This window comes from Amphiplicatus metriothermophilus (assembly GCF_900199215.1).
Taxonomy (GTDB): domain Bacteria; phylum Pseudomonadota; class Alphaproteobacteria; order Caulobacterales; family Parvularculaceae; genus Amphiplicatus; species Amphiplicatus metriothermophilus.
The window spans coordinates 1-113,413 of record NZ_FZQA01000006.1 but is presented as its reverse complement, the minus strand read 5'-3'; the positions used below and the strand labels follow the sequence as shown (position 1 = coordinate 113,413).

Below are 113,413 nucleotides of genomic sequence, written 5' to 3'. Positions count from 1 at the left end.
CGAGAAGAAGTGAATCCCAATGAATTGGCCGGGCCGTTCGGAATTCTTCGCCAGCCCCGTGATCGGCAGGGTCGAGGTGTTCGATGCGAAGATCGCGTCCTTCGGGATCGCCGCTTCGGTCCGCTTGATGACGTCGGCCTTGACGTCCGGGTCCTCGAAGACCGCTTCGATGATGAGATCGACGTCCTTGAGCGCGTCATAATCCGTCGTCGGCTTGATGCGCGCGAGCAGCGCGTCGCCCTGCTCCTTCGTCGCCTTGCCGCGCGAGACGGCCTTCTCCACGAGGCCGACCGAGTAGCCCTTGCCTTTCTCGGCGTACTCCTGCTCGCGGTCGATGAGGACGACCTCGACGCCCGCCTTCGCCGTCACATAGGCGATGCCGGCGCCCATCATGCCGGCGCCGAGCACGCCGACCTTTTCGATTTTCTGCTTCTCAATGTTCTTCGGCCGCTGCTCGCCCTTCTCCGCCGCCTGCTTGTTTATGAACAGGGTGCGAATCATGTTGCGCGTCTGCGGGCTCGTCAGCAGCTTGAAGAAATATTTCGACTCGATGCGGATCGCGACGTCGAACGGGACGATCGAGCCCTCATAAAGGCAGGACAGGATGTACTGCACCGCCGGATAGTTGTGATTGGTCTCGCGCTGGGCCATGGCGTTGGCGGCCATGAAGAACTGCGCCGCGCGCGGGTCCATCGCGCCGCCGCCGCCCGGAAATTTGAAGCCCTTCTTGTCCCAGGGCTGGACGACCTTCGGGTTCGCCTTCACCCAGGCTTTCGCCTTGTCGACGATCTCCTCGCGCGGGGCGAGCTCCTGAACGAGGCCGTAGCCATGCGCGGTCTTCGGATCGATCGGCTTGCCCTGGGTCGCCATCATGGCGGCGTTCTGCAGGCCTGCGAGCCGGGGCAGACGCTGGGTGCCGCCGCCGCCGGGCAGAAGCCCCACCTGCACTTCCGGCACGCCGAGCTGGATCTTCGGGTCGTCCGCGACGACGCGATAATGGCAGGCGAGCACGAGCTCGAGCCCGCCGCCGAGCGCGAGGCCGCCCACCGCCGCCGCCACGGGCTTGGCGAACGCTTCGCCGTTCTGAAGCTTCTTGGCCGGATGGCCGCCGGTCTCCAGCTTCCTCAGCATGCGGTTCAGGGCGAACACCGCCTCGAACTGCTCCTGCTTCGAGGCTTTCTGCGCGCCGCCCGGCCCGCCGCGGCCGAGCATGTTGAGGTCGGCGCCGGCGAGAAAGCCTGACGGCTTGCCCGAAGCGATCACCGCTCCCTTGATGTCGTCGTTCGCGCAGAAATCGTCGACGAAGGCGGCGAAGTCGCGCATCAGCGTCTCGTTCCATACGTTCATCGAACGGTCGGGCAGGTCGATCGTGACGAGCGCGATCCCGTCGCCGTCGATCTCAACTTTCATCGCTTCGTAGGTCATGACGGTCTCCCGCATCCTCAAAATGCTGTTTCGCTTAAACCCGCTCGATGATCGTGGCCGTGCCCATGCCGGCGCCGATGCAGAGCGTGACGAGCGCGGTCGACTTGCCCGACCTTTCGAGCTCGTCGAGCGCCACGCCGAGGATCATCGCTCCCGTGGCGCCGAGCGGATGGCCCATGGCGATGGCGCCGCCGTTCACGTTGATGTCGCCATGGTCGATGTCGAGCGCCTGCATGAAGCGCAGCACGACCGAGGCGAACGCTTCGTTCAGCTCCCACAGATCGATGTCTTTCTTCGTCATGCCGGCGCGCCTCAACGCCTTCTGGGCGGCGTATTCCGGCCCGGTGAGCATGATCGTCGGCTCCGAGCCGACGGAGGCGAAGGCGCGGATGCGCGCCCGCGGCTTCAGTCCGAGCTTCTTGCCGATCTCTTCGTTGCCGATGAGGACCGCCGCCGCGCCGTCGACGATGCCCGACGAGTTGCCGGCGTGATGGACGTGATTGATCTTCTCGAACTCGGGATATTTTTGCAGCGCCACGGCGTCGAAGCCGAAATTCTCCCCCAGCATGGCGAAGGAGGGAGGCAACGCGCCCAGGGCCTGCATGTCCGTGTTCGGACGAACCGTCTCGTCGCGATCGAGGACGGTCTCGCCGATCACGTCCTTCACGGCGACCACCGATTTCTCGAAGCGGCCTTCCTCCCACGCCTTGGCGGCGCGCTTGTGGCTCTCGACCGCATAGGCGTCGACGTCGTCGCGCGAGAAGCCGTATTTGGTCGCGATGAGGTCGGCGGAAATCCCCTGCGGCACGAAATAGGTCTTGAAAGCGACCGCCGGATCGGTAGCCCACGCGCCGCCGTCCGAGCCCATGGGCACGCGGCTCATGGATTCGACGCCGCCGCCGATGGTCAGGTCCGCCTCGCCGGACTTCACCTTCGCCGCGGCGATGTTCACCGCCTCGAGGCCCGAGGCGCAGAAGCGGTTGACCTGAATGCCCGCCGTCGTCTCGGAAAAACCGGCGTTCATCACCGCCGTGCGCGCGATCACCGCGCCCTGCTCGCCCACCGGCGACACGCAGCCCAGGACCACGTCGTCCACATGGGCGGTGTCGAGGCCGTTGCGATCGCGCGCGGCCTGCAGCGCCTGCGTGGCCAGCTCGACCGGCGTGATCTCATGCAGGGAGCCGTCCGGCTTGCCTTTGCCGCGCGGGGTCCGGACCGCGTCGTAAATGAATGCGTCGGTCATAAAGACGTCCTTTCGAATGAAGGCCAGTCGTCCGTCGCGGCGCGCCGCCGCGTCGCCTTCTACCTAGGCCCCGGCCGGAGCGGGCGCAACGACGCGCTGCAGCAGGGGCTGCGCTCTCGCGCGCGCATGACAGGGCGCCCCCTTTCGCGCTAAGGCGAGGCGCGCGTGTCGCCGTTGAAAGGAACCTCGCCCCCTATGCCCCAGGCCGCCTCCCTCGCCGCGCTCCGTCACGATATCCGCGCCCATTATCTCGCTGACGAGACCGCGCGCGCGAAGGCGTTGATCGAGGAAGCCGACATCGGCGCGCCGGCGCGCAGGCGCGCTCAGGCCGAAGCGGCGGATTTCGTGCGCACCGCGCGCGCGGCGGCCGAACGCTCCAGCCTCGTCGACAAGTTCCTTCAGGAGTACGGGCTGTCCACGGCCGAGGGCGTCACGCTGATGCGTCTCGCCGAGGCGCTGCTGCGCACCCCCGACGCGGCCACCGCCGACGCCCTCATCAAGGACAAGGTCGAAGCCGGCGACTGGGCCGCCCACAAGGGCAAGAGCCCCTTCCCCCTCGTCAATTTCTCGACGCGGGCGCTGATGCTCGCCGCCGCCTGGCTCGACGACGTCGAGGCGAAGGACCCGGCGCGCCGAATCGTCAAGGCGACGAAGGACCTGCTCGACCGCGTGGGCGAGCCGGCGATCCGAACGGCCGTCGCCCAGGCCATGAAGATCATGGGCGAGCATTTCGTGCTGGGCGAGACCATCGACGCGGCGCTGCGGCGGGCGCGCCGCTATCAGGCCAAGGGCTATGCTTTCTCTTACGACATGCTCGGCGAGGCGGCGCTGACGGCGGCCGACGCGGAGAAATATTTCGAGGATTACGCCGCCGCTATCGACGCGATCGCGGCGGAAGCGACGGCCGACCGGGCCGCCGACAATCCCGGCATATCGGTCAAGCTGTCGGCGCTGCATCCGCGCTATGAATATCCCAAGCGCGCGCGGGTGCTGAAAGAGCTCGGCGCGCGCGCGCGCGCCCTCGCCGTCAAAGCCAGACAGGCCAATCTCGGCTTCAACATCGACGCGGAGGAGGCCGCGCGGCTCGACCTTTCGCTCGACCTGATCGAGACGATGATGCGCGATCCCGCGCTCGCCGGCTGGGACGGCTTCGGGGTCGTGGTGCAGGCCTATCAGCGCCGCGCCCCCTTCGTGCTCGACTGGCTGGCCGCGCTCGCGCGCGAAACCGGCCGGCGGATCATGGTGCGTCTCGTCAAGGGCGCCTATTGGGACGCCGAGATCAAACGCGCCCAGACGCTCGGGCTCGACAGCTATCCGGTATTTACGCGCAAGGCGCTGACTGACGTGAGCTTCGCCGCCTGCGCCCGTCGGCTGCTGGCCGACACGGACGTCTTCTATCCGCAGTTCGCGACCCATAACGCGCTCACCGCCGCGATGGTGCGCGAAATGGCGGGCGATTATCGCGACTATGAGTTCCAGCGACTGCACGGCATGGGCGAGGCGCTGCACGACCAGCTTCTGGAGGCGGGCGCGCGCTCGCGCATCTACGCGCCGGTGGGCGGGCATCGCGAGCTTCTGCCCTATCTGGTGCGGCGATTGCTGGAGAACGGCGCCAACTCCTCCTTCGTGAACCAGCTCATCGACCCGGATCTGTCCGTGGACGAAGTCGTGGCCGATCCGGTGGAGGAAGCCAAGGCGCTCGCGGTCTTTCCCAATCCGGCGATCCCGGCGCCGCGCGACCTCTTCGACGGCGCAAGGCTGCTCGCCAAAGGCCGGGACCACAACGATCCGCTCACGGCCGAGGCCCTCGGCGCGGCGATCGCCGCGCGTCCGTCCGAACCGCCGCGCGCGGCCCCGATCGTCAATGGCGAGATGCTCGGCGGACAGGCGGCGCCGGTGCGCAATCCGGCGCGGCTCGACGACATCGTCGGAGAGGTCGTCTCGGCCGACGGCGAAGCGGTCGCGCGCGCCTGCGAGGCGGCCGCCGCGGCCTGGCCGCAATGGGCCGCCCGGCCGGCGGGCGAACGCGCCGCCATTCTGCGCAAGGCCGCCGATCTCCTCGAAGCGCGCGACGGGGATTTCATCCGCCTTGCGGTTCTCGAGGCGGGCAAGACCATCCCAGACGCCGTCGCGGAAGTGCGCGAGGCGGTCGATTTCCTGCGCTATTATCCTCAGTACACGGATAGGCTTCCCGGCGAGCCGTTGGGCGTCGTCGCCTGCATCTCTCCCTGGAATTTCCCGCTGGCGATCTTTCTCGGCCAGATCACGGGCGCGCTCGCGGCCGGAAACGCGGTCGTCGCCAAGCCGGCCGAGCAGACGCCGCTCATCGCCTTCGAAGGCGTGAGAATTCTGCATGAAGCCGGCGTTCCCGCCGAAGTCCTGCATTTCCTGCCGGGCGACGGCCCGGACGTAGGCGGCCCCCTCGTCGCGCATCCGGCCGTCGGCGGCGTCGTTTTCACCGGCTCCACCGAGGTCGCCCAGCTCATCAACCGCGCGCTCGCCGAGCAGGGCAAGACAGACGCCGCGCTGATCGCCGAGACCGGCGGGATAAACGCCATGATCGTGGACTCGACGGCGCTTCTGGAGCAGGCGGTCGCCGACGTCATCGCCTCGGCCTTCCAGAGCGCCGGCCAGCGCTGCTCGGCCTGCCGCGTCGTATGCGTGCAGGAAGACGTCGCCGGGCGTTTCATCGAAATGCTGGCAGGCGCGATGGCCGAGCTTTCCGTCGGCGATCCCGCCGCGCTCTCGACCGACGTAGGCCCCGTGATCGACCGCGAGGCGCTCGCGCGGATCGAGGCGCATTGCGCCAAGATGGAGCGGACCGCGCGCCTTATCGCCCGCGCGCCGAAAGAAGACGCCGGCGTCGACGGAACCTTCGTACGCCCTGTCGCCTATGAGATCGCCGGGCTTGAAGACGTAAAGCGCGAGGTGTTCGGTCCCGTGCTGCATCTGATGCGCTACGGCGCCGAGGAACTCGATTCCCTCGTCGATCGCATCAACGCCCTCGGCTACGGCCTCACCCTCGGCTTGCACACGCGCATCGACGAGACCATGCACGCCATCGCCGCGCGCGCGCGCATCGGCAACATCTATGTGAATCGCAACCAGATCGGCGCGGTGGTGGGCGTGCAGCCCTTCGGCGGCGAAGGGCTGTCCGGGACCGGCCCCAAGGCGGGCGGGCCGCATTACGTGAAGGCGCTGCGCCGGCGCGCGGCGGGCGCGGCGCAGGGCGGCGTCGATATTCTCGAAGGCGCGTCGAAGGGCGATGCTGAAGCGCTTCTTCAGGCTGCGGAGGACGCTTTTCTGCAATTTCATACCGCCGCCGACCGCGCCGGCGCGCTCGCCCGCGCCGCCGAGCGGGCCGAGGGAGCCGCGCGCGACATCCTCGCGCAGGCGGCGCGGCTTCACCACGAGCATTTCGCCGAACCGGCGAGCCTGCCGGGACCGACGGGCGAGTCAAACACGCTGCGCCTCAAGGGTCGCGGCGTCGTCCTCTGCCTCGGCGGCGAGGCCGCGCTCCTCGGCCAGCTCGCCAAGGCGCTCGCCGCCGGAAACGCCGTGATCGCGCCGGCGGGGATCGTTCGTTCGCTCGCCGCCGCGCTGAAAGGGGCCGGCGGGCCGGCGCTCGTTCACGCCGGCGTCGAGGAAGGCGCGGTCTCGGCTCGCCTTCTCGCCGACGGCCGGGTTCGGGCCGTCGTTTTCGACGGCGCGGCGGCGGCGCGCCTGACGCTGCGGCGCGCGCTGGCCGGCCGTGCCGGTCCGATCTGCCCTTTGCTGTCAGCCGCAGACGAGTTCTGGCGCTTCGCCAGCGAGAAGACGCTGACCATCAACACCACGGCCGCCGGCGGCGACGTGCGGCTTTTGTCCATGGCCGATTAACCATCGGCGGCGACGGATCGTCTAACCTGCTGAAACGCAATATATTCGTCGCATAAAGGGGGCTGTCCGCCGCACAAGGCTTGCCCCGCCAGATCGAAAGGGACGATGGTGATGCGGCGTTCCGGCGCGCGCCTTCGACATTTGCGCGCCGCATCCGGGAAGGACATGACGGCGATCGGTTTCCAGGCGAAAGCAGCTTCTCCCGCCGCCGGGCGGCGCGTCGCGGCTGCGAGCCCGTTCGTCGCGGGCGGCAAGACCGCGCGCGCGATGAACTGGCTGTTCGCCGACAAGGAGCGGCTGTTCTGGGTCCTGCAGGTCGCCGGCTGGTCAAGCTTCTTTTTCCTGCACGTCTTCACCGTCTCCACGCTGATCGGCGGCCGCTCGGCGCAGTCCATCGGCTTTTCGCTGGCCTCTTCCCTCATCGGCTTTCTGACGACCAGCATTCTTCTTCGTCCGATTTTCCGTTTCGCGCGCCGGCAGAGTCCCGCCGTTCTGCTCTTCATCGCCATTCTCGCCACGGTCGTGATGGCCTTCGCCATGTCGGTGGTCAAGGCGCACGCCTTCGGACTCTTTTTCGGAACCGAATGGATGCGCAGCAGGATGGATCTTCTTGGTACGGAGAACTTCTTTCTTATTCTCATCCCCGACCTGCCGGTCAATCTGTTCCTGCTGATGTCCTGGGCGGGGTTCTATTTCGGCATCAACTATTATCTGACCTTGCGCGACGAGACGGCGCGCGCGCTGCTTTCGGCCCGGCTCGCCGACCAGGCGCAGCTGAAAATGCTGCGCTATCAGCTCAACCCCCATTTCCTGTTCAACACGCTGAACGCGATCTCGACGCTCGTCCTCGAAAAGGACGACAGGAACGCCAATCGCATGCTCACAAAGCTCTCGGCCTTTCTGCGCTATTCGCTCGACAGCGACCCCCTGCAGAAGACGACGCTCGCCGAGGAGCTGCGCGCGCTGCAATTGTATCTCGACATCGAGAAGACCCGCTTCGGCGATAGGCTCGAGGTGGAGTTCGATATCGACGAGGATGCGAAGGAGGCGCTCGTCCCGTCGCTGATTCTCCAGCCCGCCATCGAAAATGCCATCAAATACGCCATCGCCCAGATGGAGGAGGACGGACTAATCCGGATCGTCGCCAAGCGTGAAGGGGGCGTGCTGCGGCTCGAGGTCTGCGACAACGGGCCGAACGCGCCGGCCGCGCCGGAAACGTTGCTCGCCGACGCCAGATCCGGCGTCGGGCTCGTCAACATGCGCGATCGGCTCGCGCATCTTTACGGCGAGCGGCAGGCGTTCCTGCTCTCGCGCCTCGAGCCGACCGGGCTGTGCGTCACCCTCAAGATGCCATTCGAAACACGGAGCGAGTGAAGTGGACGGGGAGAAGATCAGGGTCGTCATCGTCGACGACGAACCGCTGGCGTTGCGGGGTCTCAAGCTGCGGCTGGCCGAGTTTCCGGAAATCGAAATCGTCGCCGAGGCGACGAACGGGCGCGAGGCGGTCAGGCTTGTCAAACAGCTCGCGCCGGATGTCGTTTTTCTCGACATCCAAATGCCTGGCCTCGACGGTTTCGGCGTCGTGCGCGCGCTCATCGGCGCGCCCGCCCCGCTGTTCATTTTCGTGACGGCCTACGACAAATATGCCATCGACGCCTTCGAGGCGAACGCGCTCGACTATCTCGTCAAGCCTGTCGAGGACGAAAGGCTGAAAGACGCGATCCATCGCGCACGCGAAGCGCTGAAGACCCGCGCCGCGGCGAGCCGCGAATCCCGCCTCGTCGAGCTGCTCGCCTCGCTCAGCAGCGACGAACGCGACCGCATCAAGGAGCTCATCAACGATCCGACCTGGACGGCGAAGGAGCGCTATCCGGAGCGGCTAAGCTTCAAGGACGGTTCGAAGGTGGTCGTTCTCAACGCCGACGAGGTCGAATGGATCGACGCGGCCGGCGACTACATGTGCATTCACGCCGGCGGCAAGACGCACATCATCCGTGAGACAATGAAGACGCTGGAAGCCCGGCTCGACCCGGCGCGCTTCCAGCGGATTCACCGCTCGGCCATCGTCAATGTCAACAAGGTCAAGGAGCTGCACCCGCACTCGAACGGGGAGTACTTTCTCATTCTCGAAAACGGCGTGGAGCTCAAGCTGTCGCGATCCTACAAGGACGTCGTGGCGCGTTTCCTTTGATCCGCGCTCAGAACGACCATGCCGCGCGCAGCAGGCCCGCCCAGGCGTCGCCGCCGGCCGCATCGACGTTGAACTGGCGCAGGACGTTCGCTTCCATATAGCCCCCGAAAAGACCGCCGACGGCGTAACGCGCCTCGAGGTCGAATGGCCGCGGCCCTTCGCCAAGCGCGATCCGGCGCTCGGCGAAGGAAAAGGCGTCGGCGCGATAATCGTACCGCTCCGGCGCGAGCAGCAGCAGCGCGCCGCTTTCCACGCGCAGGGGCTGCAAGGCGGAAACGGAAAAAAGGTCCCCTTTTCTGAGCAGGCCCGAACGATAAAGCCCGAAGGCGAATTGGGTTGACGTCAGATCGTCTGCGTCCGCCAGAAAGCCGGCGCCGTCCGTAATCGCTTCCGTGACGCCGGCGGCGTAGCGCCCTTGCGCGCGCCAGCCGTCAGCCAGCGCAAGATCGAAGGCGAAGGCGCGATGCCAGGTGACGGCCTCCACGCCTTCGCCGAACGGTCCGCCGATGCGCGCGCCGAGGATCCCGCCCGCCTCGCGAAGCAATCCGGCCTCGATGCGCGCTTCGCCGAAGGGCAAGCGACGCGTCGCGGCGATCCGGAGAGTCGAGCGCGCGATTCCGTCGAGCCCGACGACAGGGGCGAAGACTACATGGTTCGAAACCGCATCGCGCCCATCGGCGTTCGCCGCCAGGATGTCGAGTTTCCAGTTTCGTCCCGGCGACCAGCGCAGCGCCGCCGTCACCCCCCCTTCTTCTGCGGGAAGATAGGCGTCGGCGAAACCGTCCCGGCTTGCGGTCGGCGCCAGGGCGCGCGCGACGAGGAATCTGTCCGCCTCGCGCGGCGAAAAACCGTGCGAGGCGACGACGCTCAGATCCTGCGCGAGCGGCATGGCGAAGGCGGCGTGAAGCCGGTGTTCGATCTCTTCGTCCGCCGGCGAGAATGCGCGAGCGCGCAGCCCCGCCGACGCGTCGAGACCGGCGCGATCCTCGCGCAGGAGGCGGAACTGCACGGTCCCCCGCCCAAGGACCATCGCCTGCACCTTATAATGCACGAAAGGCTGAATGCGATCAGCCGGATCGAACGCGAGCGAGCGCGGGGCGCCGACGAGCGCACGCAAAGGCGCGCGGAAATCGCGGCCGTAGCCGTCGAGAAAGACGAAGTCTCCAGAGACGTCGAGCGCCGAGCCGAACGCCGGTCCGAAGGAAAGCCCGGCCGAGCCGAGATCGACCGGCATGGCCGCGCCGCTTGCGCTTGCTGTGGCGGTCGCGCCGGAGGGTTGAACCGCGGCCCCGACATTGAGCAGCCCGCGCCCGTAAATAGGGTCGGTTCCCGGAGCGCCGAGATCGGTCGCAGAATCAAGCAGTATGCTGACGACTTCCCGCGCGCTAAGCTGCGGCCAGAGCTCGCGCAGGAGCGCCGCCGCCGCCGTCACGAAGGGCGTGGCCGCGCTCGTGCCGCTGAAGCTGCGCAGATCGGACGCCGATCCGCCTATGACCGGCGTCGGTATGTTCACTCCCGGGGCGACCAGATAGACGTCCGCCGCCGCGCCCGCGCGATTGGAGAAGGACGCGATAACGCCATTGAAATCGACGGCGCCGACGACGATGACGGTTCCGCGCGCTTCCGGATCGGTCGCCGCCAGGGCCGACTCTTCCGGATTGCTGAGCCCCTCATTGCCGGCCGCAATCGCGACGGCCATGTCGTTGAGCGAAGTGAAATTGAATATGCTGCGAAAACCGTCGCGCGCGCCAGGCTCGTTCGATCCCAGCGACAGGTTGATCGCGACTGCGCCGAAATCCGCTGACCGCTGCGCCCCTTCGGCGATGGCCTCGCCGAGAATGACGTCGGAATCGTCGGTTTTGTCGCCGCGAAAGACGAGCAGCGTGGCTTCCGGCGCGACCCCATGCGTTCCGAGATCGTTTTTCGCCGCGCCGATGATGCCGGCGACGGATGTTCCGTGCCCGTCGACGTCTTGCAGGCTTGGGCTGCGCTGTTCTTCCGGCGGAACGACGCCCGCCACCACGAGATCGGCGCTGCGCGGATCGATGCGGCCGGCGAACTCCGGATGGTTCACGTCGATGCCGGTGTCGATGACGCTCACGATCACGCCCGCGCCGAGCGCCCCCGCCTCGTAAGCAGGAACCACGTTGATCTGCTCGAGCCCCTGATTGCGCTCGAACTCTGCGGTGCGGAAATTAGATGTCGGCGGCGGGCTCATCGCCGTCGGCGCAGAGCCGCCGTTGGAGCTGCAGCCCGCAAGCCCGGCCAGGGTCAGAGCGGCGACCGCCGCCCGCCAGAGGCCCCTTCGCGCTTTCATCCCGTCCTCGCCTTCGCCCCGCCCGCTTTCCTTCCCGCTCTAACGGCGAGAAGTATCCGCAGCGTTAAACATTAACGGGCGAAATGCGGCCGGCATAGGAGACCCGGTCCTCGCGGCCCTCCCCCCTCGACCAGTTACGCTCGCCCGCCTCGCGGGGATGCGAGGGCGCGATTGACCGCTCATGGCGGGGCTGGCACACCCGACCCGATGGAAGGAGGAATCGCCCAATGACCGCACGCGACGCTTTTTACGATCGGGTCCGCGACACCCTCGACGACATCCGCGAGCAGGGACTTGAAAAGGTCGAACGCGAGATCGCTTCGCCGCAGGGGCCGGTTATCGAAGTGATTCACAAGGGCGAAAAGCGGCGCGTTCTCAATTTCTGCGCGAACAACTATCTTGGTCTCGCCGACCACCCCGAAATCGTCGAAGCGGCCAAGCGAACAATGGACGCGTACGGCTTCGGCATGGCCTCGGTGCGCTTCATTTGCGGCACGCTCGATCTCCATCGCCGGCTGGAGAAGGCCATCGCCGATTTTCTCGGCTATGAGGACGCCATCCTTTTCGCCGCGTGCTTCGACGCGAACGGCGGCGTTTTCGAGCCGCTTCTCGGCGCCGAGGACGCGATCATCTCCGACGCGCTCAATCACGCCTCGATCATCGACGGCGTGCGCCTGTGCAAGGCGAAGCGCTATCGTTTCGCCAATTCCGACATGGAGGACCTCGAGCGTCAACTCAGACAGGCCGACGCCGACGGGGCGCGCGCGAAGCTCGTCGTCACGGACGGCGTGTTCTCGATGGACGGCTATATCGCCCGACTCGAAGACATCTGTCAGCTTGCGGACAAGTACGAGGCCCTGGTGATGGTGGACGACTGCCACGCGACCGGCTTCATGGGGCCTGAAGGGCGCGGCTCGCCCGCCCATTGCGGGGTCGAAGGGCGCGTGGACATCCTCACCGGCACGCTGGGCAAGGCGCTCGGCGGCGGCATGGGCGGGTATGTCTGCGCCTCGGCCGACGTCATCCGCCTTTTGCGCAACCGCGCGCGGCCTTATCTCTTCTCCAACGCGCTGACCCCGGCTCTGCTCGGCGCATCGATCAGGGCGATCGAGATCGTGCGCAAGGGCGACGATCTGCGCGCGCGGCTGTTCCGCAACGCCGAGCGCTTTCGCGCAGGAATGGCCGGGGCCGGCTTCGAGCTCTTGCCGGGCGAACATCCCATCATTCCGGTCATGCTTGGCGACGCGCGGCTCGCCCAGGCGATGGCCGCGGACCTGATGGACGAAGGCGTCTATGTGACGGGCTTTTCCTATCCCGTCGTGCCGAAGGGACAGGCGCGCATCCGCACCCAAATGTGCGCGGGGCACACGGACGAGCAGGTCGACCAGGCGGTCGAGGCCTTCCGGCGGGTCGGAAAAAAGCACGGCGTGATCTGACGGGCCGATGCGGCGCGCTCAGTCCAGCACGTCGCCGCCGCGCCGACGGATGATGTTCATATAGGTCTTCGGGAAAAGCCGCTGGATGAGCATGACCCGTTTCGCGTCGCGCCCGACCGGCACGAAGCGGGCGCCTTTCGATACGCCTTTGAGAATTTGCTCGGCGGCTTCCGCCGGGCTGGTGATCGCCATTTTCTTGAAAGATTGGACCACGTCTTCATGAGAGCGCGCGTCCGGCGGCAGCGAGTCGACCGCCGCCGCGCGCGCGATATTCGTGTCGACTCCGCCCGGCATGACGCAGGTCACGCGCACGCCGTCCTCTTCGAGCTCGGACATGAGCGCTTCGCTGAAGCCGCGCACGGCGAATTTCGACGCGCAATAGTGCGCCTGTCCCGGCACGGCGATGACGCCGAATATGCTGGCGATGTTCACGAGCCCGCCGCGCGTTTTCGAGAAGCTGCGGCAGGAACGCTTTCGACATGCGCACGACGCCCCAGAAATTCACTTCGATAACCTTCTCGAAGGAGGCAAGCGGCGTATGTCGGAAGCGGCCGATGCGCGACAGCCCCGCCACGTTGAACACGTAGTCGGCCGGGCCGAGACGCGCGCGCAGCCCCGCGGCGTAGGCCTCCACCGCCGCGGCGTCCGCCACATCGAGCTTTTCGGAAAACGCCTTTTGCGACGGTCCGCCGACCATGGCGACGGTTTCCGCCAAGGTTTCGGGGTTGACGTCCGACAGCGCGAGCACAGCCCCGCGGCGAGCGAGCGCCAGCGCCAGCGCCCGCCCGATGCCCGAGCCGGCGCCCGTCACCACGCATGTCCTGCCGGAAAATTCGTAGGCCATCCTTGCCCCTTCCGCGCGTTTTCCTCTGGTTGCGACGACCACGCGGCGTGAGCAAGCGTCTTTGTCAGTCGAGAATGAGCCGTGCGATCTCCGCCCAGTCCCGGCCGGGCGCGACGGCGAGAAACGGCCGGTCGACGCCCGCCATCGGGGACAGGCGTTTCCCGTCGTCGAGAAACGACGCCCGTCCGCCCGCCTCCTCCAGAAGCAGCGCGCCAGCGAGATGATCCCACGGATGGATTCGGCTTGAAATCTTGAAGTCCGCCTCGCCTCTGGCGAGCTTCAGATAGGCGTATGCGGAGCAGTGCGCGGGTCGCGATTCGAAATGGCGGGCGAGATTGGCCCGGATGCGCTCGCGCCGCGCCTCGTCGAGCCAACCCAGCGAGCGGAACCCCGCGTAAGGCCGGCGCAGCTTCACATCCGGACGGAGCCGCTCGCCGTCCAACACGGCGCCCTCGCCGCGCACGGCGAAGGCGCAAACCCGATCGGGGATCGCATGGATCCAGCCCATGCGGGTCTCGCCCCCTTCGACAAAGGCGACGATCGAGCCGAACTCGCGCACGCCCTGGACGAAATTGCGCGTGCCGTCGAGCGGGTCGACCACCCAGACCGCGTCCTCGCCCGAAAGCGCCTTCAGGCAATCGGGCGCGCGCGCGGCCTTTTCCTCGCCCACGAACGCCGCATCCGGACGGATCGCGTGCAAACCCTTCTCCAGCGCGCGTTCGGCGGCCTCGTCGACCTCGGTCACGAGATCGACCGCGCTCGATTTCCGCCGGACTTCGCTGCGCGCGAGCCGGCCGAATTTCGGCTCGATCACGTCCGCGGCGATCTCGGCTATCAGCGCGGCGACTTTCTGGGGATCCACTTTCATGCGCGATAACGTTGCTCGACCGCCGATGCGACGAGGCGGGCGTGCGGGAACGATTTCAGGAACTGCCCGCGCGGCTTTTCCGCGATTCGCACGGTGATGAGCGCAGTTTCGTCCGTACGCTCCTCCGACAGGACCGTGCTTATTTCATAAAGCCGCGCGCGCGCCGCGCCGTCCGTCGCCGGCACGGCGACCGTCACAGTCTCCCGGTGTTCCGTAGCAAGATCGTCGATGAGAGAAAGAAGCTCGTCCACGCCCTCGCCGGTCACGGCCGATATGGCGACGCGCACCGGTTCGTCGATCGCAAAAATCGCCCGCTCGCGCGAGAGGCGGCAGGCTGCGCGCAGCGTCTGCTTTTCCTCCGCATCAAGAAGGTCTATCTTATTCAGCGCTTCGATCACGGGCGGGCCGCCCTCATCTCTCACCCCAAGCTCGCGCAGAACGGCGAGCACGTCCTGGCGCTGCGCTTCGGCGTCGATGTGGGAGGCGTCTCGCACATGCACGATCACGTCGGCCTCGAGCACCTCTTCGAGGGTCGCGCGGAACGCCGCGACGAGCTGGGTCGGCAGGTCGGAGATGAATCCCACCGTGTCGGACAACACGACCCGCTCGCCGGAGACGAGCGTGATCGCGCGCATGGTCGGATCGAGCGTGGCGAAAAGCAGGTCCTTCGCCAGCACCTGCGCGCGCGTCAGGCGATTGAACAGGGTCGATTTGCCGGCGTTGGTGTAGCCGACGAGCGCGACGACCGGATGCGGCGCTTTCTTGCGCTTGGCGCGCTGCAGGCTGCGCGTGCGGCGGACCTGGTCGAGCTTTTCCTTGATCCGGTCGATCCGGTCCGCAAGCGCGCGCCGGTCAGCCTCGATCTGACGCTCGCCCGGCCCGCCGAGAAAGCCGCGCCCGCCGCGCTGACGTTCGAGGTGCGTCCAGGAGCGCACCAGCCGCGAGCGCTGATAGGTGAGATGGGCGAGTTCGACCTGCAGCCGGCCTTCCGCCGTCTGGGCGCGCGCCCCGAAGATTTCGAGAATCAGCGCCGTGCGATCGAGAACCTTGGCGTTCCAGGCCCGCTCGAGATTGCGGTGCTGAACCGGGCTTAGCGCGCAATCGACGACCACGAGCCCCGGCCGCGGATCGCGCGCGTTGAGAATGGCGGCGATTTCGGCGACCTTGCCCTCTCCGAGATAGGTCGCCGGACGGGGACGGTGTAACGGCGCGACGGCGGCGTGGGCGACTTCGAGGTCGATCGCGCCCGCCAGCCCCACGGCTTCCTCCAGCCTCGCCTGCTCGCTGCGCAAATCCGCGGCGCCGGCAAGGGCGGGATGGATGACAAGCGCCTTGGTGAGGTCAGACTGAACCGTAGACAACGCCTCGCTACTCGGATTCTTCGCCTTCCCACAATGTCACGGGGCTCGCCGGCATGACAGTGGAAATCGCGTGCTTGTAGACGAGCTGGGATTGGCCGTCCCGCTTCAGCAGAACGCAGAAATTATCGAACCAGGTCACCACGCCCTGGAGCTTCACGCCGTTCACCAGAAAAATCGTGACGGGCACTCTTCCCTTCCGGACATGGTTTAGGAATGTGTCTTGAAGGTTTTGTTTTTTCTCGGTCATTTTTGACTCGCCTAATTCGTCATCCATCGCAGTTTTGCACCGCACAATCATAGTGGCGCGCCTTCCCGGCGAAGGCAACCCGCTTCTCGGCGCGGACCGTCAACGCCCGGCGCAATGGCGGATATAGGCCTCGCGCAGCCGCCTCGCCATCGGTCCGGGCCGCCCGCCGCCGATTTTCCGCCCGTCGATGGCGACCACCGGCATGACGAGATTGGTGGCGGAGGTGAGAAACGCCTCCTGCGCCCGGAGCGCCTCGGCGGCGGAGAACGGCCTTTCCACGACCTTGAGCTGGAGCGCCTCAGCGCAATCAATCACCGTGCGCCGGGTGATGCCGCTGAGGATCTCATGAGTCGCCGGGTGGGTGACGATCTCGCCCGCCTCGGTGACGATCCAGGCGTTGGAGGAAGCCCCCTCCGTCACCTTGCCGTCGCGCACGAGCCAGGCCTCCGTCGCGCCGGCCTTCGCCGCAGCCTGCTTGGCGAGCACGTTCGGCAGCAGCGAGACCGATTTGATGTCCGCCCGCCCCCATCGGATGTCGGGCGCCGTGACGACGGACACGCCGATGGCGGCCAGGCGTTCGCTCTTTTCAAGATCGAACCGTTTCGCCGTGACTACGAGCGAGGGCGGCACCGGGCGCATCGGGAAGGCGTGATTGCGCGCGGCGACGCCGCGGGTGATCTGAATATAGACAAGCGCGTCGCGCAGCCGGTTGCGGCGCAGGACTTCGCTTGCAATCAGCCGCAGCGCGCGCCGGCCGACAGGCGGGGCGATCTCCAGCGCAGCGAGGGATCGGTCGAGCCGGTCGAGATGGCCCTCTTCGTCCCAGAAGCGCCCGCCGACCACGAGACAGACCTCATAGACGCCGTCCGCGAACTGATAGCCGCGATCCTCGACATTGACCGCCGCCTCGGCCAGCGGAACATAAGCGCCGTTCACATAAGCGATGCGCGGCATGCGCGTTCAACTCCTCCAGAAGGCGCGGTTGACGAGCGCCAGGGCCACGACCGCCTCGAGACGGCCGAGGATCATGCCGATAATGAAAAGCGCGCGCAGGGGGCCGTCGAAGATCGCGTAATCCTCCGCGCCGCCTTCGGCAAGAGCGAGCAAGGGACCGGTATTGCTCAGGACCGCCGTGGCCGCCGTCGCGGCGGTCTCAAAAGCGTGTCCCGCCGCTGTCGCGGCGAGCAGCAGGGCGGCCAGGGTCATCGTGAACATCAGAAAGTGCATCCATACGCCGAGCTCGTCGGCCACGCGCGAGACGCCGAAAACGGCGCTGGGCGAGATCAGCCGCCGCAGCTCCTCCCGCCCGCGACGCATGATGACCAGCCAGCGCAACACCTTGAACCCGCCGGCGGTGGACACCGCCGCTCCGCCGATGATCGCCGTGATGAGCGCGACCGTCAGCGCCGGTTCGCGTCCGATCAGCACGCCGCTGGTCGAAAGCAGGCTCGCCGCGTTGAAAATCTGCGCCGGCGCGAGATCCACGTCCCCGGCCCCCGACGTCAGCCACAGCAGGACGCCTACGATCAGCACCATCAATACGTAGACGCCGGTCTCGACGTCCCGCATCTGGCGGCGCGCGCCCCGAAACAGGCGGGCCACAAGAATGAAGTTCGCCCCGCTCAGGAGAATGAAGGCGAACAGAACGCCCGAGACGGCGGAGACGTAACCGGAAAGCCCGTCCGCATGCGGAATCATGCCGCCGGAGGCCACGGCCGACATCGCCATGACAGCCGCGTCGAAGACCTCGGCGCCGGCCGCCAGCAGAAGAAGAAAGCACACGAACGTTATGAGCGCGTAAGCGCGGTAAAAGGCGGCGACGGCGCTTCGCAGCGCGCGCAGGTCGGAATCGCGATCCCCCCGCGAGAAGGGCGGCAGCAGCGTGTCGACGCCGATGAAGGCCGGCCGGATGAAAATGGCCGCCGCGATCGACATCGAGGCGAGGCCGCCCAGCCATTGCAGCTCGGCCCGCCAGATCGCGCCGGCTGCGTCGGCGTAGACAGCCTCCCGCGACAGCCACGCGCCGGTCGTCGTCAGCGCCGAGACCGCTTCGAAATAGGCGTCGAAATAATCAAGCCCGCCCAGCCACAGCGGCAAGGCGGCGAAAACCGGCGCGCCCGCCCACCAGAGCAGAACGACCAGCAAGGCCGAACGCAAATCCGTCCGCCGCCGCCAGCCGGCGCTCAGCATATAGGCGCCCGCCCCGGCGAGCACGGTCAGGCAGGCGGAGAATCCGTATGCGCCCGCTGCGCGCCCGTTCTCGGCCAGCGCGATGAGAAACGGCGCGAGCATGGCGGCCCCAAGGACGATCAGGGCGGCGCCGAAAGCGCGGGTGACGGCGACGAGTCCTATGAGCGGCCCCCTTCGGCGATCGTTGAAGCGAAACCTAAAGGCTCACGCCCGGATGTTGCTGGAGCGGGGATCAGAAATACTCAAGGCTCACCCGGAACATCTGCTCGACGTCCTTCACATGCTCGCGCAGCGCCATCAGCACGACCCTGTCGCCCGGGTTGATGACCGTATCGCCGGCGGGCATAACGACCTTGTCGTCGCGACAGACGGCGCCGATCATCACGCCTTCGGGCAGATGCGCCTCGCGCAGGGGCTTGTTCACGAGCGGCGATGTTTCGAGCGCCACGGCGTCGATCAGCTCCGCCTGGCCGTCCGATAGGGAGTAAACCCCTTTGATCCGCCCGCGTCGTATGTGTTGAAGAATGGTCGAGATCGTGGTCGCCCGCGGGTCGATATGTCGGTCGACGCCGACCGCTTCCGCTACGGGACCGTAGTCCTGATCGTTGATAAGCGCCATGGCGCGCCGCGCCCCTTCCCGCTTGGCCACGACCGAGGCGAGAATGTTGACCTGATCATTGTCAGTGACGGCGACCACGGTTTCGGCGTCCGCCACGCCCGCCTCGCGTAACAGGGCGCGGTCGAGCCCGTCGCCCTGGAGGACCACCGCCCGTTCGAGCTCTTCGGCGATCTGTTCGGCGCGCTTCCGGTCGCGCTCGATCAAGCGGATCTTCATGGCCCCCATCTTTTCGAGACCGCGCGCCACGTAAAGACCGATATTGCCTCCGCCGACGAGGATCACGCGGCGGGCCTGGCGTTCGGCTTCGCCCATGATTTCGAGCGCGCGGCCGACATCGTCGCGATCAGCGACGAAATAGATTTCATCCCCGCCGGCGAGCTGATCTTCGGCGTGGGCGCGCCACATGTGATCGTCGCGTTTGATCGCCACGATGGTGATTTTGAGGTCCGGAAAAAGCTCGGCGACCTGCCGCAAGGGCGTATTCACGATGGGACAGTCGTCGCGCAGCTTCACGCCCACGGCCCAGACCTTGCCGTCCACGAATGATTTCGTCTCGAAGGCGCCCGGCGTCGACATGCGCTGCATGATCGCTTCCGAAACTTCGCGCTCGGGCGAAATGATGACGTCGATCGGTATCTGGTTGCGGCTGAAAAGGTCGGAGTAGCGCGGATCGAGATAGCCGCCAGCGCGGATTCGCGCGATCTTCGTCGGCACATTGAATAGCGCGTGGGCGATCTGGCAGGCGATCATGTTCACCTCGTCGGAATAGGTGACGGCGATGAGCATGTCCGCCTCGCGGGCGCCGGCTTCGGACAGCACGTCCGGATACGAACCGTTTCCGACCACGCCCCTGACGTCGAGTCGTTCGACGACTGTCCTGACCAGCTCCTTCGACTGGTCGATGACCGTGACGCTGTTGTTCTCACGCGCCAGCCGCCGCGCGATGCCATAGCCGACGCGACCGGCGCCGCAAACGATTACGCGCATGATTCTCCAAGCTCCGGATGGGGCCGGCTAAACGCTTTCCACCCGCGCCTGCCCGTTGACGCCCAGGGCCTTCAGCTTGCGGTGAAGCGCAGAGCGCTCCATGCCGATGAAGGCCGCCGTGCGCGAGATATTGCCGCCGAATCGGTTGATCTGCGCAATAAGATATTCGCGCTCGAAGCGCTCGCGCGCCTCCCTGAGCGGGAGCGCGATGATCTGTTCGAGCCCTTCGCCCGCCGGGATCGAGAGGCCCGCGTCGATGATCTCCGGCGGCAGATGCTCGCATGTGATGTCGCCGCAGTCTTCGCGCCCCATCAGAATGAGGGTGCGTTCGATGACGTTGCGAAGCTGGCGCACGTTGCCCGGCCAGTGATAGGCCTGCAACGCCGCGAGCGCCTCCGGCGTCAAGGTCCGCTTCGGAAGGGTCATGGCGCGGGCGATGCGATTGATGAAATAGGCGACGAGCGCCGGAATGTCCTCGCGCCGCTCGGCGAGCGACGGCGCGGCGATCGGCACCACGTTGAGCCGATGGTAAAGGTCTTCGCGGAACCGCCCCTCCGCCGCCTCGGCCAGAAGGTCGCGCGAGGTCGTGGAGATGATGCGCACGTCGACGGAGACCGGCGTGTCGCCGCCGACGCGCTTGAAACGCTGATCGACGAGCACGCGCAGGATCTTGCCTTGTGTCTCAAGCGGCATGTCGCCGACTTCGTCGAACATGAGCGTACCGCCATGGGCGCGCTCCAGAAGTCCGACGGCGCCGGGTCTGCCGTCGCGCGCCTCGAAGCCGAAGAGTTCTTCTTCCATGCGTTCCGGCGCGATCATGGCGGCGCTCGCGACGATGAAGGGCTGCGCGGCGCGGCTCGAATTGGCGTGGAGGAGGCGGGCGATCATCTCCTTGCCCGAGCCGGGCGGGCCGGAAATGAGCACGCGCGAGCGCGTGTCGGCGACGCGCTCGATGACGTTGCGCAAAGCGTTGACGCTCGACGAGCTTCCGATCAGGCCCCAGTCCGGCGCTCGCTCGCGCAGCTCCGAGACCTCGCGCCTGAGACGGGCGGCCTCCAGAGCCCGGTTCACGGCGAGAATGAGCCTGTCCGCGTTGAACGGCTTCTCGACGAAATCATAAGCGCCTTTCTTGATGGCGGCGACCGCGGTTTCGATCGTTCCGTGTCCGGATATGATGATGACGGGAAGCTCAGGATGAATCCGCTTGAGCTCTTCGAGGATTTCGATGCCGTCGAGCTGCGAGCCCTGAAGCCATACGTCGAGAATGACGAGCGCCGGCACGCGCTCGCGCACCGCCGCGAATGTTTCAGCGGAGTTGGCCGCAGATCGGGGGCTGAACCCTTCGTCTTCGAGAAGCCCCGTCACGAGCTCGCGGATATCGGCTTCGTCGTCAACGATAAGAATGTCTACGCTCATACGCTTCCCAGTCCTTCCCCGCTCTTCCCCATACGCCCTTATTCTGCGGCCGCCTTGACCGGCTCCTCGCCGACGCTTCGCGCCTCCGTCGGCAGCAGGAGCGATACGCGGGCGCCGGTCGAACCTAGCGAATCGTCGTCGTCAAAGGCGAGCCTGCCGCCATGTTCCTCCGCGACCTTGCGGACGATGGCGAGGCCGAGCCCCGTGCCCTTCGCCCGCGTAGTCATGTAGGGTTCGGTGAGGCGGTGACGCTCCGCCTTCGGAAGACCGACGCCGTTGTCGATCACGTCGACGACGATCCCGTCGCGAGCCGGGGCGACGACGACCTTTATCTTGCCGGGCGCGCCGTCCGGTTCCGCGCTCGCGCGCGCGGCGATCGATTCGGCGGCGTTTTTCAGAAGATTCGACAACGCCTGTACGATCAGGCGGCCGTCGCAGCGCGCCCACGCCGGATCGTCCGGGGTCTCGAGCGCGAAATCGATATCCGGAAAGGCGACGCGCTGCGGGAAGATAGCCGACCGCGCCAGCTCCCGCACGTCCTCGCGCGCCATCACCGGCTTGGGCATCCGCGCGAAGGAGGTGAACTCGTCCACCATGCGGCCGATGTCGCCGACATGCCGGATGATGGTGTCGGTGCAGCGGTCGAAAACTTCCGGGTTATCCTTGATTTCTTTGAGATACTTGCGACGCAGCCGCTCGGCGGACAACTGAATGGGCGTCAGCGGATTCTTGATCTCATGGGCGATGCGTCTGGCCACGTCGCCCCAGGCGGCGTTGCGCTGGGCGGCGATGAGCTGCGTGATGTCGTCGAACGTGACGACGAGATTGCGCTCGCCTTCGACCTCGTCGCCGACGATCCGCACGTTGAACGTGCGCCGCCTGTCGTTGCGGACGAGCTCGATCTGCTCGGCCGCTTCCACATTGCACACGCCCGACAGGCTGTTGAGCATGGAGTCGAGCTCAGGCAGCACCTCGCTGATCCGCGCGCCGACGAGCCGGTCGCCGTCGACGCCGAGGAGATCCGCCGCCGACCGGTTGGCGATGGTGATTCGGCCCTCGGCGGACACGCCGAGCACGCCGGCCGACACGCCCGACAGCACGGCTTCGGTAAACCGGCGGCGGCGGTCGAACTGGCGGTTCGTTTCGATCAGATCGTCGCGCTGCGTCTGGAGCTGCGCGGTCATGTGGTTCATGGAGCGCGCCAGCGCGCCGAGCTCGCCGTCCGACTTGTAGACCTCGACCCGCGCGCCGAGGTCGCCGGAGGAGACCCTGTCCGCCATGGCGACGAGCCGCCCGATCGGGCGCACGATTCGCGTGGCCGCCCACAGGCCGAGCCAGATCGCGCCGGACAGGATGATGATCGCCAGAATGACATAGCCCGCCAGAAACACGTTCTCGGCGCGCGCCCGGCCGAGTTCGGCCTCGCGCCAGTCCGAACGCAGGGCCGTCACGGCGTAAAGTCGCCGCGAAATCTCCGGATCGGCGTGCTGATAGCCGATGAGATAGCCGCCGCCATAGTGAGCGAGACTGAGCCCGCCGCGAAAGATGTCGAACTGCGATTCCGTGTTCGCTCCGAACAGGAACAGCTCGCCTGGCGCTGCGCCGCCGACGTTCAGATTCTTGAGCGCGGCGGCCGAAGGAAGATTGTAGACGCCCTCCTCCACTTCCGCGCGCACCAGCAGCCGCCCCTCGCCGTCGAGCAGATAGAGCGCGGAAAGCCCGCGAAACTGGGCCTGCTGATAAAGATACTGCCGGAAGCTGATCGGCGTCGCTTCGAGGCCGAGGCCGGCTTCCTCATTGCGCCGGATGTCGAGAGCGATGAGTCGCATCGCCGTTTCAAGATCGCCCGCCTTCTCCTCGACGAGGGCGTTGGCGAGGTCGCGCGCGGTGTCGTGGTACCGCTCGATCCGGTCGCTGAAAACGTCGTTGAGGCTCGTGCGCAGGATGGTGAAGGCGAAGAGGAAAGCGATGATCGACGGCAGGACCGCGACGATGGAGAACATCGTCGCGAGCTGCATGTGCGTGCGAGATCCGGCGAGCTGATGGCGCCGGTCGGACCAGACATGCCAGAGCCGCAGGCCGATCAGAATGGCGAAGGCCGCCGCGATCACCACATTGGCGACGATCATGCCCGTCAGGAGGCCAGGATCGACCTCCTCGACGAACGGCGACAGCAGCACCCACGTCGTCACGAACGCGACGCCGACGGCCCCGGCCAAAGCCGCCGCCGCCATGGCGTTCGACATCATCCATCGCGGTAGAAAACGCTGGGCCGCAGGCGCGCGCGCCGGCCGCTCATCGACGTTTCTGTTCTCGTCGCCCGTAGCCAAGCCGCCTCGCCCGCCGGTACGCCTGTACTTCGCCGCCCTTTCGGGCGCGCGACATCCGGTTCGCGCCGGCTCCCCCTTATGCAACGACCGAACCAGCGGGGATGCTGATATGCTTGTTGCTAAAAATCAACACAAATGTTGCGAAAAAGCCGCAGGCGACGTCAGGCTGCGCGGCTGACGACGTCTTCCGCTTCGCCGGCGAAGAACATCTGCAGCGCCTCTCTCACGCGCGTCGGGCTGTTCAGCGTGCAGATGGCGGCCCGCGCCGCGCGGCGGCAGGCGGGATCGACCGCGACCGGCGCATGGTCCACATAAGCCGCGAGATGCTTTCGAGCCATGCGCGCGCCCAACGGCTCGCCATAGAGGGCGAGCGTGTCGTCGTAATGGGCGAGCGCGATGGCGAGCTGCTCGTCGGGCGCGGGCGCGTCGAGCCGGTCCGCCCCGGCGGCGAGCGCGCGGGCGATCGCGCCAGGCAGCCAGGGCCGGCCGACGGCGGCGCGGCCGATCATCACGCCGTCGGCGCCGGACTCTTGAAGCGCGCGGCGGGCCGAGGCGAGATCGACGATGTCGCCGTTCGCCAGGACCGGAATGGACACGGCTTCCTTGACCATCCGGATCGCCGCCCAGTTCGCCGCGCCTTTGTAGAACTGGTTGCGGGTGCGCCCATGCACCGTAAGCATCCGCACGCCCGCGGCTTCGGCCCGGCGGGCGATCTCCGGCGCATTCAGACAGTCCCAGTCCCAACCGAGACGCATCTTGAGCGTCACCGGGCGCGACGTCGCCTCGACCATCGCCTCGATGAGCCGCAACGCAAGGTTCGGCTCGCGCATCAGCGCCGAGCCGCAAAGCTGGCCCGTCACCTGGCGCGAAGGACAGCCCATATTGATGTCGACAATATCGGCGCCGGCCGCTTCGGCGAGCCGCGCGCCTTCGGCCATCCAATGGGGGTCGCGGCCGGCGAGCTGGATCACAAAAGGCCGAACGGCCGGATCGCCCTCGGCCCGGCGCACGACGTCGGGCCGGGCGCGGGCGAGCTCGCGGCTCGCGACCATTTCCGAGACCGCAAGGCCGGCGCCGGCGCGCGCCGCTGCGCGCCGGAAGGCGCGGTCGCTCACCCCTGACATGGGAGCGGCCGCGACATTGTTGACGAGCGGAACGGAACCGACGCGCATGGTTTGACTCGGACTCGCTTTCAGGGCTTGTCGATAGAAGCTAAAGCGCTGAAAGAAAAGGCCGCCAGCCGCGAAAGGACGCCCCTTGCCCGTCAAGCCTCGCCACGCCGTCGCCCTCATCGTCGCCGCCGGACGGGGAACCCGCGCCGGCGAAGGCGGGCCGAAGCAGTATCGCCTGCTCGCCGGCAAGCCGGTCCTGGCGCATGCGGCGGCGGCCTTTCTGGATCACCCGCAGATCGACGCCGTGCGCGTCATCATCCACAGCGACGATGGGGACGCTTACGCGGAGGCGATGGCGGAGTTTCGCGGGCATCCCAAGCTGCTCGCTCCCGTTCACGGCGGCGCCGAGCGGCAGGATTCGGTCCGGCTCGGGCTCGAAAGCCTTGAAAGCGATCCGCCGACGCTCGCGCTCATCCATGACGCGGCGCGGCCCTTCGTGAGCGGCGCGGTTATCTCCAACGTGATCGAAGCGCTCGGCGCGGCGGACGGCGCGATCGCCGCCCTGCCCGTTTTCGACACCATCAAGCGCGCCGAGGGCGGCCATATCGCCGAGACCGTGCCGCGCGAGCGGCTGTGGCGCGCGCAGACGCCGCAGGGTTTCCGATATCGCGCGATTCTCGACGCCCACAGGAAGGCGGCGGGGAAGGCGTATACGGATGACGCCGCCGTCGCCGAAGCCGCGGGCCTCAAGGTCGCTCTTGCGCTCGGTTCGCCGGACAATATGAAGATCACGCAGGCTGAGGATTTCGGCATGGCCGAGACCCTGCTGCGACGGAAGGCGCCCATGCACGAATACCGCACCGGACACGGCTATGACGTTCACGCTTTCGAGCCGGGCGAGGCCGTCATCCTGTGCGGCGTGTCGATCCCGCATGAGGCGAAGCTGAAAGGCCACTCCGACGCCGACGCCGGCATGCACGCCTTGACCGACGCCATCTTCGGCGCGCTCGGCGCGGGCGACATCGGCGACCACTTTTCGCCTTCCGACCCGCAATGGAAGGGCGCGGCGTCCAGCATCTTCCTGCGCAAGGCCTGCGAGCTCGTGCGCGAGGCCGGCGGCGCAGTGACTCATTGCGACGTGACGCTCGTCTGCGAGGCTCCCAAGATTGGTCCGCATCGCGACGCCATGCGCGCAGCCTTGGGCGAGATCATGGAGCTCGACGCCTCACGCATCTCCGTGAAAGCGACGACGACGGAGAAACTGGGCTTCACGGGACGACGGGAAGGAATCGCCGCCTTCGCCACCGCGACCATCCGGCTGCCGGCGCGATAGATGGCGGAGAGCGCGCGCATAGCCGTCCTCGCCCGCACGGTCATTCAAAAAGCGGCCGCGAAGGGCCTCATGATCGCCACGGCTGAGTCCTGCACCGGCGGCATGATCGCCGCCGCGCTTACGGACATTCCCGGCTCCTCGGCGGCGTTCGAGCGCGGCTTCGTGACCTACTCCAACCAAGCCAAGACAGAATTGCTGGGCGTCGCCTCGTCGCTCATCGCGGCGCATGGCGCGGTCAGCGCCGCGGTCGCGCGCGCCATGGCCGAGGGCGCGCGCGCCCGCTCGCATGCCGACATCGCGGTCTCCGTCACCGGCGTCGCCGGTCCCGACGGCGGAACCCCGGAAAAACCCGTCGGCCTCGTCTGGTTCGGACTCGCCGCGCGCGGCGGCGGAGCGCGCGTCGAGCGGCGGCTGTTCGCACGGGCTTCGCGCGCTTTCGTGCGGGCGAAATCCGTCGAAACGGCGCTCTTTCTGCTCGCCGCGGCGGCGCAAGCTTGACGGCGCCGCCTGTCAGCTTTCGATTCCCACTGAACCGTACAGGTCATGCGCGCGGCGGATGAAGGCGTCGGTCATCCGCATGAAGACCTTCTCGAACACGGGGGCGGCGGCGGCCTGTAGGATGAAATTGCTGAACGCGAAGGAGATCGTGAAGTCGATTTCAGTTCCGTCCGGCGCCTGCTCGAAGCGCCAGACCGTGCGCAGATGGCGGAAAGGCCCCTCCAGATACTCCGCCTCGATCCGCAAGGCGGGCCGGTCGAGCGTCACGCGGCTGCGGAACGTCTCGCGAAAGGCGCGGTAGGCGACGACCATGTCCGCTACGAGCGTCTCGCGCCCCTGCGGGTCCGCCCCGCCGCGCTCGACGACGCGCAACGCCGCGCAATGCGGGAGAAATTCGGGATAGCGCTCCACATCCGCGACGAGATCGAACATCGCCTCGGGCGGAAACGGAGCGAATGTTTTGGTGCGTTTCTCCGTCGCCATCGTTTCATTCCGCGAGCCGCGCCGACATAGACGTCCCGGAATGAGTCGAAAAGCCGGGCGGGACCGAATGCCGCCCCTACGGCGACGCGGCGCTCGCGCGCGCCTCTTTCAGCCGGGCGAAGTCTTCGCCTGCATGATGCGACGAGCGCGTGAGCGGCGAAGCTGAGACCATCAAAAAGCCCTTGGCGCGCGCGATCGCCTCGTAGGATTTGAACTCCTCAGGCGTGACGAACCGCTCGACTGGCGCATGCTTGCGCGTCGGCTGCAGATACTGGCCGATGGTGATGAAATCGACGCCGGCCGCGCGCATGTCGTCCATAACCTGCATTACTTCCTCGCGGGTCTCGCCCAGCCCGACCATGATCCCTGACTTGGTGAAGATTTCGGGGTCGCGCTCCTTGACTTTTTCGAGCAGCCGCAGCGAGGCGTAATAGCGCGCGCCGGGACGGATCGGCAGATAAAGCCGCGGCACGGTTTCGAGATTGTGGTTGAAAACGTCCGGCTTCGAGTCGATGACGACTTCCGCCGCGCCGCGCTTGCGCAAAAAGTCCGGAGTCAGAATTTCAACGGTCGTCGCCGGCGCCTTTTCCCGGATCGCGCGCACCACGGCGGCGAAATGCGCCGCCCCGCCGTCTTCCAGATCGTCCCGGTCGACGGACGTGACGACGACGTGCGACAGCCCCATCTGCGCGACCGCTTCGGCGACATGGGCGGGCTCGTCAGGGTCGAGCGGGCCCGGCAGGCCGGTCTTTACGTTGCAGAAGGCGCAGGCCCGCGTGCAGGTGTCGCCCATGATCATCATGGTGGCGTGCTTCTTCGCCCAGCACTCGCCGATATTCGGGCAGGCCGCCTCCTCGCAGACGGTGTGGAGCTTCTTGGCGCGCACGATGGCGCGGGTCTCGGCGTAGCCGGCCGAGGTCGGCGCCTTGACGCGAATCCACGCGGGCTTGCGCAGGAGCGGGCTGTCCGGCCGGTTGCGCTTTTCAGGATGCCGCGGGGCGGTCCCGGCGAGGGTGTCGATCAGGGTGGCCATGGCCCGCCATGTAGCAGTCCGGTCGCCGGTTTGTAAGGCCCGTCGTAACAGGCCAGCCCGCCTAGCCCCGCTTAGAACCGCGCCATGCGGTCGATCATGTCGACGATTTCGTCGAACGGCCGATGAATGACCGCCCCGTCGAGCGGCTCGCCCAGCGCCACGTTCACGGTCTCCCACACGTCGATGGAGTCGATCGTCGGCGGCGCGCCCAGCCCGGCGAGCTTCGAGCCCTCGGTGGAGAACTTCACGATCTCGCGGGATACCGGCAGGCGCAGCCAGCGCCACACCCGGCGCTGAAGCTCGCCGTTCACGTAAAGCGGCCAGCGCGGATCGTCTTCGTCCTTGTCGATGGAGAAGAACAGCGTGCGAAAGTCCCCAGCGTCGGCCAGGACCAGCACGCCATGAGGATGTTCGATGAAAAACGGCGCGCGCGCGAGGCTGACGAAAGACGCCTCGCCGAACCCACAGCGCAGATCTGCGATCGCCTTGCGCTTTTCCTCGGTCCGCCGCTCGAACTCGTCGACCAGAGAAGGCCATAGCTGTCTTCCCACGAGGAACAGGCCGACCCCGGCGACGAACGCGTAAAGCGCGCCCCATTTCGCCAGCGCCTCGACGCCGCCGACATAGAACATGAACGCCAGAAATATCGGCGCCGTGAACGCGAACGTCGCCGCCAGCGGGCGCCGGAATCCGATCAGGTCGTCGCGCACGAAATCGGAAATATTGTCGACGAATTCGGACGCGCGCTTCAGACGCCCCTCTACCGGCGCAGGCAACGCCACCCGCGCAGTGTTCAGCATGACGCAATCTCCTTCGCGAACGTTACGGCCAGAAAGCGAGGGAGATTCCGCCATGAAAAAATTCGCGGCCGGTTAAGCCGGATCCTCGGCTTTTCACGATCCCGACAACGCCTCGCGCAAGCCAATGCCGGCTTTCGAAATAAATTTTACTGCGCGCAACAATCTGCTAATCACGCGACGACATTTCAGGAGGCGCATCATGCGGGTCGGGGTTCCCAAGGAGATCAAGAATTCGGAGTTTCGGGTCGGACTGACCCCCGGCAGCGTCCGGGAGTATGTCGCCCACGGCCACGAAGTGATCGTCGAAACCGGCGCGGGCGCCGGGATTCGCGCCGGCGACCAGGACTATGAAGCGGCCGGGGCGCGCATCGCGCCCGACGCCGCAAGCGTCTTCGCCGAAGCCGAGATGATCGTGAAAGTGAAGGAGCCCCAGCCGGTCGAGATCGAGCGGCTGCGCGAAGGCCAGATCCTTTACGCCTATCTGCATCTCGCTCCGGACGAGCCCCAGACGAAAGGCCTTCTGAAGTCCGGCGTGACGGGCGTGGCTTACGAAACCGTAACGGACGATCGCGGCGGCCTTCCCCTGCTCGCGCCGATGAGCGAGGTCGCCGGCCGGCTCGCCATCCAGGCCGCCGCCTATGCGCTGACGGCGCCGCAGGGCGGGCGCGGTCTTCTCATGGGCGGCGTGCCGGGCGTGCTGCCCGCGAAAGTGCTCGTCATCGGCGGAGGCGTCGTCGGCGCCCACGCCGCCAAGATGGCCGCCGGCCTCGGCGCGGACGTCACGGTGCTCGACCGCAATCTGCGCCGTCTCGCCGAACTCGACGATCTCTTCGCCGGGCGGGTCAAGACGCGCTACTCCACCTATGAGGCCCTCGACGAAGAGACCGACGAGGCCGATGTGGTGATCGGCGCGGTGCTGATCCCCGGCGCGAGCGCCCCCAAGCTGGTCACCCGCGAGATGCTGAAAGGCATGAAGGACGGCGCCGTGCTGGTCGACGTCTCGATCGACCAGGGCGGCTGTTTCGAAACCTCGAAGCCGACGACCCACGCCGAGCCGACTTATATCGTCGAAGGGGTCGTTCACTATTGCGTGGCCAACATGCCGGGCGCGGTGCCGCTCACCGCCTCGCACGCGCTCAACAACGCGACCCTCGCCTACGGGCTGATGCTCGCCGACAAGGGGCTCGACGCGCTGAAGGAAAACAGGCATCTGCGCAACGGGCTCAACGTTCACCGCGGAAAAGTCACGCATGAAGCCGTCGCGGCCGCGCACGGCCTGCCCTACACGCCCGCCGAGGAAGCGCTGGCTCTGCATTGACCGCGAATCGGCCGGCGGGAGGCGCCGTCCGTCGCGGAAAACGCCCGGTCTGCCGACGAGAGGGCTCGGTTCGTCGCAGAAAGTCTTGCCCCGGCTTGCCGCGCATGCGCATAGTCGGTCTTCAGGGAGGGTAATATGCCCAGAATTCTGATTCCCGTCGCGGCGCTGATGCTGATGACCGGCCCGGCGCTAGCCGCGCCGGGACTCGGCGCTTCTTCCTGGAGCGTGAACAGCGAAACGTCGTCCGCGGCCTCGGAGAACGATAAGCTCAGCCTGTTCGAGAAGCTTGCCCGTGTCATCGGTTTGAAAGCCGTCTCCTCGGAGCTTGCCGGCGGCGCCGACGCGACCGTCCGCCCCTCCGCGGCTCCGAACGATCAGGAGTGCAAGGAGCAGCGGCAAGGCAAGACCCCTGCGAAAGAACCCGAGAAGAAGACCGCCGCCAAGCAGACCGGCCCCGAGCCGGTTTATCTGGCCTTCTGAAAGACCGCCGGGCGGACTTTTCCCCGCGAACCTCGTCGGGAACAGCAAAGCGCGCAAGAACCCTCTTGCGCGTTTTATTTTTTCGCCGGCTTCGCGCGCCGCCGAGCGCCCATCCAGGCGCTGACGCCGAGCGCGACCGCCCCGCTCAACGCGAGCGACAACACGCCGATCGCCGCCAGCGAAAGCGCGAATGCGCCGCGTCCGTTCGCGCCCAAAAGATGCCAGGCGCGCAGGGTTTCATGGAGTCGGGTCAGGCGATTGCGCCGCGCCACGACCTCGCCGGTGAAGGGCGAGATGAAGAGCTGCGTGTCGAGACCGTCGTCGAACCGCGCGCGCCACAAGGGCGCGGGCAGCCCCGGAAGCGCGGCGGCGGCGTCGATCCGCTCAAGCGTTTCGAGGGCTCCCGGGCCGACATAGTCGCGCGTCGCGACCTGGCGGACCAGATCCTCGGAAAGCGGAGACAACCGCTCGCCGGTGACGGCGTCGAACAGCGCGTCCGCCCCGCTGCCGCGCGCCTGATAGACGACGCGGTCGAGAAAACGCTTGAGGCGCAGTTCTGTCGCGCCGGGCGCCTGGGCGACGATCCCGCCGGGATTGGCGTAGCTGCGGGTTTCAAGTTCCGCCGGAAAACTCGCCTGCGCCCGCGCGAGCCCGCTCACGGAGTCCGCGGGCAGCAGACTCAGCGCCGCGCCGCTTGCAAGCCATATGATCGTCAGCGCGCCGGCCAGAGCGCCGAGTCCCAGCCCGACAGCCTTCAGCGCGGCGGCCCGCTTCATTGCGTCTCTTGCGCAAGATCGGAGGCCGAGAGGGGCGTCGTCAGCAGATGACCGAACGTATCCCACCTGTCGCGGCCTTGCGCGGCGGCGCGCTCAACATAGGCTTCGACAAGATCGCGGCCGAGATTGTAGTTGACGACATAGCCGCGATAGGTCTCGATGAACCGCACGCGCTGTTCGGCCCGCTCGCGACTCGAAAGCTTGTACTTCATCAGCAACGCGACGGCTTCCTCCTTGTCGATGCGCCCGTCGAGATATTCGCGCGCGACGTAATTGTCCGCATGCGATAGTTTACGCCGCAGATTATTGAGTCTGTCGAAAGTCTCGGCTTTCGCGGGATCGAGCCCGGCGAGCGGAAACAGCACGTCCCTTTCGAAGGCGATCTTTTCCTCGCCCGGAAAGGCGAGCTCGATTCCGTAATTCGCCGATCCTTCCGCAATCACGGATTTCGGGCTGAACAGCGGGTAGACGGAATATTCGATCCACCCTTCCCCCTTGAGCAGCTCGCGCTCCATCAACGAACTCCAGGTATGGTGGCCTGGATATCCTTCATGGCAGCCGAGATCGACGGCGCGGTCGATGACGATCGGCAGATCGGTGTTGATCTGGATAAGGCTCTCGTAATCGCCCTGATACCAGTTGTAGCCGCTCCACGGCTTGTCGTTGACGAATTCCAGTCGAAACCGCTCGTTCTCCGGCAGGTCGAAATGCGCGAGCGTGCGCCGCCGGCATTCGGCGATGGCCGCGTCGAACACGGCCTGCATCCGCTCCGGAGGAACGGCGAGCGAATTGCGGAACGCCTCGACCCGCTCATGCAGCGGCGCCTCGCCCGGCAGCAGCGCGTCGATCTCGGCGAGGACGGCGTCAAACGCAGCGAGGTCGTATTGCGGCGCGACGGCGTCGTAAATGAGCCGGGTCTCTTCGTCGAAGGACAACCGCTCCCCTTGCGTCATGCGGATGCGCGCGAGCGCGGCCGTCAGCTGTCGGTCCAGTATGCGAAGACGCGCACTGTCGCCTTCATTGGACGCGAGCGTCTCGAGCCGCGTTTGCAGCCGGCGCGCCTCGGCGGCGAGCTCCTCCAGGGAGCGCTGTTCGGCCGCAGCCGCCTCAGCCCATTCAGGCGGACCGTGATAGGCGTCCACGTAATCCTTGTCGTGCCGGCCAAGGCTGAGCGCCAGCCTGACGAAGCCTTCCGCAACCTCGTCGACCGGGTCGGCCGCCGCCGCAGACGGCGCCTTTTCGCCGCGCTCGCCGTCGCACGCGGCGACCGCGCACGCCGCGACGGCCGCAAAGGCGACGCGCCGTAGATTCATGGGACCTCGCTTGCGCCCGTCAGGCGGGCGTCCCGCTGAAGGTGGAGGAGCCGAACGCGCCCAGCTTCACATTCCCCGCAATATTCCCGCCGTCGAGCTTGCCGTCAAATTCGAGCGTGATCGGCATGGGAGAGGTCACCGCAGCGCTCCACTTGAGGGACTCGCCCTCCACCCGGCCGTTCTGGATCGGGACCGAGCCCATCGCCCCGGACATTTCGCCGTTGAGCGCGTCCCCTTCCTGGCTGAGAGAAAGCACGGCCTGCTGATCGCCCATGGGCGTCTTGATGACGAGATTCCATTTGCCGTTAACGGCCATCCCACTTCTCCCTTTCGATGCGCCTCGCGCGCGTTAAAACCCGCGCCGACCTTAGCGATTGCGCCTGCGCTTGCAAGCGCAGGCGGCAGATGCGCGCCCCTTGCGCCGAGCCCCCGTCTTCCGCAATGCAGCATTCGGGGCCGATTGCGCGGCGCGCGCCGTTCTGAGACCATGCGCGGAGCGGATCGCGGGCCGTTCAATGCGGACAATCATCTGGATCGTCGTCGCGGCGGGCGTCGCGTTGCTCGCCTATTTCATCTCGAACCTCGTCTCGGCATCGGGACTGCTGCTCAACCTCGAGCCCCGGCTGGCGGACCGTTGCACGCGCGTCGACGTTTCTCCGGGCACGGAGGACGTGACCATCGACCCGGAGGCGCAGCTCGCTTACATATCGGCGACCGACAGACGCGCGGCGCGCGCCGGCCGGCCGAAGCGGGGGGCGATTTTCGCGCTCGATCTCGCCGCCGACTACGCCGTCCGCGAGGTCTCGCCGGACTGGCCGGCGGATTTTCAGCCGCACGGAATCAGCCTGTGGCGGGGCGCGGACGGCCGAAAGCGGCTGTTCGTCGTCAATCACCCGGCGTCGGGCGGACATTCCGTTGAGATTTTCAGCGTCGAGCAGGACGGCTCGCTTACGCATCTTGAAACCGTAGCCTTCGAAGCGATGCGTTCGCCCAACGACGTCGCCGCCGTCGGGCCGCGCCAGTTTTACGCCACCAACGACCGCGGCTTCGAAGGCGGACTCATGGGAACGCTCGAAGCCTGGCTCGCGCTTCCGTTTTCCAGCGTCGTTTATTTCGACGGCGAGAACGACGGGATCGTTCGCAAGGGGCTGGCCTACGCCAACGGGATCAACGTCTCCCATGACGGCGATACGGTCTACGTCGCGGAATTTCTCAGGCGCCGCATCAGCGTCTATGACCGCGACCGGAATACGGGCGCGCTATCCCGGCGCGCCGTCGTTCGCCTCGACGCGGGGCCGGATAACATCGAGGTGGCGCGCGACGGGGCGCTGTGGGTCGCCGGCCATCCGAAGGTCTTCGATTTCCTTAAGCACGCGGAAGACCCGAGCGCGATCTCGCCGTCCCATGTCGCGCGGGTCAATCCCGAGACCGGCGACGTCGGCGAGGTTTTCGTCGATCCAAGCGGCGCCATAAACGCATCGAGCGTCGGCGCGGTCTGGGACGACACGCTGATCGTCGGCGCCGTCTTCGACGGGCATGTCATGGTCTGTCCGATGATGGAGATATTCCTTCAGATCTCCCGCGCCGACCGCTGACGTCGCGCGGCGCGCGCGAAAGCTTTCCGCGTCATTCGCAAGAGCGCGGGCCTTGCGATCCATCATCAGACCGCCGTGAAACGGCCCCGGGACTATTACTGCGAAAGATAGCGCGGCAGCTCGCGTTCGAATTCAGGAAAGTATCGCGAGATCACCGTGACGTCGAACCTCCCGAGAATCGATTCCTTGGGCTCGCGATCGAGCAGAAAGCGGAAGGCCGCCTCGATGCAGCGTTCAGGCGTATGGCGCTCGCCAGTCAGCTTTTTCCATGTCTTTTGACCCATCGTCACATGATGGCGGCTCTCGCCGCCTGCTTCGCGGATCGTCGCCTCGAACTCGAACGGGTCGCCGTCGCTGGTTTGCTTGACCTCGATCACGCCAGCCTCCGCTTTTTCAGGCAGTCATTCGCGCCGGTCGTTATAAAGCGCGGCAAGCATGGCGCATTAAGCCGGAGGGGCGACAAGCCGTCAACGCTCGCCGACTGAACGCAGTTTGGCGCCGCCGAGCGAATTCTCGCGCCGCGCAAGAATCTTCCAGCGATACGCGCTTGCCTTCCCCGCCGCCCGCCGGCTTTACATCGCCGCAATCGCCCGCTTATTGACGCGCCGGGGCGGATCGCTTTCATCTGCCAGAAAAAGCCGCTACGGCGGCGATTGGGTCCAGGGGATGGAAACAGTGCCGGCGCAAACCAATCGGGGGCGGGCGCGCCCATGACGAAAGATCAGATGACCGATAAAGACGGCGTTCCGAGCGCGGAGAACCCGCCCGGAACGGCGCCGGCCGGCGCAGTCGGCGCCGAGACGCGACGGATCTATTGGCGCGAGAACATCCGCCTTCTCGGAATGCTTCTGGCGATCTGGTTCGCGGTCTCGTTCGGGGCGGGCATATTATTCGTGGACGTTCTGAACAAGGTCGCGCTCGGCGGCTTTCCGCTCGGCTTCTGGTTCGCGCAACAGGGATCGATCTATGTCTTCGTGGCGTTGATCTTCATCTATTCCGCCCGAATGCGCGCCATCGAACGCCGGCTCGGCCTCGAGCCCCAGAAGGGGGCGAAGCGATGAGCACGACGGCTCTCACCTATCTGTTCGTCGGCCTTTCCTTCGCGCTTTATGTCGGGCTCGCCATCTGGTCGCGCGCCGGCACCACGAAGGAATTCTATGTCGCCGGAGCGGGCGTGCATCCCATAGCGAACGGCATGGCCACCGCCGCGGACTGGATGAGCGCGGCCTCATTCATTTCGATGGCCGGCATCATCGCCTTCGCCGGCTATGACGGATCGGTCTATCTGATGGGCTGGACCGGCGGCTATGTGCTGCTCGCGCTGCTGCTCGCGCCTTACTTGCGCAAGTTCGGGCAGTTCACTGTGCCGGACTTCATCGGCGAGCGGTATTACTCGAAGGCGGCGCGGGTCGTGGCCGTCGTCTGCCTCATTGCAATCTCGTTCACCTATATCGCCGGCCAGATGCGCGGCGTCGGCGTCGTCTTCTCGCACTTCCTCGACATTCCCATCGCTTGGGGCGTCGTCGTCGGCATGGGGATCGTTTTCGTCTATGCGACCCTGGGCGGCATGAAAGGGATCACCTACACCCAGGTCGCGCAGTATTGCGTCTTGATCTTCGCCTATCTGACGCCGGCCGTCTTCATTTCCATGCTGATGACTGGCAATCCCATTCCTCAGCTCGGACTCGGCGCGCCCCTTTCCGACGGATCCGGATTGACGGTGCTCGAAAAGCTCGACGCGACCCTGGTCGATCTCGGTTTCGACGAATATACGACAGGAGCGAAGTCGAGGATCGACGTTTTCGCCATCACGCTCGCGCTGATGGTCGGCACCGCCGGCCTTCCCCACGTCATCGTTCGCTTCTTCACCGTGCCGAAAGTCTCGGACGCGCGCAAATCGGCCGGCTACGCCCTTGTGTTCATCGCCTTGCTTTACACCACCGCGCCGGCGGTCGGGGCCTTCGCGCGCCTCAACTTCATCGAGACGGTCCATGGAGCCGAATACGCCGCGCCGCCCAAGACGGGCGGCGTTCCGTCCTTCTTCAGGACTTTCGAACGGATCGGCCTCATCGCCTGGGTAGACAAGAACGAAGACGGAAAAATTCAGTATGCGGCCGGCCCCGCCATCGAAGGCAGGCCCGTCTTCACCGGCGAGGCCGGCCCCCGCGGGGAGCGTCTGGTCGCCAACCCGCCGACGGCGACGGCGAACGAGGTCGAGGTCGACAGGGACATCATGGTGCTCGCCAATCCGGAGATCGCCGGCCTGCCCGGATGGGTCGTCGCGCTTGTCGCCGCCGGCGGCGTCGCGGCGGCGCTTTCCACGGCGGCGGGCCTTCTGCTCGTCATCTCGTCGTCGATCAGCCACGACCTGTTGAAGAAGACGTTCCTGCCGTCCGTGTCCGAACGGGGCGAACTCGTCGCGGCGCGCGGCGCGGCGATTTTCGCGATCCTCGTCGCCGGCTATCTCGGCGTCAATCCGCCCGGCTTCGTGGCGCAGGTCGTGGCGCTCGCCTTCGGCTTGGCGGCCGCGTCGCTCTTTCCGGCGATCCTGATGGGAATCTTTTTCAAGGACGTGAACCGGGAGGGCGCGATCGCCGGCATGATCGTCGGTCTCGTCTTCACCATCGGCTATATCGCCTATTTCAAGTCGCCCTGGTTCGGCGCGACGAACAGTCCGGAATACTGGCTGTTCGGCATCTCGCCGGAGGGGATCGGCGTCGTCGGAACGGCGCTCAATTTTATCGTCGCGTTCGCCGTGTCGCGCTTCACGACGCCGACGCCCGCGCGCATACGCGCGCTTGTCGACGGCATCAGATCGCCCTGAGGGGCGCGCGGCGGCGAAAGGGGCGCCCGCTACGCGCCGAAGAATTTGCGGACCTCGCCGATGAGCGCGGCCTTTGCGGCGGCGACGATCCTGGCGCCCTTCTCCGGGCTCGCCTGCGCGGGATCGGAGCCGATGCGCCCGTCGGGAAAGCGCGCGCGATAGTCCGCCGCGTCGGCGAAGGAGCCGGTCGGCGCGATCTTCGGGCTCATGTCCGCTGTTTTGACCGCCTGCGGATAGCCGTAATAGGTGACGGACACTTCCGAGGCCGTCGCATGCGCGCCGTCGCCGACCGGAAACAGTTCGCGGCAGACGGCCTGAACGCCCGGCAGATCCCACCAGTTGACGGCCTTGAGGCGATAGGGGCACGCCTCGCCCCGGAGCGACCACGCCGCATAGCTTTCGGAAAACCCTGCCTGAAGGGTCGCGACGTTCCCGCCATGCCCGTTGAGAAAGTAAATGCGCGTGAAGCCGGCGCGGGCGAGCGAGGCGATCCAGTCCTGAAGCGCGGCGATCATGGTCGAGGGGCGCAGGGTGATCGAACCCGGAAAGGCCATGTGATGCTGCGCCATGCCGACATTGAAGGTCGGCGCGACGAGAAAGTCCGCCTCCTCGCCCGCCTCGCGCGCGATGATCTCCGGACACAGAGCGTCCGTTCCCAGAAGACCGTTCGGCCCGTGCTGCTCGGTCGAACCGATGGGCACGACGACGCCCGTCGAACGTTCAAGGTATGCTTCGACTTCGGGCCAGGAAGCGAGATGGAGAAGCACTACTCCGCCGCCTCCGTCTCCAGCGCCAGGGCGTGAAGCTCGCCGCCCATCCTGCCCTTGAGGGCGCGATAGACCAGTTGATGTTGCTGAACGCGATTCTTGCCCCTGAAGGCGGCGGAGACGACGCGCGCGCGGTAATGATCGCCGTCGCCGGCGAGATCCTCGATCTCGACAGTGGCGTCGGGCAAGGCTTCGAGGATCAGCTCCCTGATTTTCTCCGCAGGCATCGGCATGGGTTCATTCTCCTTCGCGGTCTCGCTCCGCATGTAGGCCGGAAGCGGCTTTTCGTGAAGGTCGGCGAGGTCGAAAAGACCGATGGCGTCGTCCTCGTCGAGGCGGATGAACGCGCCGCCGAAGCGCCCGATACGCGACGCCTGCACGCCCGCCATGGCGAGCTTCAGAAGCGCCGTGTCAGTCGCGCCGGGCGCGCAGGCGAGAAGATAACGCCCCTGATCCTCGCCGAACCAGAAGGCGGCGCGGCGCGCCTTGACCGGCGTCTTCAGTTCGAGCCCTTCGCCGGAAGCAAGCGCCATTTCCGCCGCCGCGACGAGAAGCCCGCCGTCGGAAACGTCATGGCAGGCGGTCGCGAGCCCTTCGGCGATCAGCTTGCGCACCGCCTCGCCGTTGCGGCGTTCGGCGGCGAGATCGACCGGCGGCGGGGCGCCGTCCTCGCGCCCGAACAGCTCGCGCATATAGAGCGACTGGCCGAGCCAGCCGCGCGTGACGCCCACCGCGACGAGCTCGTCGCCGGCCTCCGCCCCGCCGACGCGCGCGGCCTTCGTCGCATCTTCGAGGACGCCCACGCCGCCGATCGCCGGCGTCGGCGCAATGGCGACGCCGTTCGTCTCGTTGTAGAGCGAGACGTTGCCCGACACGACCGGATAGCCCAGCGCCTCGCAGGCCTCGGCCATGCCTTCGACGGCGCCGACGAACTGCGCCATGATCTCCGGCCGCTCGGGATTGCCGAAATTGAGGCAGTTGGTGATCGCGAGGGGCGCCGCGCCGGTCGCGCAGATGTTGCGCCAGGTCTCGGCCACGGCCTGTTTTCCGCCCTCGAACGGATCAGCCTTCACATAGCGCGGCGTCACGTCGGTCGTGATCGCAAGCGCCCGGTTCGTTCCATGCACGCGCACCAGCGCCGCGTCGCCGCCCGGCCCGATCACCGTGTCGGCCATGACGGTGTGGTCGTACTGCTCCCATATCCAGCGGCGCGAGCACAGATCGGGCGAGCTCATCAACAGGCCGAGCGCCGTCAGCAGCGAATGCGCGCCAGCCCGGTCCGCGAGATCGACGCTTTCCTCATGGGTTTCGATCTCGGCCGCGGCGATTACGCCGGTCTCGCGCAGGTTTTCCGCCGCATCCTTCAGCGGCGCGAAATCCCCTGCGACGCCGGGCGCGAGCCGGGCGTAAATCTTCGCTTCGCCGCGCGCGAGGGAATAGCCGGCCGCCTCGACGCCGGCGAGGGACGCGACGCGGTCGTCCACTAAGGCCTCGGCGAGCGCGCGCATCTCATCCTCGCTCTTGCCGGGCGCGGACAGGATCGCCAGCGCCTCGCGCACCGTGACCGTCGGGTCCTCGAGAGGCGCAGGCTTTTCGAGCGGCGCGACCGGCCGGTCGTAATTCGGCGCCTCGTCGGCGAGCGGACCGAGCGGAATATCCGCCTCGACGACGCCCTTGTGTTTGACGACCAAGCGCCCTGAATCCGTGGTCACGCCGATGACGGCGAAGGCGAGGCCCCATTTCTCGAAGATCGCGCGGGCTTCCTCCTCCTTGCCGGGCTTGAGGACCATGAGCATGCGCTCCTGGCTTTCGGAGAGCATCATCTCATAGGCGTTCATGCCTTCTTCGCGCTGCGGGACCTTGTCGAGATCGAGCTCGACGCCGCCGCCGCCCTTCGCGGCCATCTCCACCGAGGACGAGGTGAGGCCCGCCGCGCCCATGTCCTGAATGGCGATGATGGCGTCGGAAGCCATGAGCTCGAGACACGCTTCGAGGAGGAGTTTTTCCGTGAACGGATCGCCGACCTGAACGGTGGGGCGGCGTTCTTCGGAGCCCTCGCCGAACTCCGCCGAGGCCATGGTCGCGCCGTGGATGCCGTCGCGCCCCGTTTTCGAGCCGACATAGACGACCGGATTGCCGGCGCCGCGCGCGGCCGAATAAAAGATGCGGTGCTTCTCGGCAATCCCCACCGTCATGGCGTTGACGAGAATGTTGTTGTCATAGCCGGAATGGAAATTCGTCTCGCCGCCGACCGTCGGCACGCCCATGCAGTTGCCGTAGCCGCCGATGCCGGCGACCACGCCGGCGACGAGATGGCGCGTCTTCGGGTGATCCCATGAACCGAAACGCAGCGCGTTCATGTTGGCCACGGGCCGCGCGCCCATGGTGAAGACGTCGCGCATGATGCCGCCCACGCCGGTGGCCGCGCCCTGATAGGGCTCGATATAGGAGGGGTGGTTGTGGCTCTCCATCTTGAAGACGGCCGCCAGCCCCTCGCCGATATCGATGACGCCGGCGTTTTCGCCCGGCCCCTGGATCACCCAGGGGGCCGCCGTCGGCAGCTTTTTCAGATGCCGGCGCGAGGATTTGTAGGAGCAGTGCTCCGACCACATGACGGAGAAGACGCCGAGCTCCAGAAGGTTCGGCTCGCGCCCGAGCGCGGCCCGGATGCGGTCGTATTCTTCCTGGCTGAGGCCGTGCTCGGCGACGATTTCCGGCGTGATGGCGGTCATGGGGAAAGCCCGTTGAGATGCGGCAGGCGCCTCCATAAGGCCGTTGCGGCGCGCGCGCAAATCCTGCGCTAACAGGGTCGATAGAGATAATCCTCGGGCAGGCCGAGCCGGCGGCAGGCCTGCGCCGCCGGCGCCGATCTGAGGACGATGCGGTCGGCGCGCCGTCCCATCCGGCGCACGACGCGGGCCTCGAACGGGCGCAGGCCGTAACGCCGGCCCAGGCCGAGGATCGCCCGCACCTCCGGCGGCGTGATGTCCACAGCCGCGCGTACGAAGGAATGCTGCGACAATTGCAGCGGCTGCGGCAGCGCCGGCGCTTTCTTCATGATCTGCAAAAATTCGAACACGATGCCGGACGGCTCGAGGCGCGGCAGCATTCGGGCGAACAGCGCCTTCTGCTCGTCGAGACTGGCGGGCGCGCCGGCCGCCCCGTAGAGCGCCGCCGACGCCTGGCTTTCGGCGTAATAACGGTTGCGATCCGCATCCGTGAGGGGACTCACATAGGCCGAATAGGCTTCGAGAAAGCCGTAGCTCGCGGTCGCCTGCACCCAGCGCAAAAGCTCGGGATCGGTCGCCGAATAGGGCTCGCCCGAGGGCGTCGCCCCGGCGACGCGCGCATGGCGGCGGTTGACGCCCTCGATCATCTGTTCGGCGACGCTGCGCGCGCCATAGACGGTGACCATCGCCGCGAGCCCCGTGCGCTTGAGCCGCGTCACCGGATCCTGCCGGAAGGTCGAATGATCCCACACGCCCGAGCGCACGCGCGGCTCGGCGAATTCGAGAAGGACCGCCGCGACCCCGCCGATGAACAGCGACACGGGATTCTTGAACACGCGCCAGGAGACGGAGTCGGGACCGACCAGCGCCGGCTCGCCTTTGGGCTCGGAAAAATCCACCCTGAGCCCGCCCCCGTCGAGAAAGGCTTTCGCCGCGCTGTCGAGACGCGCCTCGATCGGTCCTGCCAGCGGAGTGTCAAACACGGAAAACCGCATCGCCACGCCCCACGTCCCGCGCCCCCTTTCGCCCATCCTAGCCCGGATTGAAGCGAAAGTCGGGCCGCGCGGCCGTCTCACGCCGGATCACATTGGCGATAAGGCGCCGGCAAGCCCGTTGCGCCGGGGCTAGCGATTGCGACAGAAGAAGCGTGGAGAGTTCGGAGTGGAAGGGCGCGGCATGAACATCCGGCAGAACGTCCAGGAATATTACGGCGAAAGATTGCAGACCTCCGCCGATCTGCGTACCGACGCCTGCTGCACGCTCGAGGCCGCGCCGGCCTGGCTGCGCGAGGCGCTGCGCGACGTCCATCCGGAGGTGAAGGCGCGCTATTACGGCTGCGGGCTGATCGCGCCGCTCGCGCTGGAGGGCCGCCGCGTGCTCGACCTCGGCTGCGGCGCCGGGCAGGACGTCTATGTGCTCTCGCGCCTCGTCGGCGGGAACGGATCGGTCGTCGGCGTCGACATGACCCCGGCGCAACTCGCCGTCGCGCGCGCGCATGAGGACTGGCACGCCGAGCGATACGGCTATGCCAAGCCGAATGTGACGTTCCTGGAGGGAGACATCGAACGGCTCAGCGAACTTGGTCTTGAAGAGGCGAGTTTCGACGTCATCGTCTCCAATTGCGTCGTCAATCTCTGCACGGACAAACGCGCGGTTTTCGCCGCCGCGCACGCGCTGCTGAAGCCGGGCGGAGAATTCTATTTCTCCGACGTCTACGCCGACCGCCGCCTGCCGGCGAGCCTGCGCGAGGACCCGATCGCCCACGGGGAATGCCTCGCCGGCGCGCTTTACTGGAACGATTTTCTCCAGATGGCGAAAGCGGCGGGGTTCCCCGATCCGCGGCTGGTTTCAGACCGTCCGCTCGCCATCGGCGACGCGGCGCTCGCCGAAAGGGTCGCGCCCGCGCGATTTTATTCGGCGACCTATCGCCTGTTCCGCATCGAGGAGCTTGAGCCGGCCTGCGAGGATTACGGCCAGGCGGTCGTCTACAAGGGCGGCCTGCCGCACGCCGAGCAGGTCTTCGCCCTTGACAGCCATCACGTCATCGAGAAGGGCCGCATCTTTCCGGTCTGCGGCAACACGTTCCGGATGCTGCGCGAGTCCCGCTTCGCCCCCTGGTTCGACTTCATCGGCGACTGGTCGACCCATTATGGGATCTTTCCGGGGTGCGGCGCGTCCCTGCCCTTCGGCCGGACCGATGCGGAAGCTGCGACCAGCGGGGCGTGCTGTTAAGTCTTGCGCCCTTCGCGCTTGCCGATCAAAGCATAGTATTCTTCACGAGCATCTTCGTCGATAGCAACCGGACCACTGCCGGCCCAATGCCTGTCCGACTGATCTTTCTTGGGCCCGGACACCCAGTAATACTCGCCAGTGTCGATATCATAGTAATTTCCGCCGTATAGGCCGCCTCCCTTCACGGCTTGAAGCTGCTTGTCGTGAAAATATATTCGCCGCCCTGACTTGGAGAATCTAACGCGCGCGATCCACGCGGGACCGTTATCGGCGTATCCCGATTTAAGCTCGACATACATTATGCGCCGCTTGGACATCAAGCGGCGCTTCCTTTTTCCGGATGCGGCTTGATTCCCTCGCCGATTCGGTTCACGCGAAGTCGTAGTTTTTCTGACGATTCAGCCAGAACTGCGACGTCGTTATGAAATAGGTGGTAAACTGCAGCGCCGTGTCGATCGATGCTGCGGTCTCTTCTTTCTGTGTGCGCTCGACGTATGCGCGTGCGTCGCTTAGGGGACCGGCGTTCCATCTCGTTTGTATACGACGCCCTCTTTCATCACGAAATCGACGTTCTCAAGAACCGAGATGTCCGCCAGCGGATCGCCTTCGACGGCGACGATGTCGGCGGCGTAGCCCGGCGCGATGCGCCCGAGCTTGTCGCCCTGCCCGAGCGCCTCGGCCGCAAGCGTCGTCGCCGCTTCTATCGCCTGATCGGCGTCATGCCGAAGCGGACCATGCGCGAGAACTGCTTCGCGTTGTCGCCATGCGGATAGACCCCGCTGTCGGAGCCGAAGACGACTTTGGCGCCGGCCCTCACCGCCTTCGTGAAGCTTTCGCGCTGGATCGTTCCGACCTCGCGCTCCTTGTCGAGCGATTCCTGGAGCACGCCCTTCTTTTCGCCTTCGGCGAGGGTGTATTCGGTGTTGTAGATGTCCATCGACAGATAGACGCCCTGACGCCTGGCCATGCGGATCGCCTCGTCGTCGAGGAAGCTCGCATGTTCGATGGTGTCGACGCCGGCGCGCAGCGCGTTCTTGATTCCCTCATTGCCGTGAGCGTGGGCGGCGACCTTGAGGCCGCGGGCGTGGGCCTCTTCGACGATCGCGGTCAGCTCCTCGACGGTCCCCTGCGCGGCGCCCAGGCTCGTGCCCTTGGAGAAGACCCCGCCGGTCGAGCAGGTCTTGATGAGATCGACGCCGTATTTGATGTTGGCGCGGACTTTCGCGCGCATCTCCCACGGGCCTGTGGCGACGTTCGCGCCGTAATCCTCATATTCCGGCGGCAGAAGGTTGTTGTCCGAGCAGTGCCCGCCGATGATGCCGACAGGCGGGCCGGAAACGAACATGCGCGGACCGGGCACGGTTCCCGCCGCTATGGCGTCGCGCAGGGCTACGTCCGCATAGTCGTCCGCCCCCACATTGCGCACGGTCGTGAAGCCCGCCAGCAGCGTCGCGCGCGCATTGGCGACGCCGTGAATGGTGTGGTGATGCTTCGAGAAGGCGAGCGCGTTATAGCCCCCGACGGAGGCGTCGCCGACGAGATGCGCGTGCATGTCGATGAAGCCCGGCAGGATGGTCTTGCCGGAAAGATCGATGAGTTCGGCGCCTTCCGGGCGGGCTAAGCTCGCCTGCTCGCCCACGGCGACGATCGCGCCGTCCTCGATGATGACGGCGGGCGCGGCGACGACGCGCCCCGAAGCCGGGTCGATCATGGAGTCGGCGACGAGATAGGCAGGCGCGGCGAATGCCGGCGCGGCGCAGGCGGCGGCGAAAAACAAAGCGGCTGCGAGCGGTTCTCTCACGGATGGGCCCTTTCCGATGCGGTTCTGCTGATCTCCCGCGATACGCGGCGCGCGTCAATCGCGGCGGCTTGACCGGCGACAGGCCCGCACATACTGTGCGATCATGCGCAACATCACAGTAACTGTGGATGATGAGACCTACAAGCTGGCGCGGCTGAAAGCAGCCGAACGCGACACTTCCGTCTCGGCCCTGGTGCGCGAATTTCTGAAGTCCCTCGCCTTTGAAGAAAGCGAGTTCGAGCGCCTCGAACGACTGGAGCAAGAGATACGCAAGCGAATCCGCGGGATCAGCACCGACGACCTCTCGTCTCGCGAGGAGCTCTACGATCGCGCCGGAGATCGCTGACGGGTGCCCGTCTTCCTGGACACTAACGTCCTTGTCTACTCGATCAGCCTGACGCCCGGCGACAGGAAAAAGCGCGCGCGAGCCGAAACGCTCCTTCGCCGCGCTGATTGTGTCCTCTCCGTCCAGGTCCTTCAGGAATTCTATGTTCAGGCGACCCGTGCGACGAAGGCCAGCCGCCTAACCCATGATGAAGCCTGCGCCTTGATTGCAGTCTGGCGCAGATTTCAGGTCGTCGAGAACTCGCTCGCGCTTCTTGAGGCCGCGCTCGCGATCAAGAGCGCGCGCGGCTTTTCCCTATGGGACTGCCTGGTTCTCGCTGCGGCGCGGCATGCGAAATGCAAAACGCTCTACACGGAAGACCTGTCGCATGGTCAGGTCGTGGACGGCGTAGAGATCGTCAATCCGTTCCGCGAGCCTTAGGGTCAAAACACCATTATCGCGCTGGTCGCGGGATAATCGAGTTTTTACCCTGGCCCTTCAGCGCGTCAGCGGCTTGTACTTGATCCGGTGCGGAATGTCGGCGTCGGGGCCAAGCCGGCGCTTCTTGTCCTCCATATAGTCGGCGAAATTGCCCTCGAACCACTCGACATGGCTGTCGCCTTCGAAGGCGAGGATGTGCGTGGCGATGCGGTCGAGGAACCAGCGGTCGTGGCTGATGATGACCGCGCAGCCGGGAAAATCCTCCAGCGCGCCTTCGAGCTCGCGCAGGGTGTCGACGTCGAGGTCGTTGGTCGGCTCGTCGAGAAGGAGAAGATTGGCGCCCTCCTTGAGCATCTTGGCCAGATGCACGCGGTTGCGCTCCCCGCCCGAGAGATTCCCGACCTTTTTCTGCTGGTCGCCGCCCTTGAAGTTGAACCAGCCGACATAGGCGCGGCTCGGGACCTCGCGCTTGCCGAGCTGGACGACGTCGAGTCCGCCGGAGATTTCCTCCCAGACGGTCTTGTCGGGATCGAGGCTGTCGCGGCTCTGGTCGACATAGCCCATTTTGACGGTCTCGCCGATGCGCAGCGCGCCGGCGTCCGGCTTCTCCTGGCCGGTCAGCATGCGGAACAGCGTCGTCTTGCCGGCGCCGTTCGGGCCGATCACGCCGACGATGCCGCCCGGCGGCAGCTTGAAGCTGAGCCCGTCGATCAGCAGCTTGTCGCCGTACCCCTTTCTGAGGTTCTCCGCCTCGATCACCACGCCGCCCAGGCGCGGACCCGCCGGGATCTGGATCTGCGCCTGGCCGACTTCTTCGCGGCCGGCGCGGGCGAGCAGCTCCTCATAGGCGTTGATGCGCGCCTTCGACTTGGCCTGACGCGCCCGCGGGCTTGCGCGAATCCATTCGACCTCGCGATCGAGGGTCTTCTTACGGTTGGCTTCCTCGCGCTCTTCCTGTTCGAGGCGCTTCCTCTTCTGTTCGAGCCAGGAGGAATAGTTGCCCTGATACGGAATGCCCCGGCCGCGATCGAGCTCGAGAATCCAGCCCGTCACATTGTCGAGGAAATAGCGGTCGTGGGTGACCAGCACGACCGCGCCGGGATAATCGCGCAAATGATGCTCCAGCCAGGCGACCGATTCCGCGTCGAGATGGTTGGTCGGCTCGTCGAGCAGCAGAAGGTCCGGCTTCGACAGCAGCAAACGGGCGAGCGCGACGCGTCGCTTCTCGCCGCCGGAGAGATTGTCAACCGGCCAGTCGCCCGGCGGGCAGCGCAGCGCGTCCATCGCCATCTCGACTTTGGAGTCGAGGTCCCAGGCGTCAAGAGCGTCGATCTCCTCCTGCAGCTTCGACATCTTCTCCATCAGCGCGTCGGAATAGTCCTCCCCGAGCTTCATGGAGACGTCGTTGAACGCGTCGAGCTTGGCCTTGATGTCGCCGACCCCTTCCATGACGTTCTCGAAAACGGTCTTGGAATCGTTGAGCTGCGGCTCCTGGGGCAGATAGCCGACTTTCGCGCCGTCGGCGGCGTAGGCCTCGCCCGAGAACTCCTTGTCCACGCCGGCCATGATGCGCAGCAGCGTCGACTTGCCCGCTCCGTTCACGCCGACGACGCCGATCTTGGCGTCTGGAAAGAACTGCAAGTTAATGTTTTCCAAGACCTTTTTCCCGCCTGCATAGGACTTGGTCAGGTCGTGCATGAAGTAGATGTACTGGTATTTCGCCATGGCGGGTGCGCGGGCTCCTCAAGCGGGCTATGGTTCGAACGGGAGAAAACAGCCGCGCGTCTTATCGCGACGCGGGCGTCGTTTCAACGCGGCGGGGCTTCGCCGCGGCGGCGCCTGCCGGTATATAGGGCTGTCGCGGGGCGAAACGAGCAGCGGGCGGGGTGTCGATGGCGGGGTATGTCGAAAGCACGCTGGCGGGGGGCGAGGAGATCGTCTACCGGGCGCATTTCAACTGGACTTACAGCTTCTTTCCCATTCTGTGGTTCGCGATCGGCTCGGCCCCGCTGGCGATGTACGTCTATCTGCAGTATTTCGCCGAAATACCGGCGACGAGGTTGACTTTCGGCTGGTGGGCCGCCTGGATCGGCTTCGCCTGCGGCGCGCTGATCCTGCTCAGCCATCTCATCATGCTGTGGACGACGGAGTTCGTGGTGACGAGCTATCGCTTCGTCTACAAGCGCGGCTGGATCAAGCGCGACACGCAGGAGGTGAGCCTCAACAAGATCGAGGAAATCACCCTGCACCAGTCGATCCTGGGACGGATTTTCGGCTACGGCAAGCTTGTCCTGCGCGGCACCGGCGTCGGCGTGATCGAGCTTCCCGACCTCGACAACCCGGTCACCGTGCGTCGCCATATCGAAAACGCCAAGACGGCTCTGCGCCGGAGCAACAGCGGCGACCGCGACGACGATTGATCGCCGGTTTCGCTCCGTTCGCCGCATGGTCGTTGAACGCCCCGCCCCTGGCGGGAATCAGGTCCGTCCGGAATGCTCATGTTCACAAGCGGGAGGATCGAACATGCGAATGCTGGCGGCCCTTGTTTTCGCGGCGGGCGTCGCGCTCGCGCCGTCAGACGGCGCCGCCGGCGATGACGCCTCTGCGCCGCGCATTCGGCTGGCGCCCGGCGAAGGCGGATTCTGGCGGGTCGAATATGAATTGGCGAGCCCGGCGACGCGAATGGGCTTCGTGCGGATTCCGAACGACTGGCGCGCGCGCCATTGGAAGCCTGCCGACGAGGCATTGGAGATCGCGCACGTCGACGGGGAGAGCTTCGTGCGGCGCAAGGACGGCGCCGCGTTCCGGCGCGCCGCCTTCGACGTTCCGGCCCGCTATCGTCATTTGCCGAAAGATTACGCGCCGTTCTCGCCGTTCAGCGACGGCGGACTGCTCATTCACACGGGACAGTTCCACGCCTGCCCCGGCGCCGCGCCGTGCCCTGAAATCGATTCCTAGCCGATCGCGCTCGTCCCGCCCGCGGGCGAACGGGCGATCGTCTCGGGGCGGATTCATGAGGGCGAAACCACGTTCGCAAGCAGGGGCGACGGCCGGAACGTCTATGTCGGCGACGCCGATCCGATGGAGACGGACCATTTCATCGCCGTCGTCGACTCCGGCTTTCCCGCAGAAGCCCGCGAGGCCCTCGACGCCCTGCTGCCGCTCCTGACGGACCTGTTCGCCGAACGCCTCGGCGCGCTGGCGCGAAAGCCGATGCTGTTCGCCTCGCTCGACCCCGATCCGCCGCCCGGCAGCGGGTTCAGCCATCAGGGCGGAACGCTGCCGGATCAGATCTTCATTCATCTCTACGGGGAGAAATGGGCGGAAAGCGCGGCCGAAGCCCTCAACGACCTGCTTCCGTGGTTTTTCGCCCACGAAGCCGCGCACCTGTTCCAGCAGGAGGGATTGGCCGGCGTCTTCAACACCGATCAGGCGTGGATCCATGAAGGCGGCGCCGAAGCGCTCGCTGCCCTCGCGCTCGTCGAGCTCGGCGCGGTCGAGCCAGGATATGTCAAGGATCGAATCCGGTCTGCATTCGACGCCTGCGCGGCGGGCCTGACGGCCCTTGAAGGCGAGCCGCTCAATGCTTCGGCGCGAGCAGGAGCGTTCGGAAATTACTACGCCTGCGGTCTTTTGATTCACCTCGCCATCGACGCGGAAACCAGGCGCGCCGGCGACGGCGCGAGCGATCTTTTCGATGTCTGGACCGCTTATCGCGAGCGGCTGAAAAGCGGCGCGCCGGCGAACCAGGAGACTTTTCTCTCCGTAGCCCGAGAAACGGGCGCGCCGTTCGCGGCGGCGTTCGCCGAGTCGCTGGCGACGACGCCGCAGCCCGACCCCGCCGCCTTCCTTCGCGCCGGTCTCGGCGGCGCAGGATACGTCCTCGACCGGCGCGAGAAGCTCAGGCCCCCAACGCCCTGACGGCGAGCGCGATCCAGAACGCGATCAGGAGGAGGAACCCGGCCAGGAATATGAAAAAGCGGGGCATGATGACGTTCTTGCCCGTGTGAATGACGGCGTGAACGACGCGGGTCGCCACGAAGGCCCAGGCGAGCGCGACGAGCGTCCAGCTCGCCGCGCCGAGGACGAAGGCGAAGAGCGCCCCGGCGTAGAACAGAACCGGCAGTTCGAACTGGCTGATGACCGCGTTCGAGACCTGCCGGGCCTTCGTCGGCCAGGCGGCCTGATCGTAGGCCATCTCCGGGCGCAGCTCCGCCTTGGGAACCGAAAACCGCGCACGAACCAACGCAAGATACAGAACCGCGGTCAGCGCGATCTGCGCCAGAACCGCGCTGAAGAGCCAAAGCTCCGCATTCGTCATGACGCCGCTCCTTTCAGTATGCGTTCGAGGCCGGTCTTGTCCGCCTCATCAAACATCGCTTTGCGGTCGCTGTCGACGTCGAAAACGGCGATGAGGCGGCCCTGCCGGTCGAACGTCGGAACAACGATCTCGGATTGCGAGCGCGCGTCGCAGGCGATATGGCCGGGAAATTCGTGCACGTCCCCGACGATCACCGTCTCGCGCCGGGCGGCCGCCGTTCCGCACACGCCCTTGCCGAACGGAATGCGCAGGCAGCCCAGCGCGCCCTGATAGGGACCGATGACGAGATCGTCAGGCTTTTCCGGGTCGACCAGATAAAAGCCGGTCCACAAGTAATGGTCGAACGCGTGATGAAGGATGGTCGCGATCGTCGCCATGCGCGCGACGAGATTGGTCTCGCCTTCCAGAACGGCGGCGATTTCTTTTTCGGCCTCGGCGTAGCGGGCGGTTTTTTCAGGCTGGTTCATCATATGAAGATCATGCAGGGTCACACAGCGCCGGAGTTCAATCGCCCCCGGCAATGGAAAAGCCGAGGGCCGGCAGCGCGCCGACGCGGACCTCGACCTCATCGGCGGGATAGAGCGGGCCGACGCCCGCGGGCGTGCCGGTGAAGACGAGATCGCCGGGCTTAAGCTCGAACAGGCGCGACAGCGCCATGAGGATCTCGGCGGGCGACCAGATCATCTCGCTCAGGGCGGCGGCCTGACGAACCTCTCCGTTAACGGAAAGAACGAGACGCGCGTCCTCGCCAAGCGGTCGATCTTCCTTGCGGGCGACGGCGCCGACGGGCGCCGAACGGTCGAACGCCTTGGCCGCGTCCCACGGCGCGCCGGCGTGCTTGGCCGCCGCCTGAAGATCGCGCCGGGTCAGGTCGCAGCCGGCCGCGAAACCGAAGACGAGCTTATCCGCCTCTTCGACGGAAGCGATGTCGCGCCCGCCCGCCCGCAACGCCAGCACGAGCTCTCCTTCATAATGCAGATTATCCGTACCAGGCGGATATGGGATCGTCGCGCCGGATTCGACTACGGCGTCGGCCGGCTTGGCGAAAAACACCGGCGGCGACTCGCGCGGGTCGGCGCCCATCTCGCGCACATGCTCGGCGTAATTCTTCCCCACGCAAAAGATGCGCCGCACGGGAAACCGGCCCCCGCCCTCGACCGGAACCGACGGAACCGCCGGCGGGTCGATGACGAAGCCTTGCACGCCTTCGCGCCCGCCCGTCATCAGTCGTCCTCCGCAAGATCGGGTTCGCCTTTCGGCGCCGGCGGACCCGCCCCCGGGCTGTCGGGCTTTGCCGCGGCCGGCTGCCCCTGGGCGCCGAGCGGCGCCGTTCCCGGCATGGTCTTGATATGAAGATCGCGCTGCGGGAAGGGAATTTCAACGCCGGCTTCCTTGAGCGCCCTGAAAATCGCGAAGCGCAGATCGGTGCGGACCGACAGCCCCATGCCGATGTCGCGAATATAGGCCCGGATTTCGAAGTCGAGCGAGGAGGCTCCGAAATCCTTCCACACCACGAAAGGCTCAGGATAACGCAGCACGTTCGGATGCTCCCGCGCGCATTTGAGAAGGATGTCGCGCACGAGCTCCGGGTCCGAACTGTAGGAGACCCCCACCGGCACGGTGACGCGCCCGATCTTGTTCTTGTGGGTCCAGTTGGTGACGGACTGGCTGATGAGCTCCGAGTTCGGAATGATGATGGAAGAACGGTCGAAGGTCTCGATCTCGGTGGAGCGCACGCTGATCTTCTTGACGGTACCCTCGCCCGAGGAGGTGATGATCCAGTCGCCCGCCTTGATCGGCCGTTCGAACAACAGGATAAGGCCCGAGACAAAATTGTTGACGACCGACTGCAGGCCGAAGCCGATGCCCACCGACAGCGCGCCGGCGATGATGGCGAGGTTCGCCAGATTGAAACCGAGCGCGGTGACGCCGATAAGCAGCGCGGCGATGAATCCCGCATAGCCCAGAAGCGTCGTCAGGGACTCCTGCACGCCGACGTCGAGGCCGGAATGCCTGAACGGGCCGCGCGCAAGGCCGCGCTGCAAAAGGCGCGTGAGCCCCAGCACCGCCAGAAAAAGCGCGACGGCGAAAAGAATTTTCGCCACCGAAGGAATCCGCACGCCGCCGATCTGAAACCCGAAAAACGCCTGCCAGACGATGTCCCGCACCGACGACCAGGGCAGGCCCGCCAGCACCAGCACGAACGGGACGAGCGCCAGGAGAAAAACGATGTCGATCGCGGCCCGGGCCCAGAAGACGTCGAAGGCGCTTCTGTCCTTTTCGGCCGGCCGCACGCGGGCGCCTCTCGTCTGCATGCGGCCGAACGCCCAGACCGCCGTCTCGCGCAGCAGCGCGCGGGCGAACCACGCCACGGCGAGCATGAGCGCCAGATAATAAAAGCGCGAGGTGACGAAATCGGCGAAGGCGATATAGCCGAAGAACGGCGCGGCCGCCGCGACGACCGCGACGAGCCGCGCCGCGCGGCGTACGGGCAGCCAGCCGTCGCGCGCGCCGGCGTCTTCTTCGGCGACGTCGCCCGCCGGCGGCGCCTCGGTTGCATCAGACTCGGAGTCGGGCCCCGCCGCGCCGGCGCGCCACAGCGAACCGCGGCTCAGGAGAAAAAGCAGCGCACCGATCGCCGCGGCGCTCGTCCCGTCCAGGACCCGCTCGATCGCGCCGCCCGCGCCTGTCGCGAAGGCGATCTCTTCGAGCACGGACTTGACCCCGAAGACCGCCACGATGGCGACCACGTAGGACGCCGCCTTGCGGCCCCTGTCCTCAAGAGCCGGCGCGATGCGCCATTCGGGCCGGCGCGCCCGCAACAGACCCGAAACGAATCCGTTGACCAGCAGCAGCGCGACCAGCGCGAACCAGGTCTCGCGGGCGATGTCGGCGCCTGCCGCCGCGATGAGCCCCTGCGCGCGCAGAGCCTCCAGCACGATCAGCCCCCCGACGATGCCCGGCCCGGCCGTGGCGAGCATGTTGAGGCCCGCGACGATGACCCGGCGCGCGGGCGTCGGCTCGAACCGTTCGATGCGGCTGGAGAAGCTGTCGGACACCCAGCGCTTGACCGGGCCGAACATCAGCACCGAAACCAGCAGCGCGGCGAAGATGATAAGCAGCGCCGGCGCCAGCTTCTCGCCCTCGGCCTTGCGAGCGCTCCAGTCGGCGATATAGGCGCCGATCCTGCCGGCGCTCGCGCGCGCGCCGGCGAACGCTTCGGCCCACAGCGCGGGAGAGACGAGCGAACGCTCGCGCTCCAGCACGCGGCCGTACAGCGCCCCGATGCGCCGGGCCGATATCTCGCCCAACAGCTCCGTCGCCTGAACGATATTGGCGTTGATGCGCACCTCCTGCGCGCGCAGGGCCGCCAGCTCGCGATTGAGCGCTTCGCGCTGCTCGCTCAGCGCCGGCGCTTCGGCCGGCTCGCCTTCCCCCGGCGCCGGACCTAGGGCGTTCAGGTCCGACTCGACCCTGGCGATCTCGCGCTGCACCGGCTCAAGCCGCGCGCGCGAGGCGTCGCGCAGCGCGCGCAGCCGCTCTTCCAGCGCGGCGGCGTCCTCCGTCGCGTCGCGCGCGACGTCTTCGCGAATGGCCGCGAGCTCGGCGGCGGCCTGCTCGATGGCGCGGGCGCGATCGTCGTCCTGCGCGCCCGCAGCGGCGAGCATGGCGGCGAGACAGGCGAGAATGACCAGAAGAAGTCTCAACGATCGGCCTCTTTCGCGTACCGCGCCGGCGCGCGCCGCCTTACACGATCTTCTGCCCGGTCTTCTCCCAGTCGGCGAGGAAGGCGGCGAGCCCCTTGTCGGTCAGCGGGTGGGACGCGAGCGCCTTGAGCACCGCAGGCGGAACCGTCGCCACGTCCGCGCCGGCGAGCGCGCAGTCCTTCACATGCTGGGGCGAGCGGATCGAGGCGGCCAGCACCTCCGTACGGAAATCGTAATTGTCGTAGATGACGCGGATCTCGCGGATGAGCTCCATGCCGTCCGCGCCGATGTCGTCGAGCCGGCCGATGAAGGGCGATATGAAGGTCGCGCCCGCCTTGGCCGCGAGCAGCGCCTGATTGGCCGAAAAGCACAAGGTGACGTTGACGCCGATCCCATCGCCCGACAGCGCCCGGCAGGCCTTGAGCCCGTCGATGGTCAGGGGAACCTTGACCACGACGTTCTTGGCGATCGCGGCGAGGGATTTTCCCTCCGCGATCATCCTGTCGGCCTCGACGGCGGTCACTTCGGCGCTCACAGGACCGTCGACCAGGGCGCAGATCTCCTCGACCACCTCGCGGAAGTCGCGGCCCGACTTCATGACGAGGCTGGGATTGGTGGTCACGCCGTCCACGAGCCCGGTCGCGGCGAGCTCCCTGATGGCGGCGACGTCGGCGGTGTCGATGAAGAATTTCATGGCTGTCCTCTTGACGTTGGGGCGGAGGCGCGCCGGGCGGCCGTCCGAGGAACGAAAGACGCCCGCGCGCCGGAAATGCTCCTTTCACGCCTAGCAGCCGTCGCGCGCCGGCCGCAAGCGGACTCGCGCGCGTCCCGGCGGTTCCGCGCGAGCCTATCGGCCCTTTTAGAAAAACTGCCTTTTCCCGGGCGCCGGTCCGGCCTATGCAGCCCCGGTTCACCTTGCCGCGATGCGGCATGGCGGAGCCTTGCGCCCCGCCGGCAAGATTGAGATATGATCACAGAAACAGCGCGGACAGGGCCCGGCTCTTCCGCGTTTGGGTTAGTTGCTGCTGACGGTCTCGCCAATCGCCAGCAATCCGCCCGCGCGCCGGCGAGCTTCCTGCATGGAGCGACAGCCAGGGAGCGCGAGCCGCGGGGGCGAAAGACAAGGCGCGCGACGGGCGGGAGCCTATGACCAAGATCAGGCCTGAGCATCAATCCATCGTCGTCCGCTTCGCGGGCGATTCCGGGGACGGCGTGCAGCTGCTGGGCGCGCAGTTCGCCGAGTCGACCGCGCTCGCGGGCGCCGACTTCGCCACCTTCCCCGACTTCCCCGCCGAGATCAGGGCGCCGGTCGGCACGACCTTCGGCGTGTCGGCGTTCCAGATCAATCTCGGCGCGCGGCGCATCGCCACCGCCGGCGACGCGCCCGACGTGCTGGTCGCCTTCAACCCGGCCGCGCTGAAAGTGAACCTGCCGCTGCTGCCGAAAGGCGCGCTCGTCATTCTCAACACGGACGAGTTCAACGAGCGCAATTTCGCCAAGGCGAACATCAGGGCCGACCCGCGCGAGACCGGCGCGCTCGCCGACTATCAGGTGATCGAAATCCCGATCAAGGCGCTCACCCTCGAAGCGGTGAAGGACTCCGGCCTCAGCCGGCGCGACGCCGAGCGCTGCAAGAACTTCTGGGCCCTCGGCGCGATCCTGTGGATGTTCGGCCGCGACCGCGCGCCGATGGAAGCCTGGATCAACCGCAAGTTCGCCAAGGCGCCCGACGTGCTCGCCGGCAACCTCGCCGCGCTTCACGCCGGCCACGCCTACGCCGAGACCGCCGAGCTGTCCGCCGAGATCCCGCAGTTCGAGATCGGCGCCGCGCCGATGTCGCCGGGCGACTACCGCTCCATCACCGGGGCCGAGGCGCTCGCGCTCGGCCTCGCTGCGGCGGGCGAGCTCGCCGACAAGCCGGTGCTGTTCTGCTCCTATCCGATCACCCCTGCCTCGCCGCTGCTGCATCACCTCTCGCGCATGGGCGATCTCGGCGTCGCCACCTTCCAGGCCGAGGACGAGATCGCCGCGGCCTGCGCCGCGATCGGCGCCTCTTACGGCGGGGCGATCGGCGTGACCTCCTCCTCGGGGCCGGGGATCGCGCTCAAAACCGAAGCGATCGGCCTCGCCATCGCCGCCGAGCTGCCGCTCGTCGTCGTCAACTCCCAGCGCGGCGGGCCGTCCACGGGCCTGCCGACCAAGACCGAGCAGTCCGACCTCTATCAGGCGGTCTACGGGCGCAACGCCGACGCGCCGGTTCCGGTGATCGCCGCGGCCGGCCCCGGCGACTGCTTCGACGCGGCGATCGAGGCGACGCGCGTCGCGCTGCGGCACATGACGCCGGTCTTTCTGCTCACGGACGGCTATATCGCCAACGCGGCCGGCCCGTGGGCCATCCCCGACATGGCCGACTACGAGCCGATCCTTCACAACGCGCCGCCGCAGGCGCCGGACTCGGACGACCCGGCGGACCTCAAGCGCGCGATCTGGGCGCGCGATCCGGAAAGCCTCGGCCGGCCCTGGGTCGCGCCGGGCATGAAGGGCCTCGCCCACCGCATCGGCGGCCTTGAGAAGGACATCGAGACCGGCGACATCTCCTACGAGGCGGCCAACCATCAGGCCATGACCGAGCTGCGCGCGCGGAAAGTCGCCAGCGTGGCGAAATTCATCCGCCCCCAGGAGGTCGAGCAGGGCCCCGAGCGCGGGCCGCTCGCCGTCGTCGGCTGGGGCTCGACCCACGGCGTCATCTGGCGGGCCGTCGAGGCGGCCCGCAAGGAAGGCCTCGACGCAGCGCAGATTCACCTGCGCTGGCTCAATCCGTTGCCAGACAATCTCGGCGCGCTCCTGCGCGGCTACGAGCGCGTCCTGCTGCCCGAGATGAACATGGGCCAGTGCGCCACGCTTCTGCGCGACAGGCTGGAGATCGGCGTCATCCCGCTCAACAAGGTCTCCGGCCAGCCTTTCAAGATCGCCGAGATTCTCGACGCGATCCGCGCGCATTATCCGGCCGCGGCGCGAACCCCGAAACCGGCCGCTGTGGGAGCCGCGCAGTAAAGGTTGCCATGTTTTCTCTTTCACCAGTCTCCTTCTCCGCTCATCCGGGCGAAAGCCGGGACCCAGCGCTCACTCCATTCTGGATCCCGGCTTTCGCCGGGATGAGCGGAATGAAAGATTCGTGCACTGTCGAAGGCGACGCCCGATGACCGCTCCCCTCACCGCCAAAGACTTCGCCACCGACCAGGAAGTGCGCTGGTGCCCCGGCTGCGGCGACTACGCCATCCTGAAGGCCGTGCAGAAGACGCTCGCCGACATCGGCGCGAACCCGGACGAAACCGTGTTCGTCTCCGGCATCGGCTGCTCGTCGCGCTTTCCCTATTACGTGAAGTCCTACGGCTTCCATACGATACACGGCCGCGCGCCGGCCTTCGCCACGGGCCTCAAGCTCGCCAATCCCGACCTCGACGTGTGGGTCGTCACCGGCGACGGCGACGGGCTGTCCATCGGCGGCAATCACCTGCTGCACGCGCTGCGCCGGAACGTGAACGTGCAGGTGCTGCTCTTCAACAACGAGATCTACGGCCTGACCAAGGGCCAGTACTCGCCGACTTCGCGCATCGGCACGCGCTCGCCGTCGAGCCCGAAAGGCTCGATCGACGCGCCGGTGAGCCCGTGCCTGTTCGCGCTCGGCGCCGGCGCGAAGTTCATCGCCCGCGGCATCGACACCGACGCGAAGCATCTCGGCGAGACGCTGAAAGCGGCGCACGCTTTCGAGGGCGCGGCCTTCGTCGAGATCTTCCAGAACTGCATCGTCTACAACGCCGACGTCTTTTCCTCCTTCACCGAGAAAAAGGTCGCCGACGACGCCCAGATTCACGTCGAGCACGGCAAGCCGCTCTTGTTCGCGAAGGGAGCGAAGGGCCTGCGCTTCAACCCGCAGACTTTCCGCCTCGAGGTCGCGGCGGTCGGCGAAGGGGGCGTTCCGCAGACGGACATTCTCGTCCACGACGAGACGAATCCCGCCCTCGCCCAGCTTCTGCTGTCCATGCCGCAGCCGGACTTTCCCGTCGCGCTCGGCGTGATCTACCGCGCGCCCGCCGCCGCGGCCTTCGAGAAGGGCTTCTGGGCCGGCCGCGCGAGGCCGGGCGAGCGCGCGGGCCGCGTCGCCGACGCCCTGCGTCGCGGCTCGGTGTGGACCAAGAAGGCGGGTTAGCGCGCGCCCTTCGCCCGCTCGATCGCCTCGACGATCAGGCGCTGCGCGACCGCGCGATCCTGCCAGCCGCCGATCTTCGCCCATTTGCCGGGCTCGAGATCCTTGTAGTGCTCGAAGAAATGGCCGATCTGCTGCAGCGTGATCTCCGGCAGGTCGGAATAGTTGCGCACGTTCTCGTAGCGGCGCGTCAGATGCGGACTCGGCACGGCGAGGATCTTCTCGTCGACGCCGGCGTTGTCCTCCATCAGCATCACGCCGATGGGCCGCACATTGATGACGCAGCCGGGAACCAGCGGGCGCGTGTTGCAGATCAGCACGTCGATAGGGTCCCCGTCGTCGGACAGCGTGTGCGGCACGAAGCCGTAATTGCCCGGATAGGCCATCGCCGTATAGAGGAAGCGGTCGACGACGAGCGCGCCGGCCTCCTTGTCCAGCTCGTATTTGATCGGCTGGCCGCCGACCGGAATCTCGATGACGACGTTCACGTCCTCGGGCGGGTTCTTGCCGACGGCGACGGCGTCGAGACGCATGGGAAGGCCCTCCTTGCTCGCGTCCGCCTGTTAACGGAGCGCGCGAAGCGGCGCAACGCCGGCGGCGGCGAGAGCGCGCCGATTGGCGGGCGCGAAAGGCGAATGATAGGCTCGCGCCATGGCTGACCGCCCCGATCTGGCCGACCTCCGCCGCCGCGCCGAAGCCGGCGAAGCGCGCGCGCAATACGCCCTCGCCGCCGCGCTGAGCGGCGCCGGCGCGCGCGAGGAAGCCGAACGCTGGCTGCGCGCCGCCGCCGACGGGGGCGAGCCGGACGCGCTTTACACCCTCGCGACGCGCCGGTGCGGAACGCGCGCGTCGCTGCCCGACGCCGTCTCCCTGCTCGAACGCGCCGCCGCCGGCGGCTCGCCCGCCGCCGAGCGCCTGCTCGCCGTTCTTTACGCGGACGGACTGGGCGTCGCGGCGGATTGGGCTGCGGCGACGCGCTTCGCGCTCTCGGCGGCGCGGCGCGGCCATGCCGGCGCGCAGCGCGAGATCGCCATGCTGCTCTTCGCCGCCGACGGGGAAGACGCCGACGCCGCGGACCTGATCGAGGCCGCCGCCCGGCGCGACGCGGTCGCCGCCGCCGTCTGCGCGCGCCGCGCCGCCCAGGGCCGCGCCGGCGCCGACCGCGCGCTCGCGCGCGACTGCGTGAAGAAGCTCGCCGCCGCGCGCTATCCGAACGCGGGCGCGCTCGCCGCCGCCCTGTCCGCCGGCGAGGAGGCGCGCGCCCCGTACGTCGTTCCGTCTACGGAAAGTCTTGATTGGGATCGCATCGCCGAAAAGCTCGCCGCGCCGCCGCCCGCGCCCGTCGCGTCCGCCGAACGGCTCTGCGAGGCGCCTGCCGCGCGCGTCTTCCGCGACGCCTTCGCCGCCGAGGAGTGCGAATATGTCATCGCCGCCGGCGCGCCTTTCCTGCGCCCGTCCCAGATCGCCGATCCGCGCACCGGCGAGTCGCGCGCCGATCCCTATCGCAATTCCCTGGCGGCCGTGCTCGGCCCCGTCGATCTCGACCTTGCGCTCGTCGCGTTCAACCGCCGGCTCGCCGCGCTGGCGGGAAGGCCCGCCGAAAACGGCGAGTTCCTCGCCCTTCTCTGTTACGCTCCGGGTCAGGAATATCGACCGCACGGCGACTGGCTGCCGCCCGGTCCGGACCGAGAGCGCGGCGGCCAGCGGGCGGCCACGGCGCTCCTTTACCTCAATGACGACTATGAAGGCGGCGAGACCCATTTCCTCGCGCCGGACATCCGCTTCAGGGGCGCGACGGGCGACGTTCTCGTTTTCGAGAACGCCGGCCCGGACGGCGCGCCCGACCCCGCCTCGCGCCACGCCGGCCTGCCCGTCGCGCGGGGCGTGAAATGGCTCGCCTCGAAATGGTTCCGCGAGAGGCGCTACGCATTCTGAGCGCGCGCGGCGCCTTCTTGCGCGACCGGCGCGAACCGGGCGATGGAGGGCGGGCGAAGGAGACCGCTCTTGCCCCGATCGTCCGACAGCTACGTCTGCCAGTCCTGCGGCGCCGTTTACGGCAAATGGGCCGGGCGCTGCGACGCCTGCGGGGAATGGAACACGATCGTTCTCGAACCGGTCGAGGCCGGCCCGCCGGGCTCGCTCGGAGCGAAGGGCGCGGCCGGCAAGGGCAAGCCGGTCCCCCTCGCCTCCCTGAAGGGCGGCAGCGCGTTCGAGCCGCGGCTGACGACCGGAAACGCCGAGTTCGACCGGGCCTGCGGCGGCGGCCTGGCCCAGGCCTCCGCGCTGCTGATCGGGGGCGATCCCGGCGTCGGCAAATCGACCCTGCTGCTGCAGATCGCCGCGGGGCTCGCGCGCGCCGGCCATTCGGTCGCCTATATCTCCGGCGAGGAGGCCGCCCAGCAGATCCGCCTGCGCGCGCGCCGGCTCGGCCTCGCCGACGCGCCGGTCGGCCTCGCCGCGGCGACCGCGCTGCGCGACATCCTCGCCACGCTGAAGGCCGAGCGGCCCGAGGTCGTCATCATCGATTCGATTCAGACCCTGTGGTCGGACGCGCTGCCCGCCGCGCCGGGCACGGTCACGCAGGTGCGCGCCTGCGCCCAGGAGCTCGTCCGCTTCGCCAAGACCTCCGGCGCGGTGATGCTGCTCGTCGGCCATGTCACCAAGGACGGCCAGATCGCCGGCCCGCGCGTCGTCGAGCACATGGTCGACGCGGTGCTCTATTTCGAAAGCGAGCCGGGGCGCGATTTCCGCATCCTGCGCGCGGTGAAGAACCGCTTCGGCGCGGCCCATGAGATCGGCGTCTTCGAGATGACCGGGGCCGGCCTGCGCCCGGTGCCGAACCCGTCGGAGCTTTTCCTCTCGCGCGGGGGCGAGCCGGTCTCCGGCGCGGCGGTCTTCGCCGGCATCGAAGGAACGCGGCCTGTTCTCGTGGAATTTCAGGCGCTTGTATCGCCTTCTTCGCTCGCCGCCCCGCGCCGGGCCGTGGTCGGCTGGGACTCCGCGCGCCTGTCGATGCTGCTCGCCGTGCTCGACGCGCGCTGCGGGCTCGACTTCGGGCGGCACGACGTTTTCCTCAACGTGGCGGGGGGCCTGCGCATCGCCGAGCCGGCGGCGGACCTCGCCGCCGCGGCGGCGCTGTGCTCCTCGCTGTTCGACCGGCCGCTGCCGGCGGACCGGGTCGCCTTCGGCGAAGTCGCCCTTTCCGGCGCGGTCCGGCCCGTGACCCAGGCCGAGGCGCGGCTCGGCGAGGCGCGCAAGCTCGGCTTCTCCGGCGCCCTCGCCCCGGCGGCCGTCGCGGCGAAATCGACCGAAATCGCCGTCGCGCCCGTCGAGACCCTCGCCGACCTCGTCGCCTGGATCCGCAGCGCCGAGGCGGGCGCGGCGCGGCCCGCGGCCCGGGCGCGCTGACGCCTCCGCCCTGCGCGAAGCGTTGAACCGGCCCGCATTCGAGGCTATGCAGGCGTCGGGGGAGGCCGACTCGGCGCATTCTTGCGAAGATCGCTTCGCAGGCCGCCGCAAAAGGTCCGACGTGATGACCGTATTCGACCTGATCGTCATCGCCGTCCTTCTTTTCTCCATCGGTTTCGCCATCATTCGCGGCGCGGTCAGGGAGATCGGCACCCTGGCCGTTCTGGGGCTCGCCATCGGCGGGGCGGCGCTGCTCACGGGACCGATCCAGGGGCTGGTCGGCGCCAAGGGCTCCTTCATCGCCGCCGTGGTCATCGGCGCGGCGCTCGTCGCGCTTCTTTTTTGCGGGCTGTATGTCGGCATGCATGTCGGCCTCGCCCGGCTGCGCCTGACCGGCCAGGCCGCGCAGGCCGACCGCATCGGCGGCGGCGTCTTCGGTCTCCTGCGGGGGCTGGTTCTCATCGGTCTTGGATTCCTCGCCTACAGCTACTACCTCGACGAGCAGCGCTGGCCGGACGCCGTGCGCAAGGCGTGGACCCTGCCCATGGCCAAGGGCATGGCCGGCTTTTTCGAGAGCCTCGCTCCGGAATCGACCCGGCTCGACGGCGCGCCCTCGGGCCGGAGCGCGCCGCAGAAGACGCCGGACGGCGCGCCGGAAAGCGACATCGAACCGCAGGCGGATGCGGCCGCGCGCGGGTATGACCGCGGCGAGCGCTCGGCCCTGTCGGAGATCGTCGCCACGGTGACGACGTCCGACCGGACCGGCGAGCCGGCGCGAGGCGCCCGCGAGCCGGCCCGGCGCGCCGATTCCGCAGGCGACGCAGGCGATCCGATCGCCGCGATCCTCAAGGAGAGCGACCCCGAGTGACAGACGCCGGCACTTTCGCCCGCCTCGCGGCGCGCTATCTCGACGCGGCGGGTCCGGCCTGGCGGCGCCGTCAGGCGGCGCGCGAGGCGCTGAGCTTCGAGCCGCGCCTCAAAGAGGAATGCGGCGTCTTCGGCGTCATCGGCACGCCCGACGCCGCGGCGCTCACCGCGCTCGGCCTGCACGCCCTCCAGCATCGCGGCCAGGAAGGCGCCGGCATCGCGAGCTACGACGCCGAGACCGGCGTGTTCCATACCGAGCGCCGGCTCGGCCTCGTCGCCGACGACTTCTCCGACGCCGACACCCTCGCCGCGCTCAAGGGCGCGGCCGCGATCGGCCACACCCGCTATTCGACGCAGGGCGACACCGTTCTGCGCAACGTCCAGCCGCTTTACGCCGATCTCGACAAGTTCGGCATCGCCGTCGCCCATAACGGCAATCTGACGAACGCGCTGAAGCTCAGGGGCGAGCTCGTCCAGCGCGGCTGCATCTTTCAGTCCACCTCCGATTCGGAAATCTTCCTGCAGCTCACGGCGCGCTCGTCCCAGATCGCCATCGTCGACCGGCTGATCGACGCGCTCAAGCAGGTCGAAGGCGCCTACGCGCTTCTGGCGCTGACGCCGTTCGGCCTGATCGGCGCGCGCGACCCCGTCGGCATCCGCCCGCTCATCCTCGGCGAGCTCAACGGCGCGCCCATTCTGGCGTCGGAGACCTGCGCGCTCGACCTCATCGGCGCGAAGTTCGTGCGCGACGTGCGCCCCGGCGAGGTCGTGGCGTGCAAGCCGAACGGGGAGGTCGAAAGCCGGCAGGTGTTCCCGCTCCCGCCGCGGCCCCGGCCCTGCATCTTCGAGCTCATCTATTTCGCGCGGCCCAACTCCGTCGTCGACGGCAAGAGCGTCTACGAGATCCGCAAGAGCCTCGGCCGCCAGCTCGCGCGCGAGGCGCCGTGCGCGGCCGACCTCGTCTCGCCGATCCCTGATTCGGGCGTGCCGGCGGCGATCGGCTATGCGCAGGAGTCCGGCCTTCCCTACGAGATGGCGCTCATCCGCAGCCATTTCGTCGGGCGCACCTTCATCGAGCCGCAGCAGCGCATTCGCGAGGCGGGCGTGGCGCGCAAGCATTCGCCGAACCGCGGCGCCATCGACGGCAAGCGCGTGGTGCTGATCGACGACTCCATCGTGCGCGGCACCACCTCGCGCAAGATCACCCAGATGCTGCGCCGGGCGGGCGCGAAGGAGGTGCACATGCGCGTGGCCTGCCCGCCGATCAAGCACCCCGACTTCTACGGCATCAACACGCCGTCCCATGAAGAGCTGCTCGCCCACGACCGCACCATCGAGGAGATGCGCGCCGAGATCGGCGTGGACAGTCTCGCCTTTCTCTCCCTCGACGGCCTTTACGAGGCGATCGAAGGGCGCCGCCGCGACGAGCGGGCGCCCTCCTTCACTGATCATTGTTTCACCGGCGATTATCCCACGCGCCTCGTCGACCGGGACGAAGCCCGGCGCAGCGCGATGATCACCCAGCTTTCCTTTCTCGCCGAGACGAGCTGAGCGGCGGGACTTCAGAAAAGCCCGTAGCGCTTCACCCGCGCGCAGTACGCGCGATAGGGTTCGCCGAATTTCGCCTCGAGAAACCGCTCCTCGCGCCTGATGACGAAATAGTGCATGACGACGGCGAGAACCGCCGTCGCGACGATCACCCAGTCGGCGGCGAAGACGATCGCAAGCCCCAGCGAGAATCCGTAGAAATCCACATACATCGGATTGCGCACAAGCCCGTAGACCCCGTCGGCGACGAGCGCCTGCGGCGGCAGAAAGGGATTTACGGGCGTGCCCTTCCTGGCGAAGCGCATCACGGCCAGCGCGGAAAAGACGAGACAGAAAAGACAGATCAGCCCGCCGACGATCAGCCGCGGCCTTTCGGGAATCTGCGCCAGAACGCCGAGCGGCGCGGCGTTGCTGAGCATGAAGCCGGCGATCAGCGCGCCGAGCAGCATCAGCGGCGGCGACGCGATCACGCCGGCGGTCTGCGGCGTTTCCGACATCGGGCTTCCTCTTCTCGCAGGTCGCATTGGATGCAAGACCTAGGTCGCGCCGGCGAGTCTGTCCATGCGCCCGGCCGGAGCTTCCGATTTCGCGTCGCCTGCGGATGATCCGTCTCCCTTGCTGCGCCCGCCCCGCCGGCAGGGCCGGGACCGGGCTTTCGCGCGTAGTATGCAGGCGCGCCGAGAGGCGGGGATAAGTTGTGAATAGTTATCCACGTTTGAGGAAATTTCTCAGGAAAAACAAAGGCCGCACGATTCGCCGAAAAGGCGAATCGGCGCGTTTTCCGACCCGCGCGGGAAATTTTTTCGGCTGCGGCCAGCGTCATCCCTGGCGCGGCGCGGCATGGAATGACGCGCCGCAGACCCGGGACCGCTCCCGACCCGCTCCATCGTCGTCCCGGGCGCATTGCAGCGCGCAGCGATGCGATGCAGACCCGGGACCGCTCTCCGCAAGCGCCGGCGCCTGCCGCACGCGGTCCCGGATGCAGCGCAGCATTTCATGCTGCGCTGCTGATCCGGGATGACGGAGAAAGGCGGACCCGGGACGACGGAGAAGGCCGCCCATGCGGATTGAATTGAATTCAATTCAGTCCTCTGTTATGTTGCGCGCGCGGGGGAGCCGGGCAGGGCCCGCGAGGGCGTCGCGCCGGGCGTCTGCGCGCCCGCAATGCGGCGAGCGTCGCCCAGACGATCGCGCCCGCCCCCCCGCACGGCGGCCGGCGCCGGAAAGGCGAACGGCGCGGGGCCTGACGGGCCGGACAAGCGCAAGGAACACGCATGAGCCCTGCGACCGCCTTATCGAAGACCCGCCGGGGGGCGCCGCCGGAGGCGCGCGCGCGCCTGATCGAGGCGGCGGCCGAGGCGCTCGTCGCCAATGACGGGGCGCTGGAGATGGCCGACGTCGCCCGCCGCGCCGGCGCGGCCGCCGGCCTCGCCTATCACTATTTCGGCTCGAAGGCGGGGCTCGTTTCCGCCGTGGTCGAACTTTTCTACGACCGCTACGACGCGGTCATCAACGCGCCGATGGACCCGCGCGAGCGCTGGTCGACGCGCGAGCGCCGCCGGCTCGAGCGCGTCGTCGATTTCCTGTTCGCCGAGCCGCTCGCCGCGGTCGTGCTCGGCAGGCTCGCCCGCACGCCCGAGGTCGCCGCCGTCGAGGCCGCGCGCCGCCGGCGCATGATCGAGCTCGCCGCGCGCAACATCCGCAACGGCCAGCGCTCGGGCGAGATCGCCGCCGGCATCGACCCGATGATCGCCGGCGCGGCGATCATCGGCGGCGTCGACGAAGCCGCGGCCTATGCGTTCGAAAATCCCCGCCGCGCATCGCGCAAGGCGCTCACGGAAAATCTGTGGACGTTCATTTCCGGCGCCGTGCGGCTGAAGGAGGCCCTCCCATGACCAAACGCGCCCCGCCCCGCATTACGGACCCGGACGATCTCTATCAGGATCTCGCCGGAACCTACGGCCTCGACGATCCCGCGCTCCGCGGGCGGGTCGATCCGGCCCTCGTCGAGGCCGATCTCGCCGCCATCGGTCGCGACGGCTATGTCGTCATCGAGCGGCTCGTCGGCGAGGAGGAGAACGCCGCGGCCAGGGCCGCGCTCGAAGCGCTGGTCGGCCCGATGGGCCGCAACGATTTCGAAGGCTTCAGGACCCAGCGCGCCTATGCGCTCCTGCGCAAGACGCGCGCGCTCGACGGCCTCGTCGCCCATCCGCGGATTCTCGCGATCCTCGAAGCGATGACGGGCCCGGGCCCGCTGCTGTCGGCCTGCCTCGCGGTGCGCATCCATCCGGGCGAGAAGCGGCAGGTTCCGCATTTCGACGCCGGGTTTTACCCTGCGCCGCGCCCGCGCCAGTGCCATGCGGTCTCGGCGATCTGGGCGATCGATCCTTTTACGGAGGAAAACGGCGGCACCGTCGTGTGGCCCGGCAGCCATCTGTGGGCGGAGGGGCGCAAGCCGACCGGGCTTGACGCGCATTTCGCCGTGGAGATGCCTGCGGGCTCGGTCGTCGTCTTTCACGGCGATCTGTGGCACGCCGGCGGCGCGAACGCGTCGCGCGCGCCGCGCCTCGCCTTCACGCCGCAATATTGCGCGCAATGGCTGCGCACGATGGAGAACATGTCGCTCGCCGTGCCGCCATCGGTGGTGAAAGATCTGAGCCCGGACCTTCAAAGCCTGCTCGGCTATCAGATCCGCCCGCCCTTCATGGGCTATGTGGACGGCATGCACCCGAAGCGGCTTCTCGAGGGAGCCTGACGCCGCTCATGCGGGAATGCTGCGCCGCGCCGCGTCGCATTCCCCGCAGCCTGCCGCGGGCGGGCGCAGGAAGATCAGCGGATCGCGCCGCAATTTCTCGACGGCGACCTCGACGACGTCGCGCGCGCGGAATAGCCGCACATGGGCGCGCCCGACGCGCCCTTCCGCCTGCCGGCCGCGCGCGCAGCCACGCGTCGGCCTTCGCGAAGAGCCGGCAGCAATGATCGTTTTCTCCGTATTCCACGCGAATCGGCCGGCCGTTCTGCAGGACCGTCACATGCTTCGGCGTGCGGTACGGAACCGCCGCCAGCAGCTCGGCCAGATGCAGGGTCGTGTTCGCGTCATGGCCGCAGCCGAGAAGCAGAACCTGCCCGTCGCGCTCCCGCACGCGTCCGACGGGGGCTCTCGCGCCGATGCGGCGGCAGGGGCAGCCGGTCGCGCAGGATCGCTTCGGCCTGCGAGCCCGCGGCGGCGAAGGCGAAGGCGTGCGCGGCGACCATGACCCCCGGCTGCCGCCAGAAGATATCGGCCGTCGCGCCGAGATCGGGATCGGCCGGCGTGCGCGCAGGATCGAACGGCTCGGCGCCGTCGCCCCATGAAGGCATGACCAGCGTCCCCTCGGGCCCGAGCGCGGCGCGCAGCGCCTCGATCAGCCCGACAGGTCCGCCCTCGACCGGCCTCGCGGCGCGATAGGAGATATGGGCGAGGAGAACGCCGCCCCGCTTCGCCCCGAGCGCGCGAAGTTGCGCGACGATTTCGCTTCGGCCGGTCTGCATCCGCGCCTTCTAGCGGCGCCGGCGCCCCTTGGCAAAGCGCCTGCGATACGCGACATCAGGGCCATGAACGCCGCCATGACTCCGCCGATCACGCCGCGGGAAGGCCCCCTACGCGAGAAGAGTCGCGAGGACTTCAAACGCGCGCTCCTGCAGACGACGCGGGCGCTGTCCTCGCAGAACGAGGTCGAAGTGGCCTTCGGCGGCGAGCGGGCGCAGGTGCAGGGCAAGCGTGCGCGCATCCCCCTGCCTGCGCGGGTGCTGAGCCCGGCCGCGGCGGCGATCGCCCGCGGCGAAGCGGACGCGGCCGCGCTCAAGCTCGCCCATCACGACGAGAGCGAGCACGCGCGCCTCGCGCCCAAAAGCCCGCAGGGCTTCGCCGTCTTCACCGCGCTGGAGAACGTGCGCTGCGAAGCCTTCGGCGCGCGGGGCATGAAGGGCGTGGGCGACAATCTCGCCGCGGCCCTCGACAAGGCGATCGCGGAGAAAGGCTATGACAGCCTCGATCCGTCGGACCCGGCGCCCGTCGCCGACGTCGCTGCGCTCTTGCTGCGCGAGCGTCTGACGGGCCGGGCGCCGCCGCCGTCCGCCGCGGGCGTCATGGCGCGCTGGCGCGCGGAGGTGGAGCGGCGCGCCGGCGCCTCGCTCGACGCCCTCGCGCGGACGCAAGACCTCGAAGATCAGGCCGCTTTCGCCGCGCTCGCCCGCGCCGTGCTGCGCGATCTCGACATCGACGACGAGGACGGCGCGCAGGAAGGCGACGAGACCGCCGAAGGCCAGGACGACGCAGACCAGAGCCGAAAGGAGGTCGAGGACGACGACGAAGGCGTCGCCGACTCCCCGGAAGATCAGTCTGCGGACGGCGAGAGCGAATCCGAAGGCGAGGCCGAGTTCAGCGAGCAGGACGTCGAGCAGGCCGAGGAAGACTCCGACGGCGCGGCCGAGAACGCCAAGATCTCCTCGATCCGCGCGCGCTTCGAAGGCGACAGCGGCCAGGCCTACAAGGCGTACACGAAAGAGTTCGACGAGATCGCCCAGGCCGGCGATCTGTGCGATCCGGAAGAGCTCGCGCGCCTGCGCCGCACGCTCGACCGCCAGCTCGAAAACCTGCACAACATCGTCGCGCGCCTCGCCAACAAGCTGCAGCGTCGGCTCCTCGCCAAGCAGAACCGGAGCTGGGACTTCGATCTCGACGAAGGCGTGCTCGACGCGGCGCGCCTGGCGCGCGTGGTGGTCGATCCGATGCAGCCTCTCTCCTTCAAGCAGGAGCGCGATCAGGAGTTCCGCGACACGGTCGTCACGCTCCTCATCGACAATTCCGGCTCGATGCGCGGCCGGCCGATCACCATCGCGGCGATCTGCGCCGACATTCTCGCGCGCACGCTCGAACGCTGCGGGGTCAAGGTCGAGATCCTCGGCTTTACGACGCGCGCGTGGAAGGGCGGCGAGTCGCGCGAGAAATGGGTCGCTGACGGACGCCCGCCCCATCCGGGCCGGCTCAACGACCTGCGCCACATCATCTACAAGGCCGCCGACCAGCCCTGGCGGCGCGCGCGCGTCTCGCTCGGGCTGATGATGAAGGAAGGCCTCCTGAAGGAGAACATCGACGGCGAGGCGCTCCTGTGGGCGCATGAGCGCCTGCTCGGCCGGCCGGAGGCGCGGCGCATCCTGATGGTCATCTCCGACGGCGCCCCGGTCGACGACACCACCTCGTCCGTCAATGGCGGCGCCTATCTCGAACGGCATCTGCGCGAGACGATCGCGGCGATCGAGAACCGTTCGCCGGTGGAGCTTCTCGCCATCGGCATCGGTCATGACGTGACGCGCTATTATCGGCGCGCGGTGACCATCGTCGACGTCGAGCAGCTCGGCGGCGCGATGGTCGACAAGCTCGCCGAGCTGTTCGAGGAGGACGCCGCGCCCCGGGAGAGCCGGGCCGCGCCCCGCCCCCGCCGGCGCCCGCGCCCGGCAGCGGCCTGAACGCGCCGCGTTCAGCCGCCGGCGCGGGTCGCCTCGACGACGAAAGACACGTCCACGTCGAGTCCGACCCACTGGCCGGTCGCGAACTCGCCCTGACCGACCCCGAAATCCGTGCGGTCGATGACGAGCGATCCCTCCGCATGCGCCCTGTCCCCGTCGATCGTCAGCGTAAAGGGCAGCGCGACCTCCTTCGAAACGCCGCGGATCGTCAGCGTCCCGCGCGCTTCATAGGCGTTCTCGCCTGTCTTCGCGACCGCATCGGAAACGAAGCGCGCGGTCGGATGCTCGCGGACATGGAACCAGTCGCGCCCCGGCAGGGCCGCATCCCGCTGGCGGTCGCCGGTGCGGGCCGAGGCGAGGTCCACCGTTACGGCGATGGACGCGGACTCGGGATCGTCCGGATCGAACGCGATGTCGGCGGAGAAATCCTCGAACCGGCCTTCGAAACGCTCGCCGGTCTGGGTCGCGGCGAAGACGAGGCGGCTCGCCGCCGGATCGAGCGTCCAGACATGCGCGCCTGCGGCGGGGGCCTCGGCCGCGCTTTCGGCGACGGCGGCGGACTCGTCCGCGCACGCGGCGGCGAACAGCGCAAGGCTCGCGGCCAGCGCCCGCCGGGCGGGGACTGCGCGCGCGTCGCGCCATCCTCTCCCGCCCCCCTTTTTCAAGGAGGGGCAAAGACGCTCTGCGCGGGCGGCGATCATAAACGGCATATGCTTCCTATACGGATGTTTTGCGGCGAACGAAGGGCGCCATGCGCGCGAGCACGTCGTCCCGGTCGACGAAATGATGCTTCAGCGCCGCGCCCGCATGAAGGACGAGCAGCCCGATAAAGGCGTAGGCGGCGTATTCGTGCATCTCCTCGAACAGATGCGCGACGGCCTCGCGGTCCGAAACGCCCTCGAAGAAGGGCATGTGCGGCCAGGGAACGACGCCGAACAGGAATGTCGGCACGCCGAGCGGCGCGACCGACACATAGGCCCAGCCGAGAAGCGGGGTCGCGATCATCAGGACGTAAAAGCCCCAATGCGCCGCGCGCGCCGCGGCGCGCTCCCAGGCCGGCATCGCTTCGGGCAGGGGCGGGACCTTGTGCGTGAACCGCCAGACCAGGCGCGCCAGCGACAACAGAAGGATCGTCACGCCGAAGGACTTGTGAAGCTGGAAGATCTGGAACTTGAACGCGGCCTCGCTGTCGGGAATGCGCACCATGTACAGGCCGCCGGCGAGCTGGCCGACGATGAGAAGGGCGATCGTCCAGTGCAGGACGATCGCAACGTCTGTATAGCGGCTCGCAGGCATCGCATTTCTCCCTTATGCGGAAACGGCGTTACCGGGAGGCCAGCTCCGCTTCGATGAGGACCTCGACCTCGTCGCCGACGAAAGGAACGTAGCGGTCGACGCCGAAGTCGGAGCGCTTCACCGTCGTCTTCGCGGAAAAGCCGAGCTTGTGGCCGCCGTCCTGGAGCGCGTCGGCCTTGTTGAACGTCACGTCGAGCGCGACGGGCTTCGTGACGCCCTTGATCGTCAGCTCGCCGGTCACCTTGCCCTTGTTCGGGCCGACGCGTTCGACCGACGTGCTTTCGAACGCGATCTCGGGATGGTTGGCGACGTCGAAAAAGTCGGCGCTTCTGAGATGGTCGTCGAACTCATCGACGCCGGAATCGATCGACGCCGCGTCGATCGTGACGCTGATCGAAGACTGCTCCGGGTTCTCCGGATTCCATTCGAGCACCCCTTCCCAGTCGCGCCAGCGCAGATAGGGCCGCGAATAGCCCTGATGCCAGTATGTGAAGGTGATGTAGCGGTGCTTCGGGTCGGTGACGTAGGTTCCGGCGGGGGCGGCCGCGAGATCGACCGACTCGGCGGCGGTCTGGGCGGGCGCGGTTTCGCCGGAGGCGTCCGCGGGCGCCTGCTGGCCGCAGGCGGCCAGGGCGAAGGCGGCGACGGCGTAAAGGGCGTGTGTTCTCATGCGCTCTCTCCTTATCCGATTGCATTGCGCGCGATCATATAGGACGCGGTCAAGACCTTTCCATGAACCGGCGGAGGCGCCGGCCGCCGCCTGTTCACAATCCTGTCAGCGGCCGAACCGGCTCGTCAGCGCCGCCGCGTCGGGACGCTGCCGCTCGCGCGGATCCTCCTTCGCGGTTCCGATATAGACATAGCCCGCGATGCGCTCCTCCTCGGCGAGGCCGAAACGGGCGAGCGCGTCGCGGTCGTAGGCGCACCATTCGGTGATCCACTGCGCGGCGTAGCCATGGGCGCTCGCGGCGATGAGAAGGTTCTGGCAGGCCGCGCCCGCGGTCAGGATCTGCTCCCATTCCGGCGTGCGATGGCTGCGGTCGACGCAGGAGACCACGGCAACCGCCACCGGCGCGCGCAGGAAGCGGGTCCGTTCCGCCTCGATGCGGCTTTCTCCCGCGAACGGATCGTTCTTCTCGAAGACCTCCGCGAGAATGTCGCCCGCCTTCGACCGCCCGTCGCCCTCGAACACGATGAAGCGATAGGGCGCGACCCGGCGATGGTCGGGAACGCGCGCGGCGATCTCCAGCATGACGCGCAGCTCTTCCGCCGTCGGACCCGGCTCGCCGATGAGCTCGACCGGCGTCGAGCGGCGCAGCCGCAGGAGCCTGATCGTCTCCGCCGACGGATGCGCCGCCGGCAGCGGTTCGCCGAATTGGGGCGCGCGAAACTCGTTCATCGACACGTCCTTTTGCTTGCGGCCGGTCCGCTTATAGCCGCGCGCGCAGGGCGAGGCCAAAGGTTCTTTCCTCGCCGGGGAAATAGCGCTCGTTTCCGAAGGCGAAGTCGGCGCGCTCGGCGTAGAGCGCATCGAGCGCGTTGCGCACGGTCAGGCTCAGCGACAGGCGCGCGTCCACGCGCCAGGTCGCGCGCAGATGCAGAAGATCGTGACCCGGATAGGTCGCGCTGTTCGCCGCGTCCATGAAATACGCCCCGACATGGACCCATTCGGCTTCGAGCTCCGCGGGGACGGCGCGCGGCGTCCACAGCAGGCGCGCCCCGGCGAGCCAGCGCGGCGCGGTGTCCACGTCGTCGCCGACGCGGATCGATTCGGTCGCCTGCGGAACGCTCGCGACTTCCCGGTCGAAGCGATAGGTATGGGCGGCGTAGCTCGCATTGGCGTCGATCGTGAGCGACTCGGCGACGCGCGCCGTCGCGTCGATCTCCACGCCGACATGGCGGGTCTTTCCGTCGTCGACATTGAAGCCGTCGGCGTCGCGGAAGAAGAAGTTCCGCTTGACCATGTAATAGGCGACCGCCTCCACGTCGATGCGGGGCCCGAGCGCGCCGCGCCAGCCGATCTCGACGGCGTCTATCTTTTCCGGATCGGCGCCGTCCGTCGTCTGATTGATCTGCAGGCGGTAAAGGTCCGTCGTCTGAGGCGGGCGCGCGCCGCGCGCATAGCTGAGAAAGGCCGCCCCCTCGCCGAGCGCGTAAAGCAGGCTCGCCTTGGGGCTGAGAGTGAAGAAGTCGTCGGTCCGGTCTTCGGGCCGCAGGAAGCGCCCCGTCGCGCCGGCGGCTGTCCGGTTGTCGTAATCGTAGCGCGTCCAGTCGGCGCGCGCCGCGAGGCCGGCCGTCAGCCGGGCGCCGAGCGCGTAGCGCGCCTGGGCGAAGCCCGAAACCGTCGCCGCCTTCACCTCATAATCGTAATGCACGCCCTGCGGAAACGATCCGAAGCTCGGCAGGGACTGTGTCTCCGTCAGATAGCCCTCCGTGTACTCCCAATCGAGGCCGGCGATGAAGGAAAGCCGGTCCGACGCGTCGGCGTAGACGGCCGACTGCGCGCCGAAGCTCCAGTGGCCGTTCTCCTCGAACGCCTGCGACGGCAGGAAGTGCATGAGAAAGCGCATCTCGTTCCAGCGCGCGAAGGGCGTCACGGAGACCGTCAGCCCCTCGCGGGGCGCATAGGCGATCTCGCTCGACAGGCGCGCGGCCTTCGCGTCGCGGAACGCCTCCGGATTGGGATTGGTCCGCCGCAGATCGGGATCGCGATAGGCGTCCGGCCCCTCAACGAAGCCCGCCGTCTCCTGATTGAGATTCGTTCCCGACAGAACCGTCCGTATGGAGAGCGCGCCGGCGCGGTAATCATGGCGCAAGGTCGCCTTTTGCTGGTCGAGGCCGGAATCGGCGCGGTAGCCCGCTTCCGAGGCCAGCGAAAACGCGGCGTGAACGCCGTGCGCGCCCTGCGTTCCCGAGACATAGGCCGAACCCTTGAAGCGCTCCACTGTGTCGCCGGAGACGAAAAGACCCGCCGCAAGCGGTTCCGGCGAGGGCGCGGGCGTGAGCACGTTGATCACGCCGTGAATGGCGTTTGCGCCATATGCCGCGCCGCTCGGCCCGCGGACGATCTCGATGCGCTCGGCGATCTCCGTATGCGCTTCGAACAGCGCGTTGACGTTGGCGAAGCCCGCCGAGCGCAGCGGCGCGCCGTTTTCAAGAAACAGGAACGAGCCGGCCCCCGCCCCGCCCGTCAGCACCGGCGAGCGGATCGAGGTGAGATGCTCCTGTCCGTTGTTGCGATGGATGAGCACGCCGGGCGCGCGCGCGAGGATCTCGCTCGGATGGTCGGCCGCGGCGCGCGCGATCTCGGCCGCGTCGATGACCGCCACATTGCCCGCCACTTCCGACGTCGCCTGCGCCCGCCGCTCGGCGACGACGACGATCTGATCCGCCCGGGCCTCGGCGACGACGAGCGCGGCGAAGGCCGCAGCCGTCGCCCCACAGGTTCGCACCCTGTACGACAATTCCCTGCTCCGTTTGGCTTTGCGGACCGGCCCCAGCCCGTTCGGCCCCGGCAATCTAGCCGGCTCGCCCGGGCCGTCAATCACGCGGCCGGCTGCGCCGCGCGGATGACATCGCTGGCGGGCGCTTCTACTCTCGTCCAAACTGCAGGAGCGGACGGGCGGGGAGGCGCCGGATGCCGGGATCATCGCATAAGAGGGCCAGGGGGCGGGCCGCCGCCGCGATGGGCGCCGCCATTCTTCTGTGCGGACCAGCGATCGCCCAGAATTATCCCGATCGGCTCTTGTGGGGCGACACCCATCTTCACACCAATCTGTCCGTCGACGCCTATTTTTTGGGAAATCGTTCGGCGGACGCCGACACCGCCTATCGCTTCGCCAAGGGCGAGCCGGTCATTCATCCCTATCACCGCGCGCGGATGCAGCTTCGCACGCCGCTCGACTTTCTCGCGGTCACCGATCACGGCGAGCTGATGGGCGTCCCCTATCGGCTCATCACCCTGCGCGACGAGCGGCTGACGCGCACGCGGCTCGGAGCGCGCCTCATCGAGCTCGTCGACGAGGGCCGCAGCGAAGACGCTTTCGGCCTCTTCATTCTGTCGATCAACCTCGCCGGCCTGCCGGAGGAAGAGCGCCCGGCCAAGGTCGGCCTGTTGAAAGCGCTTTCCTGGCGCGTGCAGTCGCTGTTCCGGCCGATGGACCGCGAAAGGCTGGCGACCGAATGGCTCGCCGGCGACCCGACCCTTCTGCAGGACCTCGACCAGCGCGATCTCATCCGCACGAGCTGGGCGTTCAACATCGACGCCGCCGAGCGCCACAACGCGCCGGGCGCGTTCACCACGCTCATCGGCTGGGAGTACACGCCGACGCCCGACGGCGCCAATCTTCACCGCATCGTCTTCACGCCGATGAACGGCGAGAAGGCGAAGACGTTCCTCCCCTTTTCTTCCAACGACAGCCCGCGCCCGGAGGATCTGTGGGCCTGGCTCGCCGAGACGAGCGCGGCGCTGGGCGAGGACTTCATCTCGATCCCGCACAATTCCAATATCTCCAAGGGCAGAATGTTCGCGCGCGTCGACTCCGACGGCCGGCCCATCGACGCCGAATACGCGCGCCTGCGCGCGACATGGGAGCCGGTCGCCGAGGTCACGCAGATCAAGGGCACGTCGGAGACCCATCCCCTGCTCTCGCCCGACGACGAATTCGCCGGCTTCGAGTTCTTCAACCGCCTCATCGAGGCGCGCGAGGGCCGTCAGACCGAGCCGACCGTAACGGATGCGGACTATGTGCGCGGCGCGCTGAAGACGGGCCTGGAGATCGAGGCGCAGGTCGGCGTCAACCCCTACAAGCTCGGCATGATCGGTTCGACCGACTCCCATTCCGGCCTGGCGACGGCGGAGGAGGACAATTTCGCCGGCAAGATGGCGATCGACTCGATTCCCGAGAATAAAGCGACCGGTTTCGGCCAGGTGTCAGGCTGGGAGATGTCGGCTTCCGGCCTCGCCGCCGCCTGGGCTCGAGAGAATACGCGCGAGGAAATCGCCGCGGCCTTCCGCCGGCGCGAGGTGTACGGCACGACGGGGCCGCGGATCGCGCTGCGCTTTTTCGGCGGCTACGACTTCGCGCCCGAAGACGCCGCCGCGCGCGACATCGCCGCGGTCGGCTACGCCAAGGGCGTGCCGATGGGCGGCGATCTTACCCGCGCCGCGGACGGGCGCGCGCCGAGCTTCCTCGTGCGCGCGGTGAAGGATCCCGTGGACGCCAATCTCGACCGGGTGCAGATCGTCAAGGGCTGGCTGGGGCCGGACGGGAAAGCGCGCGAGAAGGTCTTCGACGTCGCCTGGTCGCCGGGGCGCGAAAGGTCGGCTGACGGACGGCTCGCGCCCGTGGGCGACACGGTCGATCGCGCCTCGGCCACCTATGAAAACGCGATCGGCGCGGTCGAACTTGCGACGGTCTGGACCGATCCCGAGTTCGATCCGGACGCGCGGGCTTTCTATTACGTCCGCGTGCTGCAGATTCCGACGCCGCGCAACTCCCTTTACGACTCCGTCGCGCTGGGCGCGCCGCATCCCGAGGGCTATCCGCCCGCCATTCAGGAGCGGGCCTATTCCTCGCCCATCTGGTACACGCCCTGATCGCGCCTGAGCGATGACGCCGCGCTCCATACTGAAAGATCCGCTGACGCATTTTCTGGCCGCCGGCGCGCTCGTCTTCGCCGCGGCGAGCGCGCTCGCGCCGCCCGAGCCGGACGAAGCGCGCATCGAGGTGACGCGCGCGGCGCTTCTGGCGTTCATCCAGTACCGCTCGAAAGCGTTCGAGCCGGCGGCCGCGGCGGCCCTGCTCGACGCCATGAGCCCCGCCGAAAAGCGGCGCCTCGTCGAAGACTTCATCGAGGAAGAGGTCCTCCACCGCGAGGCGAAGGCGCTCGGCCTCGAAGAAAACGATTATGTCATCCGCCAGCGACTGACGCAGAAGCTGCGTTTCATCGTCGAGGCCGCGGCGGAAGCCGGCCCGCCCTCCGAAGAGGAGATCAGGGCCTTCTTCGAGGCCGAGCGCGCGCGCTATCGCGTGCAGCCGTCGGCGACCTTCGCGCATGTATTCTTCAGCGCCGAACGCGCCGACCCCGCCGGCGATGCGGCCGCATTGATCGAGCGGCTCAATCGCGAGGGCGCGCCGTTCGAAGCGGCGACGCGCCACGGCGACCGCTTTCCTTTCCATACGAATTACGTCGAGCGCACCTGGGACTACGTCGCCTCGCAGTTCGGCGAAGAGGCGGCGCGCGAAATCTTCGCCGAAGACCGTCCCTTCGGCGTCTGGCGCGGACCGGTGCTGTCGCCCCATGGCGCGCACGCGATCTATGTGAAAACCGTCGAGCCGGCGCGCGACCCCGCGCTCGAGGAAATCCGCGAAAAGGTCGCCGAGGACGCCGCCCGCGCCCGCCGCGAAGCCGCACAGCGGCGCGTCATCGCCGAGACCGTCGCGCAATACGACATCGTCGTCGCGGAAGACGTCGGCGTCGCGGCGCCCGAACCGGCCGCGCCATGACGCTCGCCGTACGGATCGCTTTATGCCTGATCGCGCTGGCGGCGGCGGGCGCGGCGCGCGCGCACGACTCCCGCCCGCTGACGGTCGTCATCGAGGAGACCGGGCAGGACGTCTACGCCGTGCGCTGGCGCGCGCCGGCCTCCGTCGAGCGCGCGAACGCGCCGACCGCCAGCCTCGGCCCGCCCTGCATCGCGCTTTCCCGGCCTGCCGAGACGGCGCTCGAAGGAAGCGCGCTCTATCGCTGCGAGGGCGGGCTCGGCGACGCCGAGGCGCGCGTCGATTGGCCCGTCTACAACCCTTCGCTCGCGACGCTGTTTCGCCTGACCTATCGCTCCGGCGAGACGCAGTCCGTTCTTCTTGGCCCGGAGCGATCCGTCTGGACGCCGGCCGCGCCGACGGCGTTCGCCGGCGTCGCCGCGAACTATTTTCTGCTGGGGGTCGAGCACATCCTGATCGGGATCGATCATATCCTCTTTCTTTTCGGGCTGCTCATCCTCGCGCGCAGCCTGCCGCGCATCCTCGTCACGGTGACGGGCTTCACCATCGCGCATTCGGTCACGCTCGCCCTCGTCGCGCTCGACGCCGCGCGCGTCTCGGTTCCCGCCGTCGAGGCGACGATCGCGCTGTCGATCGTCTTCGTCGCCGCCGAGATCGCCCGCGGCGACCGGACGACGCTCGCCTGGCGCCGGCCGGTTCTCGTCGCGAGCGCCTTCGGCCTGCTGCACGGGGCAGGATTCGCGGCGGCGCTGTCGGAGATCGGCCTTCCGCAGACGGAGCGCGTCGCCGCACTGCTGTTCTTCAACATCGGCGTGGAGGCGGGCCAGCTTCTGCTCGTCGCGGGCGCGCTCGCCGGCGCCTTCCTCTGGCGGCGCCTTGCGCGCCCCGCCCTGCCGGCCGCGCGCGCCTTTCCCGTTTCGGGCGAAACGGCCGCCGGCTACGGGCTCGGCCTCGTTTCGGCCTTCTGGTTCGCGGAGCGAAGCTGGGCGGTTCTCGCCTGAAGCCCGCCCCTCCCCATTGGGCCGAAAACCGGGCATAATCGCTTCCGCCGTCACTGCGCGCCGCGCGCGGAAAGGCCGACGCCATGAAGCACGCCGCCATTGTCGCCGCAATCGATCTCGACGACGATCTGGCCGACGCGGTCATCCTCGCCGCGCTCGGCCTTGCGCGGAAGGACGGCGCGCGCCTGCATGTGGTCAGCGCCTGGCCGCCGCTCGCGACCGCCTCCGGCTATGTCGCCGACATCGCGCCGGTCGCCGCCACGCCGCTGACCGAGGAAGCGATCGCCGCCGACCGCGAGGCGCGCGCCGGCCATGAAAAGCGTCTCAAGAAGCGCGCGGACGCCCTCGCGCCGGACGCCGTCGTCAGGGCGCTCGACGGCGAGCCAGCCCACGCCGTCGCCGCCTACGCCCAGGAGGTCGACGCCGATCTCATTGTCACCGGCTCGCACCAGCGCGGTTTCTGGGGACGCCTGTTTCAGGGCGCCTCCTCGCGCGAGCTCATCCGCGAAGCGCCGTGCGGCGTGTTCCTCGTCACCCGGTCCTACGCCGACAAGGTGATGAAGGCGCGCGCCTGACCGGCTCCGGGCGCCGGCTCACGCCGTCAGGCGTTCATGGTGCCAGCGCAGGTGATCGTCGACGAAGCTCGCGATGAAGTAATAGCTGTGGTCGTAGCCTTCCTGCCGGCGCAAGGCGAGCGGCTGGCCCGCCGCAGCGCAGGCCTTGACCAGCAGCGCGGGCTTCAGCTGCTCTTCGAGAAACGGGTCCGCCGTTCCCTGATCGACCAGCATGTCCGCAACGCGCGCCCCGTCTTCGATGAGCGCGCAGGCGTCGTATTCCCGCCAGCGCGATTCGTCCGCGCCCAGATAGCCGGCGAGCGCCTTGCGTCCCCACGGGCAGTTCATCGGCGAGGCGATCGGCGCGAAGGCCGAGACCGAGCGAAACCGCGCCGGATCGCGCAGCGCCATGGTCAGCGCGCCGTGCCCGCCCATGGAATGGCCGAAAATCCCGACGCGGCCCTCCGCGACGGGAAATTCGGAAAGGACCAGCGCGTAAAGCTCCTTCTCGACATAGCTGCGCATCCGGTAATGCGCCGACCACGGCGCTTCTGCCGCATCGACGTAAAAGCCGGCGCCGAGACCGAAATCGTAGGCGCCGTCCGGATCGTCGGGAACATCCGGCCCGCGCGGGCTCGTGTCCGGCGCGACGATGACGAGGCCGAGCGCGGCGGCCAGGCGCTGCGCCCCGGCTTTCGCGATGAAGTTCTCCTCGGTGCAGGTCAGGCCCGACAGCCAGAACAGCGCCGGAAACGGCCCCTCTCCCGGCGGCAGATAGAGGCCGAATCGCATGGCCGTCTTCGTCTCGGCCGAGGCATGGGCGTAGATGCGCTGCTCGCCGCCGAAGGACTTGCTCGAAGACTTGAGCTCCAGGCTCATCGCCGCCTCCGTCAATAAACGATCACGGAACGGATCGACTTTCCCTCATGCATCAGATCGAACGCCGTGTTGATCTCTTCCAGCTTCAGCACATGGGTGATCATCGGGTCGATCTCGATCTTCCCGCTCATGTACCAGTCGACGAATTTCGGCGTGTCGGTGCGCCCGCGCGCGCCGCCGAAGGCCGTGCCTTTCCACACCCGCCCGGTCACAAGCTGGAAGGGGCGGGTCGAAATCTCCTTTCCCGCCTCGGCCACGCCGATAATGACGCTCTCGCCCCAGCCGCGATGGCAGCATTCGAGCGCCTGGCGCATCACGTCGACGTTCCCGGTGCAGTCGAAGCTGTAATCCGCCCCGCCGTCGGTCAGCGCGACGATATGCTGCACGATGTCGCCGTCTATTTTTTTCGGATTGACGAAATGGGTCATGCCGAAGCGGCGGCCCCATTCCTCCTTGGCGTCGTTGATGTCCACGCCGACGATCATGCCCGCGCCGACCAGTCGCGCGCCCTGCACGACGTTGAGGCCGATGCCGCCGAGCCCGAAGACGACCACGTTCGCGCCCGGCGTCACTTTCGCCGTGTTGACGACCGCGCCGACGCCGGTGGTCACGCCGCAGCCGATATAGCAGGTCGTCTCGAACGGCGCATCCTTGCGGATTTTCGCCAGCGCGATCTCCGGCAGCACCGTGTAGTTCGAGAAAGTCGAGCAGCCCATGTAATGATGGATCGGCTTTCCCTTGTAGGAAAAGCGCGTCGTCCCGTCCGGCATCAGGCCCTTGCCCTGGGTGGCGCGAATGGCCGTGCACAGATTGGATTTGCGCGACAGGCAGGTTTTGCACTGGCGGCATTCGGGCGTGTAGAGCGGGATCACATGATCGCCCGGCGCGACCGACGTCACGCCCGGGCCGACCTCGCGCACGATCCCGGCGCCCTCATGGCCGAGGACGGAGGGAAAGATTCCTTCCGAATCGAGGCCGTCGAGCGTGTAGGCGTCGGTGTGACACACGCCCGTCGCCTTGATTTCGACGAGCGCCTCGCCGGCTTTGGGGCCTTCGAGATCGAGTTCGACGATTTCGAGCGGCTTTTTCGGTTCGAATGCGACCGCGGCGCGCGTCTTCATGAGAGCCTCCTTGTTTCTCAGGCTCCATCATAGAACGGCCGCGCGCCGCGCACGAGGCGAAACCGTCTCTATCCGCGCGCTTTCGCTTCGCGGCGCCGGCGCGTGAGAATGAACTCGGTGTAGCCGTTGGGCTGCGCGGCGCCGTCGAAGACTAGATCGCAGGCCGCGCGGAAGGCCGGTCCGTCGAAACCGGGCGCCATCGGCCGGTAGTTCGGATCGTCCCTGTTCTGACGATCGACCACGGCCGCCATGCGCTTGAGCGTCTCGAGAACCTCCTCGCGCGCGACGACGCCGTGACGCAGCCAGTTGGCGATATGCTGGGAGGAAATGCGCAAGGTGGCCCGGTCCTCCATCAGCCCGACGTCGTGAATGTCCGGCACTTTCGAGCAGCCGACGCCCTGATCGACCCAGCGCGAGACATAGCCGAGAATGCCCTGGGCGTTGTTTTCCAGCTCCTCGCGGATCTCCTCGGGGCTGAAATTGCGCCCCGGCGCGAGCGGCGGGGTCAGCAGCGCGTCGAGATCGCCCGTCCCCTGGCCTTTCAGCGCCTCCTGCCGGGCGAAGACGTCGACCTCGTGATAATGCAGCGCGTGGAGCGTCGCCGCGGTCGGGGACGGAACCCATGCCGTCGTCGCGCCCGCTTCGGGATGAACGATCTTCTGCGCGAGCATGTCGGCCATGCGGTCGGGCGCGGCCCACATGCCCTTGCCGATCTGCGCCTTGCCCTTGAGGCCGCAGGCGAGGCCGATCCCGACATTGCGCGCCTCGTAGGCTTTGATCCAGGCGGCGTCCTTCATCTCGTTCTTGCGGATGACCGGCCCGCCTTCCATGATCGTGTGAATCTCGTCGCCGGTGCGATCGAGAAAGCCCGTGTTGATGAACACGAGACGCGCGCGCGCCGCATGGATGCAGGCGGCGAGATTGGCGGAGGTCCGCCGCTCCTCGTCCATCACGCCCATCTTCAGCGTGTTTCGCGCGAGGCCCAGCATGTCCTCGACGCGCGCGAAGAGCTCCGTCGCGAAGGCGACCTCCTCCGGCCCGTGCAGCTTGGGTTTGACGATGTACACAGAACCGGCGCGGCTGTTGCGCATGGCGCCGGCGCCCTTGAGGTCGTGCATCGCGACGAGCGACGTGACGGCCGCGTCAAGGAAGGTTTCGGGAATCTCCCGTCCCGCGCGGTCGAGCACCGCGTCCGTATACATATGATGCCCGACATTGCGCACGAGCAGCATCGCCCGACCCGGCAGCGTGAAGGCCTCGCCCGCCGGCGACACATAAGCGCGGTCCGGCTCGAGCCGGCGCTCCATCTCGCGCCCGCCCTTCTCGAAGCGGGCCGCGAGGTCGCCTCTCATCAGGCCGAGCCAGTTGCGATAGACCCGCGTCTTGTCTTCCGCATCGACGGCGGCGACGGAATCCTCGCAGTCGATGATCGCGCTCACCGCCGCTTCGACGATCACGTCGGCGACCCCGGCGGCATCGTCCCTGCCGATCGGGTGCGCGCGGTCGACGGCGATCTCGACATGCAGCCCGTGATTGCGCAGAAGGATCGCCTCCGGCGCTTCGGGCGCGCCGCGATAGCCGGCGAATTTCTCCGGGCTCGCCAGCCCTGTCGCGCCGGCGGCGGTCTCGACGACGAGCGCGCCCTTCTCCACGCGATAGGCCGTCGCCTCGGCGTGGGCGCCTTTCGCCAGCGGCGCGGCGCGGTCGAGAAACGCCTTGGCGAAGGCGATGACCTTGGCGCCGCGTTTCGGATTATAGCTCCGGCCCCGCTCGGCGCCGTCCGTTTCGGGAATGGCGTCCGTGCCGTAAAGCGCGTCGTAAAGGCTGCCCCAGCGGGCGTTCGCCGCGTTGAGGGCGTAGCGCGCGTTGCTCGCCGGCACGACGAGCTGCGGGCCCGCGACGGCGCACAGCTCAGGGTCGACATTCGCAGTCTCGACGGAGAACGGCGCAGGCTCCTCGACGAGATAGCCGATCTCGCGCAGGAACGCCTGATAGGAAGCGGCGTCGAAGGCCGCGCCGGCACGGGACCGATGCCAGTCGTCGAGCTTTTCCTGCAGCGCGTCGCGGCGCGCGAGCAGCGCGCGGTTCTTCGGCCCGAGCGTCTCGACGATGTCGGCGAGCCCGCTCCAGAAGGCGTCCGCGCCGACCCCGGTTCCGGGCAGGGCCTCCTCCTCGACGAAGGCGGCGAGAACGGGGGCGACTTTCAGGCCGGCTTTCTCGATCATCGGTTCCTTCCCTGGCTGGTCTGCTGTTTTCTGCGCGGCGCGCCGCAGCCCGGCGGCGGCGGGCCGGCGGCGGGGCATATTGCACCGCAAAATCGGCCGCGTCCCGCGTTAATTGCAGCCCGCCGGGCCCGGAGCAAGACCCGCGCGGAGCCCCGGACGGAAAAAGCGGGCGCTCGCGCGCCCGCTTTCTTGCGCTGCGGCCTGTCGGCGCCCCCTCAGGAAATGCGGAACAGGCTCTGCGCGGCCACCATGCAGAACAGCATGGGAATGGACAAAACCGTGTTCGTCCGTGAAAAGAGCATCGCCGTGCGCGCGGCCTTCGCCTTGGCGTCGGCGTCGAGATTGGGGAACCTGTCGGCGATGTTGAGCGCCTTTTTCTGGTTCGGCCAGATCACGAACCAGACGTTGAACCACATGATCGCGCCCAGCCACATGCCGATTCCGATCACCGTATGGCCCGCCACCGCGAAATTGTCGACGGCGCCGATGGTGATCGCTTCGACGATGTAATTGTTGAGCCAGGCGAGAATGAGCCCCGTCACGATGGTCGACATCGCCGCCCAGCGGAACCAGAACAGCGCCGAGGGCGCGATATGCTTGCCGATCGCCGGTTTCTGCTCGTCCGGGATCTTCGGCATGGTCGGGATCTGGACGAAATTGAAATACCACAGAAGCCCGATCCACATGACGCCCGAGACGACATGCAGCCAGCGGAACAGGAACGACCAGAAGGTCCGGTCGAACGCCCCGCTCCAGGCGAAAGCGTAAAGCAGGAGCAGCACGACGGCGAGCGCGACGCCGGCGATCACTGCGTTTCTGAGATTGGTGAGCACAGCCGTCATTCCGATGCCTCCATCCGGATAGCCGGGCCGCGGCCGTTCGCCGCCGCGCCGCCAGTCTTGATACGGAACGCTGTCACATGCCGGGCCAGGGGCGTCGCCGCCGGACCGCGCGCCTTGCAAGCGACTGTTTCTCCCGTCCTTTTCGCCGACAAGGCTGAAGGCGCATTGTAGCGCGGTCCGGGCGCGCCGCAAAGCCTCCGCACGCCGACGACCGGCCCGCACGGAAAGTCAGTCCGGAGACGTATTTTGCGCTGCGACATGCCCTGTCCGTCGCAATGCGGATTATTTTGTTTCCGGAACGTTTGGGCGGATGATCCCGGGCCGGTCGAATCCGGGCCTGGCGGCGCGGCGGCGGGCCGCCCCTTGGAGAGACGGGCCGATTCGCGGCGGAGATCATCCGTATGCAGCCCTTATCCAGGCCGGCGCAGGCTTTCTCCCCGGACGGCGCGGGGACGGGCGCGGCCGTCCGCCGCGGCGTCGGGCGGTCCCGCCTTGCCGGGGCCCGCGCCAGAGCGCGCCGCCGCCGATCCGGCGACCGGCCGGACGGGCTCGCCCGGCCTGGCGCGCGCCTCGCCGGGCCGCCCCGGTCCCCCGATTGACAGCGTGCGGGCGCGCCCGTAAGACGGCGCTCCCATATATCCCAGACTTGGGGCAGTAGCTCAGTTGGGAGAGCGCGACGTTCGCAATGTCGAGGTCAGGGGTTCGATTCCCCTCTGCTCCACCAGTTCCCTTTCCTTCTAGAGCAATGATCGCCGGACTGCGCGAGTCTGCGCGCGGCTGTAGACAGACGCCGGAAGGCGCCGCACGATCAAGGCGTTAAGGAGAAGCCGCCAAAGGCTGAACAGGAGGAACGCCATGGGCGCCGATTCCGCGCGCGCCGCGGAGGATCGCGGCGACGTAGCCGCCCGCCTCCGCGCCGTCTTCGCCCTGCAGAAACAGGCCTTCGCCGAGGAGCCCTATCCGTCGCAGGCGACGCGCGCGGCCTGGCTCGACGCGCTCGAACGCGCGGTCGAGACGAACGAAGAACGCATCGTCGAAGCGATCAGCGCCGATTTCGACGGGCGCGCGCGCGCCGAAACGCTCATCGGCGAGGTGCTGACGACCCTCGGCGCGATCCGTCACGCCCGGCGCCGTCTCGCCCGCTGGATGCGCCCGCGCCGGGTCGCCACGCCGCTCCACATGCTGCCCGGCAGGAGCCGGATCGTCCCGCAGCCGCTGGGCGTCGTCGGGATCATCGCGCCCTGGAACTACCCCCTTCAGCTCGCCCTGTCGCCGGCGGCGGCGGCCCTCGCCGCGGGCGACCGGGTGATGATCAAGCCGAGCGAGATCACCCCGCGCACGAGCGCGCTGATGAAGGAAATTCTGGGCCGCGAATTCGACGAGCGCGTGCTCGCCGTCGCCGTCGGCGGGGTCGAGACCGGCGCGGCTTTCGCCGAAATTCCCTTCGACCATCTTCTGTTCACCGGCTCGACGGCGGTGGGCCGTCGCATCGCCGAAGCCGCCGCGAAAAACCTCACGCCGACGACGCTGGAGCTCGGCGGCAAGTCGCCGGCGATCATCGACGAGAGCGCCGATCTCGCCGCCGCCGCGCGCGCCATCGCTCACGGCAAGCTGTTCAACGCCGGCCAGACCTGCGTGGCGCCGGACTATGTCCTCGCGCCCCGCGGCCGGCTCGACGCGACGGTCGAGGCCGTCGCCGAAGCGGCGCGCGCGCTCTATCCCGAGATCGATACGACGCCGGACTATACGGCCGTCGTCTCGGACCGCCATTTCGCGCGGCTGAAGGAGATGGTCGAAGAGGCCCGCGCGGCCGGCGCGCGCATCGTCGAGGTCGGCTCGGCCAACGCGCTGCATCCCCGGCGCAAGCTGCCTTTCACGATCGTCGTCGAGCCGCCGGAGACGATCCGCCTCATGAAGGAGGAGATCTTCGGCCCCGTTCTGCCGGTGCTCGCGGTCGAGAACGCCGACGACGCCATCGCCCGGGTCAACGCCGGCGAGCGCCCGCTCGCGCTTTACTGGTTCGGCCGCGACGCTGAGACGCGCGACAAGGCGCTCAAGCGCACCGTCGCCGGCGGCGTCACCGTCAACGGAACGCTCTGGCATGTGGCGCAGGAAAACCTGCCCTTCGGCGGCGTCGGCGCGAGCGGCCAGGGCGCCTATCACGGCGAGGCGGGCTTCGAGACCTTCTCGCACATGAAGCCTGTCTTCCAAGCAAGCCGACTCTCCAGCGGGGGGATGCTGCATCCGCCCTATACGGACAAAACCGCGCGCATCATCAACTTCGTCAAAAAGGTGATCTGATGAAGAACGCGAACGGCGCCGGGTCGCAGATCGGCGAGTTCGACTACGTCGTCGTCGGCGCGGGCTCGGCGGGCTGCGTGCTCGCCGCCCGGCTTTCCGAGGATTCTGGCGTGCGCGTCTGTCTTCTCGAAGCCGGCCCGCCGGATAAAAGCCCGCTCATTCATACGCCGCTCGGCTTCATCTTCTTTCCCAAGACCGCGCCCATCAACTGGCGTTTCGACACGACGCCGCAGAAGCATCTCAACGGGCGCTGCGGCCACCAGCCGCGCGGACGCACGCTGGGCGGGTCGAGCTCCATCAACGCGATGATCTATATCCGCGGAACGCCCGGCGACTACGACCGGTGGGCGCAGCTCGGCGCGACGGGATGGTCGTATGCGGACGTTCTTCCCTATTTCAAAAAGGCCGAGGACCAGCAGCGCGGCGCGAACGAATGGCACGGCGTGGGCGGGCCGCTGACGGTCTCGGACCTGCGTTATAAGAATCCGCTGTCGGAGACCTTCCTTCAGGCCGCGGCAGAGCTGCAGCTTCCCTTCAACGACGACTTCAACGGCCCGAAGCAGGAAGGCGTGGGCTATTATCAGGTGACCCAGCGCAACGGGCGGCGCTGTTCGGCCGCGGTCGCCTATCTCCATCCGGCCCGTTCAAGGCCGAATCTCACGGTGATATCGGACGCCCACGCCGAGCGCGTGCTGTTCGATGGCCGCCGGGCGACGGGCGTGCGCTTCCGCGCGAACGGCGCGGCGCGGACCGTGACGGCCCGGCGCGAGGTGATTCTGTCCGCCGGCGCGTTTCAGTCCCCGCAGCTTCTCATGCTCTCCGGCGTGGGGCCGGGCGCGCATTTGCGCGCGCACGGGATCGAGGTCGTCGCCGATTCGCCGGAAGTCGGCGCCAATCTTCAGGATCATCTCGACTACACGGTCCTGCGCAAGGCGAAGACGCCGCATACGGTCGGGCTCAATCTTTCGATGGCGCTGCGCTTCGTTCCGGCGCTGATCGCCTTCAAAAAGCGCGGCGAGGGTCTGCTGACGTCGAACCTCGCCGAGGCCGGCGGCTTTCTCAAAACCGACCCGTCGCTCGACGAGCCCGACATCCAGCTCCACTTCCTGCCGGCCCTCGTCGACGATCACGGCCGCAAGAAGCATCTCGGCGCGGGATATTCGTGCCATGTGTGCGTGCTGCGCCCGAAAAGCCGCGGGACGGTCTCGCTGGCGAGCCCCGACCCGACGGCGCCGCCCGCGATCGACCCGAACTTCCTGGGCGACGAGGACGACCTGCGCCGCCTCGCGAAAGGCGCGCGCATCGTCCACCGTCTCTTCGACGCGCCCGCCTTCGCAGCGATCGACGGCGCGCAGCTCTATCTCGACCGGAACGCCGACGACGCGGCGCTGATCGCCGACATCCGGGCCAGGGCCGATACGATTTACCATCCCGTCGGGACCTGCCGGATGGGTTCGGACGAGCGCGCCCCGCTCGATCCGGCCCTGCGGGTTCGCGGCGTGGAAAGGTTAAGGGTGGTCGACGCCTCGGTCATGCCGACGCTGATCGGCGGCAACACCAACGCGCCGACCATCATGATCGGCGAGAAGGGCGCCGACCTCATCCGCGCCGACGCCTGACGAAGGCGCGGAAACCGGCTTTTTCCGGCCGAAATCTTGCTTCACCCATAGGGCTGTTTCCGCCGCCGGGCCGTTCCTGTTAGAAGGACGGCCTCGCGCCTGAAGGAGAGCCCGAACGCATGTGCGGCATCATCGGCATACTCGGCAGGACGGACGTCGCGCCCGCGATCGTCGAAGGCCTCAAAAGGCTCGAATATCGCGGCTACGACTCCGCGGGCGTGGCCGCCGTTCATCAAGGACGTCTCGACCGGCGTCGCGCCTCCGGCAAGCTCGCCAATCTCGAAGCGGTCCTGGCCGAGCGGCCCCTGCCCGGCGCGGCCGGCATCGGCCACACCCGCTGGGCGACCCACGGCGCGCCGACCGAGACGAACGCCCATCCCCACGCCACCGAGCGCGTGTCGGTCGTCCATAACGGCATCATCGAGAATTTCGCCGTGCTGCGCCGGGAGCTGCAGGAGAAAGGCCGCCGCTTCGAATCGGAGACCGACGCCGAGGTCTGCCCGCAGCTCATCACCCATTATCTCGAGACGGAGAATCTGAGCCCCGCCCAGGCCTTCCACAAGGCGATCTCGCGCCTGAAGGGCGCCTTCGCCTTCGTGGCGATCTTCGCCGGCGAGGACGATCTGATGATCGGCGCGCGCCGCGGCAGCCCGCTCGCCGTGGGGCGCGGCCACGGGGAGATCTTTATCGGCTCGGACGCCTACGCGCTCGCGCCCTTCTCCAACCGGGTGACCTATCTCGACGAAGGCGACTGGGTGGTCGCCACGCGCGCCGGCTTTCAGGTCTATGACGCGGCCGGCGCCCCGGTCGTCCGCAAGGAGACGATCTCGTCCGCCGCCGACGCGCTCGTCGACAAGGACGGGCATCGCCATTTCATGGCCAAGGAGATCCACGAACAGCCGGAGGTCATCGCGCACACCCTGTCGCGCTATCTCGATCCGGCCAGCGAGACGATGCGCCTGCCGGAAGGCGCGTTCGATTTCGCGCGGCTCGACCGGCTGACCGTCTCCGCCTGCGGGACGGCTTATTACGCGGGCCTCATCTCCAAATACTGGTTCGAGACCTGGGCGGGCCTGCCGGTCGAGATCGACATCGCCTCCGAGCTTCGCTACCGCGACGTTCCGTATACGGAAGGCGGCGGCGCGCTCTTCGTCTCGCAGTCGGGCGAAACCGCCGACACGCTCGCGGCCCTGCGCGAGGCGCGCGCCAGAGGGCAGAAGATCGCCGCCGTCGTCAACGTGCCGGAGTCGAGCATCGCGCGCGAGGCCGACGTCATCTTCCCGATGGCCGCGGGCCCGGAGATCGGCGTCGCCTCCACCAAGGCCTTCACCTGCCAGCTCGCCGCCCTCGCCTGCATCGCCGTCGCGGCGGGCCGGGCGCGCGGACGCCTCGACGCCGAGGCCGAGCGCGCGCTCGTGCGCGCCCTCCTTGAGACGCCGCGGCTCGTCGCCGAAGCGCTCGCCGGGGCCGGGGAAATCGAGGCGATCGCGCGCGAGATCGCCGAGGCGCGCGACGTGCTCTATGTCGGGCGCGGGGTGAACTTCCCGCTCGCCCTCGAAGGCGCGCTGAAGCTCAAGGAAATCTCCTACATTCATGCCGAAGGCTACGCCGCCGGCGAGCTCAAGCACGGCCCCATCGCGCTCATCGACAAAGACGTGCCGGTGATCGTCGTCGCGCCGCGCGACGCGCTTTACGAAAAGACCATCTCCAACATGCACGAGGTGATGGCGCGCGGCGGCAAGGCGCTGCTCATTTCCGACCGGGAGGGGATCGCCGAAGCCGGCGACGGGTTGTGGCGCGCCATCGAGACGCCGACGGTCCATCCCCTGCTCGCGCCCGTGGTCTACGCCGCGCCGATCCAGCTTCTCGCCTATTACACCGCGACGGCGAAGGGAACGGACGTCGACCAGCCCCGCAACCTCGCCAAATCGGTGACCGTGGAATAGGAGCCTTTCGTCCGATGACGGATCGCATCGTCGTCGCCGGCGGCGCCGGCTATATCGGCAGCCATGTCTGCGTCGAGCTGCTCGCCGTCGGCAAGGAGGTTCTCGTCGTCGACGACTTCTCCAATTCGAGCCCCGAAGCGCTCGCGCGCGTAGAAGAAATCGCCGGCCGGAAAATCGCGCTGCTCGAAGCCGATCTCGCAGACGCTGCGCAGGCGGAGAAAATCAACGCCGCGGTCGCCGCATTCCGCCCGGACGGCGCGGTGCATCTTGCGGGCCTCAAGGCGGTGGGCGAGTCGGTCGCCGAGCCCGAACGCTATTACCGGGTCAACATCAACGCGGCGCTCGCGCTTGTCCGCGCGCTCGACGCGGCCGGCGCGCGGCGAATCGTCTTTTCCTCCTCCGCCACGGTCTATGGCGAGGCCAATCCGAACCCGGTGCGCGAGGACGCGGCGACCGCGCCGGCCAATCCTTACGGCCGCACCAAGCTCTTCATCGAGGAGATCCTGAAAGACCTCGCCCGCGCCGATCCGCGCTGGCGCGCGTGCAATCTGCGTTATTTCAATCCCGTCGGCGCGCATCCCTCGGGGCGCATCGGCGAGGACCCCGAGGGCGTTCCCAACAATCTCTTCCCCTTCATCGCGCAGACGGCGGTCGGCCGACGCGAGAAGCTGCGCATCTTCGGCAAGGATTATCCGACGCGCGACGGCACGGGCGTGCGCGACTACATCCATGTCTGCGATCTCGCCCGCGGCCACCTCGCCGCGCTCGACTATCTCGCCGGCCATGAGGACGCGGGCGCGATCGACGTCAATCTCGGAACGGGCGTCGGTTATTCCGTGCTCGAAGCGGTGGAGGCGTTCGCCCGCGCGTCGGGCCGCGACATTCCTTACGAATTCGCGCCGCGCCGGCCCGGCGACGTGGCGGAGATCTACGCCGACCCGTCGCGGGCGGCGCGCCTGTTCGGCTGGAAGGCGCAGAAGACCCTCGCCGACATGTGCGCCGATCACTGGCGCTGGCAACGGGACAATCCGGACGGCTACCGCCGCTGAAGCCTCACGCCAGGCGCTCGGCGAACTGGCCGTATTTGCGGAAGCGGACCATATAGGTCGGCAGGATCGCCTCAACCGTGTCGGGGCGGATTCCAAGATCCTGAATGACGCCGACGCCTTCCTCGCCGCTGGCGCCGACCACGTTGTCTTTCTTCAGCAGCTTTATCTGATCGCGCGTGATCGGGGCTTCAACGAAGGGAAGAAGGCCCATCGCCTCGCCGGCGAGACCGACGAGCGGGGCGAGCGCGAAGGGAACCGGAAGGAGCAGGCGCTTGCGGCCGATCTCCTCGAGCAACAGCTCCATCAGCTCACGGAAGGTGTAGATTCGCGGGCCGCCGAGCTCATAGGTCCGCTCTGCCGCCTCCGGCCGGGCGAGCGCTTCGCAGGCCGCGTCCGCGACGTCGTCCACATAGACCGGCTGGAAGCGCGTCTTGCCCCCGCCGATGAGCGGCAGCGGCGTGAAGGGCGTCGTCGTCGCCATCGCCGCGAAGCGGTTGAAGAACGCGTCCTCCGGCCCGAACACGATGGAGGGGCGCAGGATCGTCGCCGACGGCATGGCCGCGCGCACGGCCTTCTCCCCGGCCGCCTTCGAGCGCGCATAAAGGCTCTCGCTGTTCTCGTCCGCCCCGATGGCCGAGACATGGACGAAGGCCTTCACGCCCGCCTCGGCGGCGAGCGCGGCGATCGCGCCGGCGCCGGCCGCATGAACGGCGTGGAAAGTCTGGCGGCCCTGCTGCGCGAGCACGCCGGTCAGATTTACGACCGCGTCGGCGCCGTCGAGCGCGCGGGCGACCGACGGGCGGTGGCGGACGTTCGCCTGGAAAAGCTGGATCTGGCCCACATGGCCCATCGGCCGGAGGAAATGGGCCAGATGCGGCCGGCGCACGGCGACGCGAATGCGCCATCCGCGTCTGGCGAGCTCGCGCACGACATTGCGCCCGATGAAGCCCGATCCGCCGAAGACGACCGCGAGTCCGCCAGCCATGCCCGTTCTCTCCGCTGATGAGACGCGCCGGCGGACCCGGCGCGCGCCGCGAAGGCCCTAGCCGAATTTTCCCGCCGCCTCAACGCGCCGATCGCCGCGCGAGGGCTCCTGGCGGAACCGGCCCCTCCGGTAGGCGGCGGGCGAAACGGCCGGCCGCCAGACGCCGCCGCGTCCACGCCGATGAAGGCCGCGCCCAAGCCGAAGGACGCCGCGTCCGCGTCGGCCCGGCGCTCCAATTGACAAGCGGCGCGCGGCTCGCCTATGGGAGCCCCTCGCTCCTGCCCAGGTGGCGGAATTGGTAGACGCGCAGGTTTCAGGTACCTGTGCCGCAAGGCGTGGAGGTTCGAGTCCTCTCCTGGGCACCAGGCGACTGTTTCTCACAGTCCGACCCCGGCGAGGTCAGCCGGCAACTGCGCCTGGCTTTTCTCGCCCTGGATATCGTCGCGGCCCTGCTCGACGGCGCCGCGCCGGCGCGACGCCTGCCCGTCCGCTGGGCGGCGCAGCGCCGGCTGCTCGGCTTTCCCCAACCCTGACCGCGCCCCCGCGCGCCCGTCGGTTGGCCGTCGAAAGAACAGGGAATGGCTGGTGGTCCGCGGCGGATTCGACCCTGCGATGCATGGGGCCTCGTAAAGCTCGGAAATGTCGCGGCAATTCTTGGCCGGAAAGTCCAAGAGACTAATTTGCCCAATTCAGGTGCGAAAAACCGCCCGAAATCTATTTATCTTTGTACTGAGCATTCGCGCGCCGATGACGCAGTCTGAATCCGACTCGCCGGCCGCCACAAAAAGACGTCAAACAATGACGTAATGGTGGAGGGGGCTGGATTCGAACCAGCGTAGCCATACGGCGCCAGATTTACAGTCTGGTGGATTTAACCACTCTCCCACCCCTCCACGGGGCCGGGCGGGCGCGCCGCTCGGCGAGAGGCGGGCCGGGCCGCAGCGCTGCGGCGCCCCGTCCGCCGGGGAGAGCCGGCTCTATAGTCGACGCGCGCGCGCTTCGCAACCGCGGCGCGGTCGCGCCAGGCGCGGACTTTCGACGCGCCCCCGCCCGCGCGCCGGCCGCAACCGCGCGCTCAAGACCGTTTCCTCCGGCGCGATCCTGATCTAGGCAGACGCGAAGCCCGCCGGAACAGCATGCGATGAAAAGCCAGACCAAAAACCGTCCGCCCGGCCGCAGACCGCCGCGCGAGGCGGCGGGCCCGCCCCGCCTTTTCATCTACGGCCGACACGCGGCGGCGGCCGCCCTCGCCAATCCGGCGCGCAAGATCCGCGCGCTCTGGGCGACCAAGAACGCGGCGGACTGGCTCGCCGGGCGCGCCCTGCCGGCGGCGCGCCTCGCGGCCCTGCGCGAGGCGCGCCCCGACGACATCGACCGGCTGTTGCCCGAAGGCGCCGTGCATCAGGGCATCGCCCTCGAGGTCGAGGACCTTCCCCGCGCGCGCCTCAAGGAGGTCTGCGATCCCGCCGACGGCCGGCCGGTCGTCGTGCTCGACCAGATCGCCGACCCGCAGAATATCGGCGCGATCTTCCGCTCGGCCGCCGCCTTCGGCGCGGCGGCGATCGTGGTGCAGGACCGGCGCACGCCGCCGCTCGCCGGCGCGCTCGCCAAGGCCGCGGCCGGCGCGCTCGAGCGCGTCCCCTGCGTGCGCGCCGTCAACATCGCCCGCGCGCTCGAAGCGCTGAAGGAGCGCGGCTATCACTGCGCGGGCCTTGCGGGCGAGGCCGAGACGCCTGTCGCGGCGATCCCGGCGGACGCGCCGGCTGCGCTCGTCCTCGGCGCGGAGGGCGCGGGCCTGCGCCGGCTCGTGGCGGAGACCTGCGACCGGCTCTATCGCATTCCCATCGCGCCGGCGGCGGAAAGCCTGAACGTTTCGGTCGCGGCGGCCGTATGTCTGTACGAACTGACCCGGCGAAGGAGCACGGCATGAGCGAAACGATCCATACCGGCGGGTGCGCCTGCGGCGCGACCCGGTTCGAAGGGCGCGGCGCGCCGAAATTCGTCGGCAACTGCCATTGCGCCGACTGCCGGCGCGCGACGGGCGCGGCCTTTTCCACCTTCGTCGGCTTTCGCGACCGGCAGGTGACGTGGACCGGCGCGGAACGCAAGCGCCGCGAAAGCTCGCCCGGCGTCTTTCGCGGCTTTTGCGCCGCATGCGGAACGCCGCTGTCCTATCAGGGATATAAATGGGCCGGCGAGACGCATCTGTTGATCGGCTGCTTCGACGATCCGTCCCGTTACGTTCCGACCGGCGAGGTCTTCGCCGAGGAGCGGCTTTCCTGGGCGCCCCTGATCGGAGGCCGGTCATGAGCGGACAGGACGCGCCGGCGGCCGTCGTGACGGGCGCCTCAAGCGGCATCGGGCGGGCGATCGCGGCGACGCTGACCGACGCCGGCTGGCGGGTCTTCGCCGGCGTGCGCAAAGAGGCCGACGGCGCGGCGCTGCGCGACGCGCTGGGCCCGCGCCTGACGCCGCTCATTTTCGACGTGACCGACGCGCCGGCGATCGCGCGCGCGGCCGACACCGTGAGCGGCGCGCTCGGCGGACGCGCGCTCAAAGGCCTCGTCAACAACGCCGGAATCGCGGTGGGCGGCCCCCTCGCCCATCTGCCCATGGAGGATCTTCACCGCCAGCTCGACGTCAATCTTTACGGCGCGCTGCGCGTCACGCAGGCTTTCCTGCCGATGCTCGGCGCGGACCGGCGCTTTCAGGGCCCGCCCGGACGGATCGTCAATATGAGCTCCGTAGCCGGAAAGAACGCCATGCCGCTCAACGGGCCCTATTCGATCTCCAAGCACGCGCTGGAAGCCATGTCAGAGACCCTGCGGCGCGAGATTCTGCCGCTGCACGGGATCGACGTCGTCATCATCGGACCCGGCGCAGTCAGGACGCCGATCTGGGAGAAGCCGAAGCTCGACGACTACCGTAAATATCAGCATACGGCGTACTGGCCCTATCTCAAACGCATGGCTGCGCTCATGAAAGAGGTCGGCGACGACGGCCTCGAGCCGGAAGCGGTCGGCCGGCTGGTCCTGCGCGCGCTGACGGCGAAGCGGCCGAAGACGCGCTATGCGATCCTCAAGAACAGGTTCATGCTGTGGACCCTGCCGCGGCTTCTGCCCAGGCGCATGGTCGACGCGATGATCGCGAAGCGCTTCGGCATGGCGCCGGCGGGGCGGCGCTGAGATGGCCGTCGAAGCCGTCATCTTCGATTTCGGAGGCGTGTTCACCACCTCGCCGGTGGAGAACTTCGCCGCCTTCGAGCGCGCGCGCGGCCTGCCCGAGCGCTTCATCGGCGAGGTCATCAAGAAGAACCATCACGCCAACGCCTGGGCGCGCTTCGAACGCGCGGAGATAGATCTCGACGCGTTCGACCGGCTGTTCGCCGAGGAGACCCGCGCGGCGGGCTTCGAGATTCGCGGCAAGACCCTCGTCGGCCTCATGTCGCTGACCTTCCGGCCCGAGATGATCGCCGCGCTCGAACGCGTGAAAGCGGCGGGATTCAGGACCGGCTGCATCACCAACAACCTGCCCGATCTCGGCGCCGGCGAGATGCTCGCCGCGTCCGAGAAGCGCGAGCAGCTCGAGGCGATCCACGCCAATTTCGATCACGTCATCGAGTCGTCGAAGGCCGGCGTCAGAAAGCCCGAGCCGCGCGTCTATGAGATGATGTGCGAGGCGCTCGCCGTCGCGCCGCCCGCCTGCGCGTACCTCGACGATCTCGGGATCAACCTCAAGCCCGCGCGCGAAATGGGCATGCGCACGATCAAGGTTCCCTTCGGCGACGTCCGTCCGGCGATCCGCGCGCTCGAAGAGGTTCTGGGCCTGTCCCTCCTCGACTGAAGGCTGCGCGCGCCGATTGCCGGCGCGGACCGGCGGGCGCACAATGGGCGCGAAGGAGGAAACGTCATGGCTCATTACCGCCCGCGCGCCGCCCTCGCCACCCATGAGGTGACGAACCAGCCGCCGCCCTTCGAGGACGTCAACATTTTCGAGCTCGACGCGGCGCTGCGCGAGGCCGTGGAGAAGGCCGGCGGCGGCGCGCACGCGCCGCATCTGTCGGCCTTCGGCGGGCGCGTCGGCTCGGCGGAGGTCATCGAATGGGGCGTGCAGGCGAACCGCAACCCGCCGCAGCTCAAGAGCTTCGACCGCTACGGCCATCGCCTCGACGAGGTGGAGTTCCATCCGGCCTATCACGAGTTGATGGATCTCGGCATTTCCGCCGGCGTCGCGGCGGGAGCCTGGCGCGCGAGCGAGGCCGGCCATGTTCTGCATGCGGCGCTTTTGTACATGATGGGCCAGGCCGACGGCGGCGTGTGCTGCCCGATGTCGATGACCTACGCCGTCGTGCCGGCGCTGCGCCGCGAGCCGGCCGTCGCCGCCGAATGGGAGCCGCGCGTCACGGCCGGCCGCTACGATCCGCGCTTCATCCCGGCGCGCGAGAAGCGCGGCGCGACCATGGGCATGGCCATGACCGAGAAGCAGGGCGGGTCCGACGTGCGCGCCAATACGACGCGTGCGGAGAAAACAGGCGCTGACGAATATCTTCTCACCGGGCACAAATGGTTCTGCTCCGCGCCCATGTGCGACGCGTTCCTCACGCTTGCGCAGACCGAGGCCGGGCTCGCCTGCTTTCTCGTCCCGCGCTGGAAGCCGGACGGGACGCGCAACGCCTTTCACATCATGCGGCTCAAGGACAAGCTCGGCGACCGCTCCAACGCTTCTTCCGAAATAGAATACCACGGCGCGTGGGCGCGCCGCGTCGGCGAGGAAGGCCGCGGCGTCAGGACGATCATCGAGATGGTGAACCACACGCGGCTCGACTGCGTGGTCGGCTCGGCGGGCGGGATGCGCGCCGCCCTCGCCCAGGCGCTGTGGCACGCCGCCCACCGCACGGCCTTCCAGAAGAAGCTCATCGATCAGCCGGCCATGCGCGGCGTGCTCGCCGATCTCGCGCTCGAGACGGAGGCGGCGACCGCGCTCGCCGTCCGGCTCGCGCGCGCCTTCGATCATGCGGGTGCGGACGAATCGGAAGCCGCCTTCGCGCGGCTCGCCACGCCGGTCGCCAAATACTGGATCTGCAAGCGCCATCCCGGCGTCGCCTATGAGGCGATGGAGTGTCTCGGCGGGGCGGGCTATGTGGAGGAAAGCCCGATGCCGCGCCTTTACCGCGCCGCGCCGCTCAACGCGATCTGGGAAGGCTCGGGCAACGTCATCGCGCTCGACATCCTGCGCGCGTTGGGGCGCGAGCCGGCGAGCCGCGAGGCGCTGATGGCGGAGCTTTCCCGCGCGAAAGGCGCGAACCGGCTTTACGACGCGCATCTTGCGCGGCTCGGCGCCTGGTTCGAGCCCGGCGCGCTCGGCGAGGCGGCCGCGCGCGGCTTCGCCGAGACGCTGGCGCTGGCGCTTCAGGCCGCCGCGCTCCATCAGTATGCGCCGGATTTCGTCTTCGACGGCTTCTGCGCCGGCCGGCTCGATCCGGACTCGCGCGCGCTCCTCTACGGCGCCGCGCCCGGCGTCGACGCCGATCGGATGATCGCGCGGGCCCTGCCGGTTTGAGAGGCTGAATGAAAAACCGGCGCCGGGAAAAGGATCGGGGATTAAGGATTACGAAGCCCCGTCGTCCCGGGCGCGCCCTTCCCCGTCGTCCCGGATGCAGCGCGGCATGAAATGCTGCGCTGCTGATCCGGGACCGAGTGCGGCGGGCGCCGGCGCTTGCGGAGAGCGGTCCCGGGTCTGCATTGCATCACTGCGCGCTGCGCCGCATCCGGGGCGACGATGGAGCGGGTCGGGAGCGGTCCCGGGTCTGCGGCGCGTCATTGCATGCCGCGCCGCGCCCGGGACGACGGGGGTTTCCGTTTCCCGCCGCCCGGCGCCTTGCGATTCCTCAATTCTTCCGCCTTTGCGTGGAACTCGCCCCCAGTAAAAACAAAGGCTTAGCGTAAAAACGGGGAAAGTTATCCCCGCCCTTCCGCCCGGCCCCATACTGGGCCCATGACAGAGACATCGCCCATCGCGCCCTCCCCCGCGCCCGGGCCGCAGCCGGGCGCGCCCCTTCGGGGCGAAACCGCGCGATTCGCGCAAAGCCGAATCGTTCGAAACCGGCCCGAAGCCCATGCGGCGCCAGACTCAGCGCGACTCGCCGCCGCGCCGTTTCGTGCGATTCGCCGCCCCGCCGCCGTCGCCCGGCAGGCGGGCCCGCCCGGCGCGCCGGGCGTCGGCCTACAGCGCCTTGAGGCGGTCGAGGGCGGCGGCGAGCTTGTCGCGCTGGGCGGCGTAGTCGGCGCGGCGGGACTTCTGCTCCTCGACCACCGCGGCCGGCGCGCGCTCGACGAAATTGCGGTTCGCGAGCTTCTTGTCGACGCGGGCGATCTCCTCTTCGGCTTTCGCGATCTCCTTTTCGAGGCGCGCTTTCTCGGCCGCGACGTCGATCACGCCGGCGAGCGGCAGCGCGAAGACCGCGCCGTCATGGACGAACTGCGCCGCGCCTTGCCCGGGCGCATCCACAAGGGAAACGACGGAAAGCCGCGCGAGCCGGCGAACGACGCCCTCATGGGCGGCGAGCCGCGCCCGCGCCGCGTCGTCGAGGCTCGCCGCTTCGAGCGGGATCCGCGCGGCGGCGGGAATGTTCATCTCCGCGCGCAACGAACGGATCGCGGTGATGAGCCCGATCATCCAGTTGATCTCGGCGGCGGCCTCGGGCGCGCGCAATTCGGCGAATTCGAGCGGCCAGTCCGCGAGCATGAGCAGGCCCTCGCGCCTGGCGGTCTTGCCCCACAGCGCCTCGGTGACGAACGGCATGAACGGGTGCAGCAGCTTGAGGATGCGCTCGAGCGTCCAGCCCGCGACCTGCCGGGTCTCGGCCTTCGCCGCCGCGTCGTCGCCCTGCAGGGCGGGCTTGGCGAGTTCGAGATACCAGTCGCAGAAGACGTTCCAGGTGAAGCGGTAGATCGCGCCGGCCGCGTCGTTGAAGCGGTAGGTCTCGAACGCGGCCGAGACCTCGCCGACGCAGGCGTTCGCTTCGTGCACGATCCATTTGTTGAGGGTCGCCGTCGCGGAAGCGGGATCGAAACCGGGCCCCGCGACGCACTCGTTCATGACGCAGAAGCGCGCCGCATTCCACAGCTTGGTGGCGAAGTTGCGATAGCCTTCGACGCGCGCCTCGGCGAGGCGGATGTTGCGCCCCTGCGCGGCCTGCGCGGCGAGGGTGAAGCGCAGCGCGTCCGCCCCGTATTTGTCGATGAGCGCCAGCGGATCGATGACGTTGCCCTTCGACTTCGACATCTTCCGCCCCTGCTCGTCGAGCACCAGGGCGTGGATGTAAACGTCCCTGAACGGAACGTCCTTCATGAAGTGAAGGCCCATCATCATCATCCGCGCGACCCAGAAGAAGATGATGTCGAAGGCGGTGACGAGAACGGACGTGGGATAACGCGTCTTGAGGACCGCGTGATCCGCATGGCCTTCCCTTTCCGCGTCAGGCCAGCCGAGCGTGGTGAACGGCCACAGCGCGGAGGAGAACCAGGTGTCGAGGACGTCGGGGTCGCGCGCGAGCAGCGGGCCCTCGCCTTCGCCGCGGACCATTCTGTCGATCTCTTCGAGCGTGTAGCCTTCCGCCGTATAGCGGGCGATCGCCGCGCGCCGCGCCTCCTCCTCGCTCTCGGCGACGAAGCAATGGCCGTCCGGCCCGTACCACGCCGGAATCTGATGGCCCCACCAGAGCTGACGCGACACGCACCAGGGCTGGATGTTATGCATCCACTGGTAATAGGTCTTGGTCCAGTTCTCGGGGACGAAGCGGGTCTTTCCCTGCTCCACAGCCGCAATGGCCGCTTCGGCGAGCTTCTTCGCGTCCACATACCACTGGTCGGTGAGATAGGGCTCGATGACGACGCCCGAGCGGTCGCCGAAAGGCTGGACGACCTTCTTCTCCTCGACGCGGTCGAGAAGGCCGTTCTCCTCGAACCAGGCGACGACGATCTTGCGCGCCTCGAAGCGGTCCTTGCCGTCCAGCGCCTCCCAGACCTTGCGCCGGGCCGGCGTCGGATCGAGGCCGTCGAGGAAAGCGCCGTTGTCGAGCAGGGCGATGCGCGCGTCGTCGGTCATGACGTTGATGGCGGGCAGTCCCGCGCGCTTGCCGACCTCGAAGTCGTTGAAGTCGTGCGCCGGCGTGATCTTCACCGCGCCGGAGCCCTGCTCGGGATCGGCGTGCTCGTCCGCGACGATGGGAATGCGCCGCCCGACGATGGGCAGCTCGACGAACCTGCCGACAAGATCCTTGTAGCGATCATCGTCAGGGTGAACGGCGACGCCCGTATCGCCCAGCATGGTTTCGGGCCGCGTCGTGGCGACGGAGACGTAATCGCGCGTCTCCCATTTCGTCGGCTTTCCGTCCTCGTCATATTCGACCGGAAACTCGTAGGTCGCCCCGTCCGCCAGCGGATAGCGGAAATGCCAGAAATGGCCGTCGGTCTCGATATTCTCGACCTCGAGGTCGGAGATCGCCGTCTGGAATTTCGGGTCCCAGTTGACGAGCCGCTTGTCGCGATAGATCAGCCCTTCGCGGTAAAGCTGGACGAACACCCTGGCGACCGCCTTCGACAGGCCCTCGTCCATGGTGAAGCGCTCGCGGGACCAGTCGCAGGAGGCGCCGAGCCGGCGCAGCTGGCGCGTGATCGTCCCGCCCGACTCTTCCTTCCATTCCCACACGCGCCTGACGAAGGCCTCGCGGCCCATCTCGCGGCGCGAGGGCTCCTGGCGCTCCATGAGCTGGCGCTCGACGACCATCTGCGTCGCGATGCCGGCGTGGTCGCAGCCCGGCTGCCAGAGCACGGACTTGCCGCGCATCCGCTCGAAGCGCGCGAGGATGTCCTGCAGCGTGTTGTTGAGCGCATGGCCCATATGCAGGCTGCCCGTGACGTTGGGCGGCGGGATGACGATGGTGAAGGGCTCGGCCCCCGGCGCGTCCGACGGCCGGAAGGCGCCCGCCCTCTCCCACGCGTCGTAAATCTCCTGCTCGGCGCCGGCGGGATCGAAGGTCTTTTCGAAATCGGATCGGGCGTCGGGGCCGGACTTGGCGTTTGTCATGGGAAAAACAGCCGGGCTGAATGGCGATTGCAAACGGTCGTGGAACGGCGGGTTATAGCCTGCCCGCCGCATCGCACAAACCCGCCTTTCCCGCGCCCCCCGGGCCTGCGCCCTCGCTACCGCGTGGCTGAGTCAGAAATCGCTGCAGCGCCCGCCGCACTCCCAGTCGCCGTAGCGGGTCGGCTCGAGCCGGCCGTCCCCGTCGCAGGGGGAGCGCAGCCGGGCCGGATCGGCCGCGCGCCGGCGGCGGGCCGCTTCCTTCAGGGCCTGGCGGGCGATTCTGTCGAGCCGCTTGCCGGGCGCGGCCCCGAGCTCGTTGCGAAAGAAATTCCGGATAAGGAAGATCATGGCGCCTCCGTCGTGCGGGCGTTGAGCGGAGATACGCGACAGACGCCCGCGACCATAGCGGAGGCCGCGCCGCATCCGGGATCACGAGCGCGCGCCCCGGCGGTCACGAAATCGTGGGAAAATCAGACGGCGCCGGACGACGGCGCAGCTCCGGCGCCAGGCCGCTTCGCGCGGCGGGGCGCCCGGCGCGACCGCTCAGAAACGCGAACCGCCCTACAGCCTGCGGCGGGCGAGGCGCTTGACCTCTTCCTCGACCTTTTCCTCGACGATGGCGGGCAGGTTGGCGTCGAGCCAATCCTTCACCATCGGACGGAGCATCTCGACGACGATGTCCTCGAGGGTGCGGCCGTCGCCGGCCGACACCCGCACGTTCTGGGACAGCGCCTGGAACGCGCGCGACGCCGCCGCGGCGGTCGTCTCGTCGATGAAGGATTCCTCGCCGTCGTCGTCGCGCATGGTCATGGCCGCGGAGTCGCTCTTCATGTCCGCCTCTTTCGGCTGGCTGCGCTCGGGACCGCCGGCGGGCCGCGAGGCAGCGGATTGATGCAGGTCGGGCGCGGCAGGCCGCCGGACAGGCTCGGCCGGGGCGGCGGGCGGCGCAGTCTCGGCAGGGCGCGGCCGCGCCGTCGGGGCGGCGTCGCCGACGAACGAAGGCTTCGGGGCGGCGGGTTCGCCGGACGGCTTCGCCTGCGCGGCCTGGGGCCGCGCCTCGTCGCCGGCGGAATCGTCATCCTCGGAGATGATCCGCCGGATCGAGGCGAGGATCTCTTCCATGCTGGGTTCAGGCTGCGGTGTTGTCATGGCCGAACGCCCTTCGGGATCGCGGCGGGCGCGCAGGCCCGCGTTTCACCGCCTAGTTGTCCGCCGCTTCGCGCCGGCGATCAACCCTCTCCTTGCGCGGGCGCGCGCTCATTCGTCCCCGTCCGCCGGGACGACCGCCGCCGCGTCCGCGCCGTTCGCGTCGAGCGTCAGAATCCCCGCCGCTTCGAGGAGGGCGAAGGCGGCCGCGCGCTCGTCGCGCCTGGCGCCGGCGAGCGCGACGACCGCGTCGCGCAGCTCCTGCTCGGCGTCGAGCACGTCGAGCGTGGTGCGGGTTCCGAGCTGCGCTTCGCGGCGCACGCCGTCGAGGGCGAGGCGGTTGGCCGCGACCTGTTTCTCGGCGGCGGCGATGGCGATGCGCGCGGCGACGAGCCGCTCCCACGCCGCGGCGACGGCGGCCTCGGCCCGGCGCTCGGCCTCGACGACCGCCTCGCGGGCGCTGTCGGCGAGCGCTCTGGCCTCGCGCACGCGGGAATGGTTGAGCCCGCCCTGGAAGATCGGCACGGAGGCGCGCGCGCCGTAAACGAACTGCTCGTCGTCGAGAACGAAGGTGCTCGGCTCTTCCGCATACTGATAGGACGCCGTGAGCGAGACCGACGGCAGGAGCGCCCCGCGCGCGATGGCGACCTGGCGCCGGCTCGCTTCGGCCTGCTCGCGCGCGGCGACGACGGCGGGCGCGTAGGAACGGGCGAGCGCCTTCGCGGCGTCGAGGCTTTCGGGCAGATCGGGCGTTTCAGGGTCGTCTTCGAGCTCGCCCGGCGCCTGGCCGACCAGCTCGGCGAAGCTCGCGCGGCTGACCGCGAGCTGGGCCTGGGCGCTGGCGAGATCGGCCCGCGCGCGCGCAAGGCGCGCCTCGGCCTGGGAAACGTCCGTGCGCGTCACCTCGCCCACGCGGAAGCGCGCCTGCGTTTCGTCGAGCTGGCGCAGAAGCACTTCGACCTGATTGCGGCTGGCGTCATAGACGACCCGGTCGCGCAGCACGTCGAAATAAGCCGTGGCGACGGCGCGCAGCACGGCCTGCTCCGTCGCGGCGAGCTGGGCGCCGCCGGCGCGGATGCGCGCCTTGGCCTGCCGGATGGCGTTCAGATTGCGAAAGCCGGTGAAAACGGGCTGCTCGGCCGTGACCTGGCCGGACAGGGTGTCGAGCTTGAACGTGCGCGCCGCGGCGCCGGTCCCGCCGAAGGCGGCCTGATTGATGGTCTGCGTCTCGTCGATGCGGGAATAAGAGCCCTGGGCGCTTATCTGCGGCAGCGCGCCCGCCCGCGCCTGGGCTTTCAGCTCTTGCGTCGCCCGCAGCCGGGCGCGTTCGGCGCGGATCGTCGGATTGGCGCGATAGGCGAGCGCCAGCGCCTCTTCGAGGCTTTGCGCCCCGGCGCCGCCGGGGATGAAAATCGCGCCAAGGGCCAGGACAGCCGCTCCGCCCATGGCTCTCGCGCCGCTCGCTTTCGCGTTCACGCAACCCCTCCGCTTCCGCCTGCGCTCTCTCATCCGCGGATTCCTAACGGACAGCCGTTGAGAATGAGTGATCCCGCCGTTTCGGCGCAGATGTGGCCCCGCGACGCCGGTTTCAACCGCCCGGCGCAGCCGTTCCGGTCAGAAACGGAAGGTCTTCGGGGCCTCGAATTCGGGCAGCACCGCCGCCGTGCGCGCGTCGAAGACGGTCCGGGCACCGATCGCGTCGCCGTCGCGCCGCCAGATCACGCCGCGCGAGACCCCGCCCTCCCGCCGGATGGCGGCGAGCCGGCCGCCGTCCTTGAGCTGGGCGAGCAGCGCCTCGGGCTCCACGGCGACCGCCCCGCCGCCGATGAAGACGACGTCGTAAGGCCCCTGATCGGGCGCGCCCCTGGCCGGATCGCCGGCCACTACGGCGGCGTTGTCGATATCGAGCGCGGAAAGGGTTTCCTGCGCGGCGCTCGCGAGCGCCTCGTCGGCCTCCACCGCCACCACCATCTCGGCGAGGCTCGCCAGCACCGCCGTCGAGTAGCCGGAGCCGCAGGCGACGTCGAGCACGAGATCGGTCGGCGCGATCTCGGCCTCCTCGGCGAGCTTCGCGAGGTCGCGGACGGTCAGAAGCCGCCGCCCGTCCGCATAGGGAATCTCGCGCTCCACATAGGCCTGGTCGCGCAGCGCCGGCGGCAGGAAGCGCTCGCGCGGGATCGCCTCGAGCGCCGCCTGAAGACGCAGATCCGTCACGTCGTTGGTGCGGACCTGGCTGTTGACCATGTGTTTGCGGGCAACCGTGTAATCCATGACGACCTCGCCTCCGTCGCCAGCGCAATACAGGCGTCCTCGCCGGCGCGCAACGCGGACGCGGAATTCTTTGCGCGGCCCTTTGACCGGCGCGGGCCTGCGCGCTATGACGGCCCGCCCGGCGCACGTCCGTCGGGCGACGCCCCGAGGCCACGTGGCGGAGTGGTGACGCAGCGGCCTGCAAAGCCGTGTACGCCGGTTCGATTCCGGCCGTGGCCTCCAGTTCTTTCCATGCGCCCCGACGGCGCGCCGGACCCGCGGCGAAGCGGCGACGGAAAGGGCAAGCAAAGACGTAATAAACGTAATAAAGGCGCGGCAAAATCGCAGACTGACGCCGCCGGCTTTTGTCAGCCGTCGACGTTAACCACGTCCTCAGGCCGTGAGGCTAGCGTGGGCCCGCCCGGCGTCCCCGCTCGTCGCAGACGAGGGGCCGCCTGTCGCTTCCTGGTTGAGGGACGCGCCGGGCGCCGCTTTAAGTCGCCGCGAGGACGCGAAGAAACCGCATTCGCCTGTTCAAGGAGCCGTTCAATGTTGCGAGGGGGCGTGGCCGTATCATTGCTGGCGCTGGGCGCCTGCGCGAGCGTCGATCAGACGCTGCTCGACGCGCAGCTGCCCGATCCGCCGGCGGCCTGGACCGCCAGCGAAGCGCTGGGCGACGCGCCGACCGGGGACTGGCTCGCCGCCTTCGGCGACGACGCGCTCTACGCGCTGATCGACGAGGCCGTACGCCATAACAACACGCTGCTCGCCGCGGCGGCCAATCTCGAAGCCGCGCGAGCGAACTCGCGCATCGCGCGGGCCAATCTGCTGCCCACCCTCAACGCCTCGGCCAACGCCTCGCGCAACGCCATCGTCACCGATCCGGCCGCCGCCGCCCAGAGCGGGACCGGCGCCGATCTCGGCGGGCTGCGCGCCAAGGAGCTCGAAGAGATGTTCGGCGTCGATCGCGACGGCGACGGCCGCCTCGACGGACTCGATCTCGACGGGGACGGCTTCGCCGAAGCCCCGCTTCCCAACCGGCGGGTCTACATCAACAACTATTCGCTGGGCGCGCAGATTCAGTGGGAGCTCGACCTGTGGGGCCGGCTCGCCGACGAGACCCGCGCCGCCTATCGCGATGCGCGCGCGAGCCTCGCGGATTTCCGCGGCGCGCAGCTTTCGATCGCCGGCGCGGTCGCGCAGTCCTGGTTCGCGCTGATCGAGGCGCGCCAGCAGCGCGAGCTCGCCGAGCGCGACGTCACGGCGCGCGAGAGCAATCTGCGCGTGACCGAGCGCCGCTTCGAGCGCGGCGTCGCCTCCAGCCTCGACGTCAGGCTGGCGCGTTCCGCCCTCGGATCGAGCCAGGCCAATCTCGCCTTCCGTCAGCGTACGGAGAAAGAAGCCGCGCGCCGGCTCGAAGTGCTGCTCGGGCGCTATCCGGCCGCCGAGCTCGAAGCCGCCGAGTCGCTGCCCCAGCTGCCGCGCCTCGACGGCGCAGGCGCGCCCGGCGAAATACTCGCCCGCCGGCCGGACCTTCTTGCGGCCGAAGCGCGCATGGAGGCCGCGGGCCTTCGTGCGCGCGCCGCGCGCAAGCAGCTTCTGCCGCGGCTCACGCTTTCCTCGCAGATCAGCACCAGCGGGCCCGAGCTCGCCGACGTGATCGATCCGGAGCGCCTTGCGGGCAACATCGCTGCGGGCCTGTTCCAGCCGCTGTTCCAGGGCGGACGCGTCCGCGCCAACGCCAAGCGCGCGCGCGCGCTTGCCGAAGCGGCCCTGCTCGATTACGCCGAGACGGCGCTTCGGGCCTATGAGGAGGCCGAGAACGCCATCGCGGCCGAGGCCTATCTCGCCGCGCGCGAAGAAGCCCTGAAGCTCGCCTATGAGGAGGCCGCAGCGGCGGAGGCGCTGACCGAGCGGCGCTACGCCAGCGGCGCGGCCACGATTTTCAACCTGCTTGACGCCCAGACGCGTCGCATTTCGGCGGAAAGCGCCTATATCCAGGCGACGCGGCAACGCGTCGCCAACCGGGTTGTTCTGTATCTCGCCATCGGGGGCGATTTCGTCACCGAAGCGAAGCTGGCGGCGGCGCCTCCGGGCGCGCCGGGGGGTAAGTGACAATGATACGCAAACTGGCCACCATATTCGGAACCCTCGGCATCTTCGCCGTCGGATTCTTTCTCATCGGCCTGATGGGCTCGCTGCGCCCGAAGCCCGAACGGGTCGAGCCCGAGATCGCGCCGCCCACGGTGTTCTACGAGATCGTCGAGCCGCGCACGGTCACGCTCGACGTGATCGCGCAGGGCGAGGTTCGTCCGCGTACGGATATTACGCTTACGGCGCAGGTCTCCGGCCGCATCGTCGAGACCTCTCCGAAATTCCTCGACGGCGGCGCCTTCGAGAAGGGCGACCTTTTGCTCAAGATCGAGGACGCCGACTACCGCTACGCGCTCGCCAGCGCCAAGGCGCGCGTTGCGCAGGCCGAAGAGGCCCTCCGCCGCGAGGAGGCCGAGGCCGCTCTCGCCCGGCGCGATTACGAGGAACTCGGCGAAGGCGACCCCTCCGCGCTCGCCCTGCGTCTGCCCCAGCTCGCCCAGGCGCGCGCGGCCTTCGAAGCCGCCCAGGCCGAGTATCAGGCCGCAGAGCTCAATCTGGCGCGCACGGCCGTCAAGGCGCCTTTCAAGGGCCGGGTGCGTCAGCGCCTCGTCGGCGAAGGCCAGTTCGTCACCGTCGGCAGCCAGCTCGGCCGCATCTTCTCCACCGAAATCGCCGAAGTGAGGCTTCCCCTCACCGACAGCGAGCTCGCCAAGCTCGGCCTGCCGATCGGTTTCGTCGAGTCGGAGAACGAGCCCGGCCCGCGCGTCGAGCTGACCGCGGAAGTCGGGGGCGACGTTCATGTCTGGGAAGGGCGCATCGCCCGCACCGAAGGCGCGATCGACCCCGGGACCCGGCAGATCGGCGCCATCGCCGTCGTCGACGACCCTTACGGCGCCGGCGCGGCCGAGGACGGAACCCCGCTCGCCGCCGGTCTGTTCGTCACGGCGCGCATCGAAGGGCGTCCCTATGACGACGCCATCGTGCTGCCGCGCTCGGCGCTCTATGGGCGCGACACGATCTACCTGATCGGCGAGAACGACCGGCTCGAGAAGCGCATCGTGAAGGTGATCGACGCAGCGCGCGACACGATCACCGTGGCGAACGGCCTTCAGCCCGGCGACCGCGTGGCGATCTCGCCGCTGCGCGGCGCGGAGGAAGGCGACGCGGTCGCGCCGATGGACCCGGATGCGGTCGGCGATGAGCAGGAAGAGGGCGAGCCCCTGCCGCCGGTCGCTGAAAACGCTGCAAGACGGGGACGGCTATGAACGGACTGATCGCCTGGTGGGCGCGCAACGCCATCGCCGCCAATCTTCTGATGGTGGCGTGCATCGCGGCCGGCGCCCTCGCCTTTCTGCGCATCGAGCGCGAAGTCTTCCCTTCCGCCTCCTTCAACTGGGCGACCATCAGCGTCGCCTGGCCGGGCGCAAGCCCGCGCGAAGTCGAAGAGCAGATCATCCTGCGCATCGAGGAGGCGATCTCCGACGTCGACGGCATCGAGCATGTCGAAGCGACGGCGCGCGAAGGCGTGGCCACCGTCACCATCGAAGGCAAGGACGACGTCGACACCACGCTCTTCCTCAATGAGATCAAGAACCGCGTCGACGGCATTTCGACCTTCCCGGCCGACGCCTATCCGCCGGTCGTCCAGCAGCTTCGCAATCAGGAAGGCGCCATCTTCATGGCGCTGTATGGCGACCTGAGCGAGCGCGAGCTCAACCGGCTCGCCCGCCAACTCAGGGACGAGGTCGCTGCGCTTCCCAACGGCTCGCCGCTCGTCAATCTGTGGGGCGAGATGCGCGAGGAGGTCTCGATCGAGGTCTCCGAAGAGGCGCTGCGGCGCTACGGGCTGACGTTTGACGACGTGGCGCGCGCCATTCGCGGCTCCTCGCTCAATCTCGCGGGCGGCCAGGTCAGGACGGACACCGGCAACATACAGGTCGCCGCACGCAATCTCGCCGACACGCAGGAGGATTTCGAACAGATCGTCGTTCGCCAGCTTCAGGACGGCTCGATCATCCGCGTCCGCGACGTGGCCAACGTCATCGACGGCTTCGAAGACCGCAAGCAGCGCCGCGAGATGAACGGCCAGCCGTCGATCTCTATCGCCGTGCAGGCGCCCGAGACGCTCAACATCGTCAAGCTCTCGAAGGCGGTGAACGAATGGGTGGAGAAGAAGAACGAGGAGCTCGCCGGCTCGGCGCAGCTCTATGTCTGGTTCGACTCCGCTGATCTTTATTTCGCGCGGATGCAGCTTGTCTCGTCGAACGCCGTGGTGGGCTTGGCGCTTGTCCTGATCGTGCTTCTGCTGTTCCTGCGCCCGTCCGTCGCATTCTGGGTGTCGATCGGCATCGCGGTTTCCTTCGCAGGCGCCTTCATCTTCATGCCGGCGGCGGGCGTGTCGCTGAACATGCTCTCGCTGTTCGCCTTCCTGCTCGTGATCGGCGTCGTGGTGGACGACGCGATCATCGTCGGGGAGAGCATTCACAATCAGGTGGAGGAAGGCCAGAAGGGCGTCGAGGCGGCGATTCTGGGCGCGCAGCTCGTCGCCAAGCCCGTGCTGTTCGCGGTGCTGACGACCATGATCGCCTTCATGCCGTGGCTGTTCATTTCCGGCGGCACGGCGCAGTTCACCAAGCACATCACGCTGACGATCGTCTTCGCCCTGACGTTCTCTCTCGTCGAGGCGTTCTTCATCCTGCCGGCGCATCTGTCGCACATGAAGCCGCAGAACAGAAACGGGCTGTTCTACCGGCTGCAGAGCTTCTTCGCCGAAGGGCTGATGGAGGTGGCCGACCGGTTCTACCGGCCGATCATCAAGACCGCCCTGCGGCTGCGCTATTACACGGTCGCGGGCTTCGTCGTGTTCTTCTCCTTCGCCGTGGCGCTGCTCGCCCAGGGCTGGATCAACTTCAAGTTCATGCCCGAGGTCGAGGGAACTTTCATCTCCCTCACCGTGCGCCTGCCCGAGGGCGCGCCTTTCTCGCGCAGCCTGCAGATTTTCGACGCCGTCGAAGACGCCGCCGACGGGCTGAAAGAGCGCTACGGCAAGGACAAGGCGGGCGAGGATTACGTCAAGGCCGTCTATATCCGCGCCGACGAAGGCCAGGTCGTCTCCTATGTGACGGTCACGGAAGCGCGCTACCGCGACGAATCGACCGAGCAGATCGCAGAGGCCTTCCGCGAGATTCTCGGCCCCATTCCGGATGCGGAGGAAATCAACACCACCTATACCATCAACAATGGCGGCGCGGATATATCCTTCGGGATCGAGGCGGAGGATCTGGAAACCCTGCGGCTTGCCACGATGGACGTGCAGAACTATCTGCGCACGCTGCCGGGCGCATATGACGTGCGCAACAATCTCCAGTCGGCGACGCCCGAAATTCAGATCGAAATGAAGCCCGGCGCGGAGCGCTTCGGCCTCACCTTGGGCGAGGTCGCCCGCCAGGTGCGCCAGGCGTTCTACGGCGAGGAGGTCCAGCGCCTGCCCCGCGACGGTCAGGACGTGCGCGTGATGGTGCGCTATCCGCGCGAGGCCCGCTCCTCGCTCGCCACCATCGAGGAGATGCGCATCCGCACCGCCGACGGACGCGAGGTGCCGCTCGCCGCGGTGGCCGACGCCAAGTTCGCGCCGAGCTACAAGCGCATCGACCGGCGCGACCGCAAGCGTTCGGCTATGGTGTCGGCCGAGCTGCGCGAAGGCGTCGACCGCGCCGCGCTGATGAAGGCGTTCCACGGCGAGTTCATGCCCGAATGGCGTCGGCGCCATCCCGACGCCTCGCTCGCCCAGCGCGGCGACGCCGAGGCGCAGGCGGAGTTCATGGGCGAGTTCTTCGCGCTCTACGCGCTCGCCCTGTTCGCCATGTACATGCTGCTCGCCATCGCTTTTTCGTCCTACTGGCAGCCCGTGCTCATCATGACGGCCATTCCCTTCGGCTTCATGGGCGCCGCCTTCGGCCATTTCCTGTTCGGGCTCGACTTCGCGCTGTTCTCCTTCTTCGGGGTGGGCGCGGCGGCGGGCGTCGTCGTCAACGACAACCTCGTGCTGATCGACTATGTGAACCGGCTGCGCGCGCAAGGAGAAGGCGCCTTCGCCGCGCTGGTGAGGGCGGGCGTCGGCCGCTTCCGGCCGATCATCCTGACCTCGGCGACGACCTTCATCGGCCTGTTGCCGATCATGTTCGAGCGCTCCACGGACGCGCAGTTCCTCAAGCCCACCGTCGTCGCCCTCGCCTTCGGGGTGTTCTTCGCCACCTTCGTCACGCTGATCTTCGTGCCGGCCATGTATGCGGTGGGCGCCGACATCGCGCGCTTCTATCGCTGGGCTTGGACCGGCGAAAAACAGCCCCCCTTCGGCGAAGGCGCCTCGCAGCACAGCGATTTCGGAGAAGCCGAAGCCGCCCGCCATCGCCGCCCGCCGGAGGCCCTGCGCCCGGCCGAATGAGCGCGCGCGTCTTCCGGCCGGCCTTGCCCGCAAGCGGCGAAAAACGGCCGATAAAATCGCCTGAAAGGGGGCCTTGCGTTAATCTGTTGTTAACACTTTAGGTTGATGCTTCGAATCGTCTTCTCCCGAGAAGATACCCCACCATACCCCACGACAGTGAAGTAAGCGGCCGCGTTTCCCCCAAGACGCGGCCGCCTTTCTTTTCAGGATCCGTCGCTTCCGAAGCGTCCTCGCCATCGCCGCCGTCGCCCCGCCCGTTGCGCCTTTCGCGCCGGACGACCGGGAAAAAATCCGCCACGGAAAGTGTGGATTCGCGCCGGGGCGTCTGCTATATCCGCGCCCTCTCAGAACTGTTCCCCGGTAGCTCAGTGGTAGAGCAATCGGCTGTTAACCGATTGGTCGCTGGTTCGAATCCGGCCCGGGGAGCCATTTAATCATCTCTGACGGTCAACCGACGTATCCCGCCGTAAGGCAACCCTTTGGTGCGTCGCGCTTTTTTGTCAATCGTCGAAAATGGCCGTCACTGGGCAGCGGACGAAAAGTGTGACATCGGCGATGATATCCGGGCCGGATGTACGCATCCCGACGCCGCGCATGTCGCCGTTTTGTTCCGCTCGCCCGTCGACGGGATGGGAGATGATTTCATGGCGATCGAGAAGTTGACGGACGCGGCGATTCGGGCGGCCAAGCCGCGGGCGAAGCTGTATCACCTGGCGGACGGCGGCGGGCTGTATCTGGCGGTCACGCCGGGCGGCGCGAAGTCGTGGCGGCTGGTCTATCGCTATGGCGGGCGGCAGCGCCGGCTGGCGCTGGGCCTCTATCCGGCGCTCGATCTCGCCGGCGCGCGCGAGAAGCGTCGCGAGGCGATGACGATGCTGGCGCGCGACGGCCTCGATCCTGCGGTCGAATATCGCCGGCGGGCGCGCGAAGCCGCGCTGCGGGCCAACAACACCTTTGGGCGGCTGGCCGACGAGCTGATCGCGAAGCGCGCGCGCGAGGGCGCGGCCAAGGCGACGATGGACCGGATGCGCTGGATGCGCGCGCTCGCCGCGCCCATAGCGGGCCGGCCCCTCGACGACATCGAGCCGTATGACGTGCTGGCCCTGCTGACGCCCCTGGACCGGCGGGGCAAGCATGAGACGGCGCGCCGCCTGCGGGAGTTCGTCGGGCAGGTCTTCAAGCTGGCGGTTGCGTTGCACCGGGCGCGCCGGAACCCGGTCGCCGATCTGGACCCGAAGCTGGTGCTGACGGCCGCGCCGGCCAGGCCGCGGGCCGCCATCGTCGAGCCGGCGGAAGTCGGCGCGCTCTGGCGGACCATCGACGCCTATCCCGGCAGGCCGGAAACCCGCCTCGCCCTCAAGCTGCTGATGCTCACGGCCGCCCGCCCCGGCGAGGTCCGGCGCGCCGAGTGGCGCGAATTCGATCTTGCCGGCGCGACCTGGACGATACCGGCCAAGAAGATGAAGATGCGCCGGCCGCATCGCGTCCCGCTCTCGCCTCAGGCGCTGGCGATCCTCGAAGAATTGAGGCCGCTCACGGGCGGCGGGCGCTATCTGTTCCCGAATGCGCGCCGCCCGGCGAAGGGGCCGATGAGCGAGGCGGCGATGGGCTACGCCCTGTGCCGCATGGGATACGGCAGGGCCGAGGTCACGCCGCACGGGTTCCGATCCGCGTTCTCCTCGCTCGCGAACGAGTCGGGCCTGTGGAGCGCCGACGCCATCGAGCGCCAGCTCGCCCACGTCGCCCCCGGGGTGCGGGGGATTTACGACCGCGGCGCGCGCTGGGACGAGCGCGTCAGGCTCATGGCGTGGTGGGCGGAGGAACTCGACCGCCTGGCCGCCGGCCGGCCCGAAACGGTGGTCCCGCTCTCGCGCAAGGCAGGGGCTGCATAAGCGCCGCAAGGGCCGCGCAAGCGCTCACGAGGGTCTCGGAAAAGAAAAAAAAGAGGACGAGAAGGTGCGCGCGGTAGGCGAATCGGCGCGCCGCCGCACACGCCCGCCCGCCCCTTCCGCCAGGCTCGCAGCCGGCAGCCGACGATGCGGCATGACCGCTGGCGGCACGTTAAGATTGCGCTTCTGCGCATACGCAACCGGGGTTTGAAGCGCGCCCGGTGCGGGAATCCGCCAGGCGCGCGGGCCTGCGGGCGGCTCGAATCGGTCTTTCGCGCGGCGGCGGGACGGCGCGCGCCTCCTGTGACGGGAGCCTTAAACGGCCCTGGACGCCTTGATTTGCGCGGCTTTTGCGCGATCCGGGCCGCGCGATGTCATCATCGATGTCGCCAGGCGCGCGCCGGCGGGAGCGCGGCCCCTGATTCGAGCGGCCGGGGGGAAAATTCGAAGCATCGAAGGCGTTCCTGCCCTCCTCGCGCGATTTTTCCTGAAAACCGCGAGGGTCGGCTCGCGGATTTTTTTTCATCCGGCTCCCCTGGGGCGGGGCCGTCAAAAGGTTAACGCGTTTGGTGCGTTGAGGGCTTTCGCAAACCGCCCAGGATGCTCCGCGCCCTCGCCGAGTCGCCGTCTGCAAGTCGGTGCGTTGCGCGGGTCTCGGGGCGCGGCGAGGGTCGTCCGTGCGGGTTTTTCCCGCGGGCTGAGATTCGTCAGGGTAAGGAGGACTTTATGACGGAGCCACTCGAAAACAGGCTTCTTCGGCTCGGCGAGGTCGTCGAAATGCTGCAGGTGAGCCGGCCGACGCTCTACCGGCTCGCGCGCGAGGAGCGCCTCGAGCTGCGGAAAATCGGTCGCTGCAGCCGAATCACCGGCGCGTCGGTCGCGCGCTTTTTGCGTCAGGGCGAGGAGGGCGCGCGATGACCTTCATCGAAAAGTTTCGCGCCTCGCGGCTGCGGGAAGCCGGCGCGGACGCGCGATGCGGCGGCGGCGCGTGGCCGCAACTCGCCCACGCCGCCATCCGCTGCCGCGTGAGGGTTGTCGAGCGGCGCGGCCTCGCGCGGAAGTCGTGAGCCTTGCGTTGACCGGCAGGGTCTACAGTAAGTTTTTCTGGAGCGACTGGGAGAACGACCCGGCGCTCCGCCTGTGCTCTCTCGCAGCACAGGGGCTGTGGATGCGGCTGCTTTGCGTCGCATCGAAAGGCGATCCCTACGGCTTCGTAGTCGTGAATGGTCGCGCCCTGGAGGCTTCTGACATCGCCCGACTGGTCGGCGTCAGCGAATCCGAGGCGGCAGACCTGATCGACGAGCTTTGACGAAACCCCGATGGCGCAGCCATTCTTTATGTAACCATGGGATTGGCTCCGAGGGAAGGCCGATCCGGCTGTAGCCTCCACACAGCGCAGG

The 113,413-nt window shown here is 68.0% G+C and carries 94 protein-coding genes, 5 tRNA genes and 3 pseudogenes (1 of these 102 cut by a window edge); 51 read left to right on the top strand and 51 right to left on the bottom strand.

What is annotated here, in order from left to right; all coding sequences use genetic code 11:
* Positions 1-1,425 carry the 5' portion of a 3-hydroxyacyl-CoA dehydrogenase NAD-binding domain-containing protein gene (locus CHB64_RS12240; protein WP_089412954.1) on the bottom strand. The gene continues 783 nt to the left of window position 1, outside the view, so 1,425 of the gene's 2,208 nt are visible here — the first part of the coding sequence; its start codon is at positions 1,423-1,425; the stop codon falls past the left edge of the window.
* Between the two features lie 34 nt (positions 1,426-1,459).
* On the bottom strand, positions 1,460-2,668 hold the full coding sequence (locus tag CHB64_RS12235; RefSeq protein WP_089412901.1) for an acetyl-CoA C-acetyltransferase: 1,209 nt from the start codon (positions 2,666-2,668) through the stop codon (positions 1,460-1,462).
* A 195-nt stretch (positions 2,669-2,863) separates the two neighbouring features.
* On the opposite strand from CHB64_RS12235, the gene putA reads away from it, so the two are divergent.
* The 3 genes from putA (at position 2,864) to CHB64_RS12220 (ending at position 8,738) form a co-directional block, all read left to right on the top strand.
* Complete coding sequence (gene putA / locus CHB64_RS12230) at positions 2,864-6,547, top strand: bifunctional proline dehydrogenase/L-glutamate gamma-semialdehyde dehydrogenase PutA (protein WP_089412900.1); 3,684 nt, start codon at positions 2,864-2,866, stop codon at positions 6,545-6,547.
* Between the two features lie 165 nt (positions 6,548-6,712).
* Positions 6,713-7,921: a sensor histidine kinase gene (locus CHB64_RS12225; protein ID WP_159462494.1), complete on the top strand. Its 1,209-nt coding sequence runs from the start codon at positions 6,713-6,715 to the stop codon at positions 7,919-7,921.
* Between the two features lies 1 nt (position 7,922).
* Positions 7,923-8,738 carry a LytR/AlgR family response regulator transcription factor gene (locus CHB64_RS12220; protein ID WP_200815363.1) on the top strand — a complete coding sequence of 272 codons (816 nt, stop codon included), beginning with the start codon at positions 7,923-7,925 and terminating at the stop codon, positions 8,736-8,738.
* Positions 8,739-8,745: 7 nt separating this feature from the next.
* Here the strand turns inward: CHB64_RS12220 and CHB64_RS12215 are convergent, their stop codons facing one another.
* Entirely contained in the window at positions 8,746-11,055 is a 2,310-nt protein-coding gene (locus tag CHB64_RS12215) for a S8 family peptidase (RefSeq protein WP_089412898.1), read from the bottom strand.
* A gap of 227 nt (positions 11,056-11,282) precedes the next feature.
* Between CHB64_RS12215 and CHB64_RS12210 the strand changes: the two genes are divergently transcribed.
* Positions 11,283-12,491 (top strand): glycine C-acetyltransferase, encoded by a 1,209-nt coding sequence (locus CHB64_RS12210; protein ID WP_089412897.1) that lies wholly within the window; start codon positions 11,283-11,285, stop codon positions 12,489-12,491.
* Between the two features lie 18 nt (positions 12,492-12,509).
* On the opposite strand, the gene CHB64_RS12205 is transcribed toward CHB64_RS12210, so the two are convergent.
* The 11 genes and pseudogenes from CHB64_RS12205 to dusB form a co-directional block, all read right to left on the bottom strand.
* Positions 12,510-12,704: an SDR family oxidoreductase gene (locus CHB64_RS12205; RefSeq protein WP_143266016.1), complete on the bottom strand. Its 195-nt coding sequence runs from the start codon at positions 12,702-12,704 to the stop codon at positions 12,510-12,512.
* A gap of 7 nt (positions 12,705-12,711) precedes the next feature.
* Positions 12,712-13,335 (bottom strand): annotated as a pseudogene (locus tag CHB64_RS12200) (SDR family NAD(P)-dependent oxidoreductase); the annotation flags it as partial.
* A gap of 64 nt (positions 13,336-13,399) precedes the next feature.
* Complete coding sequence (locus CHB64_RS12195; protein ID WP_089412894.1) at positions 13,400-14,203, bottom strand: inositol monophosphatase family protein; 804 nt, start codon at positions 14,201-14,203, stop codon at positions 13,400-13,402.
* A complete protein-coding gene (gene hflX / locus CHB64_RS12190; protein ID WP_089412893.1) occupies positions 14,200-15,564 on the bottom strand; it encodes a GTPase HflX in 1,365 nt (454 codons plus the stop codon). The genes CHB64_RS12195 and hflX overlap by 4 nt, the downstream gene beginning before the upstream one ends.
* Positions 15,565-15,571: 7 nt before the next feature.
* Positions 15,572-15,811, bottom strand: coding sequence for an RNA chaperone Hfq (gene hfq, locus CHB64_RS12185; RefSeq protein ID WP_089412952.1), 240 nt, complete (start codon positions 15,809-15,811; stop codon positions 15,572-15,574).
* A gap of 99 nt (positions 15,812-15,910) precedes the next feature.
* Positions 15,911-16,765, bottom strand: coding sequence for a D-amino-acid transaminase (locus CHB64_RS12180; RefSeq protein WP_089412892.1), 855 nt, complete (start codon positions 16,763-16,765; stop codon positions 15,911-15,913).
* A gap of 6 nt (positions 16,766-16,771) precedes the next feature.
* Entirely contained in the window at positions 16,772-18,103 is a 1,332-nt protein-coding gene (locus CHB64_RS12175; protein ID WP_089412891.1) for a potassium transporter TrkG, read from the bottom strand.
* Between the two features lie 130 nt (positions 18,104-18,233).
* Entirely contained in the window at positions 18,234-19,607 is a 1,374-nt protein-coding gene (gene trkA / locus CHB64_RS12170; protein WP_089412890.1) for a Trk system potassium transporter TrkA, read from the bottom strand.
* A 27-nt stretch (positions 19,608-19,634) separates the two neighbouring features.
* The gene (gene ntrX / locus CHB64_RS12165; protein ID WP_089412889.1) at positions 19,635-21,023 is read right to left on the bottom strand and encodes a nitrogen assimilation response regulator NtrX; all 1,389 of its coding nucleotides are present in this window, start codon (positions 21,021-21,023) and stop codon (positions 19,635-19,637) included.
* 38 nt (positions 21,024-21,061) lie between these two features.
* Positions 21,062-23,353, bottom strand: coding sequence for a sensor histidine kinase (locus tag CHB64_RS12160; RefSeq protein WP_089412888.1), 2,292 nt, complete (start codon positions 23,351-23,353; stop codon positions 21,062-21,064).
* A gap of 161 nt (positions 23,354-23,514) precedes the next feature.
* The gene (gene dusB / locus CHB64_RS12155; RefSeq protein WP_089412887.1) at positions 23,515-24,525 is read right to left on the bottom strand and encodes a tRNA dihydrouridine synthase DusB; all 1,011 of its coding nucleotides are present in this window, start codon (positions 24,523-24,525) and stop codon (positions 23,515-23,517) included.
* A gap of 85 nt (positions 24,526-24,610) precedes the next feature.
* Between dusB and CHB64_RS12150 the strand changes: the two genes are divergently transcribed.
* Entirely contained in the window at positions 24,611-25,798 is a 1,188-nt protein-coding gene (locus CHB64_RS12150) for a bifunctional 2-C-methyl-D-erythritol 4-phosphate cytidylyltransferase/2-C-methyl-D-erythritol 2,4-cyclodiphosphate synthase (protein ID WP_089412886.1), read from the top strand.
* Entirely contained in the window at positions 25,799-26,296 is a 498-nt protein-coding gene (locus tag CHB64_RS12145; RefSeq protein WP_089412885.1) for a CinA family protein, read from the top strand.
* 12 nt (positions 26,297-26,308) lie between these two features.
* Here CHB64_RS12145 and CHB64_RS12140 read toward each other — a convergent pair whose 3' ends face one another.
* The 3 genes from CHB64_RS12140 to CHB64_RS12130 all read right to left on the bottom strand — a co-directional run bounded on the left by CHB64_RS12140 (position 26,309) and on the right by CHB64_RS12130 (position 28,612).
* Positions 26,309-26,779 (bottom strand): type II toxin-antitoxin system RatA family toxin, encoded by a 471-nt coding sequence (locus CHB64_RS12140; protein WP_089412884.1) that lies wholly within the window; start codon positions 26,777-26,779, stop codon positions 26,309-26,311.
* Positions 26,780-26,855: 76 nt separating this feature from the next.
* Positions 26,856-27,812 carry a lipoyl synthase gene (gene lipA / locus CHB64_RS12135; protein ID WP_089412883.1) on the bottom strand — a complete coding sequence of 319 codons (957 nt, stop codon included), beginning with the start codon at positions 27,810-27,812 and terminating at the stop codon, positions 26,856-26,858.
* Positions 27,813-27,883: 71 nt separating this feature from the next.
* Positions 27,884-28,612, bottom strand: a complete 729-nt coding sequence (locus CHB64_RS12130) for a hypothetical protein (protein WP_089412882.1) — start codon at positions 28,610-28,612, stop codon at positions 27,884-27,886.
* A gap of 199 nt (positions 28,613-28,811) precedes the next feature.
* On the opposite strand from CHB64_RS12130, the gene ald reads away from it, so the two are divergent.
* A complete protein-coding gene (gene ald, locus CHB64_RS12125; RefSeq protein WP_089412951.1) occupies positions 28,812-29,930 on the top strand; it encodes an alanine dehydrogenase in 1,119 nt (372 codons plus the stop codon).
* A 135-nt stretch (positions 29,931-30,065) separates the two neighbouring features.
* Entirely contained in the window at positions 30,066-30,410 is a 345-nt protein-coding gene (locus tag CHB64_RS12120) for a hypothetical protein (RefSeq protein WP_089412881.1), read from the top strand.
* Positions 30,411-30,484: 74 nt separating this feature from the next.
* Here the strand turns inward: CHB64_RS12120 and CHB64_RS12115 are convergent, their stop codons facing one another.
* Genes CHB64_RS12115 through CHB64_RS12105 form a run of 3 tightly spaced genes read right to left on the bottom strand, consistent with a single transcriptional unit; the run spans position 30,485 to position 32,815 of the window.
* On the bottom strand, positions 30,485-31,186 hold the full coding sequence (locus CHB64_RS12115) for a hypothetical protein (protein WP_089412880.1): 702 nt from the start codon (positions 31,184-31,186) through the stop codon (positions 30,485-30,487).
* A complete protein-coding gene (locus tag CHB64_RS12110; RefSeq protein WP_089412879.1) occupies positions 31,183-32,499 on the bottom strand; it encodes a hypothetical protein in 1,317 nt (438 codons plus the stop codon). The genes CHB64_RS12115 and CHB64_RS12110 overlap by 4 nt, the downstream gene beginning before the upstream one ends.
* Positions 32,500-32,518: 19 nt before the next feature.
* On the bottom strand, positions 32,519-32,815 hold the full coding sequence (locus CHB64_RS12105; RefSeq protein ID WP_089412878.1) for a hypothetical protein: 297 nt from the start codon (positions 32,813-32,815) through the stop codon (positions 32,519-32,521).
* A gap of 199 nt (positions 32,816-33,014) precedes the next feature.
* On the opposite strand from CHB64_RS12105, the gene CHB64_RS12100 reads away from it, so the two are divergent.
* The gene (locus CHB64_RS12100) at positions 33,015-34,094 is read left to right on the top strand and encodes a strictosidine synthase family protein (protein WP_089412877.1); all 1,080 of its coding nucleotides are present in this window, start codon (positions 33,015-33,017) and stop codon (positions 34,092-34,094) included.
* Positions 34,095-34,189: 95 nt separating this feature from the next.
* Here the strand turns inward: CHB64_RS12100 and CHB64_RS12095 are convergent, their stop codons facing one another.
* Positions 34,190-34,471, bottom strand: a complete 282-nt coding sequence (locus CHB64_RS12095) for a hypothetical protein (RefSeq protein ID WP_089412876.1) — start codon at positions 34,469-34,471, stop codon at positions 34,190-34,192.
* A 348-nt stretch (positions 34,472-34,819) separates the two neighbouring features.
* On the opposite strand from CHB64_RS12095, the gene CHB64_RS12090 reads away from it, so the two are divergent.
* Together CHB64_RS12090 and CHB64_RS12085 are read left to right on the top strand one after the other, a co-directional pair.
* Entirely contained in the window at positions 34,820-35,155 is a 336-nt protein-coding gene (locus tag CHB64_RS12090; RefSeq protein ID WP_183234061.1) for a DUF4212 domain-containing protein, read from the top strand.
* Positions 35,152-36,918, top strand: a complete 1,767-nt coding sequence (locus tag CHB64_RS12085; protein WP_089412874.1) for a sodium:solute symporter family protein — start codon at positions 35,152-35,154, stop codon at positions 36,916-36,918. The genes CHB64_RS12090 and CHB64_RS12085 overlap by 4 nt, the downstream gene beginning before the upstream one ends.
* Positions 36,919-36,947: 29 nt before the next feature.
* On the opposite strand, the gene CHB64_RS12080 is transcribed toward CHB64_RS12085, so the two are convergent.
* From CHB64_RS12080 to CHB64_RS12065, 3 genes are all read right to left on the bottom strand, one after another.
* Complete coding sequence (locus tag CHB64_RS12080) at positions 36,948-37,685, bottom strand: creatininase family protein (RefSeq protein ID WP_089412873.1); 738 nt, start codon at positions 37,683-37,685, stop codon at positions 36,948-36,950.
* Positions 37,685-40,417 (bottom strand): phosphoribosylformylglycinamidine synthase subunit PurL, encoded by a 2,733-nt coding sequence (purL, locus tag CHB64_RS15685; protein WP_159462493.1) that lies wholly within the window; start codon positions 40,415-40,417, stop codon positions 37,685-37,687. Before purL ends, CHB64_RS12080 begins: the two co-directional genes overlap by 1 nt.
* 68 nt (positions 40,418-40,485) lie before the next feature.
* On the bottom strand, positions 40,486-41,397 hold the full coding sequence (locus CHB64_RS12065; protein ID WP_200815362.1) for an oxygenase MpaB family protein: 912 nt from the start codon (positions 41,395-41,397) through the stop codon (positions 40,486-40,488).
* Between the two features lie 193 nt (positions 41,398-41,590).
* Between CHB64_RS12065 and CHB64_RS12060 the strand changes: the two genes are divergently transcribed.
* Complete coding sequence (locus CHB64_RS12060; RefSeq protein ID WP_089412950.1) at positions 41,591-42,646, top strand: methyltransferase domain-containing protein; 1,056 nt, start codon at positions 41,591-41,593, stop codon at positions 42,644-42,646.
* Here CHB64_RS12060 and CHB64_RS12055 read toward each other — a convergent pair.
* The gene (locus tag CHB64_RS12055) at positions 42,643-42,945 is read right to left on the bottom strand and encodes a hypothetical protein (protein ID WP_200815361.1); all 303 of its coding nucleotides are present in this window, start codon (positions 42,943-42,945) and stop codon (positions 42,643-42,645) included. The two genes, CHB64_RS12060 and CHB64_RS12055, sit on opposite strands and share 4 nt — an antisense overlap.
* A 210-nt stretch (positions 42,946-43,155) precedes the next feature.
* Positions 43,156-44,357, bottom strand: a pseudogene (locus tag CHB64_RS12050) (Xaa-Pro dipeptidase).
* Between the two features lie 193 nt (positions 44,358-44,550).
* Here CHB64_RS12050 and CHB64_RS12045 point away from each other — a divergent pair.
* On the top strand, positions 44,551-44,793 hold the full coding sequence (locus tag CHB64_RS12045) for a DUF6364 family protein (protein WP_089412870.1): 243 nt from the start codon (positions 44,551-44,553) through the stop codon (positions 44,791-44,793).
* Between the two features lie 3 nt (positions 44,794-44,796).
* On the top strand, positions 44,797-45,213 hold the full coding sequence (locus CHB64_RS12040) for a PIN domain-containing protein (RefSeq protein ID WP_089412869.1): 417 nt from the start codon (positions 44,797-44,799) through the stop codon (positions 45,211-45,213).
* A 57-nt stretch (positions 45,214-45,270) separates the two neighbouring features.
* Here the strand turns inward: CHB64_RS12040 and ettA are convergent, their stop codons facing one another.
* Entirely contained in the window at positions 45,271-46,938 is a 1,668-nt protein-coding gene (gene ettA, locus CHB64_RS12035) for an energy-dependent translational throttle protein EttA (protein WP_089412868.1), read from the bottom strand.
* Between the two features lie 167 nt (positions 46,939-47,105).
* Between ettA and CHB64_RS12030 the strand changes: the two genes are divergently transcribed.
* The 3 genes from CHB64_RS12030 (at position 47,106) to CHB64_RS12020 (ending at position 49,134) form a co-directional block, all read left to right on the top strand.
* Entirely contained in the window at positions 47,106-47,633 is a 528-nt protein-coding gene (locus tag CHB64_RS12030; protein WP_089412867.1) for a PH domain-containing protein, read from the top strand.
* A gap of 109 nt (positions 47,634-47,742) precedes the next feature.
* Positions 47,743-48,171, top strand: coding sequence for a hypothetical protein (locus CHB64_RS12025; protein WP_089412866.1), 429 nt, complete (start codon positions 47,743-47,745; stop codon positions 48,169-48,171).
* Between the two features lie 123 nt (positions 48,172-48,294).
* On the top strand, positions 48,295-49,134 hold the full coding sequence (locus CHB64_RS12020; RefSeq protein WP_089412865.1) for a hypothetical protein: 840 nt from the start codon (positions 48,295-48,297) through the stop codon (positions 49,132-49,134).
* On the opposite strand, the gene CHB64_RS12015 is transcribed toward CHB64_RS12020, so the two are convergent.
* From CHB64_RS12015 to fsa, 5 genes are read right to left on the bottom strand one after another with little or no spacing between them, the layout of a single operon-like run.
* Complete coding sequence (locus CHB64_RS12015) at positions 49,115-49,534, bottom strand: MAPEG family protein (RefSeq protein WP_089412864.1); 420 nt, start codon at positions 49,532-49,534, stop codon at positions 49,115-49,117. The genes CHB64_RS12020 and CHB64_RS12015 overlap by 20 nt on opposite strands.
* Complete coding sequence (locus tag CHB64_RS12010; RefSeq protein WP_089412949.1) at positions 49,531-50,001, bottom strand: GAF domain-containing protein; 471 nt, start codon at positions 49,999-50,001, stop codon at positions 49,531-49,533. Before CHB64_RS12010 ends, CHB64_RS12015 begins: the two co-directional genes overlap by 4 nt.
* A gap of 37 nt (positions 50,002-50,038) precedes the next feature.
* On the bottom strand, positions 50,039-50,758 hold the full coding sequence (locus CHB64_RS12005) for a fumarylacetoacetate hydrolase family protein (protein ID WP_089412863.1): 720 nt from the start codon (positions 50,756-50,758) through the stop codon (positions 50,039-50,041).
* A complete protein-coding gene (locus CHB64_RS12000) occupies positions 50,758-53,241 on the bottom strand; it encodes a DUF3772 domain-containing protein (protein ID WP_089412862.1) in 2,484 nt (827 codons plus the stop codon). The genes CHB64_RS12005 and CHB64_RS12000 overlap by 1 nt, the downstream gene beginning before the upstream one ends.
* A gap of 40 nt (positions 53,242-53,281) precedes the next feature.
* The gene (fsa, locus tag CHB64_RS11995; protein ID WP_089412861.1) at positions 53,282-53,935 is read right to left on the bottom strand and encodes a fructose-6-phosphate aldolase; all 654 of its coding nucleotides are present in this window, start codon (positions 53,933-53,935) and stop codon (positions 53,282-53,284) included.
* Positions 53,936-54,387: 452 nt separating this feature from the next.
* Between fsa and CHB64_RS11990 the strand changes: the two genes are divergently transcribed.
* Positions 54,388-56,295 carry a 2-oxoacid:acceptor oxidoreductase subunit alpha gene (locus tag CHB64_RS11990; protein WP_089412860.1) on the top strand — a complete coding sequence of 636 codons (1,908 nt, stop codon included), beginning with the start codon at positions 54,388-54,390 and terminating at the stop codon, positions 56,293-56,295.
* Positions 56,296-56,440: 145 nt separating this feature from the next.
* The gene (locus CHB64_RS11985) at positions 56,441-57,451 is read left to right on the top strand and encodes a 2-oxoacid:ferredoxin oxidoreductase subunit beta (RefSeq protein WP_089412859.1); all 1,011 of its coding nucleotides are present in this window, start codon (positions 56,441-56,443) and stop codon (positions 57,449-57,451) included.
* Here the strand turns inward: CHB64_RS11985 and ppa are convergent.
* Positions 57,448-57,981: an inorganic diphosphatase gene (ppa, locus tag CHB64_RS11980; RefSeq protein WP_089412858.1), complete on the bottom strand. Its 534-nt coding sequence runs from the start codon at positions 57,979-57,981 to the stop codon at positions 57,448-57,450. The genes CHB64_RS11985 and ppa overlap by 4 nt on opposite strands.
* Positions 57,982-58,099: 118 nt before the next feature.
* On the opposite strand from ppa, the gene CHB64_RS11975 reads away from it, so the two are divergent.
* The 4 genes from CHB64_RS11975 to purF all read left to right on the top strand — a co-directional run bounded on the left by CHB64_RS11975 (position 58,100) and on the right by purF (position 63,274).
* The gene (locus tag CHB64_RS11975) at positions 58,100-59,383 is read left to right on the top strand and encodes a 2OG-Fe(II) oxygenase (RefSeq protein WP_089412857.1); all 1,284 of its coding nucleotides are present in this window, start codon (positions 58,100-58,102) and stop codon (positions 59,381-59,383) included.
* Positions 59,384-59,452: 69 nt separating this feature from the next.
* A complete protein-coding gene (gene radA / locus CHB64_RS11970; RefSeq protein ID WP_200815358.1) occupies positions 59,453-60,856 on the top strand; it encodes a DNA repair protein RadA in 1,404 nt (467 codons plus the stop codon).
* Positions 60,857-60,980: 124 nt separating this feature from the next.
* Complete coding sequence (locus tag CHB64_RS11965) at positions 60,981-61,724, top strand: CvpA family protein (RefSeq protein WP_159462492.1); 744 nt, start codon at positions 60,981-60,983, stop codon at positions 61,722-61,724.
* A gap of 89 nt (positions 61,725-61,813) precedes the next feature.
* The gene (gene purF, locus CHB64_RS11960; protein ID WP_089412948.1) at positions 61,814-63,274 is read left to right on the top strand and encodes an amidophosphoribosyltransferase; all 1,461 of its coding nucleotides are present in this window, start codon (positions 61,814-61,816) and stop codon (positions 63,272-63,274) included.
* A gap of 11 nt (positions 63,275-63,285) precedes the next feature.
* Here purF and CHB64_RS11955 read toward each other — a convergent pair whose 3' ends face one another.
* Positions 63,286-63,768 carry a methyltransferase family protein gene (locus CHB64_RS11955; RefSeq protein WP_159462491.1) on the bottom strand — a complete coding sequence of 161 codons (483 nt, stop codon included), beginning with the start codon at positions 63,766-63,768 and terminating at the stop codon, positions 63,286-63,288.
* Positions 63,769-64,545: 777 nt separating this feature from the next.
* Between CHB64_RS11955 and CHB64_RS11950 the strand changes: the two genes are divergently transcribed.
* Both CHB64_RS11950 and CHB64_RS11945 read left to right on the top strand, forming a co-directional pair.
* Positions 64,546-65,166, top strand: coding sequence for a TetR/AcrR family transcriptional regulator (locus tag CHB64_RS11950; protein WP_089412853.1), 621 nt, complete (start codon positions 64,546-64,548; stop codon positions 65,164-65,166).
* The gene (locus CHB64_RS11945; protein WP_089412852.1) at positions 65,163-66,026 is read left to right on the top strand and encodes a phytanoyl-CoA dioxygenase family protein; all 864 of its coding nucleotides are present in this window, start codon (positions 65,163-65,165) and stop codon (positions 66,024-66,026) included. The genes CHB64_RS11950 and CHB64_RS11945 overlap by 4 nt, the downstream gene beginning before the upstream one ends.
* A 6-nt stretch (positions 66,027-66,032) precedes the next feature.
* Here the strand turns inward: CHB64_RS11945 and CHB64_RS15805 are convergent.
* A pseudogene (locus tag CHB64_RS15805) lies at positions 66,033-66,802 on the bottom strand (AAC(3) family N-acetyltransferase).
* A 75-nt stretch (positions 66,803-66,877) separates the two neighbouring features.
* Between CHB64_RS15805 and cobT the strand changes: the two are divergent.
* A complete protein-coding gene (gene cobT, locus CHB64_RS11935) occupies positions 66,878-68,779 on the top strand; it encodes a cobaltochelatase subunit CobT (RefSeq protein WP_200815357.1) in 1,902 nt (633 codons plus the stop codon).
* A gap of 11 nt (positions 68,780-68,790) precedes the next feature.
* Here cobT and CHB64_RS11930 read toward each other — a convergent pair whose 3' ends face one another.
* From CHB64_RS11930 to CHB64_RS11910, 5 genes are all read right to left on the bottom strand, one after another.
* Positions 68,791-69,489, bottom strand: coding sequence for a YceI family protein (locus tag CHB64_RS11930; protein WP_200815356.1), 699 nt, complete (start codon positions 69,487-69,489; stop codon positions 68,791-68,793).
* Positions 69,490-69,496: 7 nt separating this feature from the next.
* Positions 69,497-70,075 (bottom strand): cytochrome b, encoded by a 579-nt coding sequence (locus CHB64_RS11925; protein WP_089412850.1) that lies wholly within the window; start codon positions 70,073-70,075, stop codon positions 69,497-69,499.
* A gap of 28 nt (positions 70,076-70,103) precedes the next feature.
* The gene (locus CHB64_RS11920) at positions 70,104-70,745 is read right to left on the bottom strand and encodes a YceI family protein (protein WP_089412849.1); all 642 of its coding nucleotides are present in this window, start codon (positions 70,743-70,745) and stop codon (positions 70,104-70,106) included.
* Positions 70,746-70,850: 105 nt separating this feature from the next.
* Complete coding sequence (locus CHB64_RS11915) at positions 70,851-71,474, bottom strand: nitroreductase family protein (protein WP_089412946.1); 624 nt, start codon at positions 71,472-71,474, stop codon at positions 70,851-70,853.
* 31 nt (positions 71,475-71,505) lie between these two features.
* A complete protein-coding gene (locus tag CHB64_RS11910; RefSeq protein ID WP_159462490.1) occupies positions 71,506-73,527 on the bottom strand; it encodes a TonB-dependent receptor in 2,022 nt (673 codons plus the stop codon).
* 185 nt (positions 73,528-73,712) lie between these two features.
* Here CHB64_RS11910 and CHB64_RS11905 point away from each other — a divergent pair, with 185 nt between their 5' ends.
* The 4 genes from CHB64_RS11905 (at position 73,713) to CHB64_RS11890 (ending at position 78,157) form a co-directional block, all read left to right on the top strand.
* Positions 73,713-75,674 carry a DUF3604 domain-containing protein gene (locus tag CHB64_RS11905; protein WP_089412945.1) on the top strand — a complete coding sequence of 654 codons (1,962 nt, stop codon included), beginning with the start codon at positions 73,713-73,715 and terminating at the stop codon, positions 75,672-75,674.
* Between the two features lie 13 nt (positions 75,675-75,687).
* Positions 75,688-76,584 carry a peptidyl-prolyl cis-trans isomerase gene (locus CHB64_RS11900; protein WP_089412847.1) on the top strand — a complete coding sequence of 299 codons (897 nt, stop codon included), beginning with the start codon at positions 75,688-75,690 and terminating at the stop codon, positions 76,582-76,584.
* On the top strand, positions 76,581-77,582 hold the full coding sequence (locus tag CHB64_RS11895) for a HupE/UreJ family protein (RefSeq protein WP_089412846.1): 1,002 nt from the start codon (positions 76,581-76,583) through the stop codon (positions 77,580-77,582). Before CHB64_RS11900 ends, CHB64_RS11895 begins: the two co-directional genes overlap by 4 nt.
* A gap of 83 nt (positions 77,583-77,665) precedes the next feature.
* Positions 77,666-78,157, top strand: coding sequence for a universal stress protein (locus CHB64_RS11890; protein WP_089412845.1), 492 nt, complete (start codon positions 77,666-77,668; stop codon positions 78,155-78,157).
* A gap of 18 nt (positions 78,158-78,175) precedes the next feature.
* On the opposite strand, the gene fghA is transcribed toward CHB64_RS11890, so the two are convergent.
* From fghA to CHB64_RS11870, 4 genes are all read right to left on the bottom strand, one after another.
* Entirely contained in the window at positions 78,176-79,015 is an 840-nt protein-coding gene (gene fghA, locus CHB64_RS11885) for an S-formylglutathione hydrolase (RefSeq protein WP_089412944.1), read from the bottom strand.
* 11 nt (positions 79,016-79,026) lie between these two features.
* Positions 79,027-80,136: an S-(hydroxymethyl)glutathione dehydrogenase/class III alcohol dehydrogenase gene (locus CHB64_RS11880; protein WP_089412844.1), complete on the bottom strand. Its 1,110-nt coding sequence runs from the start codon at positions 80,134-80,136 to the stop codon at positions 79,027-79,029.
* A gap of 68 nt (positions 80,137-80,204) precedes the next feature.
* Positions 80,205-82,361 carry a malate synthase G gene (locus tag CHB64_RS11875; RefSeq protein ID WP_089412843.1) on the bottom strand — a complete coding sequence of 719 codons (2,157 nt, stop codon included), beginning with the start codon at positions 82,359-82,361 and terminating at the stop codon, positions 80,205-80,207.
* A gap of 215 nt (positions 82,362-82,576) precedes the next feature.
* Positions 82,577-83,203 carry a urate hydroxylase PuuD gene (locus CHB64_RS11870; protein ID WP_089412943.1) on the bottom strand — a complete coding sequence of 209 codons (627 nt, stop codon included), beginning with the start codon at positions 83,201-83,203 and terminating at the stop codon, positions 82,577-82,579.
* Positions 83,204-83,851: 648 nt separating this feature from the next.
* Between CHB64_RS11870 and CHB64_RS11865 the strand changes: the two genes are divergently transcribed.
* The 5 genes from CHB64_RS11865 to galE all read left to right on the top strand — a co-directional run bounded on the left by CHB64_RS11865 (position 83,852) and on the right by galE (position 90,118).
* Positions 83,852-83,927 (top strand) — tRNA-Ala (locus CHB64_RS11865).
* Between the two features lie 131 nt (positions 83,928-84,058).
* Positions 84,059-85,504, top strand: a complete 1,446-nt coding sequence (locus CHB64_RS11860; RefSeq protein ID WP_089412842.1) for a coniferyl aldehyde dehydrogenase — start codon at positions 84,059-84,061, stop codon at positions 85,502-85,504.
* A complete protein-coding gene (locus tag CHB64_RS11855) occupies positions 85,504-87,123 on the top strand; it encodes a GMC family oxidoreductase (RefSeq protein WP_089412841.1) in 1,620 nt (539 codons plus the stop codon). The genes CHB64_RS11860 and CHB64_RS11855 overlap by 1 nt, the downstream gene beginning before the upstream one ends.
* A gap of 119 nt (positions 87,124-87,242) precedes the next feature.
* Positions 87,243-89,069 carry a glutamine--fructose-6-phosphate transaminase (isomerizing) gene (gene glmS, locus CHB64_RS11850; protein WP_089412840.1) on the top strand — a complete coding sequence of 609 codons (1,827 nt, stop codon included), beginning with the start codon at positions 87,243-87,245 and terminating at the stop codon, positions 89,067-89,069.
* A gap of 14 nt (positions 89,070-89,083) precedes the next feature.
* Entirely contained in the window at positions 89,084-90,118 is a 1,035-nt protein-coding gene (galE, locus tag CHB64_RS11845; protein WP_089412839.1) for a UDP-glucose 4-epimerase GalE, read from the top strand.
* 4 nt (positions 90,119-90,122) lie between these two features.
* Here the strand turns inward: galE and CHB64_RS11840 are convergent, their stop codons facing one another.
* Positions 90,123-91,103: a complex I NDUFA9 subunit family protein gene (locus tag CHB64_RS11840; protein ID WP_089412838.1), complete on the bottom strand. Its 981-nt coding sequence runs from the start codon at positions 91,101-91,103 to the stop codon at positions 90,123-90,125.
* Positions 91,104-91,383: 280 nt separating this feature from the next.
* Between CHB64_RS11840 and CHB64_RS11835 the strand changes: the two genes are divergently transcribed.
* Both CHB64_RS11835 and CHB64_RS15115 read left to right on the top strand, forming a co-directional pair.
* A tRNA-Leu gene (locus tag CHB64_RS11835) sits at positions 91,384-91,468 on the top strand.
* Positions 91,439-91,636, top strand: coding sequence for a hypothetical protein (locus CHB64_RS15115; protein WP_143266014.1), 198 nt, complete (start codon positions 91,439-91,441; stop codon positions 91,634-91,636). Before CHB64_RS11835 ends, CHB64_RS15115 begins: the two co-directional genes overlap by 30 nt.
* Before the next feature lie 274 nt (positions 91,637-91,910).
* On the opposite strand, the gene CHB64_RS11825 is transcribed toward CHB64_RS15115, so the two are convergent.
* Positions 91,911-91,996 (bottom strand) — tRNA-Tyr (locus tag CHB64_RS11825).
* Between the two features lie 248 nt (positions 91,997-92,244).
* On the opposite strand from CHB64_RS11825, the gene rlmB reads away from it, so the two are divergent.
* The 5 genes from rlmB to CHB64_RS11800 all read left to right on the top strand — a co-directional run bounded on the left by rlmB (position 92,245) and on the right by CHB64_RS11800 (position 96,662).
* Positions 92,245-93,033: a 23S rRNA (guanosine(2251)-2'-O)-methyltransferase RlmB gene (gene rlmB / locus CHB64_RS11820; RefSeq protein ID WP_089412836.1), complete on the top strand. Its 789-nt coding sequence runs from the start codon at positions 92,245-92,247 to the stop codon at positions 93,031-93,033.
* Complete coding sequence (locus CHB64_RS11815) at positions 93,030-93,413, top strand: GFA family protein (RefSeq protein ID WP_159462489.1); 384 nt, start codon at positions 93,030-93,032, stop codon at positions 93,411-93,413. Before rlmB ends, CHB64_RS11815 begins: the two co-directional genes overlap by 4 nt.
* Entirely contained in the window at positions 93,410-94,288 is an 879-nt protein-coding gene (locus CHB64_RS11810) for an SDR family oxidoreductase (protein WP_089412834.1), read from the top strand. Before CHB64_RS11815 ends, CHB64_RS11810 begins: the two co-directional genes overlap by 4 nt.
* 1 nt (position 94,289) lies before the next feature.
* Entirely contained in the window at positions 94,290-94,946 is a 657-nt protein-coding gene (locus CHB64_RS11805; protein ID WP_089412833.1) for an HAD-IA family hydrolase, read from the top strand.
* Positions 94,947-95,012: 66 nt separating this feature from the next.
* Complete coding sequence (locus CHB64_RS11800) at positions 95,013-96,662, top strand: acyl-CoA dehydrogenase family protein (protein WP_089412832.1); 1,650 nt, start codon at positions 95,013-95,015, stop codon at positions 96,660-96,662.
* Positions 96,663-97,325: 663 nt separating this feature from the next.
* On the opposite strand, the gene CHB64_RS11795 is transcribed toward CHB64_RS11800, so the two are convergent.
* The 5 genes from CHB64_RS11795 to CHB64_RS11775 form a co-directional block, all read right to left on the bottom strand.
* Positions 97,326-100,190 carry a valine--tRNA ligase gene (locus CHB64_RS11795; RefSeq protein WP_089412942.1) on the bottom strand — a complete coding sequence of 955 codons (2,865 nt, stop codon included), beginning with the start codon at positions 100,188-100,190 and terminating at the stop codon, positions 97,326-97,328.
* 132 nt (positions 100,191-100,322) lie between these two features.
* Positions 100,323-100,538: a DUF1674 domain-containing protein gene (locus CHB64_RS11790; RefSeq protein ID WP_089412831.1), complete on the bottom strand. Its 216-nt coding sequence runs from the start codon at positions 100,536-100,538 to the stop codon at positions 100,323-100,325.
* Between the two features lie 213 nt (positions 100,539-100,751).
* Positions 100,752-101,339: a DUF2497 domain-containing protein gene (locus CHB64_RS11785; protein ID WP_089412830.1), complete on the bottom strand. Its 588-nt coding sequence runs from the start codon at positions 101,337-101,339 to the stop codon at positions 100,752-100,754.
* A gap of 108 nt (positions 101,340-101,447) precedes the next feature.
* The gene (locus CHB64_RS11780; protein ID WP_159462488.1) at positions 101,448-102,812 is read right to left on the bottom strand and encodes a TolC family outer membrane protein; all 1,365 of its coding nucleotides are present in this window, start codon (positions 102,810-102,812) and stop codon (positions 101,448-101,450) included.
* Positions 102,813-102,950: 138 nt separating this feature from the next.
* Complete coding sequence (locus CHB64_RS11775; protein ID WP_089412828.1) at positions 102,951-103,607, bottom strand: protein-L-isoaspartate O-methyltransferase family protein; 657 nt, start codon at positions 103,605-103,607, stop codon at positions 102,951-102,953.
* Positions 103,608-103,755: 148 nt separating this feature from the next.
* Between CHB64_RS11775 and CHB64_RS11770 the strand changes: the two genes are divergently transcribed.
* The 9 genes from CHB64_RS11770 (at position 103,756) to CHB64_RS15110 (ending at position 113,322) form a co-directional block, all read left to right on the top strand.
* Positions 103,756-103,829 (top strand) — tRNA-Cys (locus CHB64_RS11770).
* 306 nt (positions 103,830-104,135) lie between these two features.
* The gene (locus tag CHB64_RS11765) at positions 104,136-105,701 is read left to right on the top strand and encodes a TolC family protein (RefSeq protein WP_159462487.1); all 1,566 of its coding nucleotides are present in this window, start codon (positions 104,136-104,138) and stop codon (positions 105,699-105,701) included.
* 2 nt (positions 105,702-105,703) lie between these two features.
* Positions 105,704-106,945: an efflux RND transporter periplasmic adaptor subunit gene (locus tag CHB64_RS11760; protein ID WP_089412826.1), complete on the top strand. Its 1,242-nt coding sequence runs from the start codon at positions 105,704-105,706 to the stop codon at positions 106,943-106,945.
* Entirely contained in the window at positions 106,942-110,124 is a 3,183-nt protein-coding gene (locus CHB64_RS11755; RefSeq protein ID WP_089412825.1) for an efflux RND transporter permease subunit, read from the top strand. Before CHB64_RS11760 ends, CHB64_RS11755 begins: the two co-directional genes overlap by 4 nt.
* A gap of 354 nt (positions 110,125-110,478) precedes the next feature.
* Positions 110,479-110,553 (top strand) — tRNA-Asn (locus CHB64_RS11750).
* A gap of 215 nt (positions 110,554-110,768) precedes the next feature.
* On the top strand, positions 110,769-112,016 hold the full coding sequence (locus CHB64_RS11745; RefSeq protein ID WP_089412941.1) for a tyrosine-type recombinase/integrase: 1,248 nt from the start codon (positions 110,769-110,771) through the stop codon (positions 112,014-112,016).
* 723 nt (positions 112,017-112,739) lie between these two features.
* Positions 112,740-112,931, top strand: coding sequence for a helix-turn-helix domain-containing protein (locus tag CHB64_RS15280; protein WP_159462486.1), 192 nt, complete (start codon positions 112,740-112,742; stop codon positions 112,929-112,931).
* Positions 112,928-113,080 carry a hypothetical protein gene (locus tag CHB64_RS15275; RefSeq protein WP_159462485.1) on the top strand — a complete coding sequence of 51 codons (153 nt, stop codon included), beginning with the start codon at positions 112,928-112,930 and terminating at the stop codon, positions 113,078-113,080. Before CHB64_RS15280 ends, CHB64_RS15275 begins: the two co-directional genes overlap by 4 nt.
* Positions 113,081-113,088: 8 nt before the next feature.
* On the top strand, positions 113,089-113,322 hold the full coding sequence (locus CHB64_RS15110) for a hypothetical protein (RefSeq protein ID WP_159462484.1): 234 nt from the start codon (positions 113,089-113,091) through the stop codon (positions 113,320-113,322).
* Positions 113,323-113,413: the final 91 nt, after the last annotated feature.

Excerpts from the sequence above, each read along its gene's own strand:
- CHB64_RS11860 (WP_089412842.1), top strand. The coding sequence starts at position 84,059 with ATGGGCGCCGATTCCGCGCGCGCCGCGGAGGATCGCGGCGACGTAGCC.
- CHB64_RS12210 (WP_089412897.1), top strand. The coding sequence starts at position 11,283 with ATGACCGCACGCGACGCTTTTTACGATCGGGTCCGCGACACCCTCGAC.
- CHB64_RS11920 (WP_089412849.1), bottom strand. The coding sequence starts at position 70,745 with ATGAGAACACACGCCCTTTACGCCGTCGCCGCCTTCGCCCTGGCCGCC.
- rlmB (WP_089412836.1), top strand. The coding sequence starts at position 92,245 with ATGAAAAGCCAGACCAAAAACCGTCCGCCCGGCCGCAGACCGCCGCGC.
- lipA (WP_089412883.1), bottom strand. The coding sequence starts at position 27,812 with ATGGCCACCCTGATCGACACCCTCGCCGGGACCGCCCCGCGGCATCCT.
- CHB64_RS12100 (WP_089412877.1), top strand. The coding sequence starts at position 33,015 with ATGCGGACAATCATCTGGATCGTCGTCGCGGCGGGCGTCGCGTTGCTC.
- CHB64_RS11840 (WP_089412838.1), bottom strand. The coding sequence starts at position 91,103 with ATGGCTGGCGGACTCGCGGTCGTCTTCGGCGGATCGGGCTTCATCGGG.
- CHB64_RS11760 (WP_089412826.1), top strand. The coding sequence starts at position 105,704 with ATGATACGCAAACTGGCCACCATATTCGGAACCCTCGGCATCTTCGCC.
- CHB64_RS12045 (WP_089412870.1), top strand. The coding sequence starts at position 44,551 with ATGCGCAACATCACAGTAACTGTGGATGATGAGACCTACAAGCTGGCG.
- CHB64_RS11755 (WP_089412825.1), top strand. The coding sequence starts at position 106,942 with ATGAACGGACTGATCGCCTGGTGGGCGCGCAACGCCATCGCCGCCAAT.
- CHB64_RS11890 (WP_089412845.1), top strand. The coding sequence starts at position 77,666 with ATGAAGCACGCCGCCATTGTCGCCGCAATCGATCTCGACGACGATCTG.
- CHB64_RS11785 (WP_089412830.1), bottom strand. The coding sequence starts at position 101,339 with ATGACAACACCGCAGCCTGAACCCAGCATGGAAGAGATCCTCGCCTCG.
- CHB64_RS11855 (WP_089412841.1), top strand. The coding sequence starts at position 85,504 with ATGAAGAACGCGAACGGCGCCGGGTCGCAGATCGGCGAGTTCGACTAC.
- cobT (WP_200815357.1), top strand. The coding sequence starts at position 66,878 with ATGACTCCGCCGATCACGCCGCGGGAAGGCCCCCTACGCGAGAAGAGT.
- CHB64_RS12145 (WP_089412885.1), top strand. The coding sequence starts at position 25,799 with ATGGCGGAGAGCGCGCGCATAGCCGTCCTCGCCCGCACGGTCATTCAA.
- ppa (WP_089412858.1), bottom strand. The coding sequence starts at position 57,981 with ATGCGTCTCGACGCCGTCGCCGTCGGCAAGAACCCGCCCGAGGACGTG.
- CHB64_RS11810 (WP_089412834.1), top strand. The coding sequence starts at position 93,410 with ATGAGCGGACAGGACGCGCCGGCGGCCGTCGTGACGGGCGCCTCAAGC.
- dusB (WP_089412887.1), bottom strand. The coding sequence starts at position 24,525 with ATGCGCGTCGGTTCCGTTCCGCTCGTCAACAATGTCGCGGCCGCTCCC.
- CHB64_RS11875 (WP_089412843.1), bottom strand. The coding sequence starts at position 82,361 with ATGATCGAGAAAGCCGGCCTGAAAGTCGCCCCCGTTCTCGCCGCCTTC.
- hfq (WP_089412952.1), bottom strand. The coding sequence starts at position 15,811 with ATGACCGAGAAAAAACAAAACCTTCAAGACACATTCCTAAACCATGTC.
- CHB64_RS12120 (WP_089412881.1), top strand. The coding sequence starts at position 30,066 with ATGCCCAGAATTCTGATTCCCGTCGCGGCGCTGATGCTGATGACCGGC.
- CHB64_RS15280 (WP_159462486.1), top strand. The coding sequence starts at position 112,740 with ATGACGGAGCCACTCGAAAACAGGCTTCTTCGGCTCGGCGAGGTCGTC.
- CHB64_RS11915 (WP_089412946.1), bottom strand. The coding sequence starts at position 71,474 with ATGAACGAGTTTCGCGCGCCCCAATTCGGCGAACCGCTGCCGGCGGCG.
- CHB64_RS11765 (WP_159462487.1), top strand. The coding sequence starts at position 104,136 with ATGTTGCGAGGGGGCGTGGCCGTATCATTGCTGGCGCTGGGCGCCTGC.
- CHB64_RS11945 (WP_089412852.1), top strand. The coding sequence starts at position 65,163 with ATGACCAAACGCGCCCCGCCCCGCATTACGGACCCGGACGATCTCTAT.
- CHB64_RS12055 (WP_200815361.1), bottom strand. The coding sequence starts at position 42,945 with ATGTATGTCGAGCTTAAATCGGGATACGCCGATAACGGTCCCGCGTGG.
- CHB64_RS12090 (WP_183234061.1), top strand. The coding sequence starts at position 34,820 with ATGACCGATAAAGACGGCGTTCCGAGCGCGGAGAACCCGCCCGGAACG.
- CHB64_RS12020 (WP_089412865.1), top strand. The coding sequence starts at position 48,295 with ATGGAGACGGACCATTTCATCGCCGTCGTCGACTCCGGCTTTCCCGCA.
- CHB64_RS11900 (WP_089412847.1), top strand. The coding sequence starts at position 75,688 with ATGACGCCGCGCTCCATACTGAAAGATCCGCTGACGCATTTTCTGGCC.
- galE (WP_089412839.1), top strand. The coding sequence starts at position 89,084 with ATGACGGATCGCATCGTCGTCGCCGGCGGCGCCGGCTATATCGGCAGC.
- ald (WP_089412951.1), top strand. The coding sequence starts at position 28,812 with ATGCGGGTCGGGGTTCCCAAGGAGATCAAGAATTCGGAGTTTCGGGTC.
- CHB64_RS11745 (WP_089412941.1), top strand. The coding sequence starts at position 110,769 with ATGGCGATCGAGAAGTTGACGGACGCGGCGATTCGGGCGGCCAAGCCG.
- putA (WP_089412900.1), top strand. The coding sequence starts at position 2,864 with ATGCCCCAGGCCGCCTCCCTCGCCGCGCTCCGTCACGATATCCGCGCC.
- CHB64_RS11925 (WP_089412850.1), bottom strand. The coding sequence starts at position 70,075 with ATGCCTGCGAGCCGCTATACAGACGTTGCGATCGTCCTGCACTGGACG.
- glmS (WP_089412840.1), top strand. The coding sequence starts at position 87,243 with ATGTGCGGCATCATCGGCATACTCGGCAGGACGGACGTCGCGCCCGCG.
- CHB64_RS11880 (WP_089412844.1), bottom strand. The coding sequence starts at position 80,136 with ATGAAGACGCGCGCCGCGGTCGCATTCGAACCGAAAAAGCCGCTCGAA.
- CHB64_RS12180 (WP_089412892.1), bottom strand. The coding sequence starts at position 16,765 with ATGCCGCGCATCGCTTATGTGAACGGCGCTTATGTTCCGCTGGCCGAG.
- CHB64_RS12140 (WP_089412884.1), bottom strand. The coding sequence starts at position 26,779 with ATGGCGACGGAGAAACGCACCAAAACATTCGCTCCGTTTCCGCCCGAG.
- CHB64_RS11795 (WP_089412942.1), bottom strand. The coding sequence starts at position 100,190 with ATGACAAACGCCAAGTCCGGCCCCGACGCCCGATCCGATTTCGAAAAG.
- CHB64_RS11955 (WP_159462491.1), bottom strand. The coding sequence starts at position 63,768 with ATGTCGGAAACGCCGCAGACCGCCGGCGTGATCGCGTCGCCGCCGCTG.
- CHB64_RS11990 (WP_089412860.1), top strand. The coding sequence starts at position 54,388 with ATGACCAAGATCAGGCCTGAGCATCAATCCATCGTCGTCCGCTTCGCG.
- fghA (WP_089412944.1), bottom strand. The coding sequence starts at position 79,015 with ATGAGCCTGGAGCTCAAGTCTTCGAGCAAGTCCTTCGGCGGCGAGCAG.
- CHB64_RS12115 (WP_089412880.1), bottom strand. The coding sequence starts at position 31,186 with ATGAAGCGGGCCGCCGCGCTGAAGGCTGTCGGGCTGGGACTCGGCGCT.
- CHB64_RS11930 (WP_200815356.1), bottom strand. The coding sequence starts at position 69,489 with ATGCCGTTTATGATCGCCGCCCGCGCAGAGCGTCTTTGCCCCTCCTTG.
- CHB64_RS12195 (WP_089412894.1), bottom strand. The coding sequence starts at position 14,203 with ATGAAAGTGGATCCCCAGAAAGTCGCCGCGCTGATAGCCGAGATCGCC.
- ntrX (WP_089412889.1), bottom strand. The coding sequence starts at position 21,023 with ATGAGCGTAGACATTCTTATCGTTGACGACGAAGCCGATATCCGCGAG.
- CHB64_RS11950 (WP_089412853.1), top strand. The coding sequence starts at position 64,546 with ATGAGCCCTGCGACCGCCTTATCGAAGACCCGCCGGGGGGCGCCGCCG.
- CHB64_RS12215 (WP_089412898.1), bottom strand. The coding sequence starts at position 11,055 with ATGAAAGCGCGAAGGGGCCTCTGGCGGGCGGCGGTCGCCGCTCTGACC.
- CHB64_RS12130 (WP_089412882.1), bottom strand. The coding sequence starts at position 28,612 with ATGCTGAACACTGCGCGGGTGGCGTTGCCTGCGCCGGTAGAGGGGCGT.
- CHB64_RS11965 (WP_159462492.1), top strand. The coding sequence starts at position 60,981 with ATGACCGTATTCGACCTGATCGTCATCGCCGTCCTTCTTTTCTCCATC.
- CHB64_RS12060 (WP_089412950.1), top strand. The coding sequence starts at position 41,591 with ATGAACATCCGGCAGAACGTCCAGGAATATTACGGCGAAAGATTGCAG.
- CHB64_RS12085 (WP_089412874.1), top strand. The coding sequence starts at position 35,152 with ATGAGCACGACGGCTCTCACCTATCTGTTCGTCGGCCTTTCCTTCGCG.
- CHB64_RS12225 (WP_159462494.1), top strand. The coding sequence starts at position 6,713 with ATGACGGCGATCGGTTTCCAGGCGAAAGCAGCTTCTCCCGCCGCCGGG.
- CHB64_RS12005 (WP_089412863.1), bottom strand. The coding sequence starts at position 50,758 with ATGACGGGCGGGCGCGAAGGCGTGCAAGGCTTCGTCATCGACCCGCCG.
- CHB64_RS11905 (WP_089412945.1), top strand. The coding sequence starts at position 73,713 with ATGCCGGGATCATCGCATAAGAGGGCCAGGGGGCGGGCCGCCGCCGCG.
- ettA (WP_089412868.1), bottom strand. The coding sequence starts at position 46,938 with ATGGCGAAATACCAGTACATCTACTTCATGCACGACCTGACCAAGTCC.
- CHB64_RS11975 (WP_089412857.1), top strand. The coding sequence starts at position 58,100 with ATGGCTGACCGCCCCGATCTGGCCGACCTCCGCCGCCGCGCCGAAGCC.
- CHB64_RS11805 (WP_089412833.1), top strand. The coding sequence starts at position 94,290 with ATGGCCGTCGAAGCCGTCATCTTCGATTTCGGAGGCGTGTTCACCACC.
- CHB64_RS11800 (WP_089412832.1), top strand. The coding sequence starts at position 95,013 with ATGGCTCATTACCGCCCGCGCGCCGCCCTCGCCACCCATGAGGTGACG.
- CHB64_RS12015 (WP_089412864.1), bottom strand. The coding sequence starts at position 49,534 with ATGACGAATGCGGAGCTTTGGCTCTTCAGCGCGGTTCTGGCGCAGATC.
- CHB64_RS12235 (WP_089412901.1), bottom strand. The coding sequence starts at position 2,668 with ATGACCGACGCATTCATTTACGACGCGGTCCGGACCCCGCGCGGCAAA.
- purL (WP_159462493.1), bottom strand. The coding sequence starts at position 40,417 with ATGACCGCCATCACGCCGGAAATCGTCGCCGAGCACGGCCTCAGCCAG.
- CHB64_RS11815 (WP_159462489.1), top strand. The coding sequence starts at position 93,030 with ATGAGCGAAACGATCCATACCGGCGGGTGCGCCTGCGGCGCGACCCGG.
- CHB64_RS12105 (WP_089412878.1), bottom strand. The coding sequence starts at position 32,815 with ATGGCCGTTAACGGCAAATGGAATCTCGTCATCAAGACGCCCATGGGC.
- CHB64_RS11775 (WP_089412828.1), bottom strand. The coding sequence starts at position 103,607 with ATGGATTACACGGTTGCCCGCAAACACATGGTCAACAGCCAGGTCCGC.
- CHB64_RS11985 (WP_089412859.1), top strand. The coding sequence starts at position 56,441 with ATGACCGCTCCCCTCACCGCCAAAGACTTCGCCACCGACCAGGAAGTG.
- CHB64_RS11790 (WP_089412831.1), bottom strand. The coding sequence starts at position 100,538 with ATGATCTTCCTTATCCGGAATTTCTTTCGCAACGAGCTCGGGGCCGCG.
- CHB64_RS12175 (WP_089412891.1), bottom strand. The coding sequence starts at position 18,103 with ATGCTCGCGCCGTTTCTCATCGCGCTGGCCGAGAACGGGCGCGCAGCG.
- CHB64_RS15275 (WP_159462485.1), top strand. The coding sequence starts at position 112,928 with ATGACCTTCATCGAAAAGTTTCGCGCCTCGCGGCTGCGGGAAGCCGGC.
- CHB64_RS11895 (WP_089412846.1), top strand. The coding sequence starts at position 76,581 with ATGACGCTCGCCGTACGGATCGCTTTATGCCTGATCGCGCTGGCGGCG.
- CHB64_RS12025 (WP_089412866.1), top strand. The coding sequence starts at position 47,743 with ATGCTGGCGGCCCTTGTTTTCGCGGCGGGCGTCGCGCTCGCGCCGTCA.
- CHB64_RS12030 (WP_089412867.1), top strand. The coding sequence starts at position 47,106 with ATGGCGGGGTATGTCGAAAGCACGCTGGCGGGGGGCGAGGAGATCGTC.
- trkA (WP_089412890.1), bottom strand. The coding sequence starts at position 19,607 with ATGCGCGTAATCGTTTGCGGCGCCGGTCGCGTCGGCTATGGCATCGCG.
- fsa (WP_089412861.1), bottom strand. The coding sequence starts at position 53,935 with ATGAAATTCTTCATCGACACCGCCGACGTCGCCGCCATCAGGGAGCTC.
- CHB64_RS12010 (WP_089412949.1), bottom strand. The coding sequence starts at position 50,001 with ATGAACCAGCCTGAAAAAACCGCCCGCTACGCCGAGGCCGAAAAAGAA.
- CHB64_RS12110 (WP_089412879.1), bottom strand. The coding sequence starts at position 32,499 with ATGAATCTACGGCGCGTCGCCTTTGCGGCCGTCGCGGCGTGCGCGGTC.
- CHB64_RS11870 (WP_089412943.1), bottom strand. The coding sequence starts at position 83,203 with ATGACGGCTGTGCTCACCAATCTCAGAAACGCAGTGATCGCCGGCGTC.